General features: G+C 63.7%; 101 protein-coding genes, 1 tRNA gene and 1 pseudogene (2 of these 103 running past the window's edge). 73 read left to right on the plus strand and 30 right to left on the minus strand.

What is annotated here, in order from left to right; translation table 11 throughout:
• Nucleotides 1-267 carry the 3' portion of a 50S ribosomal protein L17 gene (gene rplQ / locus J2X54_RS03270; protein WP_026637580.1) on the plus strand. The gene continues 132 nt to the left of window position 1, outside the view, so the window shows 267 of its 399 coding nt (coding positions 133-399); the start codon falls outside the window, past its left edge; the stop codon is at nt 265-267.
• 62 nt (nt 268-329) lie between these two features.
• On the opposite strand, the gene J2X54_RS03275 is transcribed toward rplQ, so the two are convergent.
• Complete coding sequence (locus tag J2X54_RS03275; protein WP_310177821.1) at nt 330-2,006, minus strand: M28 family peptidase; 1,677 nt, start codon at nt 2,004-2,006, stop codon at nt 330-332.
• Between the two features lie 148 nt (nt 2,007-2,154).
• Between J2X54_RS03275 and dsbD the strand changes: the two genes are divergently transcribed.
• On the plus strand, nt 2,155-4,113 hold the full coding sequence (gene dsbD, locus J2X54_RS03280) for a protein-disulfide reductase DsbD (RefSeq protein ID WP_310177823.1): 1,959 nt from the start codon (nt 2,155-2,157) through the stop codon (nt 4,111-4,113).
• A gap of 38 nt (nt 4,114-4,151) precedes the next feature.
• On the opposite strand, the gene J2X54_RS03285 is transcribed toward dsbD, so the two are convergent.
• The gene (locus J2X54_RS03285) at nt 4,152-4,628 is read right to left on the minus strand and encodes a Spy/CpxP family protein refolding chaperone (protein ID WP_310177825.1); all 477 of its coding nucleotides are present in this window, start codon (nt 4,626-4,628) and stop codon (nt 4,152-4,154) included.
• Nucleotides 4,629-4,827: 199 nt separating this feature from the next.
• On the opposite strand from J2X54_RS03285, the gene J2X54_RS03290 reads away from it, so the two are divergent.
• The 4 genes from J2X54_RS03290 to J2X54_RS03305 are packed head-to-tail and all read left to right on the plus strand — an operon-like array spanning nt 4,828 to nt 11,213.
• Nucleotides 4,828-5,556 carry a response regulator gene (locus J2X54_RS03290; RefSeq protein ID WP_070245995.1) on the plus strand — a complete coding sequence of 243 codons (729 nt, stop codon included), beginning with the start codon at nt 4,828-4,830 and terminating at the stop codon, nt 5,554-5,556.
• Nucleotides 5,553-6,908: an ATP-binding protein gene (locus J2X54_RS03295; protein ID WP_070245976.1), complete on the plus strand. Its 1,356-nt coding sequence runs from the start codon at nt 5,553-5,555 to the stop codon at nt 6,906-6,908. The genes J2X54_RS03290 and J2X54_RS03295 overlap by 4 nt, the downstream gene beginning before the upstream one ends.
• Nucleotides 6,909-6,966: 58 nt before the next feature.
• The gene (locus J2X54_RS03300) at nt 6,967-8,118 is read left to right on the plus strand and encodes an efflux RND transporter periplasmic adaptor subunit (protein WP_310177830.1); all 1,152 of its coding nucleotides are present in this window, start codon (nt 6,967-6,969) and stop codon (nt 8,116-8,118) included.
• Nucleotides 8,119-8,120: 2 nt separating this feature from the next.
• Entirely contained in the window at nt 8,121-11,213 is a 3,093-nt protein-coding gene (locus J2X54_RS03305) for an efflux RND transporter permease subunit (RefSeq protein ID WP_310177831.1), read from the plus strand.
• A gap of 25 nt (nt 11,214-11,238) precedes the next feature.
• Here J2X54_RS03305 and J2X54_RS03310 read toward each other — a convergent pair whose 3' ends face one another.
• Nucleotides 11,239-11,460, minus strand: coding sequence for a TA system antitoxin ParD family protein (locus J2X54_RS03310; protein WP_310177834.1), 222 nt, complete (start codon nt 11,458-11,460; stop codon nt 11,239-11,241).
• 341 nt (nt 11,461-11,801) lie between these two features.
• Between J2X54_RS03310 and J2X54_RS03315 the strand changes: the two genes are divergently transcribed.
• The 11 genes from J2X54_RS03315 (at nt 11,802) to J2X54_RS03365 (ending at nt 25,056) form a co-directional block, all read left to right on the plus strand.
• Nucleotides 11,802-12,716, plus strand: a complete 915-nt coding sequence (locus tag J2X54_RS03315; RefSeq protein WP_310177836.1) for a hypothetical protein — start codon at nt 11,802-11,804, stop codon at nt 12,714-12,716.
• 136 nt (nt 12,717-12,852) lie between these two features.
• Complete coding sequence (locus J2X54_RS03320) at nt 12,853-13,749, plus strand: ABC transporter ATP-binding protein (protein ID WP_310177838.1); 897 nt, start codon at nt 12,853-12,855, stop codon at nt 13,747-13,749.
• 10 nt (nt 13,750-13,759) lie between these two features.
• Nucleotides 13,760-17,353: a M1 family aminopeptidase gene (locus J2X54_RS03325; RefSeq protein ID WP_310177840.1), complete on the plus strand. Its 3,594-nt coding sequence runs from the start codon at nt 13,760-13,762 to the stop codon at nt 17,351-17,353.
• Nucleotides 17,346-17,477 (plus strand): hypothetical protein, encoded by a 132-nt coding sequence (locus J2X54_RS03330; RefSeq protein ID WP_310177843.1) that lies wholly within the window; start codon nt 17,346-17,348, stop codon nt 17,475-17,477. The genes J2X54_RS03325 and J2X54_RS03330 overlap by 8 nt, the downstream gene beginning before the upstream one ends.
• 12 nt (nt 17,478-17,489) lie before the next feature.
• Nucleotides 17,490-18,452 (plus strand): DUF5694 domain-containing protein, encoded by a 963-nt coding sequence (locus J2X54_RS03335; RefSeq protein WP_310177847.1) that lies wholly within the window; start codon nt 17,490-17,492, stop codon nt 18,450-18,452.
• A gap of 12 nt (nt 18,453-18,464) precedes the next feature.
• Nucleotides 18,465-18,713 (plus strand): DUF1272 domain-containing protein, encoded by a 249-nt coding sequence (locus J2X54_RS03340; RefSeq protein WP_070245969.1) that lies wholly within the window; start codon nt 18,465-18,467, stop codon nt 18,711-18,713.
• A 66-nt stretch (nt 18,714-18,779) separates the two neighbouring features.
• Nucleotides 18,780-19,829: a MerR family transcriptional regulator gene (locus J2X54_RS03345; protein ID WP_310177850.1), complete on the plus strand. Its 1,050-nt coding sequence runs from the start codon at nt 18,780-18,782 to the stop codon at nt 19,827-19,829.
• Nucleotides 19,830-19,860: 31 nt separating this feature from the next.
• Nucleotides 19,861-20,532 (plus strand): ABC transporter ATP-binding protein, encoded by a 672-nt coding sequence (locus tag J2X54_RS03350; RefSeq protein ID WP_310177852.1) that lies wholly within the window; start codon nt 19,861-19,863, stop codon nt 20,530-20,532.
• Nucleotides 20,529-22,604, plus strand: a complete 2,076-nt coding sequence (locus J2X54_RS03355; RefSeq protein WP_310177855.1) for an HlyD family efflux transporter periplasmic adaptor subunit — start codon at nt 20,529-20,531, stop codon at nt 22,602-22,604. The genes J2X54_RS03350 and J2X54_RS03355 overlap by 4 nt, the downstream gene beginning before the upstream one ends.
• Nucleotides 22,601-23,824 carry an efflux RND transporter periplasmic adaptor subunit gene (locus tag J2X54_RS03360; protein ID WP_070245966.1) on the plus strand — a complete coding sequence of 408 codons (1,224 nt, stop codon included), beginning with the start codon at nt 22,601-22,603 and terminating at the stop codon, nt 23,822-23,824. Before J2X54_RS03355 ends, J2X54_RS03360 begins: the two co-directional genes overlap by 4 nt.
• The gene (locus J2X54_RS03365; protein ID WP_310177859.1) at nt 23,821-25,056 is read left to right on the plus strand and encodes an ABC transporter permease; all 1,236 of its coding nucleotides are present in this window, start codon (nt 23,821-23,823) and stop codon (nt 25,054-25,056) included. Before J2X54_RS03360 ends, J2X54_RS03365 begins: the two co-directional genes overlap by 4 nt.
• A 26-nt stretch (nt 25,057-25,082) precedes the next feature.
• On the opposite strand, the gene hemB is transcribed toward J2X54_RS03365, so the two are convergent.
• Together hemB and yihA are read right to left on the minus strand one after the other, a co-directional pair.
• Nucleotides 25,083-26,099 (minus strand): porphobilinogen synthase, encoded by a 1,017-nt coding sequence (hemB, locus tag J2X54_RS03370; RefSeq protein WP_310177861.1) that lies wholly within the window; start codon nt 26,097-26,099, stop codon nt 25,083-25,085.
• 22 nt (nt 26,100-26,121) lie between these two features.
• On the minus strand, nt 26,122-26,883 hold the full coding sequence (gene yihA / locus J2X54_RS03375; protein WP_070245963.1) for a ribosome biogenesis GTP-binding protein YihA/YsxC: 762 nt from the start codon (nt 26,881-26,883) through the stop codon (nt 26,122-26,124).
• Between the two features lie 155 nt (nt 26,884-27,038).
• Here yihA and J2X54_RS03380 point away from each other — a divergent pair, with 155 nt between their 5' ends.
• The 5 genes from J2X54_RS03380 (at nt 27,039) to J2X54_RS03400 (ending at nt 32,856) form a co-directional block, all read left to right on the plus strand.
• Nucleotides 27,039-27,725 carry a c-type cytochrome gene (locus J2X54_RS03380; protein WP_310177864.1) on the plus strand — a complete coding sequence of 229 codons (687 nt, stop codon included), beginning with the start codon at nt 27,039-27,041 and terminating at the stop codon, nt 27,723-27,725.
• A 120-nt stretch (nt 27,726-27,845) separates the two neighbouring features.
• Nucleotides 27,846-29,939 carry a cytochrome c biogenesis protein ResB gene (locus tag J2X54_RS03385; protein WP_310177866.1) on the plus strand — a complete coding sequence of 698 codons (2,094 nt, stop codon included), beginning with the start codon at nt 27,846-27,848 and terminating at the stop codon, nt 29,937-29,939.
• Nucleotides 29,940-29,967: 28 nt separating this feature from the next.
• Nucleotides 29,968-31,155 carry a c-type cytochrome biogenesis protein CcsB gene (gene ccsB / locus J2X54_RS03390; RefSeq protein WP_310177868.1) on the plus strand — a complete coding sequence of 396 codons (1,188 nt, stop codon included), beginning with the start codon at nt 29,968-29,970 and terminating at the stop codon, nt 31,153-31,155.
• Nucleotides 31,156-31,246: 91 nt separating this feature from the next.
• Nucleotides 31,247-32,227 carry a protein-methionine-sulfoxide reductase catalytic subunit MsrP gene (gene msrP / locus J2X54_RS03395; RefSeq protein WP_310177869.1) on the plus strand — a complete coding sequence of 327 codons (981 nt, stop codon included), beginning with the start codon at nt 31,247-31,249 and terminating at the stop codon, nt 32,225-32,227.
• Nucleotides 32,228-32,241: 14 nt separating this feature from the next.
• Complete coding sequence (locus J2X54_RS03400; RefSeq protein WP_310177871.1) at nt 32,242-32,856, plus strand: protein-methionine-sulfoxide reductase heme-binding subunit MsrQ; 615 nt, start codon at nt 32,242-32,244, stop codon at nt 32,854-32,856.
• A gap of 91 nt (nt 32,857-32,947) precedes the next feature.
• Here the strand turns inward: J2X54_RS03400 and lysA are convergent, their stop codons facing one another.
• A complete protein-coding gene (gene lysA / locus J2X54_RS03405; protein WP_310177873.1) occupies nt 32,948-34,225 on the minus strand; it encodes a diaminopimelate decarboxylase in 1,278 nt (425 codons plus the stop codon).
• Nucleotides 34,226-34,229: 4 nt separating this feature from the next.
• Nucleotides 34,230-34,496, minus strand: a complete 267-nt coding sequence (locus tag J2X54_RS03410; RefSeq protein WP_310177874.1) for an LPS translocon maturation chaperone LptM — start codon at nt 34,494-34,496, stop codon at nt 34,230-34,232.
• Between the two features lie 39 nt (nt 34,497-34,535).
• On the opposite strand from J2X54_RS03410, the gene cyaY reads away from it, so the two are divergent.
• The gene (gene cyaY / locus J2X54_RS03415; protein ID WP_310177877.1) at nt 34,536-34,868 is read left to right on the plus strand and encodes an iron donor protein CyaY; all 333 of its coding nucleotides are present in this window, start codon (nt 34,536-34,538) and stop codon (nt 34,866-34,868) included.
• A 191-nt stretch (nt 34,869-35,059) separates the two neighbouring features.
• Here cyaY and J2X54_RS03420 read toward each other — a convergent pair whose 3' ends face one another.
• On the minus strand, nt 35,060-37,426 hold the full coding sequence (locus J2X54_RS03420) for a penicillin-binding protein 1A (RefSeq protein ID WP_310177881.1): 2,367 nt from the start codon (nt 37,424-37,426) through the stop codon (nt 35,060-35,062).
• Nucleotides 37,427-37,623: 197 nt separating this feature from the next.
• Here J2X54_RS03420 and J2X54_RS03425 point away from each other — a divergent pair, with 197 nt between their 5' ends.
• The 9 genes from J2X54_RS03425 (at nt 37,624) to J2X54_RS03465 (ending at nt 48,156) form a co-directional block, all read left to right on the plus strand.
• Nucleotides 37,624-38,697: a pilus assembly protein PilM gene (locus J2X54_RS03425; protein WP_070245953.1), complete on the plus strand. Its 1,074-nt coding sequence runs from the start codon at nt 37,624-37,626 to the stop codon at nt 38,695-38,697.
• Nucleotides 38,697-39,392: a PilN domain-containing protein gene (locus tag J2X54_RS03430; RefSeq protein WP_310177886.1), complete on the plus strand. Its 696-nt coding sequence runs from the start codon at nt 38,697-38,699 to the stop codon at nt 39,390-39,392. The genes J2X54_RS03425 and J2X54_RS03430 overlap by 1 nt, the downstream gene beginning before the upstream one ends.
• Complete coding sequence (locus J2X54_RS03435) at nt 39,389-40,078, plus strand: type 4a pilus biogenesis protein PilO (RefSeq protein WP_070245952.1); 690 nt, start codon at nt 39,389-39,391, stop codon at nt 40,076-40,078. Before J2X54_RS03430 ends, J2X54_RS03435 begins: the two co-directional genes overlap by 4 nt.
• A complete protein-coding gene (locus J2X54_RS03440) occupies nt 40,075-40,620 on the plus strand; it encodes a pilus assembly protein PilP (RefSeq protein WP_310177891.1) in 546 nt (181 codons plus the stop codon). The genes J2X54_RS03435 and J2X54_RS03440 overlap by 4 nt, the downstream gene beginning before the upstream one ends.
• Nucleotides 40,621-40,631: 11 nt before the next feature.
• The gene (locus J2X54_RS03445) at nt 40,632-42,728 is read left to right on the plus strand and encodes a type IV pilus secretin PilQ family protein (protein ID WP_310177893.1); all 2,097 of its coding nucleotides are present in this window, start codon (nt 40,632-40,634) and stop codon (nt 42,726-42,728) included.
• Nucleotides 42,729-42,750: 22 nt separating this feature from the next.
• Nucleotides 42,751-44,949: an Ig-like domain-containing protein gene (locus tag J2X54_RS03450; protein WP_310177896.1), complete on the plus strand. Its 2,199-nt coding sequence runs from the start codon at nt 42,751-42,753 to the stop codon at nt 44,947-44,949.
• Nucleotides 44,950-45,021: 72 nt separating this feature from the next.
• Nucleotides 45,022-46,665, plus strand: coding sequence for a bifunctional shikimate kinase/3-dehydroquinate synthase AroKB (gene aroKB / locus J2X54_RS03455; RefSeq protein ID WP_310177898.1), 1,644 nt, complete (start codon nt 45,022-45,024; stop codon nt 46,663-46,665).
• A 9-nt stretch (nt 46,666-46,674) separates the two neighbouring features.
• Nucleotides 46,675-47,826 (plus strand): deoxyguanosinetriphosphate triphosphohydrolase, encoded by a 1,152-nt coding sequence (locus tag J2X54_RS03460; RefSeq protein ID WP_310177901.1) that lies wholly within the window; start codon nt 46,675-46,677, stop codon nt 47,824-47,826.
• A gap of 84 nt (nt 47,827-47,910) precedes the next feature.
• Complete coding sequence (locus tag J2X54_RS03465) at nt 47,911-48,156, plus strand: hypothetical protein (RefSeq protein ID WP_310177903.1); 246 nt, start codon at nt 47,911-47,913, stop codon at nt 48,154-48,156.
• Here the strand turns inward: J2X54_RS03465 and mutY are convergent.
• Genes mutY through mutM form a run of 3 tightly spaced genes read right to left on the minus strand, consistent with a single transcriptional unit; the run spans nt 48,153 to nt 52,089 of the window.
• Complete coding sequence (gene mutY, locus J2X54_RS03470) at nt 48,153-49,286, minus strand: A/G-specific adenine glycosylase (protein WP_310178401.1); 1,134 nt, start codon at nt 49,284-49,286, stop codon at nt 48,153-48,155. The genes J2X54_RS03465 and mutY overlap by 4 nt on opposite strands.
• 20 nt (nt 49,287-49,306) lie before the next feature.
• Nucleotides 49,307-51,241: a dynamin family protein gene (locus J2X54_RS03475; RefSeq protein ID WP_310178403.1), complete on the minus strand. Its 1,935-nt coding sequence runs from the start codon at nt 51,239-51,241 to the stop codon at nt 49,307-49,309.
• A gap of 14 nt (nt 51,242-51,255) precedes the next feature.
• The gene (gene mutM, locus J2X54_RS03480; RefSeq protein WP_310177905.1) at nt 51,256-52,089 is read right to left on the minus strand and encodes a bifunctional DNA-formamidopyrimidine glycosylase/DNA-(apurinic or apyrimidinic site) lyase; all 834 of its coding nucleotides are present in this window, start codon (nt 52,087-52,089) and stop codon (nt 51,256-51,258) included.
• Between the two features lie 135 nt (nt 52,090-52,224).
• Here mutM and J2X54_RS03485 point away from each other — a divergent pair, with 135 nt between their 5' ends.
• From J2X54_RS03485 to J2X54_RS03520, 8 genes are all read left to right on the plus strand, one after another.
• Nucleotides 52,225-54,036, plus strand: coding sequence for a tetratricopeptide repeat protein (locus J2X54_RS03485; RefSeq protein ID WP_310177908.1), 1,812 nt, complete (start codon nt 52,225-52,227; stop codon nt 54,034-54,036).
• A 14-nt stretch (nt 54,037-54,050) separates the two neighbouring features.
• A complete protein-coding gene (gene lolB, locus J2X54_RS03490; RefSeq protein WP_310177910.1) occupies nt 54,051-54,665 on the plus strand; it encodes a lipoprotein insertase outer membrane protein LolB in 615 nt (204 codons plus the stop codon).
• Nucleotides 54,662-55,540, plus strand: a complete 879-nt coding sequence (gene ispE, locus J2X54_RS03495) for a 4-(cytidine 5'-diphospho)-2-C-methyl-D-erythritol kinase (RefSeq protein ID WP_310177912.1) — start codon at nt 54,662-54,664, stop codon at nt 55,538-55,540. The genes lolB and ispE overlap by 4 nt, the downstream gene beginning before the upstream one ends.
• Before the next feature lie 75 nt (nt 55,541-55,615).
• Nucleotides 55,616-55,692: transfer RNA gene (locus tag J2X54_RS03500), tRNA-Gln, on the plus strand.
• Nucleotides 55,693-55,844: 152 nt separating this feature from the next.
• Nucleotides 55,845-56,795, plus strand: coding sequence for a ribose-phosphate pyrophosphokinase (locus J2X54_RS03505; protein ID WP_070251208.1), 951 nt, complete (start codon nt 55,845-55,847; stop codon nt 56,793-56,795).
• A gap of 172 nt (nt 56,796-56,967) precedes the next feature.
• Nucleotides 56,968-57,573, plus strand: coding sequence for a 50S ribosomal protein L25/general stress protein Ctc (locus J2X54_RS03510; protein WP_070251206.1), 606 nt, complete (start codon nt 56,968-56,970; stop codon nt 57,571-57,573).
• Nucleotides 57,574-57,678: 105 nt separating this feature from the next.
• A complete protein-coding gene (gene pth, locus J2X54_RS03515) occupies nt 57,679-58,260 on the plus strand; it encodes an aminoacyl-tRNA hydrolase (RefSeq protein ID WP_310177916.1) in 582 nt (193 codons plus the stop codon).
• 49 nt (nt 58,261-58,309) lie between these two features.
• Nucleotides 58,310-59,608: an amidohydrolase gene (locus J2X54_RS03520; protein WP_310177918.1), complete on the plus strand. Its 1,299-nt coding sequence runs from the start codon at nt 58,310-58,312 to the stop codon at nt 59,606-59,608.
• 285 nt (nt 59,609-59,893) lie between these two features.
• On the opposite strand, the gene J2X54_RS03525 is transcribed toward J2X54_RS03520, so the two are convergent.
• The 3 genes from J2X54_RS03525 to J2X54_RS03535 form a co-directional block, all read right to left on the minus strand.
• Entirely contained in the window at nt 59,894-61,324 is a 1,431-nt protein-coding gene (locus J2X54_RS03525) for a DUF3999 family protein (RefSeq protein ID WP_310177920.1), read from the minus strand.
• Nucleotides 61,321-64,638, minus strand: a complete 3,318-nt coding sequence (locus J2X54_RS03530) for a DUF2339 domain-containing protein (RefSeq protein ID WP_310177922.1) — start codon at nt 64,636-64,638, stop codon at nt 61,321-61,323. Before J2X54_RS03530 ends, J2X54_RS03525 begins: the two co-directional genes overlap by 4 nt.
• Before the next feature lie 102 nt (nt 64,639-64,740).
• Complete coding sequence (locus J2X54_RS03535) at nt 64,741-65,415, minus strand: glycine zipper 2TM domain-containing protein (RefSeq protein WP_310177924.1); 675 nt, start codon at nt 65,413-65,415, stop codon at nt 64,741-64,743.
• A 264-nt stretch (nt 65,416-65,679) separates the two neighbouring features.
• On the opposite strand from J2X54_RS03535, the gene ychF reads away from it, so the two are divergent.
• Entirely contained in the window at nt 65,680-66,771 is a 1,092-nt protein-coding gene (ychF, locus tag J2X54_RS03540) for a redox-regulated ATPase YchF (RefSeq protein WP_056146846.1), read from the plus strand.
• Between the two features lie 54 nt (nt 66,772-66,825).
• Here ychF and J2X54_RS03545 read toward each other — a convergent pair whose 3' ends face one another.
• The 5 genes from J2X54_RS03545 to J2X54_RS03565 form a co-directional block, all read right to left on the minus strand.
• The gene (locus J2X54_RS03545; RefSeq protein ID WP_310177927.1) at nt 66,826-67,689 is read right to left on the minus strand and encodes a Fic family protein; all 864 of its coding nucleotides are present in this window, start codon (nt 67,687-67,689) and stop codon (nt 66,826-66,828) included.
• 6 nt (nt 67,690-67,695) lie between these two features.
• Nucleotides 67,696-67,983, minus strand: coding sequence for a hypothetical protein (locus tag J2X54_RS03550; protein WP_310177930.1), 288 nt, complete (start codon nt 67,981-67,983; stop codon nt 67,696-67,698).
• 161 nt (nt 67,984-68,144) lie between these two features.
• Nucleotides 68,145-68,513: a MerR family transcriptional regulator gene (locus J2X54_RS03555; RefSeq protein WP_310177932.1), complete on the minus strand. Its 369-nt coding sequence runs from the start codon at nt 68,511-68,513 to the stop codon at nt 68,145-68,147.
• Between the two features lie 19 nt (nt 68,514-68,532).
• Nucleotides 68,533-68,967, minus strand: a complete 435-nt coding sequence (locus tag J2X54_RS03560) for a carboxymuconolactone decarboxylase family protein (protein WP_404990881.1) — start codon at nt 68,965-68,967, stop codon at nt 68,533-68,535.
• A 137-nt stretch (nt 68,968-69,104) separates the two neighbouring features.
• A complete protein-coding gene (locus tag J2X54_RS03565) occupies nt 69,105-70,730 on the minus strand; it encodes an ABC-F family ATP-binding cassette domain-containing protein (RefSeq protein WP_310177937.1) in 1,626 nt (541 codons plus the stop codon).
• A 273-nt stretch (nt 70,731-71,003) separates the two neighbouring features.
• On the opposite strand from J2X54_RS03565, the gene J2X54_RS03570 reads away from it, so the two are divergent.
• From J2X54_RS03570 to J2X54_RS03580, 3 genes are all read left to right on the plus strand, one after another.
• Nucleotides 71,004-72,776 (plus strand): NYN domain-containing protein, encoded by a 1,773-nt coding sequence (locus J2X54_RS03570; RefSeq protein ID WP_310177940.1) that lies wholly within the window; start codon nt 71,004-71,006, stop codon nt 72,774-72,776.
• A 114-nt stretch (nt 72,777-72,890) separates the two neighbouring features.
• Nucleotides 72,891-73,748, plus strand: coding sequence for an MOSC N-terminal beta barrel domain-containing protein (locus J2X54_RS03575; protein WP_310177941.1), 858 nt, complete (start codon nt 72,891-72,893; stop codon nt 73,746-73,748).
• Between the two features lie 92 nt (nt 73,749-73,840).
• Nucleotides 73,841-75,025 carry a DUF484 family protein gene (locus J2X54_RS03580; RefSeq protein ID WP_310177943.1) on the plus strand — a complete coding sequence of 395 codons (1,185 nt, stop codon included), beginning with the start codon at nt 73,841-73,843 and terminating at the stop codon, nt 75,023-75,025.
• Between the two features lie 4 nt (nt 75,026-75,029).
• Here the strand turns inward: J2X54_RS03580 and bluB are convergent, their stop codons facing one another.
• Together bluB and J2X54_RS03590 are read right to left on the minus strand one after the other, a co-directional pair.
• Nucleotides 75,030-75,692: a 5,6-dimethylbenzimidazole synthase gene (bluB, locus tag J2X54_RS03585; protein WP_310177945.1), complete on the minus strand. Its 663-nt coding sequence runs from the start codon at nt 75,690-75,692 to the stop codon at nt 75,030-75,032.
• Between the two features lie 37 nt (nt 75,693-75,729).
• Nucleotides 75,730-77,712 (minus strand): monovalent cation:proton antiporter family protein, encoded by a 1,983-nt coding sequence (locus tag J2X54_RS03590; protein ID WP_070249756.1) that lies wholly within the window; start codon nt 77,710-77,712, stop codon nt 75,730-75,732.
• A 126-nt stretch (nt 77,713-77,838) separates the two neighbouring features.
• On the opposite strand from J2X54_RS03590, the gene J2X54_RS03595 reads away from it, so the two are divergent.
• The 9 genes from J2X54_RS03595 (at nt 77,839) to J2X54_RS03635 (ending at nt 85,411) form a co-directional block, all read left to right on the plus strand.
• Nucleotides 77,839-78,837, plus strand: a complete 999-nt coding sequence (locus J2X54_RS03595; RefSeq protein WP_310177948.1) for a KpsF/GutQ family sugar-phosphate isomerase — start codon at nt 77,839-77,841, stop codon at nt 78,835-78,837.
• A complete protein-coding gene (locus J2X54_RS03600; protein ID WP_310177950.1) occupies nt 78,837-79,376 on the plus strand; it encodes an HAD family hydrolase in 540 nt (179 codons plus the stop codon). Before J2X54_RS03595 ends, J2X54_RS03600 begins: the two co-directional genes overlap by 1 nt.
• A gap of 12 nt (nt 79,377-79,388) precedes the next feature.
• Nucleotides 79,389-79,994 carry an LPS export ABC transporter periplasmic protein LptC gene (gene lptC / locus J2X54_RS03605; protein WP_070249753.1) on the plus strand — a complete coding sequence of 202 codons (606 nt, stop codon included), beginning with the start codon at nt 79,389-79,391 and terminating at the stop codon, nt 79,992-79,994.
• A gap of 9 nt (nt 79,995-80,003) precedes the next feature.
• Complete coding sequence (gene lptA, locus J2X54_RS03610) at nt 80,004-80,615, plus strand: lipopolysaccharide transport periplasmic protein LptA (RefSeq protein WP_070249752.1); 612 nt, start codon at nt 80,004-80,006, stop codon at nt 80,613-80,615.
• Nucleotide 80,616: 1 nt separating this feature from the next.
• Nucleotides 80,617-81,369 (plus strand): LPS export ABC transporter ATP-binding protein, encoded by a 753-nt coding sequence (lptB, locus tag J2X54_RS03615; RefSeq protein WP_070249751.1) that lies wholly within the window; start codon nt 80,617-80,619, stop codon nt 81,367-81,369.
• Nucleotides 81,370-81,372: 3 nt separating this feature from the next.
• Nucleotides 81,373-82,857 (plus strand): RNA polymerase factor sigma-54, encoded by a 1,485-nt coding sequence (locus tag J2X54_RS03620; protein ID WP_070249750.1) that lies wholly within the window; start codon nt 81,373-81,375, stop codon nt 82,855-82,857.
• A 75-nt stretch (nt 82,858-82,932) separates the two neighbouring features.
• Complete coding sequence (gene hpf / locus J2X54_RS03625; protein ID WP_019923404.1) at nt 82,933-83,292, plus strand: ribosome hibernation-promoting factor, HPF/YfiA family; 360 nt, start codon at nt 82,933-82,935, stop codon at nt 83,290-83,292.
• Between the two features lie 65 nt (nt 83,293-83,357).
• A complete protein-coding gene (locus J2X54_RS03630; protein WP_310177958.1) occupies nt 83,358-84,320 on the plus strand; it encodes an alginate lyase family protein in 963 nt (320 codons plus the stop codon).
• The gene (locus J2X54_RS03635) at nt 84,317-85,411 is read left to right on the plus strand and encodes an enoyl-CoA hydratase/isomerase family protein (RefSeq protein WP_310177961.1); all 1,095 of its coding nucleotides are present in this window, start codon (nt 84,317-84,319) and stop codon (nt 85,409-85,411) included. Before J2X54_RS03630 ends, J2X54_RS03635 begins: the two co-directional genes overlap by 4 nt.
• 89 nt (nt 85,412-85,500) lie before the next feature.
• Here J2X54_RS03635 and rapZ read toward each other — a convergent pair whose 3' ends face one another.
• From rapZ to ilvA, 5 genes are all read right to left on the minus strand, one after another.
• The gene (gene rapZ / locus J2X54_RS03640) at nt 85,501-86,361 is read right to left on the minus strand and encodes an RNase adapter RapZ (protein WP_070249746.1); all 861 of its coding nucleotides are present in this window, start codon (nt 86,359-86,361) and stop codon (nt 85,501-85,503) included.
• Nucleotides 86,362-86,365: 4 nt separating this feature from the next.
• A complete protein-coding gene (gene hprK, locus J2X54_RS03645; protein WP_040378044.1) occupies nt 86,366-87,301 on the minus strand; it encodes an HPr(Ser) kinase/phosphatase in 936 nt (311 codons plus the stop codon).
• A 62-nt stretch (nt 87,302-87,363) separates the two neighbouring features.
• Nucleotides 87,364-87,846 carry a PTS sugar transporter subunit IIA gene (locus J2X54_RS03650; RefSeq protein ID WP_070249745.1) on the minus strand — a complete coding sequence of 161 codons (483 nt, stop codon included), beginning with the start codon at nt 87,844-87,846 and terminating at the stop codon, nt 87,364-87,366.
• Between the two features lie 151 nt (nt 87,847-87,997).
• Nucleotides 87,998-88,831, minus strand: coding sequence for an NADPH-dependent 7-cyano-7-deazaguanine reductase QueF (gene queF / locus J2X54_RS03655; RefSeq protein ID WP_070249744.1), 834 nt, complete (start codon nt 88,829-88,831; stop codon nt 87,998-88,000).
• 93 nt (nt 88,832-88,924) lie between these two features.
• Nucleotides 88,925-90,460: a threonine ammonia-lyase, biosynthetic gene (gene ilvA, locus J2X54_RS03660; protein ID WP_310177966.1), complete on the minus strand. Its 1,536-nt coding sequence runs from the start codon at nt 90,458-90,460 to the stop codon at nt 88,925-88,927.
• A 188-nt stretch (nt 90,461-90,648) separates the two neighbouring features.
• Here ilvA and J2X54_RS03665 point away from each other — a divergent pair, with 188 nt between their 5' ends.
• The 4 genes from J2X54_RS03665 to J2X54_RS03680 all read left to right on the plus strand — a co-directional run bounded on the left by J2X54_RS03665 (nt 90,649) and on the right by J2X54_RS03680 (nt 96,269).
• Nucleotides 90,649-91,140, plus strand: a complete 492-nt coding sequence (locus J2X54_RS03665; RefSeq protein WP_070249742.1) for a YqaA family protein — start codon at nt 90,649-90,651, stop codon at nt 91,138-91,140.
• 223 nt (nt 91,141-91,363) lie between these two features.
• On the plus strand, nt 91,364-95,380 hold the full coding sequence (locus tag J2X54_RS03670; RefSeq protein WP_310177969.1) for an FAD/FMN-binding oxidoreductase: 4,017 nt from the start codon (nt 91,364-91,366) through the stop codon (nt 95,378-95,380).
• Nucleotides 95,380-95,814 carry an HIT family protein gene (locus J2X54_RS03675; protein WP_310177971.1) on the plus strand — a complete coding sequence of 145 codons (435 nt, stop codon included), beginning with the start codon at nt 95,380-95,382 and terminating at the stop codon, nt 95,812-95,814. Before J2X54_RS03670 ends, J2X54_RS03675 begins: the two co-directional genes overlap by 1 nt.
• On the plus strand, nt 95,811-96,269 hold the full coding sequence (locus J2X54_RS03680; protein ID WP_310177974.1) for a DUF971 domain-containing protein: 459 nt from the start codon (nt 95,811-95,813) through the stop codon (nt 96,267-96,269). Before J2X54_RS03675 ends, J2X54_RS03680 begins: the two co-directional genes overlap by 4 nt.
• Here J2X54_RS03680 and J2X54_RS03685 read toward each other — a convergent pair.
• The 3 genes from J2X54_RS03685 to J2X54_RS03695 all read right to left on the minus strand — a co-directional run bounded on the left by J2X54_RS03685 (nt 96,266) and on the right by J2X54_RS03695 (nt 98,082).
• Entirely contained in the window at nt 96,266-96,571 is a 306-nt protein-coding gene (locus J2X54_RS03685; protein WP_310177976.1) for a hypothetical protein, read from the minus strand. The genes J2X54_RS03680 and J2X54_RS03685 overlap by 4 nt on opposite strands.
• Nucleotides 96,552-97,046 carry a hypothetical protein gene (locus J2X54_RS03690; RefSeq protein ID WP_310177978.1) on the minus strand — a complete coding sequence of 165 codons (495 nt, stop codon included), beginning with the start codon at nt 97,044-97,046 and terminating at the stop codon, nt 96,552-96,554. The genes J2X54_RS03685 and J2X54_RS03690 overlap by 20 nt, the downstream gene beginning before the upstream one ends.
• 82 nt (nt 97,047-97,128) lie before the next feature.
• Nucleotides 97,129-98,082: a sulfonate ABC transporter substrate-binding protein gene (locus J2X54_RS03695; protein ID WP_310177980.1), complete on the minus strand. Its 954-nt coding sequence runs from the start codon at nt 98,080-98,082 to the stop codon at nt 97,129-97,131.
• Between the two features lie 230 nt (nt 98,083-98,312).
• Between J2X54_RS03695 and J2X54_RS03700 the strand changes: the two genes are divergently transcribed.
• From J2X54_RS03700 to J2X54_RS03710, 3 genes are read left to right on the plus strand one after another with little or no spacing between them, the layout of a single operon-like run.
• Complete coding sequence (locus J2X54_RS03700; RefSeq protein ID WP_310177983.1) at nt 98,313-100,550, plus strand: TonB-dependent receptor; 2,238 nt, start codon at nt 98,313-98,315, stop codon at nt 100,548-100,550.
• Between the two features lie 2 nt (nt 100,551-100,552).
• Nucleotides 100,553-101,827, plus strand: coding sequence for an LLM class flavin-dependent oxidoreductase (locus J2X54_RS03705; protein WP_310177985.1), 1,275 nt, complete (start codon nt 100,553-100,555; stop codon nt 101,825-101,827).
• A 2-nt stretch (nt 101,828-101,829) separates the two neighbouring features.
• The gene (locus J2X54_RS03710) at nt 101,830-103,119 is read left to right on the plus strand and encodes an alpha/beta fold hydrolase (RefSeq protein ID WP_310177988.1); all 1,290 of its coding nucleotides are present in this window, start codon (nt 101,830-101,832) and stop codon (nt 103,117-103,119) included.
• Here the strand turns inward: J2X54_RS03710 and J2X54_RS03715 are convergent, their stop codons facing one another.
• Nucleotides 103,120-103,497, minus strand: coding sequence for a lysozyme inhibitor LprI family protein (locus tag J2X54_RS03715; RefSeq protein ID WP_070249733.1), 378 nt, complete (start codon nt 103,495-103,497; stop codon nt 103,120-103,122).
• A 116-nt stretch (nt 103,498-103,613) separates the two neighbouring features.
• Here J2X54_RS03715 and ubiE point away from each other — a divergent pair, with 116 nt between their 5' ends.
• From ubiE to clsB, 13 genes and pseudogenes are all read left to right on the plus strand, one after another.
• The gene (gene ubiE / locus J2X54_RS03720) at nt 103,614-104,348 is read left to right on the plus strand and encodes a bifunctional demethylmenaquinone methyltransferase/2-methoxy-6-polyprenyl-1,4-benzoquinol methylase UbiE (RefSeq protein ID WP_070249732.1); all 735 of its coding nucleotides are present in this window, start codon (nt 103,614-103,616) and stop codon (nt 104,346-104,348) included.
• Between the two features lie 133 nt (nt 104,349-104,481).
• A complete protein-coding gene (locus J2X54_RS03725) occupies nt 104,482-105,486 on the plus strand; it encodes a Tim44-like domain-containing protein (protein WP_310177992.1) in 1,005 nt (334 codons plus the stop codon).
• A gap of 87 nt (nt 105,487-105,573) precedes the next feature.
• A complete protein-coding gene (locus J2X54_RS03730; RefSeq protein ID WP_310177994.1) occupies nt 105,574-106,185 on the plus strand; it encodes an SCP2 sterol-binding domain-containing protein in 612 nt (203 codons plus the stop codon).
• Nucleotides 106,182-107,756 (plus strand): ubiquinone biosynthesis regulatory protein kinase UbiB, encoded by a 1,575-nt coding sequence (ubiB, locus tag J2X54_RS03735; RefSeq protein ID WP_310177996.1) that lies wholly within the window; start codon nt 106,182-106,184, stop codon nt 107,754-107,756. The genes J2X54_RS03730 and ubiB overlap by 4 nt, the downstream gene beginning before the upstream one ends.
• Before the next feature lie 14 nt (nt 107,757-107,770).
• Nucleotides 107,771-108,370, plus strand: a complete 600-nt coding sequence (locus J2X54_RS03740) for a methyltransferase domain-containing protein (protein WP_310177998.1) — start codon at nt 107,771-107,773, stop codon at nt 108,368-108,370.
• Nucleotides 108,371-108,461: 91 nt separating this feature from the next.
• Nucleotides 108,462-108,776: an FmdB family zinc ribbon protein gene (locus J2X54_RS03745; RefSeq protein WP_070249727.1), complete on the plus strand. Its 315-nt coding sequence runs from the start codon at nt 108,462-108,464 to the stop codon at nt 108,774-108,776.
• 20 nt (nt 108,777-108,796) lie between these two features.
• Complete coding sequence (locus tag J2X54_RS03750) at nt 108,797-109,444, plus strand: DUF502 domain-containing protein (protein WP_070249726.1); 648 nt, start codon at nt 108,797-108,799, stop codon at nt 109,442-109,444.
• A 33-nt stretch (nt 109,445-109,477) separates the two neighbouring features.
• Nucleotides 109,478-111,277, plus strand: coding sequence for an aspartate--tRNA ligase (aspS, locus tag J2X54_RS03755; RefSeq protein WP_310178406.1), 1,800 nt, complete (start codon nt 109,478-109,480; stop codon nt 111,275-111,277).
• A gap of 86 nt (nt 111,278-111,363) precedes the next feature.
• Complete coding sequence (nudB, locus tag J2X54_RS03760) at nt 111,364-111,816, plus strand: dihydroneopterin triphosphate diphosphatase (protein WP_310178006.1); 453 nt, start codon at nt 111,364-111,366, stop codon at nt 111,814-111,816.
• 176 nt (nt 111,817-111,992) lie between these two features.
• Nucleotides 111,993-112,238 (plus strand): annotated as a pseudogene (locus tag J2X54_RS03765) (type II toxin-antitoxin system MqsR family toxin); the annotation flags it as partial.
• A 2-nt stretch (nt 112,239-112,240) separates the two neighbouring features.
• Nucleotides 112,241-112,642 (plus strand): type II toxin-antitoxin system MqsA family antitoxin, encoded by a 402-nt coding sequence (locus J2X54_RS03770; protein ID WP_310178009.1) that lies wholly within the window; start codon nt 112,241-112,243, stop codon nt 112,640-112,642.
• An 84-nt stretch (nt 112,643-112,726) separates the two neighbouring features.
• Nucleotides 112,727-113,542 (plus strand): endonuclease/exonuclease/phosphatase family protein, encoded by an 816-nt coding sequence (locus tag J2X54_RS03775; protein WP_070249723.1) that lies wholly within the window; start codon nt 112,727-112,729, stop codon nt 113,540-113,542.
• Nucleotides 113,543-113,562: 20 nt separating this feature from the next.
• Nucleotides 113,563-114,065, plus strand: the 5' end (the start) of a protein-coding gene (clsB, locus tag J2X54_RS03780) for a cardiolipin synthase ClsB (RefSeq protein WP_070249722.1). Its footprint extends 664 nt past the window's final position; 503 of the gene's 1,167 nt are visible here — the first part of the coding sequence; its start codon is at nt 113,563-113,565; the stop codon falls past the right edge of the window.

A 114,065-nucleotide genomic window follows, 5' to 3' on the forward strand; every position in this document is an offset into this window, starting at 1 on the left:
CGCCGCGTTGTCGAGCCTATCCTGACCCTGGGCAAGGTAGACACCCTGGCCAACAAGCGTCTGGCATTCTCCCGTCTGCGCGACCGCGAAATCGTTGGCAAACTGTTCTCGGAACTGGGCCCACGTTACGCTAACCGCAACGGCGGCTACCTGCGCATCCTGAAAATGGGTTTCCGCGTTGGCGACAACGCTCCAATGGCTTACGTTGAGCTGCTGGACCGTCCAGAAGCGACCGACATCGATGCAGCACCAACCGCCGAAGAGTAATCTTCCCGGTTAGTACAGCGTTACGAAAAAGCCAGGCTCTGCCTGGCTTTTTTTTTGGTCCATCACTGCGGCTTGAACTCCGAGCTGGCATTCCATGTCGGGGTGACGCCCTGGGCGATATCGAGCCCGACCTGGAACAGCAGGCCAATGTCCTGCACGCCACCGCTGAAGTCCCAGTCGGTACGCACATCGTCGGTGACCTGGTGGTAGTCCTTGCCGAAATAGTGATCGACCACCCTGGCAGCGTAGCCTTCGGGTTTGTTGATGTAGCCGCTGCGCGCCTTGGTGTAGAGCACCGGCACGCCCACGCGGGCGAATTCGAGCTGGTCGGCGCGATAGAAGCTGCCCAATTCTGGGCGCGAGTCGTTGGCCATTTTGCGGCCCTGCGCTTGTGCGTGTTTGGTCAACAGCGCGTCGATACTCGAGTGGCCCGAGGTGACGTTTTCGATCTGCTCGGTCTTGCCCCAGGCGTTGATGCCGTCGATGTTGATGTTGGCCACGGTTTTCTTGAGCGGGTACAGCGGGTGACTGGCGTAATACTTCGCGCCCAGGAGGCCGCGTTCTTCGGCCGTGGTGGCCAGGAACAGGATCGAGCGCTTCGGTGGCGTTGGCAGCGCCCGATAGGCTTTGGCCAGCGCAAGCAGGGCGGCCGTGCCCGAGGCATTGTCGAGCGCGCCATGGTAGATCTGCTTGCTGCGTGGCCCCGGCAGGCGCCCGTCGATGCCCAGGTGATCCCAGTGGGCGCTGTAAATCACCAGCTCGTCCTTGAGCTTGGGATCGCTGCCTTCGATCAGCGCCACCACGTTGTTCGAGGCGATGGTGCGCGACGTGTTGGCGATCTTGAAGCTGGCCGTTCCCTTCAGGTCGACCGGGCGGAAGGCCCTGGTCACTGCCTGCTTTTTCAAGGTTTCGAAGTTGTAACCGGCGGCAGCAAGCATGGCGCTGGCCTGGTCGCGCTGGATCCAGCCGGCGATGGCGGGCGCGTCCGGGTCGTCGCCTCCAGTCGCCTGGACCAGGCTGAACTGTTCGCCATTGCCGCCGCTGCGCACCACGTCCCACGGGTAGGCGGCCGGCCTGGTTTCGTGGATGATCAGGGCCGCCTTGGCGCCGAGCTTGGCGGCAATCTCGTATTTATAAGTCCAGCGGCCGTAATAGGTCATGGCCTTGCCGCGGAACATGGCGGGATCGAGCTCGGCCGGATTGCGTGGATCGGGCACGGCCGGGTCGTTGATCAGCATCAGCAGCGTCTTGCCGCGGACGTCCACGCCCTTGTAGTCGTCCCAGCCGTATTCGGGCGCCTGCACGCCGTAGCCGACGAATACCAGGTCGGATTGATCGACGCTCACCTGGTCGGGCGCGCTGGTGGAATGGGCGACGAACTGCTCGGGAAAATTCAGCGCCACGGTCTTGCCGGCGATGGTGTAGGTCAAGGTCGGCTTCGGTGTCTGGCCGCGCAGCGGCACTGCCTGCACCCAGGTGCCGTCCGGGTTGCCGGGCTTGAGGCCGAGTTTCCTGAATTCCTGCGTCAAGTATGCAACAGTCTTGGTTTCGCCGTTCGAGCCGGGCGCACGGCCTTCGAACTCGTCGGAGGCCAGCACCTTGATGTGGCGTACCAGGTCGTCGGCAGAAATGGTGGCCAGCGCCGTGGCCGGGGCCTGGTCCTGGGCCAGCACGGAGCCAGCGCTGAAGGTGAGCGCCGCAGCAAGAGCGCAATACAGCAGGGGACTTGGTGATGACATCGTGCAAACTCCCGGAAGGCGAAAAGTTGAGTGTCGCACAAAATTCCGCCGCTGTGCCCGGTCTCGACCTTGCCGTGGCCCGGACGGAAAATGCGTGCCCGGTGTACTATGCCAGTGCTTTGACTTCCCGCCCCGAGAGAAAGTATTCATGTCACGTCTTGTCCGATTTGTCGCCGCGCTGCTGCCGCTGGCGTTGTTACTGTTCTGCGGGGCCGCCCGCGCCCAGGATTTCCTCGAGCCGGCCAAGGCGTTCCGCTTTTCCGCCAGCATGGTCGATGGCCACACGATCGCGGTCAATTTCCAGATCGCTGATGGCTACTATATGTACCGCGAACCGTTCAAGTTCAGCGCCACTGGCGCCAGGCTGGGCACGCCGGTTATCCCGGCCGGCAAGATCCATTACGACCCGACGTTCGAAAAAGATGTCGAAACCTACCGCAAGAGCGTGACCATCACCATTCCGGTGGACGTGAACGGTGCATTTACCCTGCAGGTGAGCGGCCAGGGCTGCTCCGAAAAGGGGCTGTGCTATTCACCGCAGGACTACACGGCGCAACTGACCGGCAGCGGTTCGGTGCCGTTGCCGGCTGCTGCCGGCAAGGCTGCTGCGCCCACGGCAGCTGTCGCAACCGGTGCAGCCAACGCCACCGTAGCCAATGCCACCGCAGCCGGCGCAACCGCTGCCGCAGCGTCGCCCGCGATGGCCAAAGCCGCCGCAGTCGGCGAAGGCAAGCCCGCTGCCGTCAGCCCCGGCGTGACCATTTTCCCGATTGCGCCACCGACCGCTGAAGACATCGTGCCGCCACCGGCGCCCGTTGCTGCTCCCGCCACTGCAGCCGCCGCGCCAGCCAATGACAGCAGCCGCCTCGAAGCCGCCCTCAAGACTGGCAGCCTGCTGGTGATCCTGCCGCTGTTCGCGCTGCTGGGCCTGGGCCTGTCGTTCACGCCATGCGTACTGCCGATGGTGCCGATTTTGTCCTCGATCATCGTGGGCGAAGGCGACCGCAGCAACCGCAAGCGCGGCCTGCTGTTATCGGTCACCTATGCATTGGGCATGGCCATCGTGTACACAGCGCTGGGCGTGGCCGCAGGCCTGGCCGGCGAGGGGTTGTCGGCCGCACTGCAAAATCCGTGGGTGCTGGGCAGCTTCGGTGCGCTGATGGTGCTGCTGTCGCTGTCGATGTTCGGCTATTACGAGTTGCAAGTGCCGGCCGCGCTGCAATCGAAACTCAGTTCGGTGTCGAACCAGCAGTCGTCGGGCAAGCTGGCCGGCGTGTTCGTCATGGGCGCCATCTCCGCGCTGATCGTCGGGCCGTGCGTGGCCGCGCCGCTGGCCGCTGCGCTGGTCTACATCAGCCAGACGCGCGACGTGTTCATTGGCGGCAGCGCCCTGTTCGCCATGGCGGTGGGCATGAGCGTGCCGCTGATCCTGGTCGGCGCCTCGGCCGGCGCGCTGCTGCCCAAGGCGGGCAAGTGGATGGATGCGGTTAAACGTTTCTTCGGTGTGCTGATGCTGGCGATGGCCTTGTGGCTGGTGTCGCCGGTGTTACCTCCCGTGGTACAGATGATGGGCTGGGCGGCGTTGTTGGTCGGCTACGGCATGTATCTGCTCCTTAACAGCGCCAAGTGGCCGGCCAAGGCGCTGGGCGTGGTGGCGGTGGCGCTGGGCGTGGTGCAACTGGGCGGCATGGTAACGGGCGGGCGCGACCCGCTGGCGCCGCTGGCGCACGTGACCGGCTCGAAAGACCAGCACTTGGCATTCCAGCGCATCAAGACCGTGGCCCAGCTCGACGCGATCCTGGCGCAGACTGGCGGCAAGACCGTGATGCTCGATTTTTATGCCGACTGGTGCGTGTCGTGCAAGGAGATGGAAAAGCTGACTTTTGTCGATCCCCAGGTGCAGGCAAAGCTGGCCAACACGCTATTGCTGCAGGTCGATGTGACGGCCAACGATGCCGACGACAAGGCCATGCTCAAGCGCTTTGGCCTGTTCGGGCCGCCGGGGATTATCCTGTTCGATGCGCAGGGGCGCGAGATTGGCGGTTCGCGCGTGATCGGGTACCAGAATGCAGCGAAGTTTGCACAGTCGCTGGAGCGATTGAAGTGATTGGATCCCCGCGCAGGCGGGGATCCAATGTTGATCGCTTAACCGCGATGCATGCGATGACCACCCCATCCACCATGCTTGGCGCGCATGCTGTGCTGGTCGAACGCGGCTTTCTGTTCAGGCGTGAGCTGGTTGTAAAACGCCGTCATCGCGCTCAGATGCTGTTGCATTTTGTCTTCACGCATCTTGGTTCTTTCGATCATCTTGCTCAAACGTTCAGGCGAGGACAGCTTGGCGAATTCGCCGCGTGGTGGCCGTGCACCCGTGCGGGCTGCCGGCTTGATGGCCGCCTGGTAAGCGGCCCAGGCCGATTCCTGTTGTGCCGTCAGTTTTAGCTGGTCGTGCAGGCGCGCCTGGCGCTTGGCGTACATTTCTTCCATCTTGGCCTGGCGCTGCTCCGGCGTGGCGCGCTGGCTGTGCTCGGGTTTAGTCTGCGGTGCAGCGTCCTGTGCCTGGGCGGCCGCCATGCCCAGTACCGTAAAACCGATGAGGATGCTTTTGCGAATGATGTTCATGGTCGTTCCTTTCGTCTTGGTGGGGAGTAGCGCAGCGTTGTTTCTGCGCTTGAGACCATCTTCGCTGCCAAAGATTGCCATGACGTTTCTCTAGTCACAGTATTTGTATCCAGATGTGACGTATTTCTTCATGGCACATATACAAGCCGATACAATTGGGCATTGGTAGCGCAAGCATGAACTGGGGATAATGACGTCCATGGAACCTACATCGACAATTCTGATCGTTGACGACGATCGCGACATTCGCACCCTGCTGGCCGACTACCTCGAGTCGAACAGTTACCGGGCGCTGTGCGCCGCCGACGGCACCGCCATGTGGAAGCTGCTCGACGAGTCCAAGCCGGACCTGGTCGTGCTCGACCTGAACCTGCCCGGCGACGATGGCCTGACCCTGTGCCGCAAGCTGCGCGCGCAATCGACCCTGCCGGTGATCATGCTGACCGCCCGCGCCGAGCCGCTCGACCGTATCCTCGGCCTGGAAATGGGCGCCGACGACTACCTGCCCAAGCCGTTCGAGCCGCGCGAGCTGCTGGCGCGCATCCGCAGCGTCCTGCGCCGCAGCAATGCCATGCCCAGCGGCAGCGGCGCCGACAAGGCGCAGCAAATGCGCTTTTCCAACTGGACCCTGGACCTGACCGCGCGCCACCTGCTCAACCCGGACGGCCTGGTGATCATGCTGTCGGGCGCCGAGTTCCGCTTGTTAAAGGTATTCCTGGAACACCCGAACCGCGTGCTCAACCGCGACCAGCTGCTCAACCTCACCCAGGGGCGCGACGCCGATCCGTTCGACCGCTCGATCGACATCCAGATCAGCCGCCTGCGCCAGAAGCTCGGCGAGGACGCGCGCGTGCCGCAAATCATCAAGACCGTGCGCAACGGCGGCTACGTGCTGGCCGGCCAGGTCACGGTGGAGCCGCACGCGTGAAAGATTTTTTCGGGTCGATGACCGGCCGCGTGTTCCTGGTGCTGCTGCTGGGCATGATGGCCTCGGCGGCGCTGACACAATGGCTGTCGGTTGGCGAGCGCACCAGGTCGTTCGAGCGCTACCGCGATTTTCACGCCATGGAGCGCGCCGAGCAGCTCATTACCACGGCCGATACGCTGGCGGCCGAGTCGCGGCCCACGTATCTGCGCATGGCCGAGCGCGGCACCATCAAGCTCGAGCGCATTGCCGGGGCGCCTGCGGTGACCGGCGCAGCGACGGCATTTTCCCACGCCTTGCAGCAGCGCCTGACCAAGGGCGTGCAACTGCAGCCGGTGGCCGGCCGGCCAGTCGAGTGCGGCCAGCCACGCCAGCGCTCCATCTTCGCGCCCAGCCAGTGGGGCGGCGCCTGCGAAGCGATGTACGTCACCCTGCGCGACGGCACCAGCCTCAAACTGTCGATCCTGCCGCCACCTGAAGTGCCAGCCAAAGCATTGAGCGAATACATTTCGCTGCTGCCGTTCTTGCTGTCGGTGGCGGCGCTGGCCTACCTGGTCACGCGCATGGCCGTGCGGCCGCTCAAGCTGCTGGCCAAGGCTGCCAAGGATCTCGGTAACGACATCAACCACCCGCCGGTGGTGCTCAGCGGCGCCGCCGAGATCCGCCAGGCCAGCGCGGCCTTCAACGCCATGCAGGCGCGCATTCGTCAGCACATCATGCAGCGCACGCAAATGCTCGCCGCCATCACCCACGACCTGCAAACGCCGCTCACGCGGCTGCGGCTGCGGCTGGAAAAAGTGCGTGACGACGAATTGCAGCAGCGCCTGATCGACGACCTGTCGGCCATGCAGCAAATGGTGCGCGAGGGCCTGGACCTGGCGCGCAGCATGGACGCGTCGGAAACCATGCAGGCGCTCGACCTCGATTCGCTGCTCGACAGCGTGTGCAGCGACGCCTCCGACAGCGGTCAGCCGGTGGAACTGCGCGGGCGCGCCAACATGGCGCTGATGGGCCGGCCGCTCGACATGCGCCGTTGCCTGGTGAACTTGATCGACAACGCCGTCAAGTATGGCCACTACGCCAACGTCACCGTCGAGCGGATCGCCGGCGCGGCGCGCGTGATCATCCGCGACGGCGGCCCCGGCATCGCCAGGGACCAGATGGCGCACGTGTTCGAGCCGTTTTACCGGATCGAATCGTCGCGCTCGCGCGAGTCGGGCGGCACCGGCCTGGGACTGACCATCGCGCGCAACATCGCCGAGCAGCACGGCGCCACCGTGGCGCTCAACAACCACCCCACCGGCGGCCTGGAAGTGACGGTGATCTTGCCGGAATCATACGCAGGCCGCTTGTAGAACACTCCCGCAGTACCAAACACAACAGCCATACCTAAAACACAAAGACTGTTCCAACATGAAAAAATCGACAATTGTTACCCTGGCGGCCACGGCCGCCGTCATCGGCTTATCCGGCTGGTACATGAAAAGCGGCGGCAACCACGCCGCGCCAGCTGGCAAGCAGGCCAGCGGTCCCCAAGGCCCGACCACGGTGAGCGTGGTGGCGCCGCAGCGGCGCGACGTGCCGGTGGTGTTGCAGGCCAACGGCACCGTCACGCCGATCAGCACCGTGGACCTGCATCCGCAAACGACCAGCACCATCGTCCGGGTGCACATCAAGGAAGGGCAGTTCGTCAAGGCGGGCGAGCTGATGTTCTCGCTCGACGACCGCAGCGCCCGCGCCAACGTGGAAAAGGCAGCGGCCCAGGTGGCGCGCGACCGCGCCGCGCTGGCCGACGTCGAGCGCCAGTACCAGCGCGCCGAAGATTTGCTGGCACAGAAATACGTGGCGCAAGGCGCAGTCGATACACTCAAGAGCCAGGTCGAGGCGGCAAAGGCCGTGCTGGCCGCCGACCTGGCCGCCGCCAGTGCCGTGGGCGTGGACGCCAGCTACAACACCATCCGCGCACCGATGTCGGGCCGGGTGGGCGCGATCAACGTCTATGCCGGCAGCCTGGTGCAGATGAGCACGTCGCTCACGACCGTCACCCAGCTCGACCCGATCAACGTCGCCTTTACCTTGCCGGAGTCGGCGCTGGGCGGCCTGCTCGAAGCGCAGCGGCGCGGCGCGGTGCCGGTGCGCGTGACGCAGCCGACGTCGGACAAGGAACTGACCGGCGCACTGAGCTTTATCGACAGCACGGTCGATCCGGTGGCCGGCGTGATCCGCGTCAAAGCCCAGTTCGACAACAAGGTCACCAGCCTGTGGCCGGGCCAGTACGTCAACGCGCAACTGGTGTCGCACGTGCTGCCGAACGCCACGGTGATCCCGCAAAACGCCATCATCAGCAATACCCGGGGCACCTTTATCTATGCGGTTGATGGCGACCAGTCGGCCAGGGTGGTGCCGGTCAAGCGCCTGCACGCGTTCGGTGACTTTGCCGCCGTCTCCGGCCTCAAGGGCAACGAGCAAGTGATCGTCGACGGCAAGCAGAACCTGCGCCCGGGCGGCAAGGTCCGCATTGCCACCGCCGACAAGGCGCTTGATGCTACCGTCACCAAGGGCTGAGCATGAATATCTCCGAGTTGTGCATTCGCCGTCCGGTGATGGTGGTGCTGCTGTCGGTCACGCTGGTGTTGGCTGGCGTGCTGTCGTATTTCTACATTCCGGTGGCTGCGCTGCCCAGTTACAACACGCCGGTGATCAACGTCTCGGCCGACCTGCCGGGAGCGTCGCCCGAGACCATGGCGTCGTCGGTGGCGCTGCCGCTGGAAAAGCAGTTTTCCACGATTGCCGGCCTGACCCTGATCACGTCGTCGAACACGCTGGGTAATTCTTCTCTCACGCTCGAATTCGATACCAGCATCAACGTCAACGAAGCGGCGGTCGATGTGCAGGCCGCCTTGCTGCGCGCCCAGCGCCAGTTGCCGATCGAAATGACCGATTTGCCGTCGTACCGCAAGGTCAACCCGGCCGACGCGCCGGTGCTGTTCATGACCATGAATTCGCCGTCGCTCACCTTGGCCGAACTGAACGATTACGCCGAAAACCTGGTGGCGCCCAGCCTGTCCACCTTGCCGGGCGTGGCGCAGGTAAGCGTCAACGGCCAGAAGCGTTTCGCGGTGCGTATCCGCGCCCGGTCCGACCTGCTCAACGCCCGCGACCTGACCCTGGAAGAACTGCAGCAGGCGATCAAGTCGGCCAACGCCAATACGCCGCTCGGTGTCCTCGACGGTCCCAGCCAGACCCTGACCATCCAGGGCAACCCGCAACTGATGAAGGCGTCCGAGTTTGCCGACCTGATCGTGGCGGTGCGCAACGGCGAGCCGGTGCGCCTGAAAGACGTGGCGACGGTGGAAGACAGCTTCCAGTCGGTCAAAGCGGCCGGCAGCTACAACGGCGAGCGCTCGATCGTGCTGCTGGTGCAGCGCCAGCCCGACGCCAATACCGTGCAGGTGGTCGATGGCGTGCGCGCGCTGCTGCCGCGGTTCCAGTCGCAATTGCCGGCGTCGGTCAACATCAACCTGGTCAATGACCGCTCGGTGTCGATCCGCGAGGCGATCCACGATGTGAATCTGACCTTGCTGCTGACCATCGTGCTGGTGGTGCTGGTGATCTTTTTGTTCCTGCGCCGCGCGGCCGCCACCTTCATTCCGGCGATTACCATGCCGATTTCGCTGCTGGGCGCGCTGGCCTTGCTGTACGCGTTCGGCTACAGCCTCGACAACATCTCGCTGCTCGGCATCACGCTGGCCGTGGGGCTGGTGGTCGATGACGCCATCGTGGTGCTGGAAAACATCGTCCGTCATATCGAGCTGGGTAAAAAACCGCTGCAGGCGGCGCTGATCGGCTCGAAGGAAATGGGTTTTACGATTATCTCGATCTCCGTGTCGCTGGTGGCCGTGTTCATTCCGATCTTCTTCATGCCCGGTGTGATCGGTCTGATGTTCCACGAATTTGCGGTGGTGGTGGCGCTGGCGGTGCTGGTATCGGCGGCGGTATCGCTGATGCTGGTGCCGATGCTGGCCAGCCGCCTGCTGCCGGCCGATACCATCGACCCCGAGCATGACAAAGGCAACTGGCTGGGACGCTGGTTCGAGGCCGGTTTTACCAGGCTGCGCAATGGCTACGCCAGCACGCTCGACATCGCGCTGCGCCATCGCTTCCCGGTGTTGATGCTGGCCTTCGGCACTTTTGCGCTGACGGTGGTGCTGTACATGGCGATCCCGAAAGGCTTCTTCCCCGAGGAAGACCTGGGGCAAATCCGCGTCAACACCGAGGCCTCGGAAGATATCTCGACGTCGGCCATGCTGGCGCTGCAAGACCGCGTGGTGGACGTGCTGCGCGCCGACCCCAATGTGCAGGACGTGACGTCGTTTACCGGCGGCGGCAATACCGGCCGGATGTTCCTGGTATTGAAGCCCCGGGCCCAGCGCGACAAGATGCCGCAAGTGCTCGACAGCCTGCGTAAGGCGACCCGGTCGATACCCGGCATTGCCGTATACCTGAGCCCGGTGCAAAACCTGCAACTGGGCGGGCGCCAGTCCAAGAGCCGCTACCAGTACACCTTGCAGTCGGTCAGCCCCGGCGCGCTGGGCGAGTGGGCGCAGAAATACCAGGAGCTGCTGCGCGCCGATCCCGATTTCCGCGACGTCACCAGCGACACGCAAAATCGTGGCTTGCAGGCTTCGCTCAAGATCGACCGCGACAAGGCCAACAACCTGGGCGTGGCGCTGGGCGACGTGCGCACCGCGCTGTACCTGGCCTTTGGTGAGCGGCAGGTCTCGACCATCTATTCGCCGGCGGCCAGCTACTACGTGATCCTCGAAGCGGCCGACGCCGATCGCCAGTTCGATAATGCACTGACGAAAATCTCGGTGCGCAACAAGGCCGGTCAACTGGTGAAACTGTCGAGCTTTGCCAGCGTGGAGCGCACCGTCGGCCCCACGGCAGTCAACCACCAGGGCCAGTTGCAGGCGATTACCCTGTCGTTCAACCTGGCGCCCGATGTACCGCTGGGCAAGGCCACCGCCAAGATCGACCAGATGGGCATCGACATGCGCCTGCCACCGTCGATCATCACCAACTATGGCGGCGACGCGGCCGTGTTCCAGAGTTCGCAAGGCAGCCAGGTGGTGCTGATCCTGGCGGCGCTGGGCGTGATCTACGTGCTGCTGGGCGTGCTGTACGAGAGCTATATCCACCCGTTGACCATCCTGGCCGGCTTGCCGTCGGCAGCGGTGGGGGCATTGATCACGCTGTGGATTTTTAATCTCGACCTGACCATGATCGCCATCATCGGCATCCTGATGCTGATCGGCATCGTCAAGAAAAACGCCATCATGATGATCGATTTCGCCCTGCACGTGCAGCGCACCGAGGGCAGGGCGCCGGCCGAAGCGATCCGCGAAGCGTGCATCCTGCGCTTCCGGCCGATCATGATGACCACGCTGGCAGCCATCATGGGCGCGCTGCCGATTGCCCTGGGCCTGGGCGCCGGCGCCGAACTGCGCCAGCCGCTGGGTCTGGCCGTGGTGGGTGGGTTGATCTTTTCGCAAGCAATTACGCTGTACATCACGCCGGTGATTTACCTGTACCTGGACCGGTATAGCGGTACGGGACCGCTCAGTGACGAGGCGGTGGCCGGCGCGCCGGTTACGTGAGGCGTGACAATGATGTCCAGCACGGCTAGCTCCCGAACTGGTAAGGCTCAAGCATGCCCGCTTTTGCCTCCTGTGCCGCCAGCAGGGTGTCCTTGATGAATTGCAGGGGCAGGTCGGGATTCTCGTCGACGGCTTTGCCAAGCCGCGCCCAGTATTCGATCTGCATCGGAATGGACCGGTGCTCGGCAGCGGCATGCGGCTTTGCCATTTCCACCAGATCAGCCGATAGTTTCAATGCAACAGACATATGGGACCCCTCGAGTAAAAAATCAGAATGCCACCGACGACAGGCTTTTGCAACCGCCAGGCGGAATCCGGTGTTTATGTGCCATTCCACACTAAAATTTACCCCGGTATCGCGTATCGTAAGGCATCCTTACGCATCCGTAATGCAAATTACTTGCTTTGGATACATAAGGTAACACCCGTCAAGAGCCGTAACTTGTAAAGTAGATACTTGGAGCACGCACGCCGTTTCGTGCGGCGCGCTATGATGGCTGGCTTTGAATTCCCGAGCGATTCCCAAAATGCCGGGAGTCTGGCACTATGGCCGCATTTTGAAGACTTCGTTCCACAAGGTTCCGTATCTTGCACCACGACTCCCACATCCTTTCCGCCAACGGTTATTGCGAAACCTGCGGCCAGCCTTTGCCGCTGCCGGGGGACGCGTACGCCTTGTGGGAACAGAAGAAATCGATTACCCGCCGCTACGGCCTGGCGTTCACCGTCGCCCTGCACCTGGCGTTCGTGCTGTACTACCTGTTTGCGCCGTCGCCGCCACCGCCGAAGACCAAGTCCGCGCCCAAGGGCGGCGAGATGGTGTACATCTCGCCATTGCCGATCACGCCGCAAAAGCCGACCGTCAAGCCGTCACCGAAGAAGGCTGAACCCAAGCCGACCAAGCCGGTCAAGCCCGCGCCAAGCAAGCCGAGCACCGTGCGCACCAAGCCGACGCCGGCCCAGCCCAAGCTGGAAACCTTTGTGCCGCCGGTGCAGGCGACCATGACGCCGCCACCACCACCGCCGCAAGAGCAGGACATGTCGCAGATGCTGGCCAAGCGCCGCGCCGAGCGCGAGGCGGCCAATCCGTCGCCGCAGCCGGCCGAGCCGGCCCAGTCGGCCGCCGAGCGCTCGCTGGCGCGCGCCAAGGCCAATATCGCCGGCGCCAACGCCCGGGGCGGCCAGGATCCCAACGACACCGGCGGCGTGTTCTCGGTGGACAAGCGCTCCAACAGCGCCGACGTGAAATTCCGTGGCTGGAATACCAACTTCAAGCGCAACTGGCTGCAACAGATCCACGTCGAGCAGGGCAGCGAGAAGGATATCGAGACCGCCGTGGCCAAGGAAATGATCAAGATCATCCGCAAGGAAAAGCCGGGCGACTTCGAATGGGAATCGCGCCGCCTGGGCCGTACCGTCAAGATGAGTGCGCGCAAGGAAGACGAGGCGGAATTGCTGTCCTTCCTGCTCAAGGAAATGTTCCCCGAGTATCGCCAGTACTGACGTCCACCCCCGCGTTTTGTGCCGTCTGTCGCACAAAACCGCCGTTGATCGAAAGACACTGATAAGTTTGCAACTTTGCTCTATAGTAAGGTTGCTTCGGAGCGTGTGGCTCCGGCTTATCAGGAGACCTGGCGTCATGCTTTCGATCAAACAGCTCAACAAGACCTACGACAACGGCGTCAAGGCCATCAACGACGTCACGCTGGAGATCGGCCATGGCATGTTCGGCCTGCTGGGTCCGAACGGCGCCGGCAAGTCGTCGCTGATGCGCACCATCGCCACCCTGCAGGACCCCGACAGCGGCTCCATCACCTTCAACGGCCTCGATGTATTGGCCGAGCCGCAGGCGCTGCGCCGCCAGCTTGGCTACCTGCCGCAGGATTTCGGCGTCTATCCCAAGGTGAGCGCCGAGGTGCTGCTCAACCACTTTGCGGTGCTCAAGGGCCTGACCGCGCGCGGCGAGCGCAAGGAAGCGGTCGAAGCGCTGCTGCAGCAAACCAACCTGTGGGACGCGCGCAAGCGCAACCTGGGCACGTATTCGGGCGGCATGCGCCAGCGCTTCGGCATTGCCCAGGCGCTGCTGGGCGCGCCCAAACTGGTGATCGTCGACGAGCCGACCGCCGGCCTCGATCCCGACGAGCGTAACCGTTTTCTCAATCTTCTGGCCCGCATCGGCGAACAGGTGGTGGTCATCCTCTCCACCCACATCGTCGAAGACGTCACCGACCTGTGCCCGCAGATGGCGGTGATCGTCAAGGGCCAGGTACTGGTGCAGGGCGAGCCGCAGGCCGCCATCGACACCCTGCGCGACAAGGTGTGGCGCCGCACCGTGAGCGCCGAGGCGCTGCCCGGCTACCAGGAGCGCATGAACGTGCTGCGCACCCGCCTGGTGGGTGGCAAGCCGCAAATCCACGTGTATGCGGACAGCCAGCCCGACGACGGCTTCATCGCGGTCGAGCCGAACCTGGAAGACGTGTACTTCCTGCACGTGCGCGCCGCCCACCGCGCCGTTGCGGCTGTGGTTCAGGCTTGAGGAGCACGCCATGCTGATGGAATTCTTCAAGTTCGACCTGCGCTACCAGTTGCGCCAGCCGCTGCTGTGGGTCACCGCCTTCGTGCTGGGCCTGATGGCCTTCGGCGCCACCACCAGCGACGCCGTGGTGGTGGGCGGCGCGATCGGCAACGTCCACCGCAACGCGCCGGTGGTGGTGGTGCAGTTGCTGGGCGCCTTTACCGTGCTGTCGATGCTCACGGTGACCATCTTTATCGCCGGCGCCGTGCTGCGCGATACCGAGGTGGGTATCTCCGACATGTTGTTCGCCACGCCGATGCGCAAGTACCAGTACCTGGTCGGACGCTTCCTGGCCGGCCTGGCAGCGTGCCTGGCGATGTTCGTGGTGATCGCACTGGGCACGGTGATCGGTCCGATGATGCCGTGGGTGGACGCGGTGCGCGTGGGCCCGGTGCCGTTGCACGCCTACCTGTGGGCGTTCGCCTGGCTGGTGATCCCCAACCTGGTGTTCATCGGTGCGCTCTTGATGCTGCTGGCGGCCACCACCCGCTCGATGATGATGGTGTACCTGGGCGTGCTGGTCTTCTTCGTGCTGTGGGGCGTGGCCGGCGTGTTGACGCGCGATGTCAGCAATGAATGGTTGCCGGTGCTGATCGATCCGTTCGGCGTGCGCGCCTTTGGCCGCGCCACCCGCTACTTCACTTCCGCCGAATCGAACACCATCGTGCCGCCGGTCGCCGGTTATTTGCTGGCCAACCGCGCGCTGTGGCTGGGCGTGGCGCTGGCCTGCTTTGGCGCCACGCTGGTGCTGTTCAAGCCGCAGCGCGCCGGCACCGGCCGCCGCTGGTGGGGCCGCAAGCGCAGCAGCGCGGCAGTGGCGGCGCCGGTGGTGCAGGTGGCGCCCGCTGCCAGCGTGCTGCCGGCGATTGTGCCGCGCTTCGGGCCGGGCACCGCCTGGCAGCAATGCTGGCAGATCCTGCGCTTCGACGCCGCGGCCGTGTTCAAGAGCGTGCCGTTCCTGGTGATGCTGATCTTCGGCATGGCCAATTTTATCGGCGCCGCCAGCCAGGGCAGCAAGATGTTCGGCACCACCATTTACCCGGTGACGTACATGATGCTCGAGACCCTGCAAGGCAGCTTCAGCTTCCTGCTGATCATCGTGCTGACCTTCTACGCCGGTGAGCTGATCTTCCGCGACCGCCAGTTCAAGGTGGCCGACGTGAGCGATGCGCTGCCGGTGCCCGACTGGGCGCCGCTGGTGGCCAAGAGCCTGGCGCTGGCGGGCGTGGTGTTCGGCTTTTTGCTGGTCGGTGCGCTGACGGCGATGTGCGTCCAGCTGCTCAAGGGCGGCGTGCCGGTGGAGCCGGTCCTGTACCTGCAGGCGCTGCTGCTCGACTCGGCCAGCTTCGTGATGCTCGGCATGCTGGCGCTGGTGTTGCAGGTGCTGGTCAACAACAAGTTCATCGGCTACCTGGCGATCGTCCTCTACATGGTGGCGCAACTGGTGCTGGGCGCGCTGCATTTCGACCACAACCTCTACAACTTCGCCGCGCTGCCGCAACTCAAGTACTCCGACATGAACGGTTACGGCCACTTCCTGCTGGGCTGGTCGTGGTTTGCCGTGTACTGGGGCTGCGCCACGCTGGCGCTGCTGGTGGTGGCGCAGGCGTTCTGGGTGCGTGGCCTGGTACTGCCGTGGCGCCGCCGCGTGCGCGCCGCAGGCAGCCGCCTGCGCGGGCCGTCCGGCGTGCTGCTGGCGCTGTGCCTGGCCGGCTTTGCCGGCACCGGCGCCTGGATCTTCCACAACACCAATCAGCTCAACCGCTACCAGCCTGGCAATGTGCGCATGGACGAGCAGGCCCGTTACGAAAAATCGTACCGTCGCTACAAGGACCTGCCGCAGCCGCGCGTGACCGACGTGCGCGCCGATGTCGATCTCTATCCGGACCAGCGTCGCGTGATCGTGCGCGGTCATTACCGCATGGAAAACAAGAGCGGCGCGCCGCTGGCCGAGCTGCGCCTGCAACTGAACCCAGACGTGACCACGCGCTTTGCCAACCTGCCCGCGCACACGGTCGTCAGCGACGACCAGGCGCTGGGCTTTCGCGTGCTGCGCCTGGCGCAGCCGATCGCCGCCGGCGCCCAGCTCGACCTCGACTTCACGGTCGACGTCCATCCCGAAGGGTTCACCAACCAGGGCGCGCCCGATGGCATCAACCTGAACGGCACTTTCTTCAACAACGGCGCCTTCTTCCCGCGCTTTGGCTACCAGCCGGACATGGAGCTCAAGGACCGCAACGAGCGCCGCAAGCGGGGACTGGGCGAACCGCAGCGCATGGCCAGGCTGGAAGATGAAAAAGCGCGCGCCAACAACGTCTTTGGCGACACCGACTGGATCAATTTCGAGACCACCGTTTCCACGTCCTCCAACCAGATCGCGATGGCGCCCGGCTACCTGCAAAGCACTTGGGAAAAGGATGGCCGCCGCTATTTCCACTACAAGATGGACCGGCCGATGGTGGGCTTCTTTGCCTACCTGTCGGCGCGCTGGAATGTGAAAAAGGGCGAATGGCGCGGCTTGCCGATCGAGGTGTATTACGATGCCAGGCACGGCTACAACGTCGACCGCATGATCACCTCGACGCAAAAGTCGCTCGACTACTTTGTCGCCAACTTCACGCCGTACCAGTTCCGCCAGGTACGCATCCTCGAGTTCCCGAGGTACCAGAGCTTTGCCCAGTCGTTTGCCAACACCATCCCGTATTCGGAGAGCATCGGTTTCATTGCCGACCTGCGTGACAAGAACGATATCGACTACGTGTTCTACGTGACCGCGCACGAGATGGCGCACCAGTGGTGGGGCCACCAGGTGGTGGGCGCCAATGTGCAGGGCGCGTCGATGCTGATCGAATCGCTGGCGCAGTACTCGGCGCTGATGGTGATGGAGAAGGAGTACGGCCGCAACAAGCTGCGCCGCTTCCTGCGCTTCGAGCTCGACGCCTACTTGCGCGGCCGTGGCGGCGAAGTGATCGAGGAGCTGCCGCTGTACCGCGTGGAAAACCAGGACTACATCCACTACCGCAAGGGCAGCCTGGTGTTTTACCGCCTGCGCGACGAGATCGGCGAAGACGCGGTCAACCGCGCGCTCAAGCGCTTCCTGCAGGACAAGGGCTACCAGCAGGCGCCGTACACCACCAGCCGCGAATTGCTCGAGTATTTGCGCGCCGAAGCGCCGCAGGACAAGCACGCCTTGATCACCGACCTGTTCGAAAAGATCGTCCTGTACGACAACCGCGTGACCGAGGCGAGCGCCAAAAAGCGCCCGGACGGCCAGTGGGACGTCACCCTGAAACTGCACCTGGCCAAGCTGGAAGCGGACGGCAAGGGCAAGGAAACGCCGCGCGCCTACGACGAGCCGGTGGAAATCGGCATCTTCGCCCGTGCCCCGGGCGCCAAGGAGGCCGACGAAAAAGTGCTGTACCTGGAAAAGCGCCTGCTGCGCGGCAGCGACCCGGTCTTGACGGTGACGGTCAAGGACAAGCCGTTCGAGGTGGGCATCGATCCGTACAACAAGATGATCGACCGCGTGCCGGGCGATAACCGCAAGGAGGTGGGCAATGAATAGGACGCTGGTGCGCAGGTTGATGGCGGGACTGGTTGCAGCGGTGGTGACGCAGGGGGCAGCACTGGCCGCCGAACCGCCCAAGCCGCAGTTCGATCCTTCAACCCTCAAGCTGGCGCGGGGGTAAATCAACCAGGTGATGGTGCTGGGCTCGCCGCACTTGTCGCAACTGCCCAAGCCGTTCGATGCGACGACCTTACAGTTGCTCAACGAGCGGCTGGTGGCGTGGCAGCCGCAGGCGATCGCCATCGAGCATCTGTCTGGCGTGCAGTGCGCGATGATGCAGCGCTACCCGCAGCGTTACGCCGATAGCGTCAAGACCTATTGTCGCGATACCTCGGCAGCCCAGGCGGCGACCGGTCTCGATGTGTTCGAGGCCACCGACCGGGCCGAGCGTCTGCTGGCCGCCTGGCCGGCCGCTCCCACCACCGGCCAGCGGCGCGAACTGGCAGCGCTGTTCCTGGCCGCCGGCGAGCCCGGTTCGGCCCTGGTGCAGTGGCTGCGCCTGCCGGTGACTGAGCGGCACGCTGGCGACAGCCTTGATGCCGCGCTGGTGGAAACCATCAACAAGCTGATGGTGCGGCCCGACGAGAGCTACCTGGTCGCCGCGCAGGTAGCCGCACGGGTGGGACTCGAGCGGCTGTACGCAATGGACGACCACACGGCCGACAGACCGGAACCATCCGCAGCAGAACAGAAGGCGGCCGGTGCGGCCATCATGGCCACTTGGGACAACCCGGCCACCGCCCAGCGCAGCCGCAACGACAAGGTCCTGCAACGCCGGATCGGCACGTCCGCCGGCGTGCTGGCGATGTACCGGGCGTACAACGACCCCAGCGAACCGGCGCTGGTCTTCAAGAGCGACTTCGGCGCGGCGCTGGAAGAGCCATCGCCCCGGCACTACGGCCGTGGTTACGTGGCCTGCTGGGAGACGCGCAACCTGCGCATGGCGTCCAATATCCGCGACGCCATGAGTCCGCCCGGCCTGCGCATGCTGGTGGTCGTGGGCGCATCGCACAAGTTTTATCTTGAAGCGTATCTGAACCAGATGCATGATGTGCGTATCGTCGGTACCGATGTGGTACTGCACAACGGACCTTGAGGAGACTACGCCATGCTGCAACTGCGACCCAGCTGCGAATGCTGCGACACCGACCTGCCGCCGGAGTCCACTGAGGCGCGCATCTGCTCGTTCGAATGCACGTTCTGCGCACCGTGCGCCACGTCGAAACTGGCGGGCAAGTGCCCGAACTGCGGCGGCGAACTGGTGGCGCGGCCACGGCGCCCGCTGGCCAAGCTGGTCAACAATCCCGCTTCCACCGAGCGCATCTTCAAACCGGCCGGTTGCGCCGAGTTCGTATAAAGTCCTTGACCCTCACGCAACGTCAGGCGCCAACCTGTCTGTACGCACAAAGACGGGAGCTTGACGATGTTGTTGAAAATAGGTGAACTGGCCAAACGCACGGGGTTGACGGTGCGCACGCTCCACCATTACGACGCCATCGGCCTGCTCCAGCCTTCCGCACGCACCGATGCCGGCTACCGGCTCTACAACCGAACCCACATCGCCCGGCTGCATCACATCCAGGCGCTGCGCAAGTTCGGCTTGTCGCTGGCCGACATCGGTGCTTCCCTGGACAGACCGGACCTGCCGCTTGCCGACGTGGTTGCCCAGCAGATTACCGTGCTGACGCGACAGATCGACCAGGCCGCCACCTTGCGTGCGCGCCTGGTGGCGATGCACGAGCAACTGGCGCAGCAGCAGGAACCCGGACTGGCCGATTGGCTGACCACTCTGGAGCTCATGACCATGTACGATCGATACTTTACCCCCGAAGAAGTCAAGCAACTGCCGCTGTACAACCCCGCCAACGCCGTCAAGGCCGAGTGGACCACGCTGGTGGCCGCCGTGCGTGCGCTGATGGCGTCCGGCGCCGGACCGGACCACCCGCGGGCACAGGCCTATGCCCGCCAGTGGATGGCAATGGTGGTGCGCGACACCGGCGCCAGCCCGGCCCTGTTCGCCAAGCTCAACACGATGCACGAGCGCGAAGCACTGGTGCAGGACGACACCGGCATCACGCCGGCAGTCATGCAGTTCGTGATTGCCGCCTCCGGCCAGCGCAAGCTGGCGCTGTACCGCAAATACCTCGACGACGACGAGTTTGCCTTCTTGCGCGACAACATCGGCAAGCGCGCGTCCGAATGGCCGCCGCTGGTGGCGCAGGTGCAAACTGCGATGGATGAGGGCAGGGCGCCCGAGTCGCCCGAAGTGCAGGCGCTGGCGCGCCACTGGCTCGACCTGTTCCGCTCGTTCGCGGGCGACAACCCGGCCACCCAGCACAAGGTGCGGCAGGCGCTGGTCAACGAACCGGGGCTGACCGACGACGGCTTCGTCACGCCGGCGCTGCGCGACTTCATGCGGGCGGCGATGGCGGCTGAGGCTGCAGTTACCAATCAGGTCAAGTTAAGTAATTGACAAAACCTGAAGGCGCCCGGATACTTGTTCAATGATAGAGCTGAGCAACATTCGCAAAACTTACCACCAGGGCGGCAACGCCATCCACGCGCTCGATGGCATCGACCTGCGCGTGGCGCCCGGTGAATTTGTCGCCATCATGGGGCCGTCCGGCTCCGGCAAATCGACGTTGCTGAATGTGCTCGGTGCGCTGGACCGGCCCGATACCGGCCGCTACCGGCTGGCCGAGGACGAAGTCTCCGCGCTCGACGACGATGCCGCGTCCGACGTGCGTAACCGCTGCATCGGCTTCGTGTTCCAGTCGTTCCACTTGCTGCCGCGTTTGAGCGTGCTGGAAAATGTGCTGCTGCCGCAGCGCTATGCGCGCCAACCCGACCCGGGTGCGGCAGCGCGCGCGGTGGCGCTGCTCGAACGCATCGGCCTCGGGCAGCGCACCGGCCATTTGCCGGGCCAGTTGTCGGGCGGCCAGTTGCAGCGCGCGGCCATCGCCCGGGCCTTGTTGAACCAGCCGGCGCTGCTGCTGGCCGATGAACCGACCGGCAATCTCGATTCGCGCAGCGCGGCCGATGTGCTGGCCCTGCTGCACGAACTGCATGCGGGCGGGCAGACCGTGGTGCTGGTGACCCACGATCCGGCGATCGCCGCCGGCGCCCAGCGCACCATTCATTTACGCGACGGCCGCATTGCCGGGGACGCCGCGTGACGCCCACGACGCTGAAGCGCACCAGGCTGGCGCTAACGGGCGCCGGTTTGCTGGCGCTGGTCATCGCTGCCGGCCTGAAACTGGGGCGGGCCGACGCGGCCAGCCCTCCGGCGCCGACCCCGGCCCCGGCGCCAGCGAGCCGGCCCGACACTGCCAGCCATGGCAACCAAGCTGCGCCGCGACCGGTACTGCTGACCGGCGAAGTCGAGGCGCTCGACTCACAAACCATCCTGGTGCCGCCGTCGAACTCGTCGCCGCTGGTGCTGCGCAACTTCGTCGCCGAAGGCAGCCAGGTCAAGACCGGTGACCTGGTGCTGCGCATCGAGACCGGCGATGCCGCCAATATCGAGCGCTATAAAACCGAACTGGAGCAGGCGCGCGCCCGCGCCGAGGGCGAAATCGCCAACCTGGACGTGGCGGTGGTGGAGACCGGCAAAGCGCTGGTCAGCGCCCAGGCCGCGCTGGACAAGGCCAGGCTCGATGCGGCGCTGCCCAAGGTGCAGATCTCGGCACTCGATTACGACCGCCACCAAGCGGAATTAGATCGCGCCACGCGCGACCTGGCCATCAAGCGCGACGCCGATGCCAGCGCGCGCGCTGCGGTGGACCGCCGCCGCGAAGACGGCGCGCTGGAAATCAAGAAGCTGCAAATCAACCTGGCGTTCCAGATTGCCCTGCTGGCGCAGTCGGAAGTGCGCGCGCAGCGCGACGGCGTGGTGGTGCACGGCTACAGCCCGTGGCTGGGCACGCGTTTCGAAGAAGGCTCCTCGGCCTGGCCCGGCAACGCCGCCGGCGTCGTGCTGGGGAGTGGCGAGATGGTGGTGACCGCGTGGGCACTGGAAGCGGACCGGCCCTACCTGGCCGAGGGCCAGGCGGTCGATCTGCAGTTCGACGCCTTGCCGGCGACCTTTACGCGCGCGGTGGCGGGGGTGATCAAGTCCATCACCAGCGCGCCGGAAGCACGCGCCAGCTGGGGCCGGGGCCGCTACTTCCGGGTCAAGATCGGCTTGCCCGCCGGCCATGCACTGGCGCTGGTGCCGGGCATGAGCGTCCAGGTAGCACCGCGCCTGCCCAGGGCGGGTGCTTCAAACCAGGCTGCAGCGCAACCTGCAGCGCCGACGCCAATGGCCGGCGAGGCGCTGGCCGTCGAGGGCGAAATCGCCTCGCGCAGCGCGCTGCCGGTAGCACCGCCCAGCATTCCCTACATCTGGCAATACAAGCTGGCGCGACTCGCGCCGGAAGGCACGCTGCTCGAAGCCGGCCAGCCGATCGCCGAGTTCGAGTCGAACGACGTCACGACCAGGCTGGTCACGCAACAGGGCGCGCTGCAGGAAAAACTGCGGGCACTCGACAAGCTCAAGCTGGACCAGGCCGAGGCCGACCGGGCCGGCGAACTGGCGGTGGCCGAGGCGCGCAGCAATGCCGACAAGGCCGACCGCAAGGCCACCATGCCGAAGGAATTGATACGGCGCGTCGATTACGACAAGCTGGTGATCGACCGCGTGGAGAAAAACCGCCTGGCCACGCTGGCAGTGACCCAGCAGCAGGCCCAGATCCGCGCCCGCCACGCCGAGCGCACCGGGCTGCAAGCGGAGATCGCCCAATTGCAGGCGCAGCTTGCCGCGCTGGTCAAGGGCAAGGCAGCGCTGGCCGTGCTGGCGCCGCGCAAGGGCATGGTGGTGTACCGCACCAGCTTCGACGGCCAAAAATTCAGCGCTGGCAGCCAGGTGTGGATGGGCCTGTCAGTCGCCACGCTGGCCGACCCCGAGCAGTTGTACGTGGCCGCCAGTGTGCCCGAAGCGCAGTCCTCGCGGGTTCGCCTGGGCCAGGCGGCGCGCGTGACGGTCCCCGGCAGCAACCAGACGCTCGATGCGCGGGTGGTGGCGCTCGGGCGCGCGTTCCATGGCAAATCGAGCGCGCAGGCCCTGGTGGTGCGCGATGTCGAATTGCAGTTCGAGGGCAAACCGGCCGGACTTAAACCCGGCGCGGCAGTGCAGGCGGTGCTGGTGGCCGACACCGCGCGGACCGTGCCGCCCGTAGCGTCGCAACCAGGAAAAACCAGCCAACCATGACCATGCACGTATTCAAACCCGCTGCGATGGCAGCGGTGGCCATGATGGCTGCTTTGGCCGGCTGCAACGTTGACCCGTCGGCGGGCAGTGTGGCCGCGGAAACGCTGGCGCCGCGCGCCTGGCTCGAAACCCTGGCGGTCGATGGCGAAATCAAGGCTGCCGCCAGCACCGCGCTCAACGTGCCCGGCAACGGCTGGAGCCGCCGCGTGCTGGTGGACATGGTGGCCGACGGCAGCAGCGTGCAAAAAGGCCAGGTGGTGGCGCGCTTCGATGCGCCGCAGTCGCGCATGGAGCTGTCGCAGGCCGAACTGGAATTGCTGCGCAAGGCGCTGGCCGAGCAGGCCAGTGCCAGCAACGCTGCCGTCGAGCGCGACAAGCTGGCTGGCGACCGCGCCAAGGTCGAAGACGACCTCGGACTGAGCCGCCGCTATGCCAGCGTCGACCTGAGTATTTTCGCGCGCAACACCGTCCTCGACGCGCTGGCCGATGTCGGCTTTTTGAGCACCAAGCGCAGCTACCTGGACTGGAAAGAAGGCCAGTCGCAGGCGCGCACCGCCGCCCAGGACGCGGTGCTGCATTCGCAGCGCGACAGCGTGGTGCAGACCGCCAGGCAAAAACGCGACAGCCTGGCCGCGCTGGAACTGGTGGCGCCGCATGACGGCATCTTCCTGCTGGCCGCCAAGTGGGACGGCACCAAGCCCCAGATCGGCGCCAGCCAGTCGGCCGGCCAGGAGTTCGGCAGCCTGCCCGACCTCGACCAGCTGGTGGCCCACTTCAGCGTGGCCGAAGGCGAGGCGTTCGGCCTGCGCACCGGCTTGCCGGTACGGGTACGCCTGGCCGGCACCGGTACCGAGCTGACCCTGACGGTGACACGGGTGGGCAGCAGCGCCAGTACCACGTCGCAGGAGTCGCCGGTCAAGTACAGCGATTTCGACGCCGCCATCGATACCGCCACCGCGCGCAAGCTCGGCCTCAAGCCCGGCCAGGCGCTGCGCGGCACGGTGCAACTGGTGGCGCGCAGCACCGCGCTGACGGTGCCCAATATCGCCGTGGTGCAGGATGGCGCCGGCCATGCCGTCTACACCGAAGAACATGGACGCCCAGTCCTGCACAAGGTGGAACTGGGCCAGCGCGGTCCCGTGCGCAGCGAACTGAAGAGCGGCATCGCGGCCGGCGCACGCATCGTATTGCTGCCGCCGGCCGCCACGGAGAAATCATGAACCTGGCCCTGTTGCACGAAGCGCTAACCGAACTGGGGCGGCGCAAGCTGCGTACCGGCCTGACCTTGCTGGGCATGGTGTTCGGCGTGGGCGCGATTGTCGCCATGCTGGCGGTGGGCGAGGGCAGCAAGCGCGAAGCATTGCGGCTGGTGGCCGAGCTGGGGCTCGACAATGTCCTGCTCGAAAGCAAGGCCATCGATCCCGAGCAGCTCAAGGAGTTGCGCACCCGTTCGCTGGGCCTGTCGGCAGCCGATGGCGCGGCGGCCCTGTCGGTGGTGCCGGGCGCGGTGTCGGTCGCGCTGAAAAAAGAAATCAAGGTCGATCAGCTGGTGCTCGACCAGCGCGTGGTGCCGGCGCGCGCCTACGCCGTCTCGCCCGACTACGCCGCGCACGGCGGCCTGCAACTGGCTGCCGGGCGCTGGCTGACGCCTGCCGACAGCGCCACCCTGGCGCCGGTCTGCGTGATCGGCGCGCGGCTGGCGCGCACGCTGTTCGGCGCTGCGCCGGCGCTGGGCCGTCGCGTCAAGCTCAACCATGTATGGCTGGAGGTGGTGGGCGTGCTGCAAGACCGCGCGCAAAGCAAGTCCGACTTCGAGGGCATCAAGCTCGGGCTCGACGACGAGCGCCTGTTCGTCGCCTGGGAGACCGGGCGTGCCCGGTTCAGCTTCAAGGCCATCGAGGACGAGGTCGACGGCATCAGCGTGCGGCTCGACGGCAAGGTAGCGCCGGACCAGGCCGCTCGCGTGTTGCAGGCATTGATCGCCCGCCGCCACGGCGGCGCCGACGACACCAACCTGATCGTGCCGATGGGCTTGTACCGCCAGAACCAGCAGACCCAGCGTATCTTCGCCATCGTCATGAGTTCGATTGCGGCGGTGTCGCTGCTGGTGGGCGGGATCGGCATCATGAACATCATGCTGGCCAATGTGCTCGAGCGGCGCCGCGAAGTGGGGCTGAAGCGGGCGCTGGGCGCCCGGCGCCGCGACGTGGTCGAGCAGTTCCTGGCCGAAGCGCTGGTGATCGCCGTCAGCGGCGCGCTGCTGGGCGTGGTGCTCGGCGCCGTGGCCGCGTACAGCATCGCCGCGTTGGCCGGCTGGTCGGTGGCGTGGTCACCATTCAGTCTGTTGGCGGCAGTGCTGCTGTGCGTGGCGGTGGGCCTGGCCTTCGGCGTGTTCCCGGCGCGCCAGGCAGCGGCGCTTGATCCGATCGCTGCGTTGCGCAGCGATGGCTGACCGACAGTGCCTGCGCCTGGGCTGGCTTATTTGCCAGCCTTGAGCAGGCGCGCGATATCGAGTGCGAAATAGGTCAGCACGGCGTCGGCGCCGGCGCGCTTGAACGCCATCATCGACTCCATCATCACCTTGTCGTGGTCGAGCCAGCCGTTCTGGGCGGCGGCCTTGAGCATCGCGTATTCGCCGCTGACCTGGTAGGCAAACGTGGGCACCTTGAATTCGTCCTTCACGCGGCGCACGATGTCGAGGTACGGCATGCCCGGCTTGACCATCACCATGTCGGCGCCTTCGGCCAGGTCGAGCGCCACTTCGCGCAGTGCTTCGTCGCTGTTGGCCGGGTCCATCTGGTACTGGTTCTTGTCGCCCTTGCCCAGGTTGGCAGCCGAGCCGACCGCATCGCGGAACGGGCCGTAGAAGGCCGAGGCGTACTTGGCCGAGTAAGCCATGATGCGGGTGTGGATGTGGCCGTGTTCTTCCAGTGCGGCGCGGATGGCGGCGATGCGACCGTCCATCATGTCCGACGGCGCCACCACGTCGGCGCCGGCCTCGGCGTGGCACAGCGCCTGCTTGACCAGCGCGGTGGTGGTGATGTCGTTGATCACGTAGCCGTGCTCGTCGATGATGCCGTCCTGGCCGTGCACCGTGTACGGGTCGAGCGCGACGTCGGTGAGGATGCCCAGTTCCGGGAACGCCTGCTTGAGGGCGCGGATCGCGCGCGGCACCAGGCCGTCCGGGTTGTGCGCCTCGGCGCCGTCGAGCGACTTGCCCGACGCCTCGATCACCGGGAACAACGCCATTACCGGGATGCCCAGCTCCACGCAATCCTGCGCCACTTTCAGCAGCAAGTCCACCGACACCCGCTCCACGCCCGGCATCGACGCCACGGCTTCGCGCTGCTGCGTGCCTTCGAGGATGAACACCGGGTAGATCAGGTCGGCGGCGGTGATGACGTTCTCGCGCATCAGCGCGCGCGAAAACGGATCGCGGCGCATGCGGCGCAGGCGCAGGGCCGGGAACGAGGAGGGGGCGTGAGGCGTATGCATCTTGTTACTTCCTTATTGAACGTTACTTGGCTTCTTTGACTTCGTCATCGTCATCTTCAGCGTCATCGGCGATGTCGATCTGTTCGACCTGGGCGGCAATCTGCGCAGCGGCGTCGTCGTCGGCGCTGACGCCGGCCAGTTCCAGGATCTTGTCGTTGGCTTCGTCGATGCCCACGCGCTTGAGCGCGGAGAACAGTTGCACGGTGAACGGGAAACCTTCGCCGTCTTCATCGACATAGCTGTCGAGACGGGCGCGCGCCTGGCGCAGCACGTTGACCGATTCGTTGCGGTTGAGCTTGTCGACCTTGGTCAGGATGCAGTGGATCGGCTTGCCGGTGGGAGCAAACCATTCGAGCATCTGGATGTCGAGGTCGGTGAACGGGCGGCGCGAGTCCATGATCAGGATCAGGGCAGCGAGCTGTTCGCGACGCTGGACGTAGTCGCCCAGCAGGCGCTGCCAGTGTAGCTTGGCCGAGCCCGACACTTCGGCGTAGCCGTAGCCGGGCAAGTCGACCAGCAGGCATTCGATCTCTTCGACGATGGTCGGGTCCTTGCGGTGCTGGGCCACGTGGGCGCCGCCGATCGAGAAATAATTGATGTGCTGGGTGCGGCCCGGGGTCTTGGACGCGAACGCCAAACCCTTCTGGTTGCACAGGATATTGATGGCGGTCGATTTGCCGGCGTTGGACCGACCGGCAAAGGCAATCTCCGGCACCGTGGTGTCGGGGAGATCGCGCAGTTGGTTTACGGTCGTAAAGAAGCGGGCTTGCCAGAGTTTAGACATGAGATAACGTAAGATGGGGGAAAATGCAACAAAGTGGGGCGGTTAGGCAGGTAAGCTATTGTACAATGCCTAGTCACGGAATGTTGCCAGGCATTCGAGAATGCCACGCCTTCATTCGGACGTAAAACTTTATAGACTCCTTCCAAGGTGCTTGAATGAAACGTGCGTTTTCTCCTTTGCTGAAACCCCTGCTCATCGCCGCCATCGCCTTTTCCGCTGCCAGCGGATACGCCCAAGATAAAGCGCCTGCCGCACCTGCTGCACCTGCGGCCCCCGCCAAGGTCGATCCCGCCAAGGGCGGCGTCCTGTACGTGGAAGGGGACGCCGCGCGCGGGCTGCCGGCCTGCGTGTCTTGCCACGGCGCCAATGGCAACTCGACCATTGCGGTCAATCCCAAGCTGTCGGCGCAAAGCCAGAGCTACCTGTACAAGCAGCTGGTCAACTTCACCACCGACGCCCGCAACCAGCCGGTGATGTCGCTGTACGCCAAGATGCTCACCAACGCCGACAAGCACAACGTGGCGGCCTGGCTGGCCACGCAGCCGGCCAAACCGGGTGCGGCCAAGAACCGCGACAGCATCGACCTCGGTAAAAAAATCTACCGCGGCGGCATCGCCGAGAAGAACGTGCCGGCCTGTGCCAGCTGTCATGGCGCCACCGGCGGTGGCATTCCCGCGCTGTACCCGCGCCTGGCCGGCCAGCACCAGGATTACACGGTCGCCCAGCTGGGACTGTTCAAGGGCCATGGCCGCAAGAACAGCCCGGAAATGGCCACCATCGCTGCCCGCATGTCGGATGATGAAATGAAAGCAGTAGCAGACTATGTCGCCGGGCTGAAATAGCGCTGCCTCGTAAATCGCTTGTAAGGGCGTTTTTATACCAATTGGGAGGGCGGCGGCGTGAGCGGGCCGCCCTTTTTATTGGTATGCTGCGCGGTTGCCCCATTTTTTAGATCGCCATGCATGACTAGCACCACCGGTATCCAAATCAAGACCCGCCGCCCCATCATCGGCGAGACGATCGAACTGATGTCGTCGATGCGCTTTGCCATCGCCATGCTGGCGATGATCGCCATTGCCGCCGTGATCGGCACCGTGATGAAGCAGAGCGAGGCCACGTCCAACTACATCAACCAGTTCGGGCCGTTCTGGTTCGAGGTGTTCGACAAGGCCGGCCTCTACGCCGTGTACTCGTCGTGGTGGTTCATGCTCCTGATGACGCTGCTGGTGTCGTCCACCAGCTTGTGTATCGCGCGCAATGCACCGAAGATGGTGCGCGACATGCGCAGCTGGCGCGAGAACGTGCGCGAACAGTCGCTGCTCAACTTCCCGCACCGCATGCACTGGCGCGCACCGCTGGCGCGCGTAGCACTGGCGCAGCAAACCGCCGCCCGCCTGGCCGACAACGGCTACCGCGTAAAGATCGTCGAGCGTGACAACGGCACCTTGCTGGCTGCCAAGCAGGGCGGCGCCAACAAGTTCGGCTACATTTTTGCCCACGCGTCGATCGTGGTGATCTGCGTGGGGGCGCTATTCGATTCGGACTTGCCGATCCGCTTCCAGGAGTGGGTGCTGGGCAAGACGCCGTTTGCCGGCAGCGGCCTGATCGCCGAAGTGCCGGCCAAGCATCGCCTGAGCACGTCCAACCCCACCTTCCGTGGCAATACCCTGATCCCGGAAGGCTCGAATAGCTCGAGCGCGTTGCTGCAGCGTCCCGACGGCGTGCTGATCCAGGATCTGCCGATCACCATCAACCTGAAAAAATTCACCATCGATTTTTACAGTACCGGCATGCCCAAGCTGTTTGCCAGCGACGTGGAAGTGGTCGATCACGCCACCGGCGAGAAGGTCAACGCCGTCATCGAGGTCAACAAGCCGTTGATCTTCAAGGGCCTGGCGATTTACCAGTCCAGCTTTGAAGACGGCGGCAGCAAGCTCAAGCTCAAGGGCTACCCGATGCTGGGCACCGGCACCCGGAGTTTCGACCTCAATGGCGAAGTGGGCGGCACCACGCCGTTCAGCGACGCCTACACCATCGAATGGTCGGGCTTCCGGCCGTTCAACGTGGAAAACATGAACACCAATAACGACGTGCGCGCGGTCAAGCAGGACAAGAGCCTGCGCGAGCAGTTCTCGGCCAGCCTCGACAAGCACACCGGCTCGGCCGGACGGGGCAGCCTGTCCAACGAACTGAAAAACGTCGGCCCCAGCGTGCAGTACAAGCTGCGCGACAAGACCGGGCAGGCGCGCGAATACCAGAACTACATGCAGCCGATGACGCTCGACGGCGCCGCCGTGTTCCTGGCCGGCGTGCGCGCCAATCCGTCCGATCCGTTCAGCTACCTGCGCATTCCCGCCGACGACGAACACTCGGTGCGCGACTGGATGCGCCTGCGCGCCGCGCTGGCCGACCCGGCCCTGCGCGCGGCAGCCGCCAAACGCTACAGCGAGCGCGCCGCGCCGCAAACCGCCGATGCGGCTGCCGTGCGCGGACAGATCGAAGCGTCGTCCGAGAAAAGCCTGAGCCTGTTTGCCGGCGACGGCAAGGTTGGCGGCTTCGTGTCGATTTCACAATTCCTGGAAAAAGTGCCGGTCGAAGGCCAGGAAAAGACCGCCGAAGTGTTCATGAAAATCCTGAACGGTAGCCTGTGGGAGCTGTGGCAGGTCGCACGCGCCAAGGATGGCCTGGCGCCGGTTGCGGCCGACGAAGCCCATGGCCGCTACCTGCTGCTGGCCACCAACGCGCTGTCGGACGCATTCTTCTACGGCGCGCCCGTGTATTTGCAACTGGACGAATTCGTCGAAGTGAAGGCGTCGGTGTTCCAGGTCACGCGCTCACCGGGCAAGAATATCGTGTACTTCGGCTGCGCGCTGCTGGTGCTGGGCGTGTTTTCGATGTTTTATATCCGCGAGCGCCGGCTGTGGGTGTGGATCAAGGACGATACTGAACATTCCGGCGGCGCCGAGGCATTAATGGCCATGAGCACGCAGCGCAAGACGCTCGATTTCGAGCGCGAATTTGTAACACTGAAGGAAAAGTTGCCGCAATCGGCTTAATGTACGATCAGTGCAGCACGGAGAAATGATGGAACTGACTGAAAAATCCCAAGGCTCGACACCTGCCACCCAGGCTAGCGGCAGCACCTATGTGCAGGCGCCCGGCTACTTCAAGCGCTTGACCGTGGTGGACTGGCTGTTCGCCGCCGCCTTGCTGGCCGGCGCCGTGTTCGCCTTCAACCGCTACGGCCATTTCATGGACGTGTACGAGGAAGCGATCATGCTACTGTGCGCACCCGTGTTCGCGGCGCTGGGCTGGCACTGGAAGCCGGTGCGCTGGCTGATGGCGCTGGTCGCCTTGCTGTCGCTGTGGGCGATCTCGATGTACGCGGGCCAGCTCGACATGGGCACGCAAAAGTTCTGGCTGCGCTACATGATCTCTAGCCAATCGGCGATTTTGTGGATGAGCGTGATGTTCTGCCTGTCCACGCTGTTCTACTGGATCGGCTTTGCCGGCCGCTCGGAAGCGTGGAGCAGCCTCGGCACCAAGCTAAGCTGGGCTGCCGTGGTGCTGGGCTGGACCGGCATGATGGTGCGCTGGTACGAGTCGTACCTGATCGGCGCCGACGTCGGCCATATTCCCGTCTCCAACCTGTACGAAGTGTTCATCCTGTTCTCGCTGATCACGGCGATGTTCTACCTGTATTTCGAGGACCGCTACAAGACCCGCCAGATGGGCCCGTTCGTGCTGCTGATTATCACGGCTGCCATCGGCTTCCTGTTCTGGTACACCACGTCGCGCGATGCGGCCGAAATCCAGCCGCTGCTGCCGGCGCTGCAAAGCTGGTGGATGAAGATCCATGTGCCGGCCAACTTCATCGGCTACGGTAACTTCGCGCTCGCTGCCATGGTGGCAATGGCTTACCTGCTCAAATCGTCGGGCCGCCTGGCGGACCGCCTGCCGTCGCTCGAGGTGCTCGATGATGTCATGTACAAGGCCATCTCGGCCGGTTTCGCGTTCTTTACCATCGCCACCATTCTCGGCGCGCTGTGGGCAGCCGAAGCGTGGGGCGGCTACTGGTCGTGGGACCCGAAAGAAACCTGGGCGCTGATCGTCTGGCTCAACTACGCGGCCTGGTTGCACATGCGCCTGATGACGGGCTTGCGCGGCCGTCCGGCGGCCTGGTGGGCGCTGGTGGGCTTGCTGGTGACCACGTTCGCCTTCCTGGGCGTCAACATGTTCCTGTCCGGTCTGCACTCGTACGGCAAGCTGTAAAACTATTTTCCTAGTTAACTGAGCTGTCATCTTTGTTTCCCGGGATTGGTGTAAGGTGGTGTTATTGCCTTGCCCCTTTTCTGGAGACAACATGCTGATCAAGCGTAGCCCCAACGGTATCGAACTGCCGTTTTCGTCGGAAATCACGCCGCGCGAGCTGTACGAATCGCGCCGCACCTTCATCAAGCAGGTGGCTGCCGGTGCCATCGGCAGCGCCGCGCTGCTGGAAATGGCCAACCGCGAAGCGTTCGCCCAGGGCGCCGGTCTGGCCAGGCTGCCGGCCAAGCTCAACCCGGCCTATTCGGCGCTCGACAAGCAGACGCCGTACAAGGACGCCACCACCTACAACAATTTCTACGAGTTCGGCACCGACAAGAGTGACCCGGCAGCGAACGCCGGCACCCTGAAAACCCGGCCGTGGACGGTGCAGATCGAAGGCGAAGTCAAAAAACCGATGACGCTCGACATCGACGCGCTGCTCAAGCTGGCGCCGATGGAAGAGCGCATCTACCGGCTGCGCTGCGTGGAAGGCTGGTCGATGGTGATTCCGTGGGTCGGTTACTCGTTCTCCGAGATCATCAAGAAAGTCGAGCCGACCGGCAACGCCAAGTACGTGGAATTCATCACCCTCAACGACCGCAAGCAGATGCCGGGCGTGAACAGCCGCGTGCTCGAGTGGCCGTACACGGAAGGGCTGCGCATCGATGAAGCCAATCACCCGCTGGCGCTGCTCACCTTTGGCATGTATGGCGAAGTGCTGCCGAACCAGAACGGCGCGCCGGTGCGCATGGTCTTGCCTTGGAAATATGGTTTCAAGTCGGCCAAGTCGATCGTCAAGATCCGCTTCGTGAAGGACATGCCGCGCACGTCGTGGAATATCTCGGCGCCGCGCGAGTATGGTTTTTATTCCAACGTGAACCCCGACGTCGACCACCCGCGCTGGTCGCAGGCATCCGAGCGCCGCATCGGCGAAGACGGTTTCCTGGCCCGCAAGCGCAAGACCTTGATGTTCAACGGCTACAGCGACGTCGCACCGTTGTACGCCGGCATGGACCTGAAAAAATTCTATTGAGGGCGTAGCACAGCATGGCTTTCAATCCCACCGCGCGCCAGACCAGCCTGATCAAGGCTGGCGTATTCCTGGCCGCCTTGATCCCGCTGGCGCGCATGGTGTACCTGACGGTGACCGGGCAACTGGTCGAACCACTCGAATTCATCACGCGCTCCACCGGCGACTGGACCTTGTACTTCCTGTGCTTTACGCTGGCGGTCACGCCGTTGCGGCGTGTGAGTAAATGGAACTGGCTGGTCAAGCTGCGCCGCATGCTGGGCCTGTTCATGTTCTTTTACGCCGTGCTGCACTTCATGACGTTTTTATGGTTCGACCATTTCTTCGACCTGGCGGAAATGTGGAAAGACGTGCTGCGGCGCCCGTTCATCACGGTCGGCTTCATCGCCTTTGTGCTCTTGATACCGCTGGCGGCCACCAGCACCAACGCCATGATCCGCCGCCTGGGCGGCAAGCGCTGGCAGTGGTTGCACCGGCTGATCTACGTGATCGCACCGCTGGCGATCCTGCACTTCTGGTGGATGAAAGCAGGCAAGCACAACTTTACCGAACCAATCATCTACGGCTCGATCCTGGCAGTGCTGCTGGGATTGAGGGTGTTCTGGGCGCTGCGCAAGCAGGCCAAGGCCTGAAACTAGTTCGGGGTCAGTGCCGACATTCGGACACAAGCTCAGCTGCTATAGCTTGAGTTCGTGTCCGAATGTCGGCACTGACCCCGAAGTGTTAGTTGATCAGCGATTCGAGGGCGTAGAGCTCGGCTGGGGTTTCGCGGCGGCGTATTATGTGGGTGGTGGCGCCGTCGACGATGATTTCGGCGGCGCGGCCGCGGGTGTTGTAATTCGAGGCCATGGTCATGCCGTAGGCGCCTGCCGAGTGCATGACCAGGAGGTCGCCCGCTTCAACGGCCAGGTCGCGGTCGCGGGCCAGCCAGTCGCCTGATTCGCAGATCGGGCCGACGATGTCGTAGGTCTTGCTCTCGGCAGCCGTTTGCGCCACCGGTTGCATGTCCATCCAGGCCTGGTACAGGGCCGGGCGGGCCATGTCGTTCATGGCGGCGTCAACGATGCAGAAGTTCTTCTCTTCGCCGTGCTTGATAAATTCCACGCGGGTCAGCAGCACGCCTGTGTCGCCGACGATCGAGCGGCCCGGTTCGAAAATCACCTTGATTGGACGGCCTGCGTAACGCTCGGCGCGCCAGGCGTCGATGCGGGCGAACACGCGGCCCAGGTAGTCGCCCACCGGTACCGGCGCCGCTTCACCGGCTTCGCGGTAGTCGATGCCGATGCCGCCGCCCATGTCGAGGTGGTGCAAGGTGATGCCTTCGTCGCCGAGGCGGTCGATCAGTTCGATCAGGCGGTCCAGCGCTTCGAGCAGCGGCTGGTCGTCCAGCAGTTGCGAGCCGATGTGGCAGTCGATGCCGGCCACGTCGATGTGCGGCAGCGCGGCGGCGGCGCGGTAGGTGTCGAGCGCGTCATCGAACGCGACGCCGAATTTGCTCGCTTTCAGGCCGGTGGCGATGTATGGGTGGGTTTTCGGATCGACGTTGGGGTTGACCCGCAGCGAAATGCGCGCGGTCTTGCCCATGGCGCCGGCCACGTCATTGAGGCGGTGCAGTTCGGGGATCGATTCGACATTGAAGCACAGGATGTCGTGCGACAGCGCCAGGCGCATTTCATCGACGCTCTTGCCCACGCCCGAGAAGATCACCTTGCCCGGGTCGCCGCCGGCGGCCAGCACGCGTTGCAGCTCGCCGCCGGAGACGATGTCGAACCCGGCGCCCTGGCGCGCCAGCAGGTCGAGGATCGCCAGGTTGGAATTGGCCTTCATGGCGTAGCACACCAGCGCGTCGCGGCCCCGGCAGGCGTCGGCGTACGAGGCGAAGTTGCCCAGCAGCGCGGCTTTCGAGTACACATAGGTCGGGGTGCCATGCTCGGCAGCGATGGCGGCCAGCGACACGCCTTCGGCGTGCAGCACGCCGTCTTGATACGAAAATTGCGACATAGAATTATTTGATGGTCGGTACGGTGGTGGGAGACTGCATGGACGGCGGTGCAATCGGCTCGGCCGGCGTGGGCACGATGGGCGCCGGCGGTTCGGCGGCCGGGGATACCGGGACCGTACTGCTCTTGGCAGGCTTGGACACTGGCGGCTTGGGCAGGTAGAGCGGGCCGGGTTGGCCGCAACCGCTGAGCATGACCGTCAGCGCCACGGTGGCGGCGCCGATAATCGGAGAGACAGCATAACGAATAGGGGATGTCGAGACAGACTTCACGATAGAATCACGGATTGACTATAGATATCGGAGTTTAGCATGGGCGATTCAGAATTCCTGGCGCAGGCCGAGGCCACCCTCGACGCCATCGAGGCGGCGTTGGACAAATTGAACGACGAAGACATGATCGACGTCGAATGCAGCCGCAGCGGCAACGTGCTGGAAATCGAATTCCTCCACAACGGTTCCAAGATCATCGTCAACAGCCAGGCGGCGATGAAGGAGCTGTGGGTCGCTTCGCGTTCGGGCGGTTATCACTATCGCCAGAAGGAAGGCCAGTGGATCAATACCCGTGACGGCTCGGAAATGCTGGCGTCGCTGTCGGAGATGGTCAGCGCACAAGGCGGGGCGCCTGTGGTGATCTCGGGCTGAGAAGTTCCGGTATAAACACAACAACGGCGGCCACCAGGGCCGCCGTTTTTTTATGCCAGCCCGGCTGGCGAGGGAGCTCGAAAAACCGTAGCGAGCGGCTCGATATCGTCGGGAGTAGCGCAAGCGTACGCAGGTACGCTGAGCAACGCAGCGGCGATAGCGGGCCGCGCAGTAGGTTTGTCGAGCTTCCCCTAGAACAACTCGTTCTTGACCGCGTCCTTGGCCTTTTCTTCGGCCGGGGTGCCCTGGTTGGCGCCGTCGATATTGTGTACGCCGGTGCCCGGCGGGTTCTCGGCATAATAGTACTCGTCGCCGACCAGCATCACGCCCTCCGGCACCGCGCGCTCCTCGATCGGAATGTTTTTCAGCGCCTTTTGCATGTAGTTGATCCAGATCGGCAGCGCCAGGCCACCGCCGGTTTCGCGGTTGCCCAGGTTGCGCGGCTGGTCGTAGCCGATCCAGGCCACGCCCACCAGCTTGGGCTGGTAGCCGGCAAACCAGGCGTCGATCGAATCGTTGGTGGTGCCGGTCTTGCCCGAGATGTCGGGGCGCTTGAGCGCCAGCGCCTTGGTCGCCGTGCCGAAGCGCACCACGTCCTTGAGCATGCTGTCCATCAGGAAGGCGTTGCGCTCGTCGATCACGCGGTTCTTCTCGTCGCCAGCCTTGTCTGGCGTCGCCTGCGACAGGATCTTGCCGTCGGCGTCGGTCACCTTGGCGATCAGGTACGGGCTGACCTTGTAGCCGCCGTTGGCGAACACCGCGTACGCGCCGGCCATTTGCAGCGGCGTGACGTTACCCGCGCCCAGCGCCAGGGTCAGGTACGGCGGATTCTTGTCGGCGTCGAAACCGAAGCGCGTGGTGTATTCCTGGCCATACTTGGCGCCGATCTTGTGCAGGATGCGGATCGAAATCATGTTTTTCGACTTGGTCAGGCCACGGCGCATGGTCATCGGGCCGTCGTATTTGCCGTCGTAGTTCTTCGGCTCCCAGGCCTGGCCGCCGGTCTGGCCGGCGTCGAACGAGATCGGCGCATCGTTGATGATGGTCGAGGGCGACAGGCCGCGCTCGAGCGAGGCCGAGTAGATGAACGGCTTGAACGACGAACCCGGCTGGCGCCACGCCTGGGTGACGTGGTTGAACTTGTTACGGTTGTAGTCGAAACCGCCCACCATGGCCTTGATGGCGCCGTCCTCGGTGCTGGCTGCAACAAAGGCCGATTCGATCTGCGGCATCTGCGTCAGTTCCCAGTCCTTTTCTTCGCGCATCACGCGCACCACGGCGCCACGGCGGATGCGCTTGTTGGGCGCGGCCTTGTCCGACAGCCAGGCGCGGCCCATGGCCAGGCCGGCGCCGCTGATGCGGATTTCTTCACCGGAGGCGGTCACCGCCACGATCAGCTGCGGGGTGGCCTGCAGCACGATGGCGGCAATGATGTCGTCGCTGTCCGGGTGGTCGGCCAGTTCGGTTTCGATGGCGTCGTCGGCGTCTTCCTTTTTCGCAGGGATATCGATGTACGCTTCCGGGCCGCGATACGGGTGGCGCCGCTCGTAGTCCATCACGCCACGGCGCAGCGCCAGGTAGGCAGCGTCCTGGTCGGCCTTGGTGATGGTGGTAAACACGTTCAGGCCGCGCGTATACGTGTCTTCCTTGAACTGTTCATAGACCAGCTGGCGCGCCATTTCGGCCACGTACTCGGCGTGTACGCCGAACTCGCTGCTGTCGGTCTTGACCTTGAGCGGCTCGGCGCGCGCTTCCTCGTACTGCAGGTCGCTGATGTAGCCCAGGCTGTGCATGCGCGTAAGGATGTACTGCTGGCGGGTGCGCGCGCGCTTGGGATTGACGACGGGATTGTAGGCAGAAGGGGCCTTGGGCAGGCCGGCCAGCATGGCCGCCTCGGCCACGCTGATGTCGCGGATATTCTTGCCAAAATAGATTTGCGCGGCCGACGAGAAACCGTAAGCGCGCTGGCCCAGGTAGATCTGGTTCATATACACCTCGAGAATCTGGTCTTTGCTCAGGTTTTTCTCGATCTTCCAGGCCAGCAGCATTTCATAGACCTTGCGCTTGATGGTCTGCTCACTGGACAGGAAGAAGTTGCGCGCGACTTGCTGGGTGATGGTCGACGCGCCCTGCTTGGCGCCGCCGGTGGCGTTGTGCACGGCCGCGCGCAGGATGCCGGTGTAATCGACGCCGCCGTGCTCGTAGAAGCGGTCGTCTTCGATGGCCAGCACGGCTCTCTTCATCACGTCGGGAATGTCCTTGATGCGCACCAGGTTGCGGCGCTCCTCGCCGAACTCGCCGATCAGCACGTTATCGGCCGAGAAGATCCGCAGCGGCATCTTCGGACGATAGTCGGTCAGGGTGTCGAGCTCGGGCAGGTTGGGGTAGGCCATCGCCAGGCCGAAGACCACCAGCAGCACGCCGCCCACGGCCAGGCCCAGCGCGGACAGGCCGGCGATCAGGAAGAATCGCGACGCTGGCGACGCGGATTTGGTTTTGCCGCCGGCGCGCGGGGTGTCGCCGTCGCCGGTGGGAGGAGCCGATTTGGAAGAAGCCATGCAGTTCGATCTTTCTGAAAATAATCCGGGCCATTATAAGCGAGTGCCGAACCAGCGGCGCGCCTGTGGCGGCCCGGTTTTGCCGCGCCGGCATGATCAACGGTAATAAGTGTGGTGAAAGCGAATCGTGCACGACAGAAATATCTTTACACCGCTACAGGCTCGACTTACTGTAGGAGTTCACTCTGGGGACGCGCATGAATGCATTCCAGGCCCTTTTCGGCCCCCGTAATCCGCCATTGATCGGGATTGACATTAGTACATCGTGCGTACGGTTGGTGGAACTGGCACAAGGCGCCAAGGACGAGTTGCGGCTCGAGCGTTATGCCGCCGAGGCGCTGCCGCGCGGCGCCGTGGTCGATGGCGCCATCGAGAACATGGACCAGGTGGTGGAAACCCTGCGTCGCGTGTGCAAGAAAAGCGGCACCCGCGCCAGGCTGGTGGCGCTGGGCATGCCGCCGGCCTCGGTGATCACCAAGAAAATCATCCTGGCTGCCGGCTTGTCGGAAGAGCAACTGGAAATGCAGGTCGAGTCCGAGGCCAGCCAGTACATTCCATTCGCGCTCGATGAAGTGAGCCTGGACTTCGACATCATCGGCCCCGCCAATTCGCCCGAGGACGTGGAAGTGATGCTGGCTGCCTCGCGCCGCGAAAAGATCGAGGACCGGGTGGCGATTGCCGAGGCCTCCGGCTTGAAAGCGACGGTGATGGACATCGAATCGTACGCTGCCCGCGCCGCGCTCGACCGCGTCACCGCCCTGATGCCCGAGGCGGGCGCCGGCCGGGTGGTGGCGCTGTTCCAGGTGGGCGCCCAGGTCACGCATATTTCCGTCATGCTCGACGGCGCCACCGTCTACGAGCGCGAGCAGCCGTTCGGCGGCAATTCACTGACCCACGACATCGTGCGCGCCTACGGCATGGCGTTCGAGGAGGCCGAGGCGCGCAAGAAAACCGGCGACCTGCCCGACAACTACGTACCGGAACTGCTCACGCCATTCCTCGAAAGCGCGGTGATGGAAGTCACGCGTGCGATCCAGTTCTTTTACACGTCCACCCCCTACACGCGCATCGACCGGCTGTTCCTGGCCGGCGGCTGCGCCTTGCTGCCGGGGCTGCTGGACCTGATCGCCAGCCGCACCCGCATCGCCTGCGCGGTGGCTGCGCCCTTCAAGGGCATGCAACTGGGACCGACGGTGCGCGAATCGCAGTTGCGCCTCGACGGTCCGGCCTACCTGGTGGCCTGCGGGTTGGCGTTGCGGAGGTTCGGCTGATGATACGCATCAACCTGCTGCCCCACCGCGAAGAAAAGCGCAAGCAGAAGCAGGCCGCCTTCGTGGCGCTGCTGGCGCTGGGCGGCGTCGCGGGCGTGGCGGTGGTGTTGATGGTGGGCGCGTACAACGCCCGTGCGATTTCGATCCAGGACGAGCGCAACGGCGCACTGACCTCGGCCATCGGCGAGCTCGATAAAAAGATCGTCCGCATCGCTACGTTGAAACAGGAAATCGAAGCGCTGAAAGCGCGCCAGCAAGCGGTCGAGGACTTGCAGGGCGACCGCAACCAGCCGGTGTACCTGCTCGACGAGCTGGTCCGGCAAACACCGGCCGGCGTGTACCTGAAAGGCTTTCGCCAGGAGGGGCAGAAGGTGACCATCGACGGCTATGCGCAATCGCAGGAGCGGGTGTCCGAACTGCTGCGCAACCTGGCCGGCGTCTCGCCCTGGCTGGAAAAGCCGGAATTGATCGAAGTGAAAGCCGCGCCGCTGGCGCAGGGACGCACGGTGCGCAAGGTGGTCGAATTCAACTTGATCGTCAACATTCGCCGGCCGCGCGACAAGGATGTGGCGGCCCCGCTGCAGCGGCCCGGCGCGGCGCCAGTATCAGCACCATTGCCAGTACCAGTACCAGCACCATTAACAGTACCAGCACCACCAGCAGCACCAGCAGCCGCGGGAGGACCGGCAGTATGAAGAGCAAACCCAAGCGCCGCAGCGGTCCCGACCTGGGCGAACTGTTCGCACGGTTTACCGCGCAGTTTCGCAACCTCAACCGCCGCCAGCCGGGCCAGTGGCCGCTGGCGCCGCGCGTGCTGTGCGCCGCCGGCGTGGCGGTGGCGGCGATCGTGGGCGGCTATTTCGCCTACTGGAGCGGCCAGTTCGAGATGCAGGACGCCGGCGCCCAGGCCGAGGTGCGGCTGCGCGCGGAATACCGCCTGAAGACCGCCAAGGCGGTCAACCTGGAAGCGTTGCAGGCGCAAAAGCTGCAAGTGGACCGCTATGTCGACCGCCTGCAAAAGCAGCTGCCGAGCAAGGCCGAGATGGCCGCGCTGCTGACCGACATCAACCAGGCCGGCTCCGGGCGCGGCCTGCAGTTCGAGTTGTTCAAGCCGGCCCAGGTGGTGCTCAGGGATTACTACGCCGAACTGCCGATCGACATCAAGGTCACCGGCAGCTACCACGACATCGGCGCGTTTGCCGCCGACATGGCCAACCTGCCGCGCATCGTCACTCTCAACAACATGACGCTGACGACCAACAAGGACGGCGTGCTGACGCTGGACGCCGTCGCCAAGACCTTCCGCTACCTCGACCCCGACGAGGTGCAGGCCCAGCGCAAGGCGGCTGACGCCAAAAAGAAAGCGGCCAAGCGATCATGAACCTGCGCCCCCGTCCATGGTGGTTGTTACTCTTGCTGGCCGGCTGCGGCGACAGCGACGTGCAGGAAGTGCGCGCCTGGATGAAGCAGGTCGACGCGGAAACCAAGGTCGGCGTGCCGCCGCTGGCCGAACCGAAAACCTTCATTCCGTTCGCCTACCAGCAAAAGGACGTGCTCGATCCGTTCAACCCCAACAAGCTGCTCGCCGAGCTGGCGCGGCAGGGGCTCGACGTCGGCGCCGGTGGCGGCGGCCTGGCGCCTGACCTCAAGCGGCGCAAGGAACTGCTGGAAAACTACCCGCTCGACACCATGAAAATGGTGGGCACCATGGAAATGAACGGCACCATGTACGCGGTATTGCAGATCGACCGCAACGTGTACAAGGCTGTCAAGGGGCAGTACCTGGGCCAGAACCATGGCGTGATCACCGGCATTACCGATACCACCGTGTCCATCCGCGAAGTCGTGCAGGACGCCACCGGCGACTGGGCCGAACACCTGGCCACGCTGGAACTACAGGAAAGCAAGGAGACCGCCAAATGAGGGCTCGACTGATGGCTCAACTATTTTTGTTGCTCGTGTTGCTGTCTGGCGGCGGCGCCGTTCGCGCCCAGGACAGCAACGCCATCGACTCCATTACCGCCAGCCAGCAGGGGGCCAACCTGGTGGTGCGCATCGGGCTGACGCAGCCGCCGACCGCGTTGCCGGCGGCGTTTGCCATCAGCAACCCGGCGCGCATCGCGCTCGACTTCGGCGCGATCGCCAACCGCACCGGCAAGACCGAGCACGACTTCGGCCTCGGTGACCTGCGCAGTGTGCACGTGGTGCAGGCGGGCGACCGCGCGCGGCTGCTGTTCCACCTGAATCGCAGCCTCGGCTACAGCATGGCCATCGACGGCAAGGCCGTGGTGCTGACCATCGATACCGGCGCCGGCGTTGCTGCCTCGGCTGCCTCGGCCGCCTCTGCTGCGGCTAGCGAGCGGCCGCAGTTGAAAACCATCGACTTCCGCCGTGGCGACAACGGCGAGGGGCGGGTGGTGGTGGAGCTGCCCCGTGGCGCAGCGGCCGATGTGCGGCAAACCCCCACCGGCGTGGTGGTGGACTTCATCGGCGCCGGTGCGCCGGAATCGTTGCGGCGCCGGCTCGACGTCGGGGATTTCGGCACGCCGGTCAGCTTTGTCACCACGGTGCAGCAGGGCGACCATGCGCGCATGACCGTCGAGGCGCGCGGCCTGTGGGAGCAGAGCGTGTACCAGAACGATGCGCAGCTGGTGGTGGACGTACGGCCGATCAAGGAAGATCCGCGCCGCATCGTGCAGGGCTCGCAAGGCTATCGTGGCGACAAGCTGACCTTCAATTTCCAGAACCTCGAGGTGCGCGCGGCGCTGCAGGTGATTGCCGACGTCTCGGGCCTGAACATCATCACCAGCGACAGCGTGACCGGCAACCTGACCCTGCGCCTGAAAGACGTGCCGTGGGACCAGGCGCTGGACGTGATCCTGCAAGCGAAGGGTCTCGATATGCGCAAGAACGGCTCGGTGCTGTGGATCGCGCCCAAGGAAGAGCTGCTGACCAAGGAAAAACTCGAACTCGAGCATCGCGCCCAGATTGCCGACCTGGAACCGTTGAAATCGGAAATCTTCCAGCTCAACTACCAGAAGGCCGAGGCGTTTCGCACCGTGTTCGGCCTTGACGCGGCCGCCGGCGCCGGCAACCGCGTGCTGTCGCGGCGCGGCAGCGCCATCATCGAGCCGCGCACCAACCAGCTGTTCGTCACCGATACCGTGGCCAAGATCGAGGACGTGCGGCGCCTGATCGCCAAGACCGATGTCGCCACCAAGCAGGTGCTGATCGAGGCGCGTATCGTCGAGGCCAGCGATACCTTCACCCGCAACCTCGGCGCCAAGCTCGGCTTTTCCGACATGCGCACCGTGCGCGGCGGTGACTCGGGCTACCAGGTGGGCAATGGCAACAGCCGGGTGGGCATCGGCGGCAATATGACCGGCGTGGGCGAGGTGACCGGCCAGATCGCGCCCACTACCAGCAGCTACAACAACACCCAGTTCGTCAATTTGCCGGCCGCCGGCATCAACGGCATCAATGCCGCCAGCCTGGCACTGAGCCTGTTCTCGGCGGCCGACAACCGCTTCCTCAACCTCGAACTTTCGGCGCTGGAAGCCGACGGCACCGGCAAGATCGTTTCCAGCCCGCGCGTGATCACGGCCGACAAGGCGATGGCGCTGATCGAGCAGGGCATCGAACTGCCGTACCAGGTGGCCACCAGCAGCGGCGCCACGTCGATCCAGTTCCGCAAGGCAAATTTGCGGCTGGAAGTGACGCCGCAGATCACGCCCGACGGCAACGTGGTGATCGAGGTCGATGTGAACAAGGACAGCGTGGGCCAGGAAACCCGGTCCGGCTTTGCCATCGACACCAAGCATATCAAGACCCAGGTGATGGTGGAAAACGGCGGCACGGTAGTGCTGGGCGGCATCTACCAGCAGACCGAGCGCAATTCGACCAGCAAGGTGCCGCTGCTGGGCGACGTGCCGGTGCTCGGCTACCTGTTCCGCACCACGGGCCGCACCAACGACAAGACCGAATTGCTGGTGTTTATCACGCCGAAGATTGTCACCGACAAAATCAAGTAAGCAGTTTGACAGGGGATACTGTATGAAACGCATCATCGGATGGCTGGCAGCGACCATGTTTACAACCTTGCTGGGCGGCTGCGGCGGCGGTGGCGGCTCGCCCGGCACGGTCGGCGGCGGTACCGGCACGGTCACGCCTCCGACGGCCTCCAAAGTCGCCAGCGTGGCGTTGCAGGCCAGCGCCGCCACGATTGCCTCGTCCGGCCTGGCCGGCACCGAGGTGACGTTGACTGCCATCGTCAAGGACAGCGGCGGCAACGCGCTGGTCGGCGAGACGGTGAGCTTTACCGCCAGTTCCGGCACCGTGGGCAGCACCAGTCGCCTGACCGACACGGCCGGCCAGGTGGCTGAAAAACTCAGCGTGGCGGGCGACGCGTCGCTGCGCACCATCACCGTGACCGCCAGCGCCGGCGGACGCACGTCGGCGCCGGTGCAGGTGGCGGTAGTGGCCGCCGTGCCGTCGCTGTCGCTCACCACCGACAGCGGCAGCCTGGCCTCGTCCGGCGCGGCCGGCAGCGAAGTGACGGTGGTGGCGCTGGTGCGCGATGCCAACAATACCGCGCTGCCCGGCGTGGTGGTGGACCTGAAAGCCGATTCCGGCAGCCTGACGCTGACCTCGCGCACCACCAATGCCCAGGGCATCGTCAGCGAAAAGCTGAGCACCGGTGGCGATCCCGCCTCCCGCGCGATCCGCATTACCGCCGGCGCGGTGGGGGCCATGGCGGTCTCCACCGTGGTCAACGTGGCCGGCAACCGGCTCACCGTCAATGCACCGTCCACCATCAACGCGGGCGCGGCTTTCGATGTCGCGGTCAAGCTGGTCGATTCGGCCGGCAATGCGCTGGTCGGTAAGCCAGTGACGTTCTCATCAACCGCCAATGCGCTCACGGTCAAGGGCGGCGGCACGGCCGTGACCAACGCTGCCGGCCAGTTGATCCTGACCTATGCAGCCAGTGGCGGCAGCACCGACGTGATCACCGTGCGCTCGCTGGGCGAGACGGCATCGACCACGATTGCGATCAACACCTCGAGCTTTGCCGTGCGCGTGCAGGACGGCGGTGGCAACGTGGTCACCAGCACCACTATCGGCAGTTGCCGCCAGGTAGCAGTGACCGGTGGCAGCACCGGCGATGTGACGATCAGCAGCTCGCGCGGCACCGTGTACACCAATGCCACCTGTACCGTGCCCTTGAACGGCGCGCTGACGCTCGCCGGCGGCGCCGCCACCGCCTATATCGATGCCAACAGTCCGGGCGTGGCCACGCTGACGGCCAGGGCCGGCGTGCTGGGCACCCAGTCCGACCTGGAATTCGTTGCGCCGCTCACCACCGCATCGACCATCACGGTGCAGGCCGACCCGGCCGTGATCGGGGTAAACACGCCCGGCAGCATCAGCCAGCAGGGCACGCTGCGCGCCGTGGTGCGCGACGGCCCGGCGCAGAACAACCCGGTCAAGAACGCGCTGGTGTCGTTTGCCATCGTGTCCGATGCCAGCGGCGGTTCGCTCACCCAGCCATCCGACGTCACCACCGCCGCCGACGGCTCGGCCACGGTGAGCTTCATTGCCGGCGCCACGCCCACCGCCACCAACGGCGTGCAGATCCGCGCCCGCATCGTCGGTGGGAGCGTGGTCAACAACAGCGCCACCGCCATGCTGACCGTGGCGCAGCGCTCGCTGTTCATCAGCGCCGGCACCGGCAACCTGATCACCACGCCCGACAGTTCCACCTACCAGCAGGACTACGCGGTGTTCGTCACCGATGCGGCCGGCAATGCGGTGTCCGGCGTGCGCCTGACGGCGTCGGTGCTGCCGGTGCAATATTTCAAGGGCTTTATGACCTACACCGCCCCGGGACCATGGGCGCCGGTGCAGAAAGTACCGTGCGATAACGAGGACTTGAACCGCAACGGCATTCTCGATGCCGGCGAGGATCTGAACGGCAATGGCAAGCTCGAACCGGGCATTCCGGTCAACGTGACGCCGGCCGTCACCACCGACGCCACCGGACGGGCCACGGTGTCGCTGGTGTATCCGCGCGACCGCGCCAACTGGCTCGATGTGAACCTGACCGTGCGCGGACAGTCAAATGGCAGCGAGTCGACCTATACCTCTCTGGTACACTTGCTAGGTTTGAGTAGCGATTACACAAACCAGAATGTCGCGCCGCCGGGCGCGGTCAGCCCATACGGGGTGGCGACGACGTGCAGCAACCCGCAATAGCCGCTCGGTAACGGGGCTTGATGCGAGGGCGTGTGCGGGCGTCGGAGCCGCCCGCATTTAGTTGGATTTTGCATGCAAAATGTGTTTCTAGTCGGTTTGATGGGTGCTGGAAAGACCACCATCGGCCGCATCCTGGCCCGCAAGCTGGGGCTGCGCTTTGTCGACTCCGATCACGAGATCGAGGCGCGCACCGGCGCGTCGATCCCGTGGATCTTCGAGATCGAGGGCGAGCCGAGCTTTCGCCGCCGCGAAGCCGACGTGATCCGCGAGCTGACCGGCCAGCAAGACCTGGTGCTGGCCACCGGCGGCGGCGCCGTGCTCAATCCCGACAACCGCGCCCACCTCAAGGCGCGCGGCACGGTGATCTACCTGCGCACGACCGTCAACAGCATCCTGCAGCGCACCGCGCACGACAAGAACCGGCCCCTGCTGCAAACCGCCGATCCGCGCAAGAAGCTCGAGGAGCTGATGGCGGTGCGCGATCCGCTGTACCTGGAAATCGCCGATATCGTCATCGATACCGGCCGTCCTAACGTACAATCGATGGTCCTGACCATCCTGAATCAACTGGAAAAGCTGGCCTGCGAAGCCGCGCCCAACTGTTCCACCAGAGCCCAACCATCGATGAACGAAGAATCCACCATCCTGTTAAATGTTGACCTGGGCGAGCGCAGCTACCCGATTTCGATCGGCCCATCGCTGCTGGAAGCCCCGTCGCTGCTGGCGCGCCATGTCAATGGCGGCAAGGTCGCCATCGTCACCAACACCACCGTTGCGCCGCTGTACCTCGAGCGCGTGGAGTCGGCGCTGCGCGCGGCCGGCAAGCAGGTGATGTCGGTGATTTTGCCCGACGGCGAAGAGTTCAAGAACTGGGCCAGCCTGATGCAGATCTTCGACACCCTGCTGGCCAACAAGGCCGACCGCAAGACCACGCTGATCGCCCTGGGCGGCGGCGTGATCGGCGACCTGACCGGCTACGCGGCCGCCAGCTATATGCGCGGCGTCGATTTCATCCAGGTACCGACCACCTTGCTGTCGCAGGTCGATTCGTCGGTGGGCGGCAAGACGGGCATCAACCATCCGCTGGGCAAGAACATGATCGGCGCGTTTTACCAGCCGCGCGCGGTGATCGCCGACACGTCCACCCTGGAAACCTTGCCCGACCGCGAACTGTCGGCCGGGCTGGCCGAGGTGATCAAGCACGGCGCCATCATCGACGCCGCGTTCTTCGACTGGATCGAAGCCAATATCGGCCTCCTGATGGCGCGCGACAAGGGCGCGCTCGCGTATGCGATCGCCCGTTCGTGCGAAATCAAGGCTGACGTGGTGCGCCAGGACGAGCGCGAAGGCGGCCTGCGCGCCATCCTCAATTTCGGCCACACGTTCGGCCACGCCATCGAAGCCGGTCTCGGCTACGGCGAGTGGTTGCATGGCGAGGCGGTCGGTTGTGGCATGGTGATGGCGGCCGACCTGTCGCAGCGCATGGGCCTGATCGACGCGCCATCGGTGGCGCGCGTGCGTGCGCTGGTGGCCGCTGCCGGTCTGCCGGTCAAGGCGCCCGACCTGGGCACCGCGCGCTGGCTCGAACTGATGGAAGTGGACAAGAAGAACGAAGGCGGCGCCATCAAGTTCATCCTGCTCAAGCCGCTGGGTGCGCCGAGCATTACCAATGCGCCGCAGGAATTGCTGCTGGCCACGCTGGCGGCGCACATTTAAGGAATCATCATGGTGCCTGAAGAATATCTGGCTCCCTATGCCGCGCACTCGTCGTCGGCGTCTGCTGCGGCTGGCGGCGGCCGCCGCTACCCGGAGGCCGCGCATACCTCGCGCAGCCAGTTCCAGCGCGACCGCGACCGCATCATCCATTCGTCGGCGTTCCGCCGGCTCGAGTATAAAACCCAGGTCTTCCTCAACCACGAGGGCGACCTGTTCCGCACGCGCCTCACGCACAGCCTGGAAGTGGCGCAAGTGGGCCGCTCGATCGCCCGCAACCTGCGCCTGAACGAAGACCTGGTGGAAGCGATTTCGCTGGCGCACGACCTCGGCCACACGCCGTTCGGCCACGTGGGCCAGGACGTGCTCAACGAGTGCATGAAGGACCACGGCGGTTTCGAGCACAACCTGCAAAGCCTGCGCGTGGTCGATGAACTGGAAGAGCATTACGGCGCCTACAACGGCCTCAATTTGATGTTCGAAACCCGCGAGGGCATCCTCAAGCACTGCTCGCTGCACAATGCCCGCCTGCTGGGGCCGGTGGCGATCCGCTTCATCGAACGCACCCAGCCGTCGCTGGAAGCGCAGCTGACCAACCTGGCCGACGAGATCGCCTACAACAGCCACGACATCGACGACGGCCTGCGTTCTGGCCTGATCACCATCGAGCAATTGCAGCAGGTCGATTTTTTTGCGCGCCTGTACCGCGATGTGCAGCAGGCGTTCCCGGGCCTCACCGGCCGGCGCGCCATCTACGAAACCTTGCGGCGCCTGATCACGGCGCTGGCCGACGACCTGATCGTCACATCCGGCGCGCTGATCGCCGACGTGGCGCCGCGTTCGCTCGATGAAGTACGCCAGGCGCCGCCGCTGATCCGCTTTTCGGACCCGATCCGCAAGGATGCGACCGAGCTCAAACGCTTCCTGCGCGAGAACCTGTATCGCCATTACCAGGTCAACCGCATGCGCGTCAAAGCGAGCCGCATCGTGCGCGAGCTGTTCGAGTCGTTCATGGCCGAACCGGTGCTATTGCCGCCCGACTACCACGACAAGGATGGGGATGCTGGCCGGCAGGCGCGCAAGATCGCCGACTACATTGCTGGCATGACCGACCGCTACGCGATCCGCGAACATCGGCGCCTGTTTTCGCTCGATGAGCTCTGATCTGGCGCAACAGCGCGCCGCTTGACAACGTGGGGTGTGCGGCAGATCATCAAGGTCCACCTTCACTTTTATGCAGGAGCGATCATGGAAGCCGAAGTTGTCGAACGGTTCAAGGAACTGAAGCAACACGTCGCCGACCATTACGCCAGCAAGCTCGATATCGCTATATTGCGTGAGGAAATTGCTGTCCAGTTCGGTCAAGTCAATCTCAGGTTTGCCGAGATGGACTCCAAAGTGACGCGGCTGGAATCCAACCTCATCAAGTGGTTTGTCGCCACCTCGGTTGCGCTGGTCGGCGTAACTTTTGCCATCGCCCGCTATGTGCCTTAGAAGTCCATCCGCTGCTGCGCCGCCTTGCCATCCCCCATCAACTCCAGCAACAGCTTCTTGATCGGTGCTGGCAGCGCCGCGTCCGCCAGTTTTGCGGCATCGAGCCACACGTAACCGTCCTCGGCTGCCATGTGCCGACGGCGTGCCAGGGTGATACGGTACGGCGCAATGTGCAGCTTGTAGTGCGTAAAGACATGCGTCACTGTCGTCAGCCGCTCGGCCGATTCCATCTCGCCGAATCTCCCCACCGCCTGTAACAGCAGCGCATCGTCTGCCGCCGGCACGTCGTCGTCCTCGGCCAGCAGGTGACCGTCGAGTTCGGGCAGCGACAGCAGGCCGCCCCAGATGCCGGTCGGTGGGCGTTGCTCAAGCAGTACCTGGCCGTCATCGACAATCGCCAGCATCACCGCGTGTTTTTCCGGCGAGATTTTTTTCGGCTTGCGCACCGGCAGATCACGCGTGCGGCCGGTGGCGAAGGCCACGCAGCGCGTCTGCATCGGGCACCGTTCGCATGCCGGGCTGCTGCGGGTGCACACGGTGGCGCCCAGGTCCATCAAGCCCTGGGTGTACGATTCGATGCCTTGCTCGGGCAGCAGCGCGACTGCGCGCAGCCACATCATTTCCTCGGTCTTGCGCTCGCCGGGGAAGGTGTCGATGCCGAACACGCGCGCGAACACGCGCTTGACGTTGCCGTCCATGATGGCCGCGCGGGTGCCGCTGGAAAAGGCCGAGATCGCCGCCGCCGTCGAGCGGCCAATGCCGGGCAGGTCGGCCAGCAGCGCCGGGTCGGACGGGAACACGCCGTCGTATTCGGCTACCACCCGCTGCGCGCACTTGTGCAGGTTGCGCGCGCGGGTGTAGTAGCCAAGGCCGCTCCACTGCGCCATCACGTCCTCGACCGGCGCTTCGGCCAGGTCGCGCAAGGTGGGAAAGCGTTCGAGGAAACGGGCGTAATAGCCGAGCACGGCTGAGACCTGGGTTTGCTGCAACATGATTTCGGACAGCCAGATCAGGTAGGCGTCGCGGGTGTTTTGCCACGGCAGGGCGTGGCGGCCGTGCTGTTGTTGCCAGGCGATCAGGGCGTCGGAAAAGCTGGGGTCAGCGTAATGCGCTACTGCGGTGTACTTCATCATGTCCTTGGGTAAATTTCTTAAGCGGCCGCGCGCGCCGGGTCTTCCTCAAGACCGGTCTCGATGGCGTTGGCGATGGCTGCCGCCAGTTGTTGCAGATGCACTTTCTGGGCGTCGAGCGTGTGCTGCTCGCGCTCGTGCGCCTCGATTTTCTGTTCCAGGCTGTCGGTGGCGTCGTGGATGCGCTGGATCGATGCCTGCCGGTGTTTCAGTTGATCCTTGTGCTGGCGGATCTGCGCCTCCAGCGGCGCCATCACCACCTTGAGCCACGCCTCGGCATCGACATTGGCCGACTTGAAGCAGCCGCGCACGCGCGACGCGATGGTGTCGAAAAACTTTTCCATCAGCACCACGCGGCTGGTGGTGATCAGGGTGGCGGTGCCGAACTGTTTATAGTAAATCGCCTCGATGTTGGCGATCTCGGTGCGGTACGGCGCCAGCGAAAACGGCAGCGGCAGCGCCAGGCTCATGCCGTGTTCGCTGGCGAAGCGGCGCACCATCACGCCCATCATCTCGCTCACTTCGGCGGTTTTCTGTTCGGCTGCGTCGAGGCGCGCGCGGATGCGCTCGAAATACTGGCGCACGGCTTCGCGCACACCGAGGAAAAAACGGCTGCGCTGCATGTGCTCGCGCACCAGGTCGATATCGTCGCGCACCATGTCCATGCCGATGCTGGTGTACAGCCCGGTGGACAGGCGCGTGAATACGGCGCGCGTGGCTTGCAGCTTGAACAGGCTGGCGTCGAACTCGCGCTTTTCGATGTCGATGCGGCGCATCATGTGTTCGATCACGGTGCGGTTCTTGCCGCGCAGGCTGCGCAGTTCGTGCAACTGTTCGACGATGCCGCGCGCGCGGGCTGTCAGCATGGTCGCTTGCGCGCTGCTTAACGCCTGTAAATCCTCGCGCAACTGGCGCCGCACGATGTCCTGCTTGGCCGGGATCAGCTCGTCGAACAGGGCCGCTTCCAGCGCCTGCAGGCGGCTGCGCGCCAGCAGGGCAGGGTCGTGCGTGATCTTGGCCACCAGCGCCTTTTGCGCCGAGACCGGGAACACCTGGCGCGGCTCGAGCGCCAGCACCTGGGCCACGCTGGCCTGCTGGCGCGCGATCTCGTCGTTCACTTCGGTCTCGCTGCGCAGCTCGTCCCACATGCTGTCGATCTTGTTGAGCACGACCATGCGGCCGGCGCCGGCGCCGATATGGTTGCGCCACACCTCGATGTCGCTGCGCGTCACGCCCGTATCGGCAGCCAGGATGAACAGCACGGCGTGGGCGTTGGGGATCAGGTTGAGCGTAAGCTCGGGCTCGGTGCCGATGGCGTTCAAACCCGGCGTGTCGAGGATTACCAGGCCTTGCTTGAGCAAAGGATGGGGGAAATTGATGATCGCATGGCGCCACAGCGAGATCTCCACCGTGCCGTGCTCGTCCACCGCGTCGCGCAGGTCGGGGTCTTCGTCGTCGTACAGGCCGTAGCGCCGCGCTTCCTCGACCGGAGCGCGCCTTGTCATGCTCACCTGCTTGAACACTTCGTGCATGTGGGCGCCGGCGTCGAGGTTGAGCGGCAGCACGGTCCAGGCGGACGGCTGGTCGCGGTAGTCGCCGGTGGAGAGGTTGTCGGCGCGGGTTTCGATGGGCAGCAGGCGCAGCGATGGCGCCAGCGCGGCGTCGTACATCAGCTCGGTCGGGCACATGGTGGTGCGCCCGGCCGAGGACGGCAAGATGCGCTGGCCGTAGTCGGCAAAAAATATGGCGTTGATCAGCTCCGACTTACCGCGCGAAAACTCTGCCACGAAGGCCACTGACAGCTTGTCGTCGGCCAGCCGGGCCAGGGTGCGGGTGATGCGCTGGGCGGTGGCGGCATCGAGCAGGGCGGCCTCGGCCACCCACGCCTGGTATTGCTCCAGCGCGGTGACCACGCCCTGGCGCCAGGCGCTGTAGTGCTCGAAATCGCTGACCATCATCGGCTACGCCTCTATTTTTGACAATTTATGCAGTAGAACGTGGAACGCTGGCCCTGCTTGATCTGGCGTACCGGCGCCGCGCATACCTTGCATGGCACGCCCGCCCGATCATAGACGAAATACGTCTGCTGGAAATAGCCGGACTGGCCATTGACGCTGATAAAGTCGCGCAAGGTGCTGCCGCCCTGGATGATGGCCTCGGCCAGGATCTCGCGGATCGCCTGCGCCAGCTTGTCGTAGCGCGCCAGGCTGATGCGCCCGGCCGGCGTTTTCGGGTTGATGCCGGCCTTGAACAGGCTTTCCGACGCGTAGATATTGCCCACGCCCACTACGATATCGCCGGCCAGCAGCACCTGCTTGACCGGCGCGCTGCGCCCGCGCGTGCGGTCGTACAGCAGCTTGCCCGAAAAACCGTCTTCCAGCGGCTCCACGCCCAGCGCGCGCAGCAGGATGTGGCTCTCGAGCGCGCCTTCGGTGGCGTCATGCCACAGCACGGCGCCAAAGCGGCGCGGATCTTTCATGCGCAGCACTTGCGGGCCGTCCGGGCTGGCCACTACCAGGTCGAAGTGGTCATGCTTTTCCGGTTCGATGCCGGCCGCCATCACGCGCAAATGACCCGACATGCCCAGGTGGATGATCAGGGTGCCGTGTTCGAAATGGACCAGCAGGTATTTGCCGCGCCGGCCCGTGGCCAGCACGGAGCGGCCGGCCAGCAGTTGCTGGAGTTGCTCGGGAAACGGCCAGCGCAGGCCGGCGCGGCGCAGCACCACGTCCTGCACGGCGCGACCTTCGAGATGGGGCGCGACGCCGCGCCGGGTGACTTCCACTTCTGGTAATTCTGGCATCTGCTGGGCAAACCTCTGGTGAATGGGAGGAGGGAACTGGCTGAAGCTCAATATTTGGTTACACTAGTCAAAAGACGCAAGCCCCGGCTTGCGCGTAAAATCGAAGCGCTCCCGTACACCAGCCAGGATGTTCCCTTGAAAAACGCTTTCGCCATTGTAACCCTCTCCGCCTTGCTGTCGGCGTGCGCCACGCAGCCGCCAGCGCCTGCTGCTACCGCTGCTAACCCGGCACCCGATAGCGCCCCCACGGACAATTCCGCGAAGCAAGCTACTCAGCAACCCGATACACCAGTCGCCGACGAAACGCTGCCCAACAATGCGCTGACTGGCGACATCTTGTACCGCATCACCAAGGCCGAGCTGGAATTCAAGCAGGGCGAGTGGCAGGGGCCGTTCATGACCATGATGGCGCTGGCCCAGCAAACCCGCGATCCACGCCTGGCCAAGCGCGCGGCCGACATGGCGCTGGTCGCCAAGCAGGGGAGCGAAGCGGTGTCCGCCATTCGCCTGTGGCGCAGCCTGGCGCCCGATTCGGACGAGGCCGCGCAGTATTTCCTCGGCTTTGCCGTGGCCGGCGACGACCTGGCCGAAGTCGAACCGATCTTTGCCAGGCGCTTGGCCCAGGCCCAGGGACCGGCGCGCGTGGTCGCCATGTTCCAGATGCAGCAACTGCTGCTGCGGGCGCAGAATAAAGCCGCTGCGTTTGCCTTGCAGGAGCGCGTGCTGGCGCCATACGACAAGCTGGTGGAAACCCACCTGATCCTGGCGCAGGGCGCGTTTGCCCTCAATGACACCGCGCGCGCCCGCGCCGAGGCCGATAAAGCCGCCGCCATCGAACCGTCGTCCGAGCTGGCCGCCATGACCCAGGCCCAGGTCTCGGGCGATATCGAGGTGGCGCTCAAGGTGCTCAACAACTTCCTCGACAAGTACCCGAAAGCGCGCGAAGCGCGGGCTGCGTTTGCCCGCGTGCTGATCGACGCCAAGCAGCCCGAGGCGGCACGCCAGCAGTTCCTGGTGCTGCTCAAGGACCAGCCCGACAACCTGGCCACGCTGTACGCGCTGGGCGTGATGGGCATGCAGAACAACGACTTGGCCGGCGCCGAAACCTATTTCACCCGCTTTGTCAGCGTGCTCGAAGAGCATCCCGACGACGAGCGCGACCCGGTCAAAGTGCTGATGATCCTGGCGCAACTGGCCGAGCAGCGCGGCGACGTCGACACCGCCATCAAGTGGCTCGACAAGGTCGATCGCAGCGACGAAAAACTGTACTTTGCCGCGCGCCTGAAATGGGCGGTGCTCACGGCCCGCCAGGGCAAGCTCGACGAAGCGCGCAAGGAGCTGTCGCAGCTGACCGCCAACGGCGCCGACGAGCAGGCGCAAATCTTCCAGACCGACGCCCAGGTGCTGCGCGACGCCGGCGACACCACCACCGCCTTCATGGTGCTGCAAAACGCCGTCAAGCGCTATCCCGACAATCCCGACCTGCTGTACGACTTTGCGCTGGGCGCCGAAAAAGTGGGCCAGGTCGAGGTGATGGAAACCGCGCTGCGCCAGGTGATGATCGCCGCGCCCGACAACCAGCACGCCTACAACGCGCTCGGCTACTCGCTGGCCGACCGCAACGAGCGCCTGCCCGAAGCGCTGGCGCTGGTCGAGCAGGCCCTGAAAATTGCGCCTGGCGACCCGTTCATCATGGACAGCATGGGTTGGGTACAATTCCGCATGGGCAACCTGGACGAAGCCGAGAGCTATTTGCGCCGCGCCTACGCGGTGCGCAGCGATCCCGAGATCGCCGTGCACCTGGGCGAAGTGCTGTTCGCCAGGGGCGACGCGGCCGGCGCCCAGAAGCTGTGGCAGGAAGCCCATGGCAAGGACCCTAAAAACGACGCGCTCAAAAGCACGCTGGCGCGCCTCAACCAGCGCCTGAAAACCGACCAGGCCAACTAAAAAAAACTAATCAAATGACTTTTACCCTTTTTCGCCGCACCGCCCCGGTGCTGGCCTTCGCTGCCGCGCTGTCGGTGCTGGCCGGCTGCGCCTCGGTGCCGCGCTCGACCGCCGTGGTGGCCGCCTACCAGGACACGATCGAACTCAACGGCCGCATCGCCATCAGCTTTATCCGCGATGGCAAGAAGGAAGCCATGAATGGCAACTTCAACTGGCAGCAAACGCCGGCGCGCACCGATGTCAGCCTCAATTCGCCCACCGGCCAGACCGTGGCCCGCATCAGCGTGACCGCCCAGGCCGCGACCCTGCAGCAAAGCGGCCAGCCGCTGCGCACCGCGCCCGACCTCGACAGCCTCACGCGCCAGGCCCTGGGCTGGACCCTGCCCGTGGGCGGCCTGCGCGACTGGCTGCAAGGCCATGCCACCGACGCCGACGGCAAGCAGTTCACGGCCTCGCCGGCCAATGACAGCGTGGTCACCCGCGACGGCTGGAAGATCGATTACCTGGGCTGGCAGGATGACGCCGCTGCCGTGCCCAAGCCGCGCCGCATCGACGTCACCCGCCTGACCCTGGGCCAGCAGGTGGACGAACTGTCGTTCCGCATCGTGCTCGATGCTCCCGCGCCATGAACGTGTTACTGAACTGCCCGGCTCCCGCCAAGCTCAACCTGTTCCTGCACGTGACCGGCCGCCGCGCCGACGGCTACCACCTGCTGCAAACCGTGTTCCAGCTGGTCGATCACGGCGACACCCTGCATTTCACCCTGCGTGACGATACCGCGCTGCGCCGCGTGACCGACCTGGCCGGCGTGCCCGAAGAGAGCGACCTGGTCATCCGCGCCGCCAGGCTGTTGCAGGCCGAGGTACAGCGCCGCACCGGCGCCTTGCCGCGCGGCGTCGATATCGCCATCGACAAGGTGCTGCCGATGGGCGGCGGCCTCGGTGGCGGCTCGTCCGACGCGGCCACCACCCTGATGGCGCTCAACGCCTTGTGGCATGCCGGGCTGAGCCAGCAGGAATTGATGGCGCTGGGCCTGCCGCTGGGCGCCGACATCCCGTTTTTCATCTTCGGCCAGACCGCGTTTGCAGAAGGCGTGGGCGAGGATTTGCAGGCTGTGGCGGCGCCCGAGTGTTGGTACATCGTTATCGAACCGGGCGTGCAAGTACCGACCCCTGCAATTTTTTCGTCAGAACGTTTGACAAGAGACACGCCGGTCATTAAGATAACGGACTTTTCCAGCCACCTTGAAAATCAAAACGATTCAAAGGGATACGGAAGAAACGATTTACAACAAGTGGCAATGGAGTTGTTCCCGCCGGTGGCAGAAGCGGTAGAATGGCTCAGTGCTGACGGTGACGCCAGGATGACTGGCTCCGGTGCTTGTGTGTTTCGTGCAGTGGCAACCGAAGCTGAAGCTGATGCGGTGCTTGCAAAAGCACCGACCAAGTGGAAAGTCTGGAAAGCCAGGGCGCTGAAACAGCATCCGATCATCGACATGTTGTGAGTGAGAAAAAAGATTTTGCTTCTCGTGAAAATGGCTGTATAATATCGGCCTGTAGCGACAAGTAGCAAGTTGCGTAGGGGAATCGCCAAGCTGGTTAAGGCACTGGATTTTGATTCCAGCATACCAAGGTTCGAATCCTTGTTCCCCTGCCATTCGTTTTTATCTGGATCCGTCGAGGCGCACGTCTCCGGCCGGGTAGGACAAAAATGCAGGTGACCAGAGCGCCGCATTCAACTAATACAGCGTCACGCGGCTTTCCGCTGGCGATCATCAAAAATTTCTTCTACTATCTCTGGGACTCCCAATGGCTTACGAAAACCTGATGGTTTTTACCGGCAACGCTAATCCTGCGTTGGCAGAAGGAGTCGCAAAAAATCTCGGCATCCCACTCGGCAAAGCAAACGTTTCGAAATTCTCGGACGGCGAAGTCATGGTCGAGATTAACGAAAACGTGCGTGGTAAAGACGTCTTCGTCCTGCAGTCGACTTGCCAACCGACCAACGACAACCTGATGGAACTGATCCTGATGGTCGATGCGCTCAAGCGCGCATCCGCTGGCCGTATCACCGCCGCCATTCCTTACTTTGGTTATGCCCGTCAAGATCGCCGCCCCCGTTCGGCGCGCGTTGCGATCTCGGCCAAGGTGGTCGCCAACATGCTGGAAAAAGCCGGTGTCGAGCGCGTCCTGATCATGGACCTGCACGCCGATCAAATCCAGGGTTTCTTCGATATCCCTGTCGATAACATCTACGCGTCGCCGATCCTGCTGGGCGACCTGCAGAAAAAGAACAACGAAGACCTGCTGGTGGTGTCGCCGGACGTGGGCGGCGTGGTCCGTGCCCGTGCCCTGGCCAAGCGCCTCGGTTGCGACCTGGCCATCATCGACAAGCGTCGTCCGAAAGCCAACGTTTCCGAAGTGATGAACATCATCGGTGAAGTCGAAGGCCGCAACTGCGTGATCATGGATGACATGGTCGATACCGCCGGCACTTTGGTGAAAGCTGCCGAAGTACTGAAAGAGCGCGGCGCCAAGAAAGTGGTGGCGTATTGCACCCACGCGGTCCTGTCCGGCCCGGCCATCGAGCGCATCACCAATTCGTCGCTGGACGAGCTGGTCGTGACCGACACGATTCCGCTGTCCGACGCTGCCAAGGCCTGCGGCAAGATCCGTCAACTGACGTGCGCGCCGCTGCTGGCCGAGACGTTCAAACGCATCATCAAGGGCGATTCGGTGATTTCGCTGTTCATCGACTGATCGACCGTTACATCAGTTTTAGCACGCGGCGCACCCGGTTTACCGGTTGCGCCGTGTTGGTTTTACCGCTTTCCCGATTTCATGAGCGCCACAAGGTGCTCATTTTCGAAGCACCCTGGTCGCGGGGGCTTCATAACACGGGGCGCAAGCCCTGTAATTTTTGGAGTATCACATGAAAGTTGTTGCATTCAAACGCGAATTGCAAGGTTCCGGAGCGAGCCGCCGCCTGCGTAATTCGGGCCAAACCCCTGGCATCATCTACGGCGGTACCGAAGCGCCAGTGACCATCTCGCTGGACCACAACGCCCTGTACCACGCGCTGAAAAAAGAAGCGTTCCACTCGTCGATCCTGGATCTGGAAATCGACGGTAAAGTACAAAAAGTGCTGCTGCGCGACTTCCAGGTCCACGCATTCAAGCAACTGGTACTGCACGCTGACTTCCAGCGCGTCACCGCTTCGGAAAAACTGCACGTGAAAGTTGCGCTGCACTTCGTGAACGCCGAGATCTCGCCAGCAGTCAAACTGAACGGCGGCACCATCAGCCACGTGCTGAACGAAATCGAAATCGAATGCCTGCCAGCTGACCTGCCAGAATTCATCACCGTCGACCTGACCAATGTTGACGTTGGTACCTCGGTCCACGTGGCTGACCTGACCCTGCCAAAAGGCGTGACCGCGATCACCCACGGTAACGACCTGACCGTTGCTACCGCTTCGATCCCGGCCGGTCAAGTTGCTGCTGATGCTGAAGCTGCTGCTGAAGAGCCTAAGAAGTAATTCTTGACGCTTTACGCGTCATGGAAACCCTGTCAGCTTCGATGCTGGCGGGGTTTTTTTTCGTTTGCGCGATAATCACCGGTCACTTTTATTTAATTACACATCATGCCCATCCGCCTTATCGTCGGCCTCGGCAATCCCGGCGCCGAATACGAACAAACCCGCCATAACGCCGGCTTCTGGCTGGTGGACAACCTTGCCAACAGCAGCGGCGCCCGCCTGAACCGCGAGACCAAGTACAACGCGCTGATGGCCAAGACCTCGATCGCGGGCCAGGAAGTGTACCTGCTCGAACCGCAGACCTATATGAACCGCTCGGGCCAGTCGGTGGGGGCTTTGAGCCGCTTCTTCAAGATCAATCCCGATGAAGTGCTGGTCGTGCACGACGAACTGGACCTGATGCCCGGCATCGCCCGCCTGAAAAAAGGCGGTTCGGCCGGCGGCCACAATGGCTTGAAGGACATCACTGCTGCGCTCGGAACCCAGGATTACTGGCGCCTGCGCCTCGGCATCGGCCATCCGCGCACCTTGAGCCTGCAGCAGCAGGTGGCCGACTTCGTGCTGCACCGTCCGCGCCGCGAAGACCAGGACCTGATCGAGCAAGCGATCGACAAGTCGCTGCTGGTGATGCCGGCTATCGTTGAAGGCAAGTTCGAAGCTGCCACCATGAAGTTGCATACCGCATAAGCTACGATGGTATGCTGGGGGAATCTTTCCCCAGATAAGGACACCATCGATGACGCTCCGCCCACTTGCCGCCTTTTTGTCTTCCGTGTTGATGCTGCCGGCCCTGGCCCAGGACGGCAGTGCCGTCACCGCCAACATCGACGCCATGTATCCGAAGCTCGATGCGATCTACAAGGACTTGCACGCCCATCCCGAGCTGGCATTCCAGGAAGTGCGCACGGCCGCCAAGCTGGCCGCCGAGATGCGCGCGATCGGCTTCGAGGTCACGGAAAAAGTGGGCAAGACCGGCATCGTCGCCATCTACAAGAACGGCTCCGGCCCGACCGTGCTGGTGCGCACCGAGATGGACGGCCTGCCGATGGAAGAAAAATCGGGCTTTGATTATTCCAGCAAGGCCCACGCCCAGCTCGACGGCAAGGACACCATGGTGGCGCACAGCTGCGGCCACGATGTCCACATGACCGCGTGGCTGGCCACGGCGCGCACCTTGGTGGCGATGAAGTCGCAGTGGCAGGGTACGCTGATGTTCATCGGCCAGCCGGCCGAGGAAATCGTCTCGGGCGCCAAGGCCATGATCGGCGACGGCCTGTTTACCCGCTTCGGCAAGCCCGACTACGCGTTCGCGCTGCACTCGTGGCCGCACGCTTACGGCACCATCGGCTACAACAGCGGGCCGGTATCGTCGAACTCGGACGCCATCGAAATCACTTTCAAAGGGCGCGGCGGCCATGGCTCGGCGCCGGACAAGGCGGTCGATCCGGTGATGATCGCCGCGCGCTTCGTGGTCGATGTGCAGACCGTGATCAGCCGCGAGAAGGATCCCAAGGAATTCGGCGTGGTCACCATCGGCGCCATCAATGGCGGCAGCGTGGGCAACATCATTCCCGACAGCGTCAAGGTGCGCGGCACCATCCGCAGCTACACGCCGCAAGTGCGCGAGAAAATCCTGGCCGGCGTGCGCCGCACGGCGATTGCCTCGGCCGCCATGGCCGACGCACCGGCACCGGACGTGGAACTGATCCCCGGCGGCGCGGCCATCATCAACGACGAGAAACTGGTGGCGCGCACCGAAGGTGTGTTGAAACAGGCGTTCGGCAACGACAAGGTATGGCGCATGCCGGCCATGACCGCCAGCGAAGACTTCTCGCAGTTCGCCAACGCCGGCATTCCGGCCATGTTCTTCTTCACCGGCGTGTACTCGCCGGAAGCGGTAGCCGAAGCGGAAAAGCCGGGCGGCAAACCGATCGCCTTCAACCACTCGCCTTACTACGCGCCGGTGCCGGAGCCATCGATCAAGACCGCCGCCCGCGCGATGACGCTGGCGGTGATGAACGTGATGGCCAAGTAACCGCAACCTCTGAAAAGCCTCCAGAGCAGCTACAGAGTTTTTCAAAAGCCTCCAGAGCAAGGCGCAGCGACGAAGACAGTACGCCAGTACGGCGAGGCGCTGCAACGCAGCTAAAGAGTTTTTCAAAAGCCTCCAGAGCAAGGCGCAGCGACGAAGACAGTACGCCAGTACGGCGAGGCGCTGCAACGCAGCTACAGAGTTTTTCAAAAGCCTCCAGAGCAAGGCGCAGCGACGAAGACAGTACGCCAGTACGGCGAGGCGCTGCAACGCAGCTCTGGAGGCTTTTCAGGGCTGCGGCTTGGGACGCAGCAGGCGCCAGACCATAGCCGCCAGCACCGCGGTCCCCAACAACAGCACGCCCCACAACACCAGCAGCCGGTTGCGGGCGCCGGTGTCGGCTTCATCGCCTTGCGGAGCGGTCGCTGTACCGTGCTGCGCCGTGGCCGGACCGGCCGTAGCACGGTCAAGCTGGCGCAATTCCACGTCGCTGAATCCCGGCGCCACCTGCGCCAGTGGGCGGCTGGTGGCAGGCGCGCGCTCGCGTCCCACGGCCAGCGTGTACGGCGCGTTGCCGCTGGCGAGGAACACCAGCGTGGCCGGTTGCCAGCCCACCTTCAATACCGGCTTGACCGTGGCTGCGGCAGTCGTGCGCAGCACCCATTGCGGCGCGTGCCGTGGCGCCACCACCAGGTCGCCCGAACTGCGCGGCTGGCCATCCTGTGTAATGCGATAGAAGGTGGTGTTGACGATAGGATCGAAGCGGCGGCTGGCCGCCGCGCCGGCCTGGCGCGCGGGCACAGCGTAGTACACGCCCAGTTGCGCCGGCAGCACGACGTTGGTCTCGCTGAATTGCACGCCGATGGTGGCGGGAGCAATCGCTGGTGGCATGGTGTACACCAGGTCTTGCGGCAGCTCGCCCGCCACGGCTTGCAGCAGCAATTGCTCGCGTGGCGCGGCGGTGGTGGTGCGCACCGGCTGCTCGGCCACGATGCGGGCAAACTGCAACGGCGCGCCACTGTTCCAGGTCAGGCGCGCGTAGCGGAACGGGCGTGCCTCGAAGGTCAGCCGGTCGTTGGCCAGGGTTTGCTGGTCCTGGTTGACCAGCCAGTTCAGCTCGGCCGCGCCGACCGCATCCCAGCGCTTCATGTCGTTGCTCGTTTCCAGCCAGACCTGGGCGCTGTAGTCGCGCTGGCCAGGCGGCAGGGTGAAGCGCAGGCCATCGACCGTCGGCGGCGCCGCTGTTGACGACGCGCGTGGTTTGCCGAGATCGAGTATCAACCCGGTCAGGCGCGTGGTCCCGGCAGTAGCAGCCTGGTCGCCGCCCTCGGGGCGCACCTTGACCGACAGCAGCCGGCCATCGGGCGCGGTGCTGACGTCCAGGTCGAGCTGCGATGACTGGTTACCTGCTGCCGACATCAGCGGAAAGATTATCAAGGGCAGATCCTTGTGGCCGATGTTTTCCGCCGCCACCGGCTCCTGCAAGGCGAACGGCTGCGGCGCCCCGCTGGCGTCGAACACGCGCACATCGTCGAGCAGCGGCGAGCGCGCGTGCAGGTAGACGTCGCGCGGCAGGCGCAGTTGTAGCACGCCCTGTTTGACGCTGGAATTCAGCGGCAGCAAGTGCGTGTAGTCGCCGGGCTTGTCGCTTGCCGGCGCGGTGCCGGCCATGGCAAACGCGCTGGCCAGGCAGGCGGCGCCGATCACGAATGTTTTCATGCGGCCTCCTCTTGTGGTTGTCCGGCTGGTTCGGATTGGGGGAAGGGCGCCAGGTAGCCGATGCCCACCATCAGCGCACCGACGCCGAGGAAGGACACGATGCGCTCGACGCCGCCGATATTGGACAGGTCCACCAGGAACAGCTTGAGCACTACCAGCCCCAGCAGCGTGGCGCCCACGATCCAGGCACTGCGCCAGGTGCGCCGCGCCGCGTGGCGCATCAGTATCAGCGCAGTCACGCTCCACACCAGCGACAGCATCGCCTGCACGAACTGCGAGGCGAACATGCTGGCGAACTCGTACGGCACACCGAGGTAGTGCGACACCGTGCGCAGCAGCGCCAGGTTGAACCAGGCATAGCCGAACAGCGCAATGGCCAGCGGCAATGGCGCGATCCAGCCGGCCGGCCAGCCCGCCGGCACCCGCGCGGCCGGCGCTTGCAGTCGATAGCAGGCCAGCACCAGCACCAGGGCGAAGCAGGTGCTCAGGTCGAGCGGATTGAGCAGCGGCACGTAGGGCAGCGGCGCCATGGCGCCGTCCTGGGTCAGGTTCCAGGCCGCGACCAGCAACGCCGACCAGGCGCAGCCGGCAGGAATCAGGCGGCTGCGGTACCACGCCGCGAGCGGCGCCACCGGCCAGGCCTCCTGGCGGCTGCGCCGCATCAGCCAGGCGATGGACGCCATCATCAGCCACGATGGCACGAAGCGCGCCCAGCTGGCGCTGGTGCTCCAGTCGGCGATGAAGACTTGTTCGCTGGGACCGGCGAGCCAGCGACTGATCACGTAAGCGGCCACCGGCCAGATCATCAGCCAGGGGCCGGCCGTGCGCACGGTATGGAGCACGCGCAGCACCATCGGCGGCAAGGCCCAGCCTTGGCGCAGCCACGCCGCCATCAGCCATTCGCCGGCCAGCCACAGCGCGGCAAAGGTGATCCATGTTTCGACATGCGGCAGGCGCGAGGCGTTGTCGTACAAATCCACCACTACCAGCAAGGTGGCGCCGGCGAGTGCCGGCCACACGGTCGCGGCAAACCAGCGCAGGGCCGGCCAGCGCAAGCTGCGTGCAAACCGGACCGCTGCCAGCGCAGTGGCCGCCATCAGCAAGCCATAGGCGCAGAGCTGGAGGTCGGTATCGGGCCCGTATTCGGTCGAATACCGTTGCGGGAACAGGCCGGCATAGTGGCCGGCCAGCCAGTTTGCCAGGTCCGGCGTCACCATGCAGAACCACCACAGGGCCGACCAGGCATACGTCAACCGGTACACCGGGGCGATGTCGGTCGTGCCGATGCTCTCTTCGCGACGGCGCTGCAGCGCCCAGCTGCTGAACAGTGCAGCGCCGAAAGTCATCAGCGCGCCCGGCAGCGGCCGCTCGAACAGCGAGGAAGCGGCAGGGCCGGACCAGCCGGCCATCGCCAGTTCGAGCAGCTTGAACCCGGCTACCGCCTGCACCAGCAGCGCGATCGCGCCAGCCAGCGGCCAGGCCAGCTTGCGGGCGATCAGGTACAGGCCGATGGCGGCGACCATGGCGCTGCCGACCAGCAGCGTGCCCTGGCGGTTCTCCACCACGCGCAGCAGGATTTCGGTCCAGGCGCCCGCCACCAGCCATACGGTGGCAAATACCAGGAACACGCCGGCCAGCAAGGGGAAAACCTGGTTATCGTCGTCGGTGCTGTGGGCGCGGAAACGCGTGGCCATCAGGAAGGCGGTGGCGGCCAGCAGCACGAAGCCCAGCCACAGGTTGGCGTCGAGCGCGCCGACCGGCGACAGGCCGGTGGCCGAACCGATGAACGACACCCAGGCGCCCACCTGCACCAGCAGGCCGAACATCCACGCCAGCTTTTGTTGCTGGCGCAGGCCGATCCAGACGATGCCGGCGCCTTCCAGCGCCCAGGCGGCGGAAGTCCAGCGGCCGTCGAGCGCGAACGGGATCGCCAGCGTGCCGAACACGATGCCCAGCGCCAGGAAGGAATCAGCCAGCAAGGCATAGCGCTGCGCGTGCTGCTGGCGGCGCAGCACGGTGGCCAGCGCCACGTAGAACAAGCCCAGCGCCAGGGCGGAATAAGCGACCCCGAACGGGAAGCCGTGCACCAGGCTGAACTGCAAGCCGAAGGCCAGCATCGGCGTGCCGAATACCAGCGTGCCATCCACGTAGTGCTTGAGCTGTACCGACTGCTGGCGCGCATACGCGAGCGGGATCGACACGTAGAAGGCAAAGAACAGCAGCAGGAACAGCTGCACCGACAGGTAGTTCTCCGGCGCGTAGCGCAGCACGCCCCAGGTGGTGGCGATGGTGAAGGTGAACGTAAAACCGAGCAGATTGAGCGGTCGCCACGAGCGCAGCAGCGCCAGCGCCAGCACGCCGCCGTTGAGCAGCGCATAGTACAAGAACAGGCCGATATGGCTGCCGCCGCCGCTCGACGCCAGGATCGGCGTGGCAAAACCGCCCGCAATGCCGAAAATGGCCAGCCACATGGCGTTTTGCAATACCGCCAGCAGGCAGGTGAACACGGTCAACACCAGCAGCAGTGCAAACGCCATCACGCCGGGAATCAGGTGATAGACGCGGAAGGCGCCAAAGGTGACCAGCATCAGTACGGCCAGCGCGGCGCCTTGCACCGGCAGGCTGATCGAGGGGCGGCTGAGGCGGATGCGCCAGCCCCAGGCCAGCAGCGCCAGGTCGGCCAGCACGATGCCGGCCAGGCGCAGTTCGATCGGCACGCTCACGCGCGCTGCCGTGTATTTGAGCAGGAAGCTGACGCCGATGAACAGGATTAACAGGCCGAGCTTGGCCACCAGGTTGCCGCCGAACAGCCAGGACCTGGCGGTGAGCAGCCATTGCGGTGCGGAGGCCGATGCCGATGCGGGTGCAGAGCGGCGCGGCGGTGACGGCTGGGACGCGCCGACCGGCGGCGCAGTCACTGGCGTGGCAGCCGTCACGGTGAGAACCGGCCCGGTGTCCGCTGGCGGTACTGCCGGATGCAGTGCTGGCGTCGCAATCGATGCAAGGGCCGGCATTGGCAACGGCGTGGACCCGGTGGCGGGCGCCGGGCCTGGGACCGGAGCCGGAACCGGAACCGGAACCAAAACCGGAACTTGTTCCGGTACTGCCAACGGCGGTGACCGTTGCGGCGCGCTTGGCGCGGCTGCCGCTTCCGGCGGTGGTGTTGCCTTGAATGCCGGCGTGGCAGCATTGCGTAGAGCGCCTACTTCGTCGCGCAATTCATCGATCAGCCGGCGCAGGTGGCGTGCTTCACCACGTGCGCGCCAGGCGATGTTGAACGTTACCAGCCCAAAAATGAGCAACACAAATTCCATGAGACCTCCGCAGGATAGTCTTGCAAAATATCACAAATGCAAGACTGTCCGTACGGAAATAATCAAGGTATTGCGTGCTGCGACGAACCGTACTGCCGGTGATTAGCCGTCGGCGCGCAGGTTGCCGTTGACGATGCGCACGCGGTCGCCTTCGCGCCAATTCGGTTGCTCGGTCTGGACGATGTTCTGCGTCTTGCCGTTCTCGAGGCGTACCGCGATGGTGTAGGTACGGGTACCTTTCACGCGGCCTTCGACCTGGTTGCCAGCCACCGCGCCGCCGATGGCGCCAGCCACCGTGGCCAGCTTGCGGCCGTTGCCGTCGCCGACCTGGTTACCCAGCAAGCCGCCCAGCAGGGCGCCGCCGACCGCACCCACGCCGCTGCCTTCGGCGCGCTGGTCAACCGAGGTGATCGATTCGATCACGCCGCAGCTGTTGCAGACGGCCGGAGCGGCTCTTTCCGGGGTGTGCTTCACCACGGGTGGCTTTTCACGCACCGCTTCGCGTACCGGCTCACGTTCACGGACCGGCTCGCGCGCCACTTCACGCGCCGGCGCCACGACGGGGGCCGCTACCGGGGCCGGCACTGGCGGCGTGGGGGCTGCCTGCTCGACGATCGGTGGCACATTGGCGGCCATCGGCACATCCGCAGTCTTGCTGTTCGAGGAAGGCAGCCAGCCCATCATGGCGGCTACGCCGACACCGCTGACAAGAACGACTGCGCCGGCAGCGGCGAGCACCATCGGGTGCATCGAGGATTTAGTTGTATTGTTATTCATGGTAAGACCTTTCCTGAGTGATTGCCTGACGTACACACTGTACACACAACTAGTAACGTTCGTCCGCAACATTGGTATGACGTGAAATTCGTATCAAATGTAAGCAATTGTTCCCAAAAAGCATGACTTGTTCCGTGCGGCGGGCGCGGTTTTTTTGAACGCCGGGGGCGGGGGAGGTACAATAGACCCCTTGAACTTAAAAAACGCCATTCGGGCCGTTTTTCACCAGCCGCTCGCCGGCGCTATGATTATTAAAGGTTTTCCATGAGTCTCCAATGCGGCATCGTCGGCCTGCCTAACGTCGGCAAGTCCACCCTGTTCAACGCCCTGACCAAAGCGGGCATCCCGGCCGAGAACTACCCGTTCTGCACCATCGAGCCGAACGTCGGCGTGGTGGAAGTGCCCGATCCGCGCATGGCTGCGCTGGCCGAAATCGTCAAGCCGGAACGCATGGTCAACGCCATCGTCGAATTCGTCGACATCGCCGGCCTGGTCGCCGGCGCCTCGCAGGGCGAGGGCCTGGGCAACCAGTTCCTGTCGCACATCCGCGAAACCGACGCCATCGTCAACGTGGTGCGCTGCTTCGAAGACGACAACGTGATCCACGTCTCCGGCAAGGTCAGCCCGCTCGACGATATCGAAGTCATCCAGACCGAGCTGGCGCTGGCCGACCTGGGCACCGTGGAAAAAGCCATCCACCGCGAAAACAAGAAATCGCGCTCGGGCGACAAGGACGCCGCCAAGCTGCTGGCCATCATGGAGCGCATCGTGCCGCACCTGAACGAAGCCAAGCCGGTGCGCGCCATGGGCCTGGACGCCGACGAAATGGCCCTGATCAAGCCGCTGTGCCTGATCACCGCCAAGCCGGCCATGTACGTGGCCAACGTGTCCGACAGCGGCTTCACCAACAACCCGCTGCTCGACCAGCTGACGGCCTACGCCAAGACCCAGAACGCCCCGATCGTGGCCATCTGCGCCTCGATCGAAGCGGAAATCGCTGACCTCGACGACGCCGACAAGACTGAATTCCTGGCCGACATGGGCATGCAGGAGCCAGGTCTCGATCGCCTGATCCGCGCCGCCTACAACCTGCTGGGCCTGCAAACCTACTTCACCGCCGGCGTAAAAGAAGTACGCGCCTGGACCATCCGCGTGGGCGACACCGCGCCGCAAGCGGCCGGCGTGATCCACACCGACTTCGAACGCGGCTTCATCCGCGCGCAAACCATCGCCTACGACGACTACATCCAGTACAAGGGTGAAGCCGGCGCCAAGGAAGCGGGCAAGATGCGCGCCGAGGGCAAGGAATACGTGGTCAAGGATGGCGATGTGTTGAACTTCCTGTTCAACGTCTGATCGAACGTCACCCAAGAGCCCTGCTGATGCAGGGCTTTTTCATGGCGGAAGATGCTAGTTTGCTTCCAGAGTTTTTGGCACAAAGCCTTCATCCGTCAGCGCTTTGACGATGCCGCGCAAAAGATAGTTGTTGGTGAAGCAGATCGAATACTGCCTCGCTCCTTCATGGATGGGTTGCAGCATTTTCTGATCAACCAGCTTTTTAATCTGGTAAGTCCGCTGATTGGCGGTGAGCTTCGGCATAATCCTGCTCAAATCTGCTGACTTGGCGTTTTTCAGCCGAACAACTTCCTTCAGCACGTGATATTCATCGATTGTGATCAACTGACGCTCTCGCGAAATGGCAAGCGCAGGGCCAATGATGTGCTTTTCAATGTAGTCGTATTGCGTAAGCCGGTCCACCTTGCGCAGTTCGGTCAGTACGCCTTCCAGAACATAGGTGCACCAGGCGTCGATACCTGAGGTGGTTCCAGTGTCGGCCGTGCCTAACATCTCGTAATAGCGTTCCCTGTCATTGCAAAATATTGCTGTCGGGTTGAGCACGCGCCCACTCTTGACGTTAAAGCCGTATTTGATGAGCAAGGCATAGGTAAGCAGACGTACAACCCGCCCATTTCCGTTGGAGAACGGGTGAATCCAGCCAAACCGATGGTGTGTCAGGGCAACCTTTATCAGGTCGTACTTTGGCGCTGATGCCTGGTTGACGAAATCGGTCAGCTCTTTCATATACTGTGGAACAGCCATTGCTTCAGGAGGAAGATGAGTTGACATCGCCATCCGTACTGGCGTTGCCCTGTAAGCACCGGGAGTTCTATCTCCCTCTCTTTCCAGGTCTCTGACCGCTATGCTATGTAAATCCCGGATAAATGCCTCCGTCAACTGAGCGCCCGGTTCCATGGCGGTGTCGACATATCTCATGGCTTCTTAGATGTTGGTGATTTCCTTCATCTGATCACCATTGTCCACGCCGCCCTGTACGGTTGTCTCAACGAGGTCAGCCAACGTTGTATGGTTGCCTTCTATGCGGGCAGAACCCAGACTCTCCAGTAAATGAAAAATTTGCTTGAGCTGGAAGAAAACTTCGGGCGGAGTCGTCCCCCCGAGTTGTAGACGCCGGAGATGCTCAAGTTCAGTCACCACGTCGACCAAAGGAGAGTCGAACGAGGGATTGTGCAACTTCAGATCGATGTGTTCAAACTTCGGGGGCTTCATGGGGGAGGAAAATTATCAAGAATGACGTCAAGTGGTATCTTAAATTTTATGGAAAAATCTTAACATAATCAATGTGTTGCACGAGAGTTTACTGCGGATTATCTTGAATCGCCCGGGCGGATATCCAAAAAAGCCACGGACCGTAACCGCTGGCCAGTAATTTATTCCCGCTCCACCGCCCGGTAATACCCGATCTTCTCCTCCAGCGCCTGCACCGACAGCCGCATCGCTTCCATCTCGGCCAGCACTTCCTGCAAATGCGTTTCCAGCATCCGGCGCCGGTCCGGCACAGTGCTGTCGCCGGTGGCGCGCAGGGTAGCGAAGGTTTGCATCTGGCTGATCGGCATGCGCCTGGTGCGCAGGCGCAGCAGGAAGTCGATCCATGCCAGGTCCGCTGCCGCGTAGCGGCGCTGGCCGCCTTCGGCGCGGCCCACCGGGGCGATCAGGCCGATTCGTTCGTAGTAGCGCAGCGTGTGCGCGGTCAGGCCGGTGCGCCTGGCGACTTCGTCGATGCTGAGGTGGGATGGCATGGACCGCTCCTGGTGAATGTCATTTCGTCGCAGCAATTTTAACCCCGCGCCTGTCGAACACTTCGCGGGCAGCGCTGATGCCGTTCAGGGCGCTGGGAAAACCCGCGTACACAGCCATCTGGATGATGACTTCGACGATCTCCTCCGGCGTGCAGCCGACATTGAGCGCCCCCTCGATATGGACCTTAAGTTGCGGTTGCGCATTGCCCAGCGCGGTGAGGGCGGAAATGGTGGCCAGCTCGCGCGTGCACAGCGACAGGGCGGGGCGCGAGAACACGTCGCCGTAGGCAAAATCGACGATCCAGTGGCCCAGTTCGGGCGACAGGTCGCGCAGCGAATCGACCACTGACGTGCCTGCGCTGCCGGTGATGGCAGCAATCGTGTGCTCGCCGCGCACGCGGCGTTGGTCTTTTTGCGCTGGCTCGCTGGCGCTGGCGGCGGTCGTGGAGACCATGCCGGCCAGCAGCAAGGTTTTCGGAAACAGCGTAGTCAATAGTGTCATGGATGTGCTCCTGTGTGGTCGATGAGGAAGGCCTCGATCACAGGCTAATACTTGGAGTGCACTCCAAGTCAAGCCCTCACCACAAGCCCTCACCACGGAGCGAGCCGCCATCCGTGTGCGCTGGCATCGAGCCGGTCGGTCAACGCCAGATTATCGAGAAAAGTATCGTCGTGCGACACCACCAGCAACGCGCCCCGGTAGCTGCGCAACATGGTTTCCAGCGCCTGCAGCGAAGGCAGGTCGAGATGGTTGCCGGGTTCGTCGAGCAGCAGCAGTGGTGCCGGCGGATCGGCGTACAGCACGCAGGCCAGCGCCGCCTTCAGGCGCTCACCGCCGCTGAGCGCGCCGCTGGGGGCGGTAATTTTTTGTGCGTCCAGCCCCAGTTGGGCCAGCCAGGTGCGCAGTGTCCCTTCCGCCACAACGCGGTTGACTGCCAGCAGATGTTCAAGCACGGTGCGCGCCGGATCGAGATCGGCCAGGCGCTGGTCCAGGTAGACGCCGCCAGCGACCACCTGGCAACGACCGGCCAGCGGTGCGATGCGGCCGGCCAGTACTTGCAGCAAGGTCGACTTGCCGCAGCCGTTGGCACCGACCACGCCCACGCGCTGCTGCGCGCTCAAAGTCAGGCTGATATGCCGGGTCGCTGCGGGCACGAACGGCAAAGCGACCGCATCGAGCTCCACCATGCGCCGCTGGGCGCCATGCACGGCCGGCACATGCAGCACGATCTGCGCATCGTCGTGCGCCTGCTGTGCGGCAGCGCTTACCCGCGCCGACAACTGTGCACGCGCGGCGTCCTGTTGCTGGCGCAATTTGCCGGCCGAGCTTTCGCTGCGCTCCTTCTGGCGACCGAGCAGGATCTTGGCCTGGTTGGCCTCCTGGCCCTGGCGGGCGGCGCGCGCCTGGCGTTTTTCCTGGCGCTCGCGCTGGGTGCGCATGGCCTGTTCCTCGCGCTGGCGTTCGAGCTTGCGCAGGTCAAGCTGGTCGAGCGCACTTTGCCGTTCCTGTGCCCTCGCCGCCGCATAAAAAGTGTAATTGCCGCCATAGCTGCGCAAGCCCTGCGGCGACAGTTCGACGATGCGCGCCATGGCCGCCAGCAGTTGACGGTCGTGGCTGACCACCAGCAGGCCGCGCTGCCAGCGCTGCAACTGTGCGATCAGCGCTTGCCGGTGCTGGCGGTCGAGATGGTTGCTCGGTTCATCGAGGATCAGGAAATCGGCGCCGGACAGCATGGCGCCCGCCAGGGCCACGCCCATCGCCTGGCCGCCGCTCAGAACACTGGCCGGGGTACTCGCATCGTGATGGCACAGGCCGACCTGGTCGAGTTCCTGCTGCAGCAGTTGCGGCAAGTCCCAGCGTTCGCCCACCAGGTCGAAGTCCGCCACGGCCACGCTGCCGGCGGCAATGCGGGCCAGCGCGTCGAGTTCGGCGCGCACGCCAGCCAGGTCGGCGATGGTGGCGCCGGGCGCGGGCGCCACCTGCTGGGCCAGGTAGTACACCGAACCGTGCCGCAGGCAGCGCCCTGAAGAGGGGGCTAATTGCCCGGCCAGGATGCGCGCCAGCACGGTCTTGCCGGCGCCGTTGCGCCCGACCAGGCCGGTGGGCCGCTGGTCGAAATGTTCATGCAAGTCGGTAAATAACATCCTGCCGTCGGGCAGGCCATAAGACACGCCGTCCAGCGTGATCAACGTGCTGGGGGTCGAAGGTTGCGTCATGCGTCACTCCAATAGATGCCAGAAACTCCCCGTGCAAGGGGAAGCAGTGGGTACTGGCCGTCAAGAAGACGGCGGCATCAATGGCGCATCGGACGAATACCTCGGTGACTGGGAGAGCGGCCATTATAGATCAGTAATATGGATGACTACATGGATGACTACATGGACGAGTACGCGGAGGCGCTGCGTTGTTGGGTATAATCGTCGAATTAGCCGACCGCCGGACCACGCGTTTGTTCCCCCCGCACCCCTCTTCACTAGAAAATATTCCTCATGGCATCTTCCAACGATAACGTCAGCATGGCGCTGTTCTGCGATTTTGAAAACGTCGCGCTCGGTGTGCGTGACGCCAACTACGACAAGTTCGACATCAAGCCGGTGCTGGAACGTCTGCTGCTCAAGGGCAGCATCGTGGTCAAGAAAGCGTATTGCGACTGGGATCGCTACAAGGGCTTCAAGGCGCCCATGCACGAAGCGAACTTCGAGCTGATCGAAATCCCGCACGTGCGCCAGTCCGGCAAGAACTCGGCCGACATCCGCATGGTGGTCGATGCACTCGACCTGTGCTACACCAAGTCGCACGTGGACACCTTCGTCATCATTTCCGGCGATTCCGACTTTTCGCCGCTGGTGTCCAAGCTGCGCGAGAACGCCAAGAAGGTGATCGGCGTGGGCGTCAAGCAATCGACGTCCGACCTGCTGGTGGCCAACTGCGACGAATTCATTTTCTATGACGACCTGGTGCGCGAGAGCCGCCGCGCCCGCCGCGATGCAGGCGAAGCCAAGCCGGCCGTCAAGCGTTCGCCGGAAGAAGAAAACGCCCGCCGCGACGAAATGGAAAAACGCCGCGACCAGGCCGTGGAAATCGCCGTCAACACCTTCGAAGCGCTGGTGCTCGAGCGTGGCGACAGCGGCAAGATCTGGGCCTCGGTACTGAAGGAAGCGATCAAGCGCCGCAAGCCGGACTTCAGCGAGTCGTACTACGGTTTCCGCACCTTCGGCAACCTGATCGAGGAATGCAAGGCGCGCGGCCTGCTGGAATTTGGCCGCGATGAGAAATCGGGCGCCTACGTCTATCGCAGCAGCGGCGCGCAAACCAATGCTGCCTCCGCGCAGGCAGAAAGCCAAGCTGGCGAACACGCCGGCAACCAGGAGCAGGGCAACGAATCGCGCCGCAGCCGCAACCGTGGCCGCACCGCAGCGGAACGCTTTGCCGAGCGCCAGGCCGAGCGCCATGGCCGCCAGGGCCAGGCACGTCCGGGCCAGGCTGACGAAGACCAGGACGCGCTTGCCATTGCCATCGATACCACGCCCGAAGTGGCAGCGATTGCCGTGGAGCCATTGGCCGAATTGGCCGACGCTGCACAAGCTGCGGCCAACGCCGGCGCCGATGCTGCCCCCGCAGTCAACAACGACCGCGACGGCAACCGCAATCGCAACCGTGGTGGCCGCGACCGCAACAATCGCAATGACCGTAATGATCGCAACGGCAACGGCCAGCGCAACCAGTCCGGCCAGCAGCGCCACCAGGCTGCCGACGCCGACGTGCACGCAGCAGCGCCAGTGGTGCTGGAAGCGGCAGTAGCGTTGCCATTGGTGCAAGATGCCATGGCCGCCACCGGCGAAGCGCAAGTGCAGGCGCCAGCCAAAAAGAAAAGCGGCGCCAAGCCACCGGCACGCAAGGTAAAAGCCGCCGCCAAGGCCCCGGCTGCGCAAGCCGAGCAGGCGGTAGCGACTTATTCAGCAGCGCCGTCGGCAGACCTGGCCACACCGGCCGCACCGGTCGTGGTCGAGGCAGTCGCAGCAGCGACCCCGGCCGCCGAGGCCAACGGTACGGCCGAAGCCGCCAAGCCAGCGCGTCCGGCCCGTCCAAAAGCCAAGCCGAAAGCCAAGCCTGCCGCTGAACGTGCGCCCGAAGCGGTAGCGGTAGCGCCGCAGCCCGTCGTCACCGAAACTGCCCCGGCCGCCAAGGCGCCGAAGCAACCGCGGGCGCCACGCACACCCAGGGCGCCCAAAACCTCCAAGGCGCCAGCCTCGGAAGAGTAAGACGTAAGAGCAAGACGCAAGACCGGGGCGGGGGGGCGCTGCACGCGCCCCCGCGCCTGTACCCAGCCCTGCAACACTCACCGCGCGCTGGTCGCGCAGCTTTTGGCGTGTGCCATGCCCATCCTCTCCGACCTCATTCTCTACCCGATCAAATCCTGCGCCGGCCTGTCGCTGCCGCAAGCACGGCTGACCACGGCCGGTCTCGCCACGCCCGATGGACAGATCTTCGACCGCGAATGGATGGTGGTCGATGCCAATGGCGGTTACCTGACGCAGCGCGATTTTCCGCGCATGGCGCTGATTACACCCACCTTGCAGGAGCACACGCTGGCGCTGGCCTTCCCCGGCATGGCAGCGCTGGAACTGGCGCTGGCCCGGCCCGATCCGGCTTTGGCCGCCACGCGCCGCGTGCACATCTGGGACGAAAGCCTGAGCGCCTATGACTGCGACGACGCGACCGCCGCCTGGTTCAGCGCGGCGCTGGGTGTGCCATGCCGCCTGGTGCGCTTCCATGCCGAGGCCGTGCGCGTGGTCAGCCAGAAGTGGACCGGCGGCGTGGCCGCTACCACGCTGTTTTCCGACGGTTTTCCGATCCTGGTGATCGGCCAGGGCTCGCTGGACGATCTCAACGACAAGCTGCGCGGCGCCGGCCGTGCGGCCCTGCCGATGAACCGCTTCCGGCCGAACGTGGTGCTTGCCGGCATCGAAGCCTTCGAAGAAGACTACACCGACACCTTCCAGATCGGCGACGTCACACTGAAACCCGTCAAGCCGTGCCCGCGCTGCCCGATGCCATCGGTCGACCAGGCCACCGGCGACTTCGGCCCCGACCCGCTCGAGATCCTGCAAAGCTACCGCGCCAAGCCCGAGCTCGATGGTGCCTTGTGTTTCGGTATGAACGCCATCGTCACCGCCGGCGACGGCCTGCTGGTGCAGGTTGGCCAGGAAATCGAGGTTGCGCTGGCGTTTTAATGCACTTCCGGCCGCCGAGCCATTCCCAAGCGGAACAACTTGGCGTAATGTTATGCAAGACATGAATTCGGTTGAAGGGCAGGGGATTATTTATGACGCAGACTGCAACGGGCAAGTTCGCGCCAAACATGGACCAGGCAGCGCACGACGCTGAACTGGTCGACAAGTTGGCCACAGAAAACCAGGCTCTGCGCGCCCGCATGGCCTATCTGCTGGAACAGGCTGAACGCAACCATTCGATCATGACGCGCCACCAGGCGTTCGACCTGAACATCGTCAGCGCCGGCAATTTTCCTGAACTGGTGGGCACCATCCTCAGCGTGCTGCCGGTGATTTCCGAACTCGACGCGGTCACGCTTACCCTGCTGGACGAGGGCGCCGATATCCGCACCGTCATGCTCAAGCTCGACGTGGTATTCGCGGATTTTCCCGACCTGATTTTTGTCGAAGCGCTCGAGGCGCTCGGCTTCGACCTGGCAGAGCGCACGACCACCTCGGCGCCGCCCAAGCCGCTGCTGGGCATGTTCGATGCGCAGCGCCATGGCGCCGCGTTTCCCAACGCGCCGGCGGGGCTGCAAAGCGTGGCGCTGGTGCCGCTGCTGCGCAACAAGCGCATCATTGGCAGCCTCAACCTGGCCAGCCGCGATCCCACCCGTTTTACGCCCAGCCTGGGCACCGATTTCGTCGAGCACATGGCGTCGATCGTCGCCATCTGCCTGGAAAACGTCATCAGCAACGAGATGCTCAAGTACATCGGGCTGACCGACTCGCTCACCGGCGTGTATAACCGCCGCTACATCGACCGCCGCCTGCTCGAAGAAATCGCCCGGGCCCGGCGCCAGGCGTATCCGATCTCGTTCATGTACATCGACGTCGACCATTTCAAGCGCGTCAACGATACCGTGGGCCACGGCGGCGGCGACGAGGTGTTGCGTGAAGTGGCCACCCGCATCAAGAACGAGCTGCGCACCTCGGACGCACTGGCGCGCTTCGGCGGCGAGGAATTCGTGGTGCTGCTGATCGACGCGCCGCTCGACAGCGCCGCCTTTGTCGCCGAGCGCATCCGCGCCGGCATCGCCAACACCATGATCGCGCTCACGCCCGAGCTGCAAGTATCGGTGACGGTGTCGATCGGCGTGGCAGCCCTGCATCCGGGCGAAGCGGAAGGCGACCCGGCCGCCATCGCCCGCGCCTGGGTTGCCGCCGCCGACCTGCGCCTGTACGCCGCCAAGGAGGCGGGGCGTAACCGCGTGGTGAGCACGGCGCCGGCGGAGTGACCGGTTATAAAGTTTTTTGCCCGCCGGTGTTGGACCAACTATCCACCGCCACCAGCGATTCCAGCTCACGCCGCGTGTCCCATCCCTCCAGCTCCAGCATCGGCCTGGGATAGAACTGCTCCACGTGCCCCAGGCACAGCACCGCCACCGGCCGCGCGCCTTGCGGCATGGCCAGCAGTTGCGCCAGTTGGTCGGGGTCGAACAGCGACACCCAGCCCATGCCCAGGCCTTCGGCGCGCGCGGCGAGCCACATGTTCTGGATCGCGCAGGCGACCGACGCCAGGTCCATTTCCGGCAGCGTGCGGCGGCCGAATACGTGGGCTTCGCGGCCATCGGCCAGCGCGACGACGAACAGCGCGCCGCACTCGCGGATGCCCTCCACTTTTAGCCGCATGAATTCTGCGCCGCGCTCACCCAGCGCCTCGGCCGTGTTGCGCCGTTCGGCTTCCACCATGTTGATGATGGCCTCGCGCAGGTCAAGGCTGGCGATGCGGATAAAGCGCCACGGCTGCATATAGCCCACGCTGGGCGCCTGGTGCGCCGCCTGCAGCAGGCGCGCGATGACCGCCTCGTCCACTGCGCCGGGGACGAAGTGGCGCACGTCGCGCCGCTCCTTGATGACGCGATAGACGCTGTCGATTTCTTGTTGCGTGAATACTGCGGACATGACTGCCTTGCTAATGGGATGAAGCCACAGCGCCGGATCAGCGCAGCAGCAAATTCTCGGCGCGCGCCACGGCGTCGGCGGCGCCGCGCAGCACCACCACGTCGCCGGCGGCGAGGACGGTCTCCGGCCCGAACTCGATCACCTGCTTGCCGCGGCGGATGCTGGCGACCACGGCGCCACTGTCGGCCAGCAGGCACTGGCCCAGCTGCTTGCCCACGCTGGGCGTGTTCTCGGCCAGCGTGACCGGGTGCAGGCGGTCGAGGTCGGCGTCTTCGCCGACGTCGGAAAAACCGTGGAAGAAGCCGCGCAGCGAGGCGTAGCGGGCCTCGCGCGCAGCCTGCACGCGGTGCACCACCTTGCGCAGCGGCACGCCCAGCATCACCAGCGTGTGCGAGGCGAGCATCAGGCTGCCTTCCATCAGTTCCGGCACCACTTCGGCAGCGCCGGCGGCCTTCAAGGCGTCGAGGTCGGTGTCGTCGTGCGAGCGCACCAGCACCGGCAAATTGGGCGCCAGCAAATGCACCTGGTGCAGCACCTTCAGCGCCGACGGCGTGCTGGCGTACGTGATCACCACCGCGCTGGCGCGGTAGATGCCGGCCGCAACCAGGCTCTCGCGCCGCGCGGCGTCGCCGTACGACACTTGCAGACCGGCCGCCTGCGCCACCTGCACCCGCTCGGGATCGAGGTCAAGCGCGTGGTAGTCGATCTTTTCTTCCGAGAGCAGGGTGGCCAGGCTCTGGCCACTGCGGCCGAAGCCGGCCAGGATCACGTGCTTGTTGGTGGACATGGTGCGGCTGGCGATCTTGGTCAGCGCCAGCGACTGCATCATCCAGTCGTTGCTGGCCAGCTTCATGACAATCTGGTCGGACTTGGCGATGATGAACGGCGCCACCAGCATCGACAGCACCATCGAAGCGAGCACCACTTGCGTGAGGAACGGGTCGATCAGCTTGTTACCGCTGGCCAGGTTGAGCAGCACGAAGCCGAACTCGCCGGCCTGCGCCAGCGCCAGGCCGGTGCGAATCGACACGCCGTCGCTGGAACCGAACAGCTTGGCCAGCGCGGCGATCAGGGCGAACTTCACCAGCACCGGACCGATCAGGAGTATTAACACCAGCCACCAGTTGTCGATCACCATGCTGACGTTGAGCAACATGCCCACCGTGATGAAGAACAGCCCCAGCAGCACGTCGCGGAACGGCTTGATGTCTTCTTCCACCTGGTGCTTGTACTCGGTCTCGGAAATCAGCATGCCGGCCACGAACGCCCCCAGGGCCAGCGACAGCCCGGCCTGCTCGGTGATCCACGCCGCGCCCAGCGTGATCAACAGCAGGTTGAGCATGAACAGCTCCTGCGAGCGGCGCTTGACCACGATGGTAAACCAGCCGCGCATCAGGCGGTGGCCGACGAACAGCAGCAAGGTCAACACGATCACCGCCTTCAAACCGGCCCAGGCCAGGGTTTCAGCCAGCGCATCGGGACGCTGGCCCAGCGACGGGATCATGATCAGCAGCGGCACCACGGCCAGGTCCTGGAACAGCAAGATGCCGATGATCTTGCGGCCATGCTCGCTCTCGAGTTCGAGCCGCTCGGTGAGCATCTTGACCACGATGGCGGTGGACGACATCGCCAGCGCGCCGCCCAGGGCAAACGCGCCTTGCCAGCTGATGTGCAGGTGGGCGGGCAGCTGGGTGGCGATGGTCCAGCCGAACAGCAGGGTGGCGACGATGGTAAACGCCACCTGCGCCAGCCCGAGGCCGAACACGATGCCGCGCATGGCCAGTAGCTTGGGCAGGGAAAATTCGAGCCCGATCGAGAACATCAGGAACACCACGCCAAACTCGGCCAGGCCGTGGGTGGCCTCGCTTTCCATGGCCCAGCCGAGCGCGTGGGGGCCGATCAGGATGCCGACGGCCAGGTAGCCGAGCATGGGCGGCAGGTGCATCATGCGGAACGCCACCACGCCCAGCACGGCGCTGCCTAATAACACCAGGGTCAGTTCGAGCGGGGAAAACGTCATGTTGCCGTAGCCGTCAGTTTTTTATTCAGTGGTTTCGCCCCACGCAGGCGCATTGTTTCGACTGGCAAGTTTTTTGCTTTCTTAATTCGGCTATACTTGGGTATGAGTGTAACCCATGAAAAAACAATGCTGAAAGCTTTTGACGCAAAAATGGCCGCGCACGCGCTGCAGTTGGCCCGGGAAACGTTGCAAAACGAGGCCGCCGCCATTACTGCCCTCGAGCAGCGCATCGATGCCGACGACAGCGTCGCCCGTGCCATCGAGCTGTTGTTAAATTGCAAAGGCCGGGTGGTCGTCTCCGGTATCGGCAAGTCCGGCCATATTGCCCGCAAGATGGCCGCCACGTTCGCCTCCACCGGCACGCCGGCGCTGTTCGTCCATCCGGCCGAGGCTGCCCATGGCGACCTGGGCATGGTCACCGCCGACGATGCCTTCATTGCGATTTCCTACTCGGGCGAGAGCGGCGAGTTGATGACCATCTTGCCGGTGGTCAAGCGCATGGGCAGCAAGGTCATCGCCATCACCGGCAAACCCGGTTCCAGCCTGGCCAATATCGCCGACGTGCACCTGAATGTCGCCGTGGCCAAGGAAGCGTGCCCGATGAACCTGGCGCCGACCACGTCCACCACCGTCACGCTGGCGCTGGGGGATGCTTTGGCGGTCGCCTTGCTCGACCTGCGCGGCTTCAAGGAAGAAGATTTTGCCCGTTCGCACCCGGGCGGCGCGCTGGGCCGGCGCCTGCTTACCCACGTGCGCGACGTCATGCGCAGCGGCGCCGATGTGCCGAAAGTCCACGCCGACGTCAAGCTTACCGACGCGTTACTCGAAATCACCCAGAAGGGCATGGGCATGACTGCCGTGGTCGATGCCGACGACAAGCCGATCGGCGTGTTCACCGACGGCGATCTGCGCCGCATGATCGAAAAAGTGCAGGACTTCACCCGTGTCGTGATCCGCGACGTGATGCATCCGAACCCGCGCAGCATTGCGCCGGAAAAGCTGGCAGTCGACGCCGTGGCCGTGATGGAACAGTTCCGCATCAACCAGATGCTGGTGACCGATGCCGACGGCAAGCTGGTCGGCGCCTTGCACATCCACGACCTCACTCGCGCCAAGGTGATCTGATGACCGAATTGACCATGCGGACTGTGCATGAACGCGCTGCGCGCGTGAAACTGATGATTTTCGACGTCGACGGCGTGCTCACCGACGGCAGCCTGCACTACGGCGCCGACGGCGAAGCGCTCAAGACGTTCAACGTCTACGACGGCCTGGGCATCAAGCTGTTGCAGGAATCCGGCGTGCAGACCGCCATCATCAGCGCGCGCACGTCGCCGCAGGTGATCAAGCGCGCGGCCGACCTGGGCATCAGCTACCTGCACCAGGGCGGCCACGACAAGCTCACGCCGTTCAAGGCGCTGCTGGAAAAGACCGGCTTGACTGCCGAGCAGGTCGGCTTCATCGGCGACGACGTGGTCGATCTGCCCATCATCGCCCGCGTCGGTTTCGCGGTGGCGGTGCCGAACGGCCGGCCCGAAGTGCTGGCGCGCGTGCACCACGTCACCACCGCCCAGGGCGGGCGCGGCGCGGTGCGCGAAGTGTGCGAACTGCTGTTGCAGGCGCAGGGCACGCACGCGGCCGTCATGGCGCAATTCATGGTGTAACGGAGACCGGGCATGCGTAAAAGAACAGCACATCGTTGGCCGCTCACCTGGATGGTCGTGCTCGGCGTGTTCGTGGCCGTCGGCACGGGCTGGATGGTGCAGCTGATTAACGAATCGAACCAGGATACGGCGCAGGACAAGTTCCGCAACGAGCCCGATTACATCATCGACCGGTTCAGCGTGGTGCGCATGACCAAGGACGGCAAGCCGGCCTATATCCTCTCCGGCGACAAGCTGACGCACCTGCCGGCCGAAGAAGCATCCGATATCGTCAAGCCCTACATCAACACCTTGTCGGCCGAGCATCCACCGATGACGGTGCGTGGCGACACCGCCCGGGTGGACCAGGACAACTCACGCGTCAAGCTCAACGGCAACGTCAGCGTGGTGCGCCCGGCCAGCGGCAAGAGTGGCGCCGCGTCGCAGGCCATGAGCCTGACCACGTCCACGCTCACCGTGTTCCCGGACGAGCAACGGATGGAAACCGCTGCACCGGTCGAGCTACACCTGGGCAATACGGTCGCCACCGGCGTGGGCATGACCGCCAACAACGCAACGCTGCAAACCCAACTGGGTGGACGCGGCAAGATCACCGTGCCGCCGCGTGCGGCACGCTAAAGGAAGATTATGAGAGCAAGCACCAAGCACACCTTCTGGTCGGCAGCACTGCTGCTGGCGGCCCTGGCCATCCCGGCGCACGCCGAAAAAGCCGACTCCAACAAGCCGATCGAAGTATCGTTCGACCAGGCCGACTCCGACGACGTCAAGCAGATCAAGACCTTCACCGGCAACGTCATCCTCACGCGCGGCACTATCCGCATGACCTCGCCCAAGGCGGTGGTCACGCAAGACCCCGAAGGTTTCCAGTTCGTGGTGCTGACCGGCACGCCCGGCGTGCAGGCCACGTTCCGCCAGAAGCTCGACGGCGACACCGATAAATGGGTGGAAGGCCAGGCCGACCGTATCGAATACGACGACAAGACCGAGCTGGTCAAGCTGATCTCCAAGGGCCGCATCAAGCAGCTCGAAGCGGGCAAGGTGACCAGCCAGGTCGATGGCGAATTCATCTCCTACGACAGCCGCCGCGAAGTGTTCGCGGTCAAGAATACCAGCAGCGGCGAGAGCAAGCCGGGCGCCGGCCGCGGCACCATGGTGATCCAGCCGTCGTCCAAGCGTCCGCCGATCGCGCCGGCCCAGCCGACGTCTCCAGCACCTGCCACCCAGCCTGCGGGGAAATGATATGGAACCGAGTTGCGGTAGCACCCTGATCGTTCGCGGCCTGCAAAAAAGCTATGGCAAGCGCCAGGTCGTGCACGACGTCTCGCTGCAAGTGGAATGCGGCGAAGTGGTGGGCCTGCTGGGCCCCAACGGCGCCGGCAAGACCACGTCGTTCTACATGATCGTCGGCCTGGTGCCGTCCGATGCCGGCACCATCGACATCAGCGGCGTCGATATTTCGAGGCTGCCCATCCACCGCCGCGCATCGCTCGGCCTGTCGTACCTGCCACAGGAAGCGTCGGTGTTCCGCAAGCTGACGGTGGAAGAAAATATTCGCGCTGTCCTCGAAATTCAAAAAGTGGACGGCAAGTCTTTATCCAAGGCTGACATTACCGAACGGCTCAATACCCTGCTGGCCGATTTGCAAATCGAGAAGCTGCGCGACAACCCCGCGCTCTCGCTCTCCGGTGGCGAACGCCGCCGGGTGGAGATCGCCCGTGCGCTGGCTACCAACCCGCGCTTCGTGCTGCTCGACGAACCATTCGCCGGGGTCGACCCGATTGCCGTGATCGAGATCCAGCGCATCGTGCGCTTTCTCAAGGAGCGGCAGATCGGCGTCCTCATTACCGATCACAATGTGCGCGAGACGCTGGGCATCTGCGACCGCGCATATATCATCAACCAGGGCTCGGTGCTGGCTTCGGGCCGTCCGGACGACATCATCGCCGACGAATCGGTCCGCCGCGTCTACCTGGGTGAACACTTCCGAATGTAATCCATGAAACAGTCATTGCAACTGCGAACTTCGCAGCATCTCGCGCTGACACCCCAACTGCAGCAATCGATCCGCTTGCTGCAGCTCTCCACGCTGGAGCTGCACCAGGAACTCGAACAACTCCTTACCGATAATCCGCTGCTCGAACGGCTCGACGATCCGCTCGACCATTCACTGCGCCTGTTGTCCGACGGCGCCATCAGCCAGCAGGCGCCGTCCGGCGAAGCGCCGTCCGAGTCGGGCCCGCAGGAAGCCGCGCCGGCAGGCGAGGCCGACACCTACGACGGCCCTGCTGCCGATACCGAAAGTACCACCGCCGAAGCGGACATGGACTGGAGCGACGCCGGCCGCAGCAAGGCGCCCGACGACGAGGACGCACGCCCGCAGATCGAGGCCCACCACTGCACCCTGCGCGAACACCTGATGGAGCAGATGCGCGTGACCGTGCTCGAGCTGCGCGACCGCGCGCTGGTCGAACTGATCATCGACGCGCTCGATGAAAACGGCTACCTCGAAGAAGCGCTCGACGAGATCCACGCGCGCCTGCCCGAGGAACTGGAAGTCGATATCGACGAGCTGCAAACGGCGTTGTCGCTGCTGCAAAGTTTCGATCCGGCCGGCGTGGGCGCGCGCAACGCGGCCGAGTGCCTGGCGCTGCAAATCAAGCGCTTGCCCGGCATCCCGATGGTCACGCGACGCATGGCCGTGGCCATCGTGGAAAAGCATTTGACGTGGTTTGCCCAGCGCGATTTCAACAAGCTGAAAAAAGCGCTGCTGTGCGACGACGAAGACCTGCGCGAGGCGCAGACCGTGATCCGCCAGTGCAATCCGCATCCCGGTGCGGCGTTCGCGTCCGACGTCTCCGACTACGTGGTGCCCGACGTGATCGTGAAAAAATCGCGTACCGGCTGGCAGGTCAGTTTGAACAACGACGTCATGCCGCGCCTGCGCGTCAACGCCATGTACGCCAACCTGCTCAAACAGAAGAAGGGAGATGGCGGCGAGGGCGCCATGGGCGCGCAGCTGCAGGAAGCGAAGTGGCTGATCAAGAATATGCGCCAGCGTTTCGACACCATCCTGCGCGTGGCGCAAGCGATAGTAGAACGACAAAAGAACTTTTTCTCGCACGGCGCGGTTGCCATGCGCCCCCTTGTGCTTCGCGAAATTGCTGATACACTGGGTTTACACGAGAGCACCATTTCTCGGGTAACAACTCAGAAATACATGCTCACGCCGCATGGCATGTTTGAGTTGAAATATTTTTTTGGTAGCCATGTCGCCACCGAAGCAGGCGGTGAAGCCAGTTCAACGGCGATACGGGCATTGATCGTGCAACTGACAGGAGCTGAAGACCCTAAAAATCCTTTATCCGACAGTAAGATTGCGGACATGCTGGGAGAACAGGGCATGGTGATTGCGCGACGCACTGTTGCCAAATATCGCGAAGCCCTCAAAATCCCTCCAGTCAGTCTCCGCAAGTCTTTGTAGTGCACTGGTTCCTGCGTGCCCGGCATCAATGGGCAACGCACTAACCGTCAGCGACATCTATCTTTAGGAGTGTGTATGAATCTCACCATCAGTGGACATCATCTCGAAGTGACCGCCGCCATTCGTGAATACGTGCAGAGCAAGCTCGAACGCGTGACACGGCACTTTGATCAAGTGATTGATATTGCTGTCATTCTGACCGTAGATAACCTTAAAGAGAAAACCAAGCGCCAAAAGGCTGAAATCAATCTGCGCCTGTCCGGTAAAACGGTCTACGTGGAGAGCCTGTCGCAAGACCTGTACGCTGCGATCGACACCCTGATCGACAAGCTGGACCGCCAGGTCATGAAGTACAAAGGCAAAGTCCAACAGCACGGCCACGATGCGATCAAGCATCTCCCGGATAACTTCGAACCAGCTGCCGCCGCCCTTTAAAATAACGGCGCGACAACACCAACTAAGGGCGCAACCATGGCGCCCTTTCTTGTTTTTGGGATTCCATGAAAATTGTTTACCTGGTTTATACCGTTTCCGCTCTTGCTGTTGCTTCCTCTTCCTACGCCACCACGTGCCAGCCGGCGCCGGCTGCCGTCATCGACATCGACGCCAACAGCTACTACAACGACGCCAACCACTCCGTGATCGACCCGGCGCGGCGGGCCAAAAACATCGCCAGCACCGAGCCGGTCGAACAATTCTTGTCCGGCGTGGCGCGCAACGCCAGCCGCTACCAGGCCAGCGGCAAACCGGCGGACGCCGCCTGCGCCTTGAACTGGCTCGAGGGCTGGGCAGGGCAGCAGGCCATGCTGGGCAAGATGTCGAGCGAGCAGGCGTATTTCGTGCGCAAGTGGACCTTGGGCGGCCTGGCGCTCAGTTACGCGCGCGTGCAGCCGGCCGCCACCCCGGCGCAGAAAAAATCCATCGAAGCGTGGCTGTCCACGCTGGCCGACGCCACGCTCACGCACGCCGATACCCGCAAGGGCAAGCGCAACAACCATTATTACTGGGAAGGGCTGGCCGTGACCGCCGTGGGCGCCGTCACCGGCGACCAGCGCTTTTTAAAATGGGGCCACGGCGTGTTCGACAACGCCATGGCCCAGGTGGCGCCAGACGGCGCACTGCCAGCCGAAATGGCGCGCGGCGCCAAGGCCTTGCATTACCACGCGTTCGCCGCCGCACCGCTGACCATGATGGCGTCCATCCTCGACCTGCAATCGCCAACCTTGGACCGGCTGGTGAAATTTACGCTCGCTGCCGCGCGCGATCCGTCTGCCATGCAGCAGGCCACCGGCTTCAGGCAGGAAGAGGTTGGCGACATGCCGTTTGCAGTGATCTACGCCCGCCACATGGGGCAGCCTGCCGCAGCGCCGGCGAAATTCCAGGCGCGCCTGGGCGGCGATTTGACCTTGCCCAATCCGCTCGAACATCTGCCATCATCGAACAAGGCCACAGGACAACCATGAGCGCACACGTTTTAACTGCCGTCAGTGACGGCACCGCCGTCACCACGCTCGATCGCCCGCGCGCATTGAATTCGCTGTCGCTCGACATGGTGCGCGCCGTTACGCAAACATTGCTGGCCTGGCGTGACGACGATGCCGTGCAGGCAGTCGTCATCCGCGGCAGCACCGAGAAAGCATTCTGCGCCGGCGGCGATATCCGCTTCTTCCACGATCTTGGCCGCGCCACGCCGCAGCAGGGCAGTGCGCTGGTCGAAGATTTCTTCACCGAAGAATACGCGCTCAATCACCTGGTTCATCATTACCCGAAACCGTATATCGCGCTGATGGATGGCGTGGTGATGGGCGGTGGCATGGGCGTGGCGCAGGCCGGTCCGCAGAGCCGGGTACGTATCGTCACCGAGCGCACCAGGATGGCAATGCCGGAGACCAATATCGGCCTGTTCCCGGACGTGGGCGCCAGCTATTTCCTGTCTCGCTTGCCGGGCCGGCTGGGGCTGTACCTGGGCGTCGCCGGTGCGACCATCGGCGCGGCCGATGCCTTGTATGCCGGCTTGGCTGATCACTACGTGCCAGTGGCTGAATTACCGGCGCTGGAAGCCGTATTGAGCAGCAATGGCGGTGCTGGCCTGCCGGGGGCGATTGCAGCGTTTGCAGCGCCCTTCAAGGCTGCTGTGGGGCCAAGTGCGCTGGAACGCGACCGCGCCGCCATCGACCATCACTTTGGCGCCGGTTCGGTGCCAGCCATCATGGCGTCGCTGCAAGCGGACGACAGCGATTTTGCCCGCACCACGCTGGCCATGATGGCCACGCGTTCCCCGCTGATGATGTGCGTGGCGTATGCCCTGCAGGAGCAGGGTGCCGCAATGAGCATGGCCGACTGCCTGCGCATGGAACGCGCAGCCGTGCGCCGCACGCTGGAAAACGGCCAGGTCATCGAAGGCATCCGCGCGCTGGTGATCGACAAGGACCACGCTCCGCGTTGGGAACCTGCTGCGCTGGCCGACGTGACCGAAGCGATGGTCAGGCAGATTTTGGCGCCGGCGTGGCCGGACCACGCCCATCCGCTGCATCATTTTCACGGCGCGGCGTAATCACCTGCTGACGCGCCCGCCGCACGACCTCGCGCGCTGCTGCAATATGAGCGGGGTCGGCGGCCCTGATCAAGGCCGCATGAACGATTTCACTGCTCGCGATGCCGTATCACCACGCGCTCGCTGGCGTGGAAGTACGCCGCCAATTTTTCGGCGATATAGACCGAGCGGTGCTGGCCGCCGGTGCAGCCCAGGGCGACGGTCAGGTAGCTGCGGTTGTCGGTCTTGAACGACGGCAGCCATTTTTCCACGAAGGCGCGGATGTCTTCGAGCATTTCTCCGGCGCTGGCTTGGGCGTCGAGGAATTCGATTACCGGCGCATCGCGGCCGGTCAGCGGGCGCAGTGACAGGTCGTAGTAGGGATTGGGCAGCGCCCGCACGTCGAAGACGAAATCGGCATCCATCGGCACACCGAGCTTGAAGGCGAACGATTCGAAGAACAGGGTCAGTGGCGCGTGTTCGAGCTCGACCAGGTCTTTGACCCAGGCGCGCAGTTTATTCGCGCTCAGCTCCGACGTATCGACCACGTGGCCCAGCTGCTCGATGGCCGAGAGCCGCTCGCGCTCTTCAAGGATGCATTCGATCAGGGTGCGGCGCGCGGCCGGGTTCTGGCCCGGACGCAGTTCGTGCGACAGCGGGTGGCTGCGCCGGGTCTCGGAAAACCGCGCCACCAGCGAGTGGGTATTGGCAGTCAAGAACATCACGCGCACGTCGTGGCCTTCCTCGCGCAGGTGCGCCACGTCGGTGGGCAAGGTCGCCAGCGACTCGGCGCTGCGCGCATCGACCGCCACCGCCAGCGAGCGCAAGCCTTCGCCCACCAGGGTGGATACCAGGTGGGGCAGCAGCGCTGGCGGCAGGTTGTCCACGCAGTAATAGCCGAGGTCTTCCAGCACATTCAGGGCCACCGATTTGCCGGAACCGGAAATGCCGGTGATAAGGACGATACGCATGACTTTAGTCTCCGCTCATGGCCAGGCGTTGCCGTTCCATGAACTCTTGCAGGGTGTCGATCCCGCGCAGTTGCAAAATGGTGTTGCGCACGGCCGCTTCGAGCAGCACGGCGATGTTGCGGCCGGCTGCCACCGGGATCACGACCTTGCGGATCGGCAGGCCCAGAACGTCTTCGGTAGGGAACTGGAACGGCAGCCGTTCGACTTCTTCTTCCTGGCCGCCGCGCTTGACCAGGTGCACGATCAGTTTCAAGCGCATCTTGCGCCGCACGGCTGTCTCGCCAAAAATCGCCTTGATGTCGAGCAGGCCCAGGCCGCGCACTTCCAGCAGGTTTTGCAGCAGCGCCGGGCAGCGCCCTTCGATCATATTGGGGGCGATGCGCGAAAATTCCACCGCGTCGTCCGCCACCAGGCCGTGCGAGCGCGAAATCAGTTCCAGGCCCAGTTCGCTCTTGCCCAGTCCCGAGTCGCCGGTGATCAGCACGCCCACGCCCAGCACGTCCATGAACACGCCGTGCATGATGATGCGCTGCGCCAGCTTTTTCGACAGGTACACGCGCAGGAAGTCGATCACCTGCGCAGCCGGCAGCGGCGTGGAGAACAGCGGGATATTTTTTTCGTCGCAAATGGCCAGGATGTCGGGCGGGGTTTCCAGCCCTTGCGCGACGATCAGCGCCGGCGGATTGCCGCCGATCAGCTCGCCGATCAGGTGGGCGCGCGTGAGCGATTTGAGGCGCTGGTAGTAATTGATTTCCTGGTGGCCGAACACCTGGATGCGGCCCGGGTGGATCATGTTCAGGTGGCCGACCTGGTCGGCAGCCGAGGCCACGTCGCCGGAAATCAGGCGTTCGCCGCCGGGAAAGCCGGCAAACCAGCCGAGTTGCAAACTTTCGCGATTGTCGTCGTACAGGCGTTGTATCGTCAGCGGGGTCTGCAGCATGGGCATCGGGGTCCGAATCAGGAGAAAGAGAGCCTAGTGTACTGCAAGTTGCTGGTGGTGAATCAGCCCGCAGTTTGCAGGCTGGGCAGCCAGTTGATGATGCGCGAGTGCACTGATTTTGGATCGGGATCCTCGGTCAGCGCGGTGCGGAATGCATCATCGGAAAACATTTCCGCGATCTCGGACAGGATTTCCAGGTGTTGCTGGGTCACGTGATCGGGGATCAACAGGAAAAACAACAGGTTGACCGGCTTGCCGTCGGGCGATTCGAACGGAATCGGCTCGGACAGGCGCACAAACGCGGCCAGCGGCGACTTCAGGCTTTTCATGCCCTTGATGCGCCCGTGTGGCACGGCCACGCCGTGACCGAGACCGGTGGAACCGAGCCGCTCGCGGGCGAACAGGTTGTCCGACACGGTCGAGCGGGCGATGCCGCAATTGTTTTCGAAAATCAGGCCAGCTTGCTCGAAAGCACGTTTTTTGCTGGACACTTCCAGGTCCAGCAGGACGTTTTCGAGGGAGAGAATTTTGCTCAGGTTGTTCATATGACGACAATAGTGTTGCGGCGCACGGCCCGAATTATAGGCTTGTTTGCGCGCCGTGTAACATGAAATCGCTCGCGTCCGAGTTGTATTTCAATCAACGGACCGAAACCCCGGGCCGACCCGTCATCATACGCCTGATTTGAATCCGATATTACTGCCGGGCGCCACGCAGGTTGGGCGGGTTGCGGCCGGTGCTGAAGTTGCTGCGCCACGGGTTGATGTCGAGGCCACCGCGCCGCGTGTAGCGGGCATACACCGCCAGTTGCTGCGGTGCGCATTCGCGCAGGATATCGACAAAGATGCGCTCGACGCACTGTTCGTGGAATTCGTTGTGCTCGCGGAAACCGATCAGATATTTCAGCAAGCTTTCCTGGTCGATCTGCGGGCCGCTGTAGTGGATCTGCACACTGGCCCAGTCCGGCTGCCCGGTAACCAAGCAATTCGACTTGAGCAGGTGCGACACCAGTTTTTCCTCGACCGGCTCCTCGTCCAGCGCGGCCTTGAGCAGTTCCGGGGCCGGACTGTAATGGTCGATCTCGATGTCGAGGCGGTCGAGCAGCAGGCCATCGAGCTCGCCCATGGCGATCTTGCTGAAACCGTCAGGCTGGGTCAGCACGATGTGGATGCTGGCGCCCACGGCTTTCGACAAATCCTGTTGCAGCAGCGCCTGCAGCGCATCGACACTGTCGAGCCGGGTCTGGTTGAACGAGTTCAGATACAGTTTGAACGACTTCGATTCGATGATGTTGGGCGAATCGGCCGGCACGGTGATACGGGCAATCGCCACCTGCGGCTTGCCGCGGCTGTTGAGCCACGAGATTTCGTAGGCATTCCAGATATCGACGCCGAAGAAAGGCAGCGTGCCGGACAGGCCGAGCTCGTCGCGCTTGCCCTGGCGCGGGATCGGGAACAGCAGTTCCGGCGCGTAATCGGTGCGGTAGGCGGAGGTTTTTCCCAGCGGGGACAAGTCGACGGTGTTGGTCATGGCGGTGCGGTGGTGGCGTGATAACCGCCACATTGTACATGCGCCCCTCATGGCACGCTGGCGGCACAACTGCCGCTCAGCGCAGTGCAGGGTTTAGCCCAGGAACAGCTTGTACACCGGATTGGCCGTCTCGTTCCAGTAGCGGTAACCGAGCGTGGTCAGGAATTGGCCGAACTGGTCCATCTCACCCGGCGGCACCTGCAAGCCGATCAGGATGCGGCCGACGTCGCCTCCCTGGCTGCGGTAGTGGCACAGCGAGATATTCCAGTTTGGCGCCATGCTGTTCAAGAAGCGCATCAGCGCGCCCGGGCGTTCGGGGAACTCGAAGCGGTACAGCAGCTCGCTCTCGGCCAGCGCGCTCTTGCCGCCCACCAGGTGACGCACGTGGGCCTTGGCCAGTTCATCATGCGTGAGATCCAGGGTGCGGAAGTCGTTCGATTCGAACGTGCGCGCCAGCGCGCTCGACTCGCTGCGGTCGGCAATCTGCACACCGACAAACACGTGGGCCTGGTCCTTGTCGCTGATGCGGTAGTTGAACTCGGTGACATTGCGCGGGCCGACCAGCGCGCAGAAGCGCTTGAAGCTGCCGCGCTGCTCGGGCAGGGTGACGGCAAACAGCGCCTCGCGCGCTTCGCCCAGTTCGGCCCGTTCGGCCACGAAACGCAGGCGGTCGAAGTTCATATTGGCGCCGCAGGCGATCGTGATCAGGGTTTCGTTCCTGATCGGATTTTTCGACAGCGCCGCCCGTTCCACGTAGGCCTTGGCGCCGGCAATGGCCAGCGCACCGGCCGGCTCCAGGATGCTGCGCGTGTCGGTAAACACGTCCTTGATGGCCGCGCTGATGGCGTCGGTATCGACGATGATGATGTCATCGACGTACTGCTGGGTCAGGCGGAAGGTTTCTTCGCCCACCAGGCGCACGGCGGTGCCGTCCGAGAACAGGCCAACGTCGGCCAGGGTGATGCGCTCGCCGGCCTTGATGCTGCGCGCCATCGCATCCGAATCCATGGTCTGCACGCCGATGATCCTGATATCGGGACGGATCGCCTTGACGTAGGCAGCCACGCCCGAGATCAGGCCGCCGCCGCCGATGGCGACGAAAATCGCGTGGATCGGGCCCGAGTGCTGGCGCAGGATTTCCATGCCGATGGTGCCCTGGCCGGCGATCACGTCGGGATCGTCGAACGGGTGCACGAAGGTCAGCTTCTGTTCTTTCTCGAGCGTGAGTGCGTGGTTGTAGGCGTCGGTGTACGACTCGCCGTGCAGCACCACTTCGACGTCGGAGCCGCCGCGCGCCTTGACCGCGTCGATTTTTACCTGCGGGGTGGTGGTGGGCATCACGATCAGCGCCCGGCAGCCGAGCTTGGCTGCGGACAGGGCCACGCCTTGCGCATGGTTTCCGGCAGAGGCGCAAATCACGCCACGCTTGCGCTGTGCTTCGCTCAGGTGGGCCATCTTGTTGTAGGCGCCACGAATCTTGAAGCTGAACACGCTCTGCATGTCCTCGCGCTTGAAATAAATGCGGTTGTCATAGCGCTGCGACAAGGTCGGCGCCAGTTCCAGCGGGGTTTCCTGGGCAACGTCATAAACGCGCGCGGTCAGTACTTTCTTCAGATAGTCGATAGTCATGGTCTGCAAACAAGAAAAAAAGCGGTAGGGCTACCGGGTAGCCCCGCAGTGTTCGATGCTAACTATCCGGTGGGTGACCGGGTGGAGCAGGGGCGCAGGTCCGCGCGGGTGGGCATGGACCGAACTGTTCAATCGTGCGGTGTGCGGATCATTATAATGGACACCCTTATCAGACCTCAAAGAAACCGATGATCGAATCTGCAATCGCCTGGCTGCTGAACGTGATCGCCGCGCCGGAAGTGGGCCTGACGTCGGTGTTCATCATCAGTTTTATCTCGGCCACCTTGGTGCCGCTCGGTTCGGAGCCGGCCGTGTTTGCGGTGATCAAGGCCAATCCCGAACTGTTCTGGAGTGCGATTGCGGTGGCCACCGTCGGCAACACGCTGGGCGGCGCGGTCGATTACTGGATCGGCTACCAGGCCAAGCAAACCTTTGCCAAGGAGCGCAAGAGCCGCTGGTTCCACTGGCTCGAGCGCTACGGCGCCAAGACCATGTTGCTGGCCTGGCTGCCAGTGGTCGGCGATCCGCTGTGCACGCTGGGCGGCTGGCTCAAGCTGCCTTTCTGGCCCAGCCTGGCCTACATGGCGGTGGGCAAGTGCCTGCGCTATCTGACCATGACCACGCTGCTGTTGTATGTGCCGGACGGCTTCTGGCACCGGATTGGACAAATGCTGGGCTAAAACGGTGCAGCCGATCGTACTGCGGTAGCGCCAGGATACTGAATTAAATTCCGCTTAACTTGCAAAGTTGAATTTAATTGCCAATAAATCGCGGTTTTTACATGGAAACTGTGGATTGATTGCGCGGTGAATGCCCTTTAGTGAACCGGGGGTGTAACGGCGTGGTGCGCCGCAATACGTTAAAATGATCCTCCCGGGTTCAGTAGACAAGTCCAATCGCACAATGAATGCCCCTGCACAGATCCAAGCATTACTGGCGGAAACGCCGCACGGTCCGGAGGCCTCGCGCCTGCGCGAAATCCCTTATAACTACACGTCGTTTTCCGATCGCGAGATCGTCATCCGGCTGCTGGGCGAGGAATCGTGGAGTCTGCTGGATGCACTGCGCGGCGCCCGCCAGACCGGCCGCTCGGCGCGCATGTTGTACGAAGTCCTTGGCGACATCTGGGCCGTGCGACGCAATCCGTACCTGCAGGACGACATGCTGGACAACCCCAAGCGTCGCCAGGAACTGATCGACGCCTTGCACCACCGCCTGGCCGAAGTCGATAAACGCCGGCTGACGGTGGAAGACGACGGCGCAGAGAACGATGCGCACGCGCGCCAGCGCAGCGACAACGTCGTCAAGCTGCTGCGCGCAGCCAGCAAGGCCGTGGCCGACTTCGGCGAAGAATTCAAGCAAGTCTACGACCTGCGCAAGCGCACCACCAAGGTGCTGGGCCGCTACACCGAAAAGCACAACGTCTGCTTCGACGGCATGAAGCGCATCTCGCACGTGACCGACGCCACCGACTGGCGCGTCGAGTACCCGTTCGTGGTGTTGACTCCTGATTCCGAAGAAGAAATGGCCGGCCTGGTCAAGGGCTGTATCGAACTGGGACTGACCATCATCCCGCGCGGCGGCGGCACCGGCTACACGGGCGGCGCGATTCCGCTGACGCCGATGTCGGCTGTCATCAACACCGAAAAACTGCTCAACATGGGCGCGGTGGAAATGAAGGTGCTGCCGGGCCTGGACCAGGAATATGCGACGATTTACACCGGCGCCGGCGTGATCACCAACAAGGTGTCCGAGGCGGCCGAAAAGGCCGGCTTCGTGTTCGCGGTCGATCCGACCTCGGCGCACGCGTCGTGCATCGGCGGCAATATCGCCATGAACGCGGGCGGCAAGAAAGCCGTGTTGTGGGGCACCGCGCTCGACAACCTGGCCTCGTGGCGCATGGTCGATCCGAACGGCGACTGGCTGGAAGTCACGCGCCTCGATCACAACCTGTCGAAAATCCACGATACGCCGCTGGCCCGTTTCAAGCTCGAATGGAGCCATCCGAACCGCCTGGGCGAAGTCAAGGGCGAGCCGTTCAAGACCGAGATCCTGGAAATCGAAGGCCGTAAATTCCGCAAGGAAGGCCTGGGCAAGGACGTCACCGACAAGTTCCTGTCCGGCCTGCCCGGCATCCAGAAAGAGGGTACCGATGGCCTGATCACGTCCGGCCGCTGGATCTTGCACAAGATGCCGAAGTTTGCGCGCACGGTCTGCCTGGAGTTCTTCGGCCAGGCCCGCGACGCGATTCCGTCGATCGTCGAAATCAAGGATTACATCGACAGTCTGCCGGCCACCGGCGAGCAATTCAAAACCCTGCGCCTGGCCGGCCTCGAGCACCTGGACGAGCGTTACCTGCGCGCGGTCGGCTACGCCACCAAGTCCAAGCGCGGCGTGCTGCCGAAGATGGCGCTGTTTGGCGACATCGTCGGCGACGACGAGAACGCGGTCGCGATTGCCGCCTCCGAAGTCGTGCGCCTGGCCAATACCCGCGTCGGCGAAGGCTTTGTTGCCGTCAGCCCCGAAGCACGCAAGAAATTCTGGCTCGACCGCGCCCGCACGGCCGCGATTGCCAAGCACACCAACGCCTTCAAGATCAACGAGGACGTGGTCATTCCCCTGAACCGCATGGGCGAGTACACCGACGGCATCGAGCGCATCAACATCGAACTGTCGATCAAGAACAAGCTGCAACTGGTCGATGAACTGCAAACCTTCTTCGCCGCTGGCAACCTGCCGATCGGCAAGAGCGACGACGCCGAAGACGCGGTCGGCGACGCCGAAATGCTGGGCGACCGCCAGCAGCAAGCCGAAGCCCTGCTCACCCAAGTGCACGCGCGCTGGACCTATTTGCTGGCCCACCTCGATTTGCCGCTGGTGGGCGTCACGAACCAACTGGCCGAACATGGCATGGAGCGCCTGCTGCCGGTGTTCGAAGAACGCCTGAAAACCCAGCCCGACGCCACCCTGTTCGACATCGTCCAGGACCGCACCATCCGCGTGACCTGGAAGCAGGAACTGCGCGCCCAGCTGCGCCAGATCTTCAATGGCGCCGCCTACAAACTGATCCTCGACGAAGCGAGCGCGATCCACAAGCGCGTGCTGCGCGGCCGGGTGTTCGTGGCGCTGCACATGCACGCTGGCGACGGCAACGTCCACACCAATTTGCCGGTCAACTCCGACCACTATGAAATGCTGCAACTGGCGCACCAGGCCGTGGCACGCATCATGGTGCTGGCCCGTTCGCTCAACGGCGTGATCTCGGGCGAGCACGGCATTGGCATCACCAAGCTCGAGTTCCTGACTGAAGAAGAAATCGGCCCGTTCCGCGACTACAAGATGCGCGTCGATCCGGAAGGGCGCTTCAACAAGGGCAAGCTGCTGAACCTGCCCGGCATGGAAGCGGACCTGTCCAACGCGTACACGCCATCGTTCGGCCTGATGGGTCACGAATCGCTGATCATGCAGCAAAGCGATATCGGCGCGATTGCCAACAGCGTCAAGGACTGCCTGCGCTGCGGCAAGTGCAAACCGGTGTGCTCGACCCACGTGCCGCGCGCCAACTTGCTGTACTCGCCGCGCGACAAGATCCTGGCGACGTCGTCGCTGATCGAGGCGTTCCTGTACGAAGAGCAAACCCGGCGCGGCATCTCGATCAAGCACTGGGAAGAGTTCGAGGACGTGGCCGACCATTGCACCGTGTGCCACAAGTGCGTGACGCCGTGCCCGGTCAATATCGACTTCGGCGACGTCTCGATGAATATGCGCAACTTGCTGCGCAAGATGGAGAAGAAGAGCTTCAAGCCGGCCCTGGCCGCCACCATGTTCTTCCTCAACGCCAGCGATCCGACCACCATCAACGCCACCCGCCAGGTGATGTCCAACTGGGGCTTCAAGGCCCAGCGCCTCGGTCACGATTTGCTGAAGAAATTTGCCAAGAAGCAGACCAAGGCGCCACCACCGACCGTCGGCAAGCCCAAGGTGCGCGAGCAGGTGATCCACTTCATCAACAAGAAAATGCCGGGCAACCTGCCGAAGAAATCGGCGCGGGCGCTGCTCGATATCGAGGACGATAAAGTCATCCCGATCATCCGCAACCCCAAGACCACCAATGCCGATACGGAAGCGGTGTTCTACTTCCCCGGCTGCGGTTCGGAGCGCCTGTTCTCGCAGGTAGGGCTGGCCACGCAGGCGATGTTGTGGGAAGTGGGCGTGCAGACCGTGTTGCCGCCGGGCTACCTGTGCTGCGGCTATCCGCAACGCGGCAACGGCGAGTTCGACAAGGCCGAGAAGATGATGACCGACAACCGCGTGCTGTTCCACCGCATGGCCAACACGCTCAATTATCTCGACATCAAGACCGTGCTGGTCTCGTGCGGCACCTGCTATGACCAGCTGGCTACCTACGAGTTCGACAAGATCTTCCCCGGCTGCCGCATCATGGACATCCATGAATACCTGCTGGAGAAAAAGGTCAAGCTCGAAGGCGTCAACGGCACCCGCTATATGTACCACGAGCCGTGCCATAATCCGATGAAGCTGCAGGAGTCGGGCAAGACCATCAACGCGCTGATTTCCACGGTCGACAACGTCAAGATCGAGAAGAACGACCGCTGCTGCGGCGACTCGGGCACCTTGCAGGTCTCGCGTCCCGACATTTCCACGCAGGTGCGTTTCCGCAAGGAAGAGGAAATGATCAAGGGCGCCGAGAAACTGCGCGCCGACGGCTTTGACGGCGAAGTCAAGATTCTGACCTCGTGCCCGTCCTGCCTGGGCGGCGTGTCGCGCTACGGCGAAGACGCCGGCACCACGGCCGACTACATCGTGGTCGAGATCGCCAAGCACCTGCTGGGTGAGAGCTGGATGCCCGACTACGTCAAGCGCGCCAACGACGGCGGCATCGAACGGGTGCTCGTGTAATGGCCTGTGACCTGTGCACGCTGTTGCAGGCGCCCGGCGCGGCCCTGGTCTGGGCCGACCACCAGCTGTCGGTGGTGGCCGTCGATGAGACCGAATACCCGGGTTTTACCCGCGTGGTGTGGAACGCCCACGTCAAGGAAATGACCGACCTGGCGCCGCAAGAGCGTACTTGCGTGATGGAGGCAGTGTGGGCGGTGGAAGCGGCGCAGCGCGCGGTGATGGCGCCGGAAAAGATCAACCTGGCCAGTTTTGGTAATATGACGCCGCACGTGCACTGGCACGTGATCCCCCGTTACCTGGACGACGCGCACTTCCCGAACCCCACCTGGGCGCCGGCAGTGCGCACGTCCACGCCGGAAGTGCTGGCCGCACGGCGCGCCTTGTTGCCGGCCCTGCACGCGGCCATTGTAAAAAATCTGAAAGCATCATCATGACCAAGAATCCCACCGAACTGACCGTCCACAACCTGTCGAAGGTGCTCGACATCGCTTTCGACGACGGCGCCAAGTTCTCGATCCCGTTCGAGCTGTTGCGCGTGTATTCGCCATCGGCCGAAGTGATGGGCCACGGCCCCGGCCAGGAAGTGCTGCAAACCGGCAAGCGCGAAGTGGGCATCGCTGGCGTGGAGCCAGTGGGCAACTACGCGGTGCAGCCGACCTTCTCGGACGGCCACAACACCGGCATCTTCACCTGGGACTACCTGTACAAGCTCGGTAACGAGAAAGACGCGCTGTGGGCGACCTATATGGACCGCCTGCATGCGTCCGGCTTCGAAGGCGACAGCGGCCGCGAAGGCGGTATCTCGCTGACCGGTCCGGGGACGGGCAACACCATCGCCAAGCAGAGTGGTGGTGGGTGTGGCAGCGGTAGCTGCGGTTGCAAAAGCTAGTACGTAATATCGTGCCGGTATAGATAGGCGAAAATCGCCTGCATGCGTGGGGGTAATTCGCGCAGCGCGGCAATATTAAGCGTCGGTGCGCGCGCGGGCCGGTGATCGCAGCGCATGCGGCCGATCATTTCCTCGTGGGTAGGAATCGCGTAGCCTTCGGCGCGCCGCCGCTCGACCAATGCATCGGCCTCTGCCTTGTCACGCAGCATGGCGGCTTGCAAGGCGTCGATTTCTGCCCTGGTATGGGTGTCGAGGTCGGGGAAAGTAAAGTCTGGTGGCATCTCAATATTGTAGATCTTCATACCTGTTCTCCATCAGCGCGAACGGTGTGACCAGCTCCGGCAGTTCGAGGTCTTTCAACATCATCAGCTTGCGGAGCACCGCGCAGTTGCGCGCATTGGCAATGTCGACACAGTTCCACGACAGCAGGACATCGAGATCCTGGAACGCCGCGCTGGCGATATGCTGCGCCGGGATTCTGGCCTTGGCGTTTAGACCCCCACCCAATATCAAAAGTTCAGCGAAGGTCTGCACCTCGGGATCGGGGCGAAAATAGATCAGCTTTTCTGCAATCGCCATGCGTGCGCTGATCAATTTGGGATCGCCGGCCCTGATCTCAGCGAGCACTGCGTCGGAGATATAGGTCATGGAGGGTTCGCAACGGGTGGCCCACCACTGCCGGGTGAGTTTCTGGCATCCGCGAACAACCGGATCGCGACTCAGCGGAGTGGTCAGGTAGCGGATCACTGACGTGTCGATGTAGACGGTCTGGAGCATGGAGTCGCCCTCGCGCTGGCTGCCGCGCAGTTGGCGGACCGGACCAGCGTAGCATCGAACTCATCAAGGAGTTTCGGCTACATCAATCGCGCCGCACGCCAGACCTCGGTTGCCAGGCCCATACGCGGCTGGCGATATCGACCTGCTTGGGAATCAGTTTCTGCTCGTAAAATAGATTTGCCACGCGCTGCTGATTGGCCACGATCGCAGGCGTAACCGGCGTGGCGCCAAAGCGCGAGCGCGCCAGCCAGGTGGCGACGATGTCGGCCGGCAGTCCGGTCAGCTGCGCCAGGCTGGCGGCAGTTTGTTGCGGATGCGAATTAGCCCATTGGCCCGATGCCGACACCTGTTCCAGCAAGGTGCCCACCAGCTGCGGCGACTGCTGCACAAAGCGGCGCGAGGCGAGATAAAAGCCGTTGGCCAGCGGCAGGCCGGTGTAGTCGGCCAGCACCCGCACCTGGTAAGCCTTTTGTGCGGACGCGAAATACGGGTCCCACACCACCCACGCATCGATGCTGCCCGAGACAAACGCCGCCCGCGCATCGGACGGCGACAGGTACACCGGCACGATATCGGCAATCTTCAAGCCCGCCTGGTTCAAGGCGGAAGCGAGCAGGAAGTGCGAACCGGACCCCTTCTGGAACGCCACCCGCTTGCCCTTGAGTGCAGCGACGGTGCGCAATGGCGAATCCTTCGGCACGAAGATCGCCTCGCTGTGGACCGGCGCCGGCTCGGCGCCGACGTACAGCAGTTCGACGCCACCGGCCTGGGCAAACACGGGCGGCGGCGCGCCGGTGCTGCCAAAGTCGATGCTGCCGGCGTTGAGCGCCTCGAGCATCTGCGGCCCGGCCGGGAATTCGATCCATTTGACCTGGTGGCCCGTGAGCGCTTTTTCCATCGAGCCCTGGGCCTTGATCATGCTGAGCAGGCCGCTGCCTTTCTGGAAGCCGATTCTTATTTCAGCGCTGTGGGCGGCCAGGGGCAGGGCGGCTGCCGCGAATAGTGCAACGATCCATTTCTTCATCTTGTTTTTCATGCGCTCGCGCGCGCTATCAATTCACAGGCCAGCACGCATAGTCCAAAAAAGACATAACGATGATTTTTTTAATTCTTTGACTTCAAAACTGCACGCCTCGACACTAAAAAAGGTATCGGTGTCATCGCAGTGTAGCAAACGGCAGCTGCCTGGCTAAGTTGGTTTTGCACCGATCCAAAACGAATTTATGCATATGGCGCAAGGCGCGCTTCTCAATCAAGGGCAGAGCAATGAAGAGCAAGACGAAAAAAATCGGCGTACTGGCGACGGGCGCTCTGCTGGTCGGCAGTGCATGGGCAAACCCTGCGGAAGACGCGGCGCCGATTGCGGACCGCAGCGATACCGCCTCGATTCCGTCGGTGACGGTGAGCGCCACGCGCCGCAGCGCCTCGCTGCAATCGGTGCCGGTGGCAGTGTCCGTGATCGATGGCGAGCAGCTGGCGCAGGCCAACCGTAACAGCATCGACACCATCATCCAGGAAGTGCCGAGCGCCACCTTCCGCCAGCAGGGCGGCAACAAGGACTCCACCATTTTCGTACGCGGTATCGGTACCATCTCGACGTCGCCCGGCGTGGAACCGACTGTCTCCACCGTGGTCGATGGCGTGGTGTTTGCGCGCCCCGGCCAGGCCACGCTCGACCTGCTCGATATCGACCGCATCGAAATCCTGCGCGGGCCGCAAGGCACCTTGTTCGGCAAGAACGCGTCGTCGGGCGTATTGAACGTCATCGGCCGCAAGCCGGGCGAGCAGGCCAGCGGCTATGTCGATGCGTCCTGGTACGAGGGCAACGAGAAGCGCGTACGCGCCGGCGTCTCGGGCGCGATCGCGCCGGGCGTGGTGCGCGGCTCGCTCACCGCGCTGTATGCCGACTATGACGGCAACGTCGATAACATCCATGCCGGCGGCAAGCTCAGTGGCAACCTCAACGGGTATGACCGCAAGGGCGCCCGCGCCCGCGTCGATATCACGCCGAACAAGGAGGTCGACATCACGCTGATCGCCGACTACCTGCGCTCGAATGCCTCGCCCAGCCTGACCGCCTACAAATCGACCAGCGCACCATTTTCGGCGGCGCTCGCGCCGGTGGTGGCCAGCGCCGAAAACCGCCAGGTGGTCACCGACATCCCGAGCGACATCCGCGACACCAACAAGGGCCTGTCGGCACAGGTGGACTGGCGCCTGGGCGGCCACACGCTCACGTCGATCACGGCAGTGCGCGACTGGGACAACGCCCAGTACACGAGCACCTCGGCCATCGGCAATGCCGCAGAAACCGGGCGCATCACGGCAGCGTACCCGGCCACGCGCGATATCGGCACCGTGGACTTTCGCCAGGTGTCGCAGGAAGTGCGGCTGGCGTCACCCAAGGACAGGTTTGTCGATTACGTGGTGGGCGCGTACTACCTGCACGGCAAGGACCGCGAGACGTACCAGCGCCTGGTCACCACCAACGTGTTCAATGCTGGCCGCGCCGACTACGGCGTGAAAAACGACAGCTATTCGCTGTTCGGCGAAAGCACGATCAATTTTGCTGCCGACTGGCGCGCGATTGCCGGCGCCCGCTGGACGAAAGATGAACTGTTCTACGACCACGTACGCACCTCGACCTCCACCGCCGCCTTCCCCGGCGTGCAACCGGCCGTGCAAAACAGCGGCTCGACCAGCGAGGACGGCTACTCGGGCCGCCTGGGCCTGCAATACGACGTGTCATCCAGTGTCAACAGCTACGCCACCTACTCGCGCGGCTACAAGGGCCCGGCCTACAACGTTTTCTTCAACATGCTGGCGCGCGACACGCTGGCGCTGAAACCGGAGACATCCGACTCGTTCGAGCTGGGACTGAAAACCAGCGCCTTCGACCGCCGCCTGACCGCCAACCTGGCCGTGTTCCACACCAGCTACGACAACTACCAGGCCAATTTTTACGACACCGTGGGCGGCACCGTGATCACGCGCCTGATCAACGCCGGCAAGGTGTCCACCCGTGGCGTGGAGCTCGACGTCAGCGCCCGGCCCACGCGCCAATTCACGCTCTCCGGCGCGCTGGCCTACACCGATGCGAAGATCGACAACTTCAACTGCCCGCCGGCGGCTACCGCCTCGTGCAACCTCAATGGCCAGCCGCTGCCGTTCTCGCCGAAGTGGAAGGCGTTCACCCGCGCCAATTACGCGCTCACGCTGCAAAACGGCCTGATCGCCGACTTCTCGGCCGATTACGCGTATCAGTCGAAAACCCAGTTCGACCTGTTCCAGTCGCCGGACGCGATCCAGGGCGCTTACGGTATCGTCAACGCCAGCATTGCGCTGTCGTCGCCGGTGGGCGGTTGGCGTATCGCGCTGGTGGGCAAGAACCTGGCCAACAAGTCGTACGCGACCAACCTGGTCACGTCCACCGGTTACGTCACCCGCACGGTGCCGCGCGACGACGAACGCTATGTTGGCCTGACCGCCCGCAAGGAGTTCTGAGCATGAGCCGACAACTGAGCATCGCCGCCTTCATGATGCGCCACGGCCACCACGTGGCCGCGTGGCGCCACCCGCAGACCGACCTGGCAACCAATCCGTTCAAGGTATTCCGCCAGCAGGTGCGCAGTGCGGAAGCGGCTTGCCTCGACGCCGTATTCTTTGCCGACAGCCTGGCGCTGACCGGCAACATCCCGTCGCTCGAACCATTGACCCTGCTTTCCGCACTGGCCGCATCGACCGAGAAGATAGGCCTGATCGGCACCGCCACCACGACCTACAACGAGCCGTACACGGTGGCGCGCCAGTTTGCGTCGCTCGACCAGTTGTCGGACGGCCGGGCAGGTTGGAACCTGGTCACGTCCGACAATGCAGCCGAAGCGGCCAACTTCGGCCGCGACCAGCACGTGGGCCACGCCGAGCGCTATGCGCGCGCCCGCGAATTTCATCAGGTTGTCACAGGACTGTGGGATAGTTGGCAGGATGGCGCGCTGGTCAACGACAAGGCGGGCGGCGTGCTGGCCGATCCCGCCCGCATCCGCAAGCTCGATCATCGCGGCGCACACTTCGCGGTGGCCGGCCCCCTGAATGTGACGCGCAGCCCGCAAGGCCGGCCGGTGGTGGTGCAGGCCGGTGGTTCGGAAGCGGGCCGGGACCTGGCGGCAGCGACCGCCGAAGTGGTGTTCACGGCCCAGCCCACGCTGGCCGGCGCGCAGGATTTTTACCGCGACATCAAGCGCCGCGTGGCGGACAAGGGCCGCCATCCGGAATCGCTCAAGATCATGCCCGGACTGTTTGCGGTGGTGGGCGCATCGCAAGCGGAGGCGGACGACAAGTTCGGCATGCTGCAAAGCCTGATCGAGCCGAAGGCAGGGCTGGCGCTGCTGGGGCGCATGATCGGTAATTTCGACCTGTCCGGCTATCCGCTCGACGGCCCGCTGCCCGAGCTGCCGCAAACCGAGGACGGCCAGCGCAGCCGCCAGCAGTTGCTGACCAACCTGGCGCAGGGCGAAAACCTGTCGATTCGCCAGCTGTACGCGCGCATCGCCGGCGGGCGCGGCCACTTTACCGTGATCGGCACCGCGCAGACGGTGGCCGACCAGATGCAGGCCTGGTTCGAGGGCGGGGCGGCCGACGGTTTCAACTTCATGGCGCCGGCGCTGCCGGGCGGCCTTGACGATTTTCTGGCGCTGGTAGTGCCCGAGTTGCAGCGGCGCGGCTTGTTCCGCACCGCGTACACGGGCACCACCTTGCGCGAACACTTGGGATTACAGGAGTAGCGATGAATGCAGTGAGCAGGTTAGTGGCGGTAGCGCTGGTATTGATGATGAGCGCGGCCAGCGCCCAGGAATACTTCGGCGACGCGCGGCCGGATGCACCGGAACTGGCCGCTCGCGGACCGGCCAAGGTTGGCGTGCGTACGCTGGTGGCCGAGCACCGCGACCAGCTCGACGTGCTGCGTGTGACCGAACAGGCGCCGAACCCGCGCACCACGCGCAAGCTCACGCTCGAAGTCTGGTACCCGGCCGCGCTGGCCAACGGCCAGATCGAACATACCGTTTATACCGATGTCCTGGGCTCCGGCCCCAACGATCCCAAGCGGCCGAACACGCCGTTCCAGTTCAACGGCCGCGCGGTGCGCGATGCTGCGCCAGCCGCTGCTGCACCTAACGTCCGCTACCCGCTGGTCATCGTCTCCCACGGTTACCCTGGCTCGCGACTGCAAATGAGCTACCTGACCGAGAACCTGGCCTCCAAGGGCTACGTGGTGGTCGCCATCGACCATCCCGAATCCACGCGTGCCGACAAGGCCGGCTTTGCCAGCACCCTGCTCAACCGCCGTCTTGACGACCTGTTCGTGCTCGATACCGTGGCAGCGTGGGCGAAGCCGGGCAGCGGCAACTTCCTGGCCGGACTGGTCGATGTGGACCGTAGCGCGCTGGTCGGTTACTCGATGGGCGGGTACGGGGCGCTCAACACGGTGGGCGCAGGCGTGAGCGCGGCCGCCGTGGCCTTTGTCCCCGGCGGCAAGCTGGCTGTCAACCAGCAGGGCAACGCCGAGTATGCCCAGCAACGTGACGGCCGTATCAAGGCGGTAGTGGCGTTCGCACCATGGGGCGGCGCGCACAAGATATGGGATGCCGACGGCCTGGCCGGCGTGCGCACGCCGGTGCTGTTCATCAGCGGCGACCAGGATGACGTGGCCGGTTACAAGGACGGGGTACAGCGCCTGTTCGAAGGTGCAGTGAACGCCGACCGCTACCTGCTGACGTACGTGGGCGGGCGCCATAACAGTGCGCCGAACCCGCCGTCGCCGGCCATGTGGAGCAACGCCGACGACTTCCAGTCGTACTCCGAGCCGGTGTGGGACAGCCGCCGCATCAACAACATCAACCAGCACTTCGTCACAGCCTTCCTCGGCATCCAGCTCAAGCAGCAGCCGCTGCAAGCGTACCTGGAGCTGCCGCCACTGGCCGCCGACGGCACCATCAAGCCCGACCCCGGCCTGTGGAAAGGCTTCCCCAAGCGCGCCGCGCTGGGGCTGGAGTGGCGGCATTTGTCGGCGCGGTGACTATTCTTTCAACTTGCTGTTCTGGCACCCGGAGCTATTGCATTCACGTACCCGGTCCTGCAAAAACTGCGAGCGCTTGATGGTGGTGTCGGTGGCGCACTGGAGGTTGACGAAGAAGCCCCGGGCCTCGCGGCGCGAGCAGTTGTCGTTGCGGTCCTGGATCCACGCCAGTTGGCCGCTTTTCAACGCCTTCTTGCCCTCGGCATCGAGCTTGGGGCTTAATGCCTGGTAGTTGGTATTGAGTTCCCTGTCCGCTTCCTGGTAGACCTTGTTGAGGCAATACAGGCCGTCGAAATCGCTTTTCGGCTTGTCGCAGGCGGAGTTGGCAAACGCGGCGCCCGATGCGCACAGCAGGAGGGCGGCAATCACTGTTTTCATGTCGATGTATCCGGGAGCATCCGGTCAGGTGGGGATTGCCAAGTTTGCCACGTTTACCCTGCGCTCACAAGTTTCCCTACCTTGTATAATGCAGCCAAACTAACAGGCCTGCCACCATGACCAATACCACTCATTTCGGTTACAAAACCGTCGCGGAAGACGACAAAGTCCGCGAAGTCGCCAAGGTTTTCCATTCTGTCGCCGCCAAGTACGACATCATGAACGACGTCATGTCCGGTGGCCTGCACCGCATCTGGAAAATTTTCACCATCGCCAACGCTGGCGTGCGTCCGGGCTTCAAGTGCCTCGACATCGCCGGTGGCACGGGCGACCTGGCCAAGGCGTTTGCCAAGCAGGCCGGCCCGACTGGCGAAGTCTGGCTCACCGACATCAACGAATCGATGTTGCGGGTGGGGCGCGATCGCCTCTTGAATCGCGGCCTGATGACACCCACCTTGCTGTGCGATGCCGAGAAGCTGCCGTTCCCCGACAATTATTTCGACCGCGTGAGCGTGGCCTTCGGCCTGCGCAACATGACCCACAAGGACCAGGCGCTGGCGGAAATGCGCCGCGTGCTCAAGCCGGGCGGCAAGTTGCTGGTGCTGGAATTCTCGAAAGTGATCGAGCCGCTGCAAAAGCCGTACGATCTGTATTCGTTCAAGGTGCTGCCGTGGATGGGCCAGAAGATCGCTGGCGATGCCGAAAGCTATCGCTACCTGGCCGAATCGATCCGCATGCATCCCGACCAGGAAACGCTGAAAACCATGATGGAGACGGCCGGACTGGAAAGCGTCAAGTATTACAACCTGACGGCAGGTGTGGCGGCATTGCACACCGGCATTAAGCTGTAACTAAGCCTGTCCGGCCCCATTGCGGGTAAGCTGACGGCTCGAAGGACACCGGACCGGCCGCATTCCAATGGAATGCGTACAACAACAGGCTCCGGGTCCCCGCAACGAGCAATGACTTTGTAGGGTAGAGACCATGACTGTTAAAAAATTCCTGATGACCGCTGTGCTGGCTGTCTCCGTCTTCTCGATGGTGTCCGAAGCCATCGCCCGTCCTGCCGGCGGTGGCCGTTCGATTGGCCGCCAGTCGCAAAACGTCCAGCGCATGCCGCCTGCCGCCGCGCCTCAGCAGGCTCCGCAAGGCGCGCAGCGCCAGGCGCCTGCCGCCACGCCCAACGCGGCCACGCCGCCAAAACCGGCCAGCCCATGGAAAGGTATCCTGGGCGGCGCGCTGCTGGGCCTGGGCCTGGGCGCACTGTTCTCGCACCTTGGCTTGAGCGGTGCTTTGGGTAGCGCCATCGGCACCATCCTGATGCTGGCGCTGCTGGCTGGCGCGGTATTCTTCATCGTGCGCATGATCCGCCGTAAATCGCAGCCGCAACCGGCGCCTGCGGCCTTTGGCGGCAACGGCGGCTTCGGTGGCAATGGTGGCAATGGTGGCAACAATAGCTACAACGACAACGTCAAGCCGTTCACGCCAGCCCAGCAGCCTGCGCAATTCAACACCAGCAATAGCAACAACGCCACACCGGAAATCGGTTCGGGCCTGCAGTCCGGCCAGAACTACCAGTACCAGCCGGCTGCCGTGCCTGCCCATCAAAAATGGGGCGTGCCGGCCGACTTCGACGAAGCGTCGTTCCTGCGTGTAGCAAAAGGCAACTTCATTCGCCTGCAAGCGGCCTGGGACAAGGGTGATACCGCCGATATTCGCGAATTCACCACCCCGGAAGTGTTTGCCGAGATGAGCTTGCAGCTGTCCGAGCGCACCCAGGCCGACTACACCGAAGTGGTCAGCATCGACGCCGAACTGCTGGGCATCGAAACCACCGCCACCGACTACCTGGCCAGCGTGCGCTTCACGGGCATGGTCAAGCCGGCCCGCGATGCGCTGGCCGAGCCACTGAACGAAGTGTGGAACCTGAGCAAACCAGTGTCCGGTTCGGCCGGTTGGCTGCTGGCTGGCATTCAACAGCTAGCCTGACAGTGGTTTTTCCCACGAAATGGTAAGATCGAAACCGCCCGCTCATGGGCGGTTTTGTTTTGTGGCCCTGTTTTGATAGCGTACCGAATGACGATCCCCAATCCCAGTGTTCTTTCCGCCGCCGCGCCTGCCAGCGCCGTGATCAATCACCTGCTGGCGCAAGAGCCGTGGGCGCGCCGCGAATTGCAGCGCCATGCCGGCAAGGTGGCTGCCATCGACGCCGGCGTGGCAATCCTGCGCCTGCGCGTGACCGTCGACGGCCTGCTCGAAGCGGCCCCGGCCGAAGCAGTGGCCAGCGTCACCATCCGCGTCAAACCCACCGACTTGCCGCTGATCGTGCAGGACCGCGAGCGGGCATTTTCCTACGTGCGCATCGAGGGCGATGCCGAGTTCGCCAATGCTTTGTCGAGCCTGAGCCAGTCGCTGCGCTGGGAGGCCGAGGTGGACCTGGAGAAGGTGGTGGGGCCGCTGGCGGCCAACCGCATGGTGTCGGGCGCGCGCGCTGCGCTCGGTGCAGTCAAGGCCGGCCACCAGAAAATCGCTGAAAACGTCGCCGAGTACCTGCTCGACGAAAAACAATTGCTGGTGCGTCCGCACGCGGTGGAAGAATTATCGGCCGACGTGACGCGACTGCGCGACGACGTCGAGCGCGCTGCCAAGCGCCTGGCCAAACTGGAACAGAAACTGGGAATCCAATGATTTTGAAATTACTCCGCTTCATGAAGATCATGCGGGTGGCGATCAAGTACGGCCTCGACGAGATAGCGATTTCCGGCTTCAAGGTGCCGCGCACGGCGCGCTTCATCGACACCGTGATTTTCTGGCGCGACCTGTCGTCCCCGCGCGGCGTACGCCTGCGCCTGGCGCTGGAAGACCTGGGGCCGATCTTCATCAAGTTCGGCCAGGTGCTCTCCACCCGCAGCGACCTGATTCCCCCCGATATCGCGGTGGAACTGGCGCGCCTGCAGGACCGGGTGCCGCCGTTCGACTCCGACATCGCCATTGCGCAAATCCACAAGTCGCTCGGCGCCCACCCGGACCAGCTGTTCGCCTCGTTCGAGCGCACGCCGGTGGCCTCGGCCTCGATCGCCCAGGTGCACTTTGCCACGCTCAAGGACGGCAAGCAGGTGGCCGTCAAAGTGCTGCGTCCGGGCATGAAGAAAACCATCGACGAGGACGTGGCGCTGATGCAGATTGCCGCCGACCTGGCCAGCCGCCTGTGGGCCGACAGCAAGCGCCTCAAACCCAAGGAGGTGGTGGCCGAGTTCGACAAGTACCTGCACGACGAGCTGGACCTGATGCGCGAGGCCGCCAACGCCAGCCAGCTGCGCCGCAACTTTGCCGATTCCAATTTGCTGCTGGTGCCGGAAATGCACTGGGACTATTGCTCGAGCAACGTGATCGTGATGGAGCGCATGCACGGCATCCCGGTCTCGCAGATCGACCGCCTGGCAGCGGCCGGCGTGGACCTGAAAAAACTGTCGAGCGACGGCGTGGAGATTTTCTTCACCCAGGTCTTTCGCGACGGCTTTTTCCACGCCGATATGCACCCCGGTAACATCCTGGTGTCGATCGAGCCGGAAACCTTCGGGCGCTACATCGCGCTCGACTTCGGCATCGTCGGCACGCTGACCGACTACGACAAGGATTACCTGTCGCAAAATTTCCTGGCCTTCTTCCGCCGCGACTACAAGCGCGTGGCCGAAGCCCACATCGAATCGGGCTGGGCGCCGAAAGAAACCCGCGTTGACGAATTGGAATCAGCCGTGCGCGCCTGCTGCGAGCCGATTTTTGATCGGCCGTTGAAAGATATCTCGTTCGGCCAGATCCTGCTGCGCCTGTTCCAGACCTCGCGCCGCTTCAACGTCGAAGTGCAGCCGCAACTGGTGCTGCTGCAAAAGACGCTGCTCAATATCGAAGGCCTGGGCCGCCAGCTCGACCCCGACCTCGACCTGTGGAAAACCGCCAAGCCGTACCTGGAAAACTGGATGGCCGAGCAAGTGGGCTGGCAAGGCCTGTACCAGAAACTGAAAGCCGAGGCGCCGCGCTATGCCCAGATCTTCCCACAATTGCCGCGTTTGTTGCACCGGGCGCTGGAGCAGCAGGGTGAGCGTCCCAATGACAACACCGAGCTGCTCAAGGTGCTGATCCACGAACAGCAAAAAACCAACCGCTTCCTGAGCGGGGCGACCTGGACCATCACCCTGGTGGTGCTGGCGCTGGTGTCCTACGAGTTCTGGCCGCATCTCACCCACCTGCTGCCGCGTTAAGGGTCCGAAATAAGATGGCCGACTTCGCCCAGCGCGACCCGCTGTTGCCGGCATTCTGGGACGAGCGCTTCGCGCGCCGTTTTACGCCGTGGGACCGGCGCGCCGCACCGCAGGCGCTGCGCGAGTTTGTAACCGCCAACGCGCCCATGACCACCGTGATCCCGGGCTGCGGCGCCGCCCGCGAACTGGTGCTGCTGCGCGAAGCGTGCTGGAACGCCACCGCCATCGACTTCTCGCCGGCTGCCGTGGCGACCGCCAGGCAGCTGGCCGGGCCGCACGCGCAGCACGTAGTGGAAGCCGATTTTTTCGCCTGGCAGCCGGCGCAACCGCTGCAACTGGTGTACGAGCAGGCGTTCCTGTGCGCCATGCCGCCGGCCATGTGGCCACGGGTGGCCGCGCGCTGGGCAGAACTGCTGCCGCCTGGCGCGCTGCTGGCCGGCTATTTCTTTTTCGACGATGGCGTGAAGGGGCCGCCATTCGGCATCGCCCGCAGCGCGCTGGACGCGCTGTTGCAGGCCGATTTTGTCTGCGAAGCGGACAACGCCGTCAGCGATTCGATCGCGGTCTTTGAAGGCAAGGAACGCTGGATGGTCTGGCGCCGGCGCCAGCACTAAGGGCCATCCGGTGCTTGGCCATAGGAAACAGGCTTGGGGCGCCCAAAAGGCTTTATAATTCAGGGTTTTGATGATTTTTGCGGAGTAATAGATGCCGATCTACGCTTACCGCTGCGAGGCATGTGGTTTTGCCAAGGATGTCTTGCAGAAGATTTCCGACCCGCAGCTGACTGTCTGCCCAGAATGTGGCAAGGACTCGTTCAAGAAACAACTGACCGCCGCCGGCTTCCAGCTGAAGGGCTCGGGCTGGTATGTCACCGATTTCCGCGGCGGCACCCCGCCGGCCACCGGCGTGTCGAGCCCGTCGGGTGCGATCGCTTCGTCGGCCCCGGCCAAGTCGGAGGCGCCTGCTGCTACTGCTGCGGCTCCGGCCGCTGCACCGTCCAGCACCACCAAGGGAGATTGATCCCATGACCAGGGCAATCGATGCGTAAATACTTCATTACCGGCCTGCTGATCCTGGTGCCGCTGGCGATTACCGCCTGGGTGCTGAACCTGGTAATCAGCACCATGGACCAGTCGCTGCTGTTCGTGCCCGAGCGCTGGCAGCCGCGCACGCTGTTCGGGTTTAATATCCCGGGCCTGGGCACCTTGCTCACCGTGGTGATCATCTTCCTGACCGGCCTGCTGACCAACAACCTGGTCGGCAACTACGTGTTGCGCGTGTGGGAAAAGCTGCTCAAGCGTATCCCGCTGGTGAACTCGCTGTATTCGAGCGTCAAGCAGGTGTCCGACACCTTGCTGTCCTCGTCCGGCAACGCGTTCCGCAAGGCGGTGATGATTCCATATCCGCACCAGAATTCGTACACCATCGCTTTTCTTACCGGCACGCCCGGCGGCGACGTGAAAAATCACCTGGTGGGCGACTACGTGAGCGTATACGTGCCCACCACGCCCAACCCGACGTCGGGATTTTTCCTGATGATGGCGCGCAAGGACGTGGTCGAGCTCGACATGACCGTCGATGCCGCCCTGAAATACATCGTCTCGATGGGTGTGGTGGCGCCGGAAGATGTTTCGCCAACCATCGCCTTGCCGGACAGCGTCACCAAACAATCCGAACTCTCTGCGTAATTTAACCTGAACCGAGAAATAATCATGTCCTCAATGCGTACTCACTACTGCGGCCTCACCACTGAAGCGCTGCTTGGCCAAACCGTCAGCCTGTGCGGCTGGGTACACCGTCGCCGCGACCACGGCGGCGTGATCTTCATCGACCTGCGCGACCGCGAAGGCCTGGTGCAGATCGTCTGCAATCCCGAGCAAGCCGAAGTGTTCAAGGCCGCCGAAGCCGTACGTAACGAGTTCTGCCTGCGCGTGACCGGCGTGGTCAAGGACCGCCTGGCCGGCACCGTCAACAACAACCTGAAATCGGGCAAGATCGAAGTGGTTTGCTCGCAGCTGGAAGTGCTGAACCCGTCCGTGGCCGTGCCGTTCCAGCTCGACGACGACAACCTGTCGGAAACCACCCGCCTGACCCACCGCGTGCTGGACCTGCGTCGTCCGCAAATGCAGAACAACCTGCGCCTGCGCTACAAGGTGACGATGGAAGTGCGTAAATACCTGGACGACCTGGGCTTCATCGACATCGAAACCCCGATGCTGACCAAGTCCACCCCGGAAGGCGCGCGCGACTACCTGGTGCCATCGCGCGTGAACGCCGGCAGTTTCTTCGCGCTGCCGCAGTCGCCGCAGCTGTTCAAGCAGCTGCTGATGGTCGCCAACTTCGACCGTTACTACCAGATCACCAAGTGCTTCCGCGACGAAGACCTGCGCGCCGACCGCCAGCCGGAATTCACCCAGATCGACTGCGAAACCTCGTTCCTGACCGAACAGGAGATCCGCGACCTGTTCGAAAACATGATCCGCATCGTGTTCAAGAACACCATGGACGTCGAGCTGCCTAACCCGTTCCCGGTGATGGACTTCTCCGAAGCGATGGGCAAATACGGTTCGGACAAGCCGGACATGCGCGTCAAGCTCGAGTTCACCGAACTGACCGACGTGGTCAAGAACGTCGAATTCAAGATCTTCAACAGCGCCGCCAACCTGCCGAACGGCCGCGTGGTCGGCATGCGCGTACCGAAAGGTGGCGCGATGCCACGTTCGGAAATCGACGCGTACACCCAGTTCGTTGCGATTTATGGCGCGCGTGGCCTGGCGTACATCAAGGTCAACGAGAAGGCCAAGGGCCGTGACGGCCTGCAGTCGCCGATCGTCAAGAGCATCGACGACGAAACCCTGGCCAAGATCCTGGAACTGACGGGCGCGCAAGACGGCGACCTGATCTTCTTCGGCGCCGACAGGGCCAAGGTCGTCAACGACGCCATCGGCGCGCTGCGCGTGAAAATCGGCCACTCGGAATTCGGCAAGAACGCCGGCCTGTTCGACGACGTCTGGTCGCCGCTGTGGGTGATCGACTTCCCGATGTTCGAATACGACGAAGAATCGGACCGCTGGACCGCCACCCACCACCCGTTCACCGCGCCAAAAGACGGCCACGAAGACTGGCTCGAAACCAACCCGGGCGCCTGTATCGCCAAGGCCTACGACATGGTGCTGAACGGCTGGGAACTGGGCGGCGGTTCGATCCGTATCCACCGCGAAGAAGTGCAGTCGAAAGTATTCCGCGCCCTGAAGATCGATGCCGATGAAGCCCGCCTGAAGTTCGGCTTCCTGCTCGACGCGCTGCAATACGGCGCGCCGCCGCACGGTGGCCTGGCCTTCGGCCTGGACCGCATCGTCACCCTGATGACCAAGTCCGATTCGATCCGCGACGTGATCGCCTTCCCGAAAACCCAGCGCGCCCAGGATCTGCTGACCCAGGCGCCGTCGGAAGTCGACGAGAAGCAACTGAAGGAACTGCACATCCGCCTGCGTGCGGCTGAGCCCAAGGTGGTGAGCTGAATAGATGGCGAGCTGATTTCAGTTAGCGATCTGGCATAATGAAAAGGCGCCCGGGATACCGAGGCGCCTTTTCTTTTGCCCTGAACATGAAACCATACAAGATCCCCGAATCCGTACTGGTCGTGATCCACACCGCCGACCTGCAAGTGCTGCTCATCGAACGCGCCGACCGTCCCGGTTTCTGGCAATCGGTCACCGGCTCGATCGACACGCTCGGCGAGCCGTTCATCGATGCCGCCAGGCGTGAATTGTTCGAGGAAACCGGCATCGTCGCCGACGGCGAACGCATCGCGCTGCGCGACTGGCAGCTGTCGAACATCTACACCATCTATCCCGAATGGCGCCACCGCTACGCGCCCGGCGTAGTCGAAAATACCGAACACATCTTTAGCGTGGAAGTCCCGCGCGACACGCCCATCATGCTGTCGCCCCGCGAACACATCAACCACGCCTGGCTGCCGCACCTGGAGGCGGCCGACAAGTGTTTTTCGTCGTCTAATGCGGAGGCGATCCTGCTGCTGCCTCGGCAGACAGGATAGTCCCGCTCGATTGATCTATCGCAGGCCGTAGCGGTACCTCCAAGCTAATCTGCATTAACCTGGTTGATTAATTTAACCAACTGGGTTAATCTGTCAATCAAGCTTGGGGTACCCGCCATGACCAGCTACAGCAAGCCTGCACATGACCTTGCGCGCATGATTGCGTTGATAAGCAGGGACGCTTCAGTACCACCCGGGTTGCACGTGTTGGCGCGGTCGCTCTTGGGCTCGACCTGGACGGTCTGGTTGACGTCGTGGTCGATCTGCCAGCAAAGGGCCGGTTTTACAAGACCATGGAATCGATCAGCAATCCGGGGCGCTGGATGGATGTCTACCATACGCGAACGCCTGCCGGAGACCAGGTCTATCTCAAGCTGATGATACAAAACGGCGTATTGATCGTCTCGTTCAAGGAGTTATAGCGATGAAATGCGAAAACTGCGGCGCCTCGGCACTGGTGCACGATGTGCGTGACGTGCCTTATACCTACAAGGGTGAAACCACGATCCTGCCCCAGGTGGAAGGGGATTTCTGCCCGGTCTGCGATGAATCGGTACTCGGTCCGCAAGAGTCCCGGCGTACCATGGACCTGATGCTGGCCTTTAACAAGCAGGTCAACGCGGCTGCGGTCGATCCGCAATTCATCGTCAGCGTGCGCAAGAAACTCAATCTCGACCAGCGCCAGGCCGGCGAGATTTTCGGCGGCGGCGTCAACGCGTTTTCGCGTTACGAGCTTGGTAAAACCAGGCCGCCGCTGGCCACTGTCAAACTGCTGAAACTCCTGAATAATCATCCCGAGTTATTGCCGGAGGTGGCTGCTGCATGATCGTGCGGGACACGTGTTCGCCAGAAAATCTCTGTGTGCGGCGGCGAACGTACAGGTGCGCGGACTCAGGGTTACAATGTTTCCATGAAAATCCGTGTTGCCACATATAACATCCATAAAGGGGTGTCCTCGATCCGGGCCGAGCCGCGTGTTTTGGCGCTCAAGCAGGCTATCGGCATGTTTGATGCGGATGTGGTTTTTCTGCAGGAAGTCCAGGGCAAGCATGATTTAAAAGCTGCCAAATATGGCGCCGAACACCTGGGTACCAAGCACTGGCCCGCTGCGTCGCAGCACGAGTATTTTGCCGGCGAATCGCGCCACCTGCACGCTGCCTACGGCATGAACGCGGTGTACGACCACGGCCACCACGGCAATGCGCTGCTCAGTGCTTTCCCGATCGCCAATATGGCCAATCACGATGTTTCCGACCACGCGTACGAGCAGCGCGGCATCCTGCATTGCGTGCTCAATACGCCGCACGGCCTGGTCCACTGCTACGTGGTGCACCTGGGCCTGTTCGAAGCAGGGCGCCGGCGCCAGACCCAGGCCCTGATTTCCGCAGTACGTGCCTCGGCGCCCGATGGCGAACCGGTGATCATCGCCGGCGACTTCAATGACTGGCGTAATACCCTGTCTGCCGAGTTGCGCAATTGCCTGGGCGTGGTGGAAGCGTTCGATCAGCTGGGCAGCAAGTCTGCGCTGAGCGACATCATGCGCACCCTGCGCCGCAAGGCGTCGGTCAATCCGGCCCGCACCTTCCCGTCGGCGCTGCCGTTTTTCCGTTTGGATCGGATTTACGTGCGCGGCTTCAAGGTCGATACGGCCGAGGTCTTGCACGGGCCGCTGTGGGCCAAGCTGTCGGATCACGCGCCGATTGTCGCGTCGCTGTCACTTGGGTAGCACGCTGCTAGAATGGCGCCATGGGCCTCTCTGTCAACTTCCTCGCCGATAACGAAGTCAAGCTCCTGCACACCGGCACGGACTATTTTCCCGCGCTGATTGCAGCGATCGACAACGCCCGCGTCGAAGTCTATTTCGAAACCTATATCTTCGCCCCCGACGAAACCGGCCAGCGCGTGCTGGCGGCCTTGATCGCGGCGGCCCAGCGCGGCATCCACGTGCGCATGATCACCGACTGGTGGGGCACCGGCCGGCGCCAGGTCAACAGCATGCACGAGCAGCTGGTCGCTGGGGGCGTCGAGCACCGCGTGTTCAATCCGTGGTTCAAGCGCGGCGTGACGCGCACCCACCGCAAGATCTGCGTGGTGGACCGCGAGATCGCCTTGGTGGGCGGCATCAACATCAACGACGACATGTTTTGCGATTACAACCATGCGATTCCACTCGAGTTTCCGCGCTGGGATTTTGCGGTGCAGGTGCGTGGGCCGCTGGTGGCGTCGGTGCAAAAAGAGCAGGAAGCCCA

This window comes from Duganella sp. 3397 (assembly GCF_031456625.1).
In the GTDB taxonomy this organism is placed as follows: domain Bacteria; phylum Pseudomonadota; class Gammaproteobacteria; order Burkholderiales; family Burkholderiaceae_D; genus Rugamonas; species Rugamonas phyllosphaerae.

Bases quoted from the DNA above. Each gene is read 5' to 3' on its own strand.
- J2X54_RS03275 (WP_310177821.1), bottom strand. From the start codon at position 2,006: ATGTCATCACCAAGTCCCCTGCTGTATTGCGCTCTTGCTGCGGCGCTC.
- dsbD (WP_310177823.1), top strand. From the start codon at position 2,155: ATGTCACGTCTTGTCCGATTTGTCGCCGCGCTGCTGCCGCTGGCGTTG.
- J2X54_RS03285 (WP_310177825.1), bottom strand. From the start codon at position 4,628: ATGAACATCATTCGCAAAAGCATCCTCATCGGTTTTACGGTACTGGGC.
- J2X54_RS03290 (WP_070245995.1), top strand. From the start codon at position 4,828: ATGGAACCTACATCGACAATTCTGATCGTTGACGACGATCGCGACATT.
- J2X54_RS03300 (WP_310177830.1), top strand. From the start codon at position 6,967: ATGAAAAAATCGACAATTGTTACCCTGGCGGCCACGGCCGCCGTCATC.
- J2X54_RS03305 (WP_310177831.1), top strand. From the start codon at position 8,121: ATGAATATCTCCGAGTTGTGCATTCGCCGTCCGGTGATGGTGGTGCTG.
- J2X54_RS03310 (WP_310177834.1), bottom strand. From the start codon at position 11,460: ATGTCTGTTGCATTGAAACTATCGGCTGATCTGGTGGAAATGGCAAAG.
- J2X54_RS03320 (WP_310177838.1), top strand. From the start codon at position 12,853: ATGCTTTCGATCAAACAGCTCAACAAGACCTACGACAACGGCGTCAAG.
- J2X54_RS03325 (WP_310177840.1), top strand. From the start codon at position 13,760: ATGCTGATGGAATTCTTCAAGTTCGACCTGCGCTACCAGTTGCGCCAG.
- J2X54_RS03330 (WP_310177843.1), top strand. From the start codon at position 17,346: ATGAATAGGACGCTGGTGCGCAGGTTGATGGCGGGACTGGTTGCAGCG.
- J2X54_RS03335 (WP_310177847.1), top strand. From the start codon at position 17,490: ATGGTGCTGGGCTCGCCGCACTTGTCGCAACTGCCCAAGCCGTTCGAT.
- J2X54_RS03340 (WP_070245969.1), top strand. From the start codon at position 18,465: ATGCTGCAACTGCGACCCAGCTGCGAATGCTGCGACACCGACCTGCCG.
- J2X54_RS03345 (WP_310177850.1), top strand. From the start codon at position 18,780: ATGTTGTTGAAAATAGGTGAACTGGCCAAACGCACGGGGTTGACGGTG.
- J2X54_RS03350 (WP_310177852.1), top strand. From the start codon at position 19,861: ATGATAGAGCTGAGCAACATTCGCAAAACTTACCACCAGGGCGGCAAC.
- J2X54_RS03360 (WP_070245966.1), top strand. From the start codon at position 22,601: ATGACCATGCACGTATTCAAACCCGCTGCGATGGCAGCGGTGGCCATG.
- J2X54_RS03365 (WP_310177859.1), top strand. From the start codon at position 23,821: ATGAACCTGGCCCTGTTGCACGAAGCGCTAACCGAACTGGGGCGGCGC.
- hemB (WP_310177861.1), bottom strand. From the start codon at position 26,099: ATGCATACGCCTCACGCCCCCTCCTCGTTCCCGGCCCTGCGCCTGCGC.
- yihA (WP_070245963.1), bottom strand. From the start codon at position 26,883: ATGTCTAAACTCTGGCAAGCCCGCTTCTTTACGACCGTAAACCAACTG.
- J2X54_RS03380 (WP_310177864.1), top strand. From the start codon at position 27,039: ATGAAACGTGCGTTTTCTCCTTTGCTGAAACCCCTGCTCATCGCCGCC.
- J2X54_RS03385 (WP_310177866.1), top strand. From the start codon at position 27,846: ATGACTAGCACCACCGGTATCCAAATCAAGACCCGCCGCCCCATCATC.
- ccsB (WP_310177868.1), top strand. From the start codon at position 29,968: ATGGAACTGACTGAAAAATCCCAAGGCTCGACACCTGCCACCCAGGCT.
- msrP (WP_310177869.1), top strand. From the start codon at position 31,247: ATGCTGATCAAGCGTAGCCCCAACGGTATCGAACTGCCGTTTTCGTCG.
- J2X54_RS03400 (WP_310177871.1), top strand. From the start codon at position 32,242: ATGGCTTTCAATCCCACCGCGCGCCAGACCAGCCTGATCAAGGCTGGC.
- lysA (WP_310177873.1), bottom strand. From the start codon at position 34,225: ATGTCGCAATTTTCGTATCAAGACGGCGTGCTGCACGCCGAAGGCGTG.
- cyaY (WP_310177877.1), top strand. From the start codon at position 34,536: ATGGGCGATTCAGAATTCCTGGCGCAGGCCGAGGCCACCCTCGACGCC.
- J2X54_RS03420 (WP_310177881.1), bottom strand. From the start codon at position 37,426: ATGGCTTCTTCCAAATCGGCTCCTCCCACCGGCGACGGCGACACCCCG.
- J2X54_RS03425 (WP_070245953.1), top strand. From the start codon at position 37,624: ATGAATGCATTCCAGGCCCTTTTCGGCCCCCGTAATCCGCCATTGATC.
- J2X54_RS03430 (WP_310177886.1), top strand. From the start codon at position 38,697: ATGATACGCATCAACCTGCTGCCCCACCGCGAAGAAAAGCGCAAGCAG.
- J2X54_RS03435 (WP_070245952.1), top strand. From the start codon at position 39,389: ATGAAGAGCAAACCCAAGCGCCGCAGCGGTCCCGACCTGGGCGAACTG.
- J2X54_RS03440 (WP_310177891.1), top strand. From the start codon at position 40,075: ATGAACCTGCGCCCCCGTCCATGGTGGTTGTTACTCTTGCTGGCCGGC.
- J2X54_RS03445 (WP_310177893.1), top strand. From the start codon at position 40,632: ATGGCTCAACTATTTTTGTTGCTCGTGTTGCTGTCTGGCGGCGGCGCC.
- J2X54_RS03450 (WP_310177896.1), top strand. From the start codon at position 42,751: ATGAAACGCATCATCGGATGGCTGGCAGCGACCATGTTTACAACCTTG.
- aroKB (WP_310177898.1), top strand. From the start codon at position 45,022: ATGCAAAATGTGTTTCTAGTCGGTTTGATGGGTGCTGGAAAGACCACC.
- J2X54_RS03460 (WP_310177901.1), top strand. From the start codon at position 46,675: ATGGTGCCTGAAGAATATCTGGCTCCCTATGCCGCGCACTCGTCGTCG.
- J2X54_RS03465 (WP_310177903.1), top strand. From the start codon at position 47,911: ATGGAAGCCGAAGTTGTCGAACGGTTCAAGGAACTGAAGCAACACGTC.
- mutY (WP_310178401.1), bottom strand. From the start codon at position 49,286: ATGAAGTACACCGCAGTAGCGCATTACGCTGACCCCAGCTTTTCCGAC.
- J2X54_RS03475 (WP_310178403.1), bottom strand. From the start codon at position 51,241: ATGGTCAGCGATTTCGAGCACTACAGCGCCTGGCGCCAGGGCGTGGTC.
- mutM (WP_310177905.1), bottom strand. From the start codon at position 52,089: ATGCCAGAATTACCAGAAGTGGAAGTCACCCGGCGCGGCGTCGCGCCC.
- lolB (WP_310177910.1), top strand. From the start codon at position 54,051: ATGACTTTTACCCTTTTTCGCCGCACCGCCCCGGTGCTGGCCTTCGCT.
- ispE (WP_310177912.1), top strand. From the start codon at position 54,662: ATGAACGTGTTACTGAACTGCCCGGCTCCCGCCAAGCTCAACCTGTTC.
- J2X54_RS03505 (WP_070251208.1), top strand. From the start codon at position 55,845: ATGGCTTACGAAAACCTGATGGTTTTTACCGGCAACGCTAATCCTGCG.
- J2X54_RS03510 (WP_070251206.1), top strand. From the start codon at position 56,968: ATGAAAGTTGTTGCATTCAAACGCGAATTGCAAGGTTCCGGAGCGAGC.
- pth (WP_310177916.1), top strand. From the start codon at position 57,679: ATGCCCATCCGCCTTATCGTCGGCCTCGGCAATCCCGGCGCCGAATAC.
- J2X54_RS03520 (WP_310177918.1), top strand. From the start codon at position 58,310: ATGACGCTCCGCCCACTTGCCGCCTTTTTGTCTTCCGTGTTGATGCTG.
- J2X54_RS03525 (WP_310177920.1), bottom strand. From the start codon at position 61,324: ATGAAAACATTCGTGATCGGCGCCGCCTGCCTGGCCAGCGCGTTTGCC.
- J2X54_RS03530 (WP_310177922.1), bottom strand. From the start codon at position 64,638: ATGGAATTTGTGTTGCTCATTTTTGGGCTGGTAACGTTCAACATCGCC.
- J2X54_RS03535 (WP_310177924.1), bottom strand. From the start codon at position 65,415: ATGAATAACAATACAACTAAATCCTCGATGCACCCGATGGTGCTCGCC.
- ychF (WP_056146846.1), top strand. From the start codon at position 65,680: ATGAGTCTCCAATGCGGCATCGTCGGCCTGCCTAACGTCGGCAAGTCC.
- J2X54_RS03545 (WP_310177927.1), bottom strand. From the start codon at position 67,689: ATGAGATATGTCGACACCGCCATGGAACCGGGCGCTCAGTTGACGGAG.
- J2X54_RS03550 (WP_310177930.1), bottom strand. From the start codon at position 67,983: ATGAAGCCCCCGAAGTTTGAACACATCGATCTGAAGTTGCACAATCCC.
- J2X54_RS03555 (WP_310177932.1), bottom strand. From the start codon at position 68,513: ATGCCATCCCACCTCAGCATCGACGAAGTCGCCAGGCGCACCGGCCTG.
- J2X54_RS03560 (WP_404990881.1), bottom strand. From the start codon at position 68,967: ATGGTCTCCACGACCGCCGCCAGCGCCAGCGAGCCAGCGCAAAAAGAC.
- J2X54_RS03565 (WP_310177937.1), bottom strand. From the start codon at position 70,730: ATGACGCAACCTTCGACCCCCAGCACGTTGATCACGCTGGACGGCGTG.
- J2X54_RS03570 (WP_310177940.1), top strand. From the start codon at position 71,004: ATGGCATCTTCCAACGATAACGTCAGCATGGCGCTGTTCTGCGATTTT.
- J2X54_RS03575 (WP_310177941.1), top strand. From the start codon at position 72,891: ATGCCCATCCTCTCCGACCTCATTCTCTACCCGATCAAATCCTGCGCC.
- J2X54_RS03580 (WP_310177943.1), top strand. From the start codon at position 73,841: ATGACGCAGACTGCAACGGGCAAGTTCGCGCCAAACATGGACCAGGCA.
- bluB (WP_310177945.1), bottom strand. From the start codon at position 75,692: ATGTCCGCAGTATTCACGCAACAAGAAATCGACAGCGTCTATCGCGTC.
- J2X54_RS03590 (WP_070249756.1), bottom strand. From the start codon at position 77,712: ATGACGTTTTCCCCGCTCGAACTGACCCTGGTGTTATTAGGCAGCGCC.
- J2X54_RS03595 (WP_310177948.1), top strand. From the start codon at position 77,839: ATGCTGAAAGCTTTTGACGCAAAAATGGCCGCGCACGCGCTGCAGTTG.
- J2X54_RS03600 (WP_310177950.1), top strand. From the start codon at position 78,837: ATGACCGAATTGACCATGCGGACTGTGCATGAACGCGCTGCGCGCGTG.
- lptC (WP_070249753.1), top strand. From the start codon at position 79,389: ATGCGTAAAAGAACAGCACATCGTTGGCCGCTCACCTGGATGGTCGTG.
- lptA (WP_070249752.1), top strand. From the start codon at position 80,004: ATGAGAGCAAGCACCAAGCACACCTTCTGGTCGGCAGCACTGCTGCTG.
- lptB (WP_070249751.1), top strand. From the start codon at position 80,617: ATGGAACCGAGTTGCGGTAGCACCCTGATCGTTCGCGGCCTGCAAAAA.
- J2X54_RS03620 (WP_070249750.1), top strand. From the start codon at position 81,373: ATGAAACAGTCATTGCAACTGCGAACTTCGCAGCATCTCGCGCTGACA.
- hpf (WP_019923404.1), top strand. From the start codon at position 82,933: ATGAATCTCACCATCAGTGGACATCATCTCGAAGTGACCGCCGCCATT.
- J2X54_RS03630 (WP_310177958.1), top strand. From the start codon at position 83,358: ATGAAAATTGTTTACCTGGTTTATACCGTTTCCGCTCTTGCTGTTGCT.
- J2X54_RS03635 (WP_310177961.1), top strand. From the start codon at position 84,317: ATGAGCGCACACGTTTTAACTGCCGTCAGTGACGGCACCGCCGTCACC.
- rapZ (WP_070249746.1), bottom strand. From the start codon at position 86,361: ATGCGTATCGTCCTTATCACCGGCATTTCCGGTTCCGGCAAATCGGTG.
- hprK (WP_040378044.1), bottom strand. From the start codon at position 87,301: ATGCTGCAGACCCCGCTGACGATACAACGCCTGTACGACGACAATCGC.
- J2X54_RS03650 (WP_070249745.1), bottom strand. From the start codon at position 87,846: ATGAACAACCTGAGCAAAATTCTCTCCCTCGAAAACGTCCTGCTGGAC.
- queF (WP_070249744.1), bottom strand. From the start codon at position 88,831: ATGACCAACACCGTCGACTTGTCCCCGCTGGGAAAAACCTCCGCCTAC.
- ilvA (WP_310177966.1), bottom strand. From the start codon at position 90,460: ATGACTATCGACTATCTGAAGAAAGTACTGACCGCGCGCGTTTATGAC.
- J2X54_RS03665 (WP_070249742.1), top strand. From the start codon at position 90,649: ATGATCGAATCTGCAATCGCCTGGCTGCTGAACGTGATCGCCGCGCCG.
- J2X54_RS03670 (WP_310177969.1), top strand. From the start codon at position 91,364: ATGAATGCCCCTGCACAGATCCAAGCATTACTGGCGGAAACGCCGCAC.
- J2X54_RS03675 (WP_310177971.1), top strand. From the start codon at position 95,380: ATGGCCTGTGACCTGTGCACGCTGTTGCAGGCGCCCGGCGCGGCCCTG.
- J2X54_RS03680 (WP_310177974.1), top strand. From the start codon at position 95,811: ATGACCAAGAATCCCACCGAACTGACCGTCCACAACCTGTCGAAGGTG.
- J2X54_RS03685 (WP_310177976.1), bottom strand. From the start codon at position 96,571: ATGAAGATCTACAATATTGAGATGCCACCAGACTTTACTTTCCCCGAC.
- J2X54_RS03690 (WP_310177978.1), bottom strand. From the start codon at position 97,046: ATGCTCCAGACCGTCTACATCGACACGTCAGTGATCCGCTACCTGACC.
- J2X54_RS03695 (WP_310177980.1), bottom strand. From the start codon at position 98,082: ATGAAAAACAAGATGAAGAAATGGATCGTTGCACTATTCGCGGCAGCC.
- J2X54_RS03700 (WP_310177983.1), top strand. From the start codon at position 98,313: ATGAAGAGCAAGACGAAAAAAATCGGCGTACTGGCGACGGGCGCTCTG.
- J2X54_RS03705 (WP_310177985.1), top strand. From the start codon at position 100,553: ATGAGCCGACAACTGAGCATCGCCGCCTTCATGATGCGCCACGGCCAC.
- J2X54_RS03710 (WP_310177988.1), top strand. From the start codon at position 101,830: ATGAATGCAGTGAGCAGGTTAGTGGCGGTAGCGCTGGTATTGATGATG.
- J2X54_RS03715 (WP_070249733.1), bottom strand. From the start codon at position 103,497: ATGAAAACAGTGATTGCCGCCCTCCTGCTGTGCGCATCGGGCGCCGCG.
- ubiE (WP_070249732.1), top strand. From the start codon at position 103,614: ATGACCAATACCACTCATTTCGGTTACAAAACCGTCGCGGAAGACGAC.
- J2X54_RS03725 (WP_310177992.1), top strand. From the start codon at position 104,482: ATGACTGTTAAAAAATTCCTGATGACCGCTGTGCTGGCTGTCTCCGTC.
- J2X54_RS03730 (WP_310177994.1), top strand. From the start codon at position 105,574: ATGACGATCCCCAATCCCAGTGTTCTTTCCGCCGCCGCGCCTGCCAGC.
- ubiB (WP_310177996.1), top strand. From the start codon at position 106,182: ATGATTTTGAAATTACTCCGCTTCATGAAGATCATGCGGGTGGCGATC.
- J2X54_RS03740 (WP_310177998.1), top strand. From the start codon at position 107,771: ATGGCCGACTTCGCCCAGCGCGACCCGCTGTTGCCGGCATTCTGGGAC.
- J2X54_RS03745 (WP_070249727.1), top strand. From the start codon at position 108,462: ATGCCGATCTACGCTTACCGCTGCGAGGCATGTGGTTTTGCCAAGGAT.
- J2X54_RS03750 (WP_070249726.1), top strand. From the start codon at position 108,797: ATGCGTAAATACTTCATTACCGGCCTGCTGATCCTGGTGCCGCTGGCG.
- aspS (WP_310178406.1), top strand. From the start codon at position 109,478: ATGCGTACTCACTACTGCGGCCTCACCACTGAAGCGCTGCTTGGCCAA.
- nudB (WP_310178006.1), top strand. From the start codon at position 111,364: ATGAAACCATACAAGATCCCCGAATCCGTACTGGTCGTGATCCACACC.
- J2X54_RS03770 (WP_310178009.1), top strand. From the start codon at position 112,241: ATGAAATGCGAAAACTGCGGCGCCTCGGCACTGGTGCACGATGTGCGT.
- J2X54_RS03775 (WP_070249723.1), top strand. From the start codon at position 112,727: ATGAAAATCCGTGTTGCCACATATAACATCCATAAAGGGGTGTCCTCG.